87 protein-coding genes (2 of these 87 cut by a window edge) are annotated in these 115,343 nt (G+C 51.5%); 59 read left to right on the top strand and 28 right to left on the bottom strand.

The window, feature by feature from the left end:
- From DFER_RS24425 to DFER_RS24435, 3 genes are all read left to right on the top strand, one after another.
- Nucleotides 1-481 carry the 3' portion of an MFS transporter gene (locus DFER_RS24425; RefSeq protein WP_015814344.1) on the top strand. 764 nt of this gene lie to the left of the window's left edge, so the window shows 481 of its 1,245 coding nt (coding positions 765-1,245); its start codon lies off the left edge, out of view; its stop codon occupies nt 479-481.
- A gap of 130 nt (nt 482-611) precedes the next feature.
- Entirely contained in the window at nt 612-779 is a 168-nt protein-coding gene (locus tag DFER_RS30210) for a DUF8507 family protein (RefSeq protein WP_187293404.1), read from the top strand.
- A gap of 3 nt (nt 780-782) precedes the next feature.
- Complete coding sequence (locus tag DFER_RS24435) at nt 783-1,181, top strand: putative toxin-antitoxin system toxin component, PIN family (protein ID WP_015814346.1); 399 nt, start codon at nt 783-785, stop codon at nt 1,179-1,181.
- A gap of 11 nt (nt 1,182-1,192) precedes the next feature.
- Here DFER_RS24435 and DFER_RS24440 read toward each other — a convergent pair whose 3' ends face one another.
- Nucleotides 1,193-3,589, bottom strand: a complete 2,397-nt coding sequence (locus DFER_RS24440) for an ABC transporter permease (RefSeq protein ID WP_015814347.1) — start codon at nt 3,587-3,589, stop codon at nt 1,193-1,195.
- Nucleotides 3,590-3,864: 275 nt separating this feature from the next.
- Between DFER_RS24440 and DFER_RS24445 the strand changes: the two genes are divergently transcribed.
- Nucleotides 3,865-5,349 (top strand): glycine--tRNA ligase, encoded by a 1,485-nt coding sequence (locus DFER_RS24445; RefSeq protein ID WP_015814348.1) that lies wholly within the window; start codon nt 3,865-3,867, stop codon nt 5,347-5,349.
- Between the two features lie 72 nt (nt 5,350-5,421).
- Here the strand turns inward: DFER_RS24445 and DFER_RS24450 are convergent, their stop codons facing one another.
- A complete protein-coding gene (locus DFER_RS24450) occupies nt 5,422-5,679 on the bottom strand; it encodes a helix-turn-helix domain-containing protein (protein WP_015814349.1) in 258 nt (85 codons plus the stop codon).
- 491 nt (nt 5,680-6,170) lie between these two features.
- On the opposite strand from DFER_RS24450, the gene DFER_RS24455 reads away from it, so the two are divergent.
- The 5 genes from DFER_RS24455 (at nt 6,171) to DFER_RS24475 (ending at nt 11,768) form a co-directional block, all read left to right on the top strand.
- Nucleotides 6,171-6,383 carry a hypothetical protein gene (locus DFER_RS24455; protein WP_015814350.1) on the top strand — a complete coding sequence of 71 codons (213 nt, stop codon included), beginning with the start codon at nt 6,171-6,173 and terminating at the stop codon, nt 6,381-6,383.
- An 82-nt stretch (nt 6,384-6,465) separates the two neighbouring features.
- Complete coding sequence (locus tag DFER_RS24460) at nt 6,466-7,680, top strand: HlyD family secretion protein (protein ID WP_015814351.1); 1,215 nt, start codon at nt 6,466-6,468, stop codon at nt 7,678-7,680.
- A 49-nt stretch (nt 7,681-7,729) separates the two neighbouring features.
- Nucleotides 7,730-9,946 (top strand): peptidase domain-containing ABC transporter, encoded by a 2,217-nt coding sequence (locus DFER_RS24465; RefSeq protein WP_015814352.1) that lies wholly within the window; start codon nt 7,730-7,732, stop codon nt 9,944-9,946.
- Nucleotides 9,947-10,051: 105 nt separating this feature from the next.
- Nucleotides 10,052-11,521 (top strand): nicotinate phosphoribosyltransferase, encoded by a 1,470-nt coding sequence (locus DFER_RS24470; protein ID WP_015814353.1) that lies wholly within the window; start codon nt 10,052-10,054, stop codon nt 11,519-11,521.
- Between the two features lie 13 nt (nt 11,522-11,534).
- Nucleotides 11,535-11,768: a DUF3820 family protein gene (locus DFER_RS24475; protein WP_015814354.1), complete on the top strand. Its 234-nt coding sequence runs from the start codon at nt 11,535-11,537 to the stop codon at nt 11,766-11,768.
- A gap of 50 nt (nt 11,769-11,818) precedes the next feature.
- Here the strand turns inward: DFER_RS24475 and DFER_RS24480 are convergent, their stop codons facing one another.
- The 4 genes from DFER_RS24480 to DFER_RS24495 form a co-directional block, all read right to left on the bottom strand.
- On the bottom strand, nt 11,819-14,629 hold the full coding sequence (locus DFER_RS24480) for a M16 family metallopeptidase (protein WP_015814355.1): 2,811 nt from the start codon (nt 14,627-14,629) through the stop codon (nt 11,819-11,821).
- Nucleotides 14,630-14,682: 53 nt separating this feature from the next.
- Complete coding sequence (locus tag DFER_RS24485; protein ID WP_015814356.1) at nt 14,683-15,306, bottom strand: GyrI-like domain-containing protein; 624 nt, start codon at nt 15,304-15,306, stop codon at nt 14,683-14,685.
- 80 nt (nt 15,307-15,386) lie between these two features.
- Nucleotides 15,387-15,863, bottom strand: a complete 477-nt coding sequence (locus DFER_RS24490) for a hypothetical protein (protein WP_015814357.1) — start codon at nt 15,861-15,863, stop codon at nt 15,387-15,389.
- Nucleotides 15,864-15,942: 79 nt separating this feature from the next.
- A complete protein-coding gene (locus DFER_RS24495) occupies nt 15,943-18,912 on the bottom strand; it encodes a DNA polymerase III subunit alpha (protein WP_015814358.1) in 2,970 nt (989 codons plus the stop codon).
- A 78-nt stretch (nt 18,913-18,990) separates the two neighbouring features.
- Here DFER_RS24495 and DFER_RS24500 point away from each other — a divergent pair, with 78 nt between their 5' ends.
- Together DFER_RS24500 and DFER_RS24505 are read left to right on the top strand one after the other, a co-directional pair.
- Nucleotides 18,991-19,272, top strand: a complete 282-nt coding sequence (locus DFER_RS24500) for a type II toxin-antitoxin system RelE/ParE family toxin (protein WP_015814359.1) — start codon at nt 18,991-18,993, stop codon at nt 19,270-19,272.
- A gap of 3 nt (nt 19,273-19,275) precedes the next feature.
- Nucleotides 19,276-19,575, top strand: coding sequence for a HigA family addiction module antitoxin (locus tag DFER_RS24505; RefSeq protein ID WP_015814360.1), 300 nt, complete (start codon nt 19,276-19,278; stop codon nt 19,573-19,575).
- Here DFER_RS24505 and dinB read toward each other — a convergent pair whose 3' ends face one another.
- The gene (gene dinB, locus DFER_RS24510) at nt 19,576-20,826 is read right to left on the bottom strand and encodes a DNA polymerase IV (protein WP_015814361.1); all 1,251 of its coding nucleotides are present in this window, start codon (nt 20,824-20,826) and stop codon (nt 19,576-19,578) included.
- A gap of 111 nt (nt 20,827-20,937) precedes the next feature.
- On the opposite strand from dinB, the gene DFER_RS24515 reads away from it, so the two are divergent.
- On the top strand, nt 20,938-21,705 hold the full coding sequence (locus DFER_RS24515; protein WP_015814362.1) for a LexA family transcriptional regulator: 768 nt from the start codon (nt 20,938-20,940) through the stop codon (nt 21,703-21,705).
- 30 nt (nt 21,706-21,735) lie between these two features.
- Here the strand turns inward: DFER_RS24515 and DFER_RS30970 are convergent, their stop codons facing one another.
- From DFER_RS30970 to DFER_RS24530, 3 genes are all read right to left on the bottom strand, one after another.
- Nucleotides 21,736-21,960: a PIN domain-containing protein gene (locus tag DFER_RS30970; RefSeq protein ID WP_050774719.1), complete on the bottom strand. Its 225-nt coding sequence runs from the start codon at nt 21,958-21,960 to the stop codon at nt 21,736-21,738.
- A gap of 168 nt (nt 21,961-22,128) precedes the next feature.
- Nucleotides 22,129-22,332: a hypothetical protein gene (locus DFER_RS24525; RefSeq protein WP_015814363.1), complete on the bottom strand. Its 204-nt coding sequence runs from the start codon at nt 22,330-22,332 to the stop codon at nt 22,129-22,131.
- Nucleotides 22,333-22,401: 69 nt separating this feature from the next.
- Nucleotides 22,402-24,183 carry an ABC transporter ATP-binding protein gene (locus DFER_RS24530; protein WP_015814364.1) on the bottom strand — a complete coding sequence of 594 codons (1,782 nt, stop codon included), beginning with the start codon at nt 24,181-24,183 and terminating at the stop codon, nt 22,402-22,404.
- A 233-nt stretch (nt 24,184-24,416) separates the two neighbouring features.
- On the opposite strand from DFER_RS24530, the gene nusB reads away from it, so the two are divergent.
- The 6 genes from nusB to coaE all read left to right on the top strand — a co-directional run bounded on the left by nusB (nt 24,417) and on the right by coaE (nt 28,174).
- Nucleotides 24,417-25,583, top strand: coding sequence for a transcription antitermination factor NusB (gene nusB, locus DFER_RS24535; protein WP_015814365.1), 1,167 nt, complete (start codon nt 24,417-24,419; stop codon nt 25,581-25,583).
- A gap of 102 nt (nt 25,584-25,685) precedes the next feature.
- On the top strand, nt 25,686-25,988 hold the full coding sequence (locus tag DFER_RS24540; RefSeq protein WP_015814366.1) for a YtxH domain-containing protein: 303 nt from the start codon (nt 25,686-25,688) through the stop codon (nt 25,986-25,988).
- A gap of 8 nt (nt 25,989-25,996) precedes the next feature.
- Nucleotides 25,997-26,455 (top strand): DUF1573 domain-containing protein, encoded by a 459-nt coding sequence (locus DFER_RS24545; protein WP_041735479.1) that lies wholly within the window; start codon nt 25,997-25,999, stop codon nt 26,453-26,455.
- A 25-nt stretch (nt 26,456-26,480) separates the two neighbouring features.
- Nucleotides 26,481-26,783: a preprotein translocase subunit YajC gene (gene yajC / locus DFER_RS24550; protein WP_041735480.1), complete on the top strand. Its 303-nt coding sequence runs from the start codon at nt 26,481-26,483 to the stop codon at nt 26,781-26,783.
- Between the two features lie 131 nt (nt 26,784-26,914).
- Nucleotides 26,915-27,532, top strand: a complete 618-nt coding sequence (locus DFER_RS24555; RefSeq protein ID WP_015814369.1) for a YbbR-like domain-containing protein — start codon at nt 26,915-26,917, stop codon at nt 27,530-27,532.
- Between the two features lie 30 nt (nt 27,533-27,562).
- The gene (coaE, locus tag DFER_RS24560) at nt 27,563-28,174 is read left to right on the top strand and encodes a dephospho-CoA kinase (protein ID WP_015814370.1); all 612 of its coding nucleotides are present in this window, start codon (nt 27,563-27,565) and stop codon (nt 28,172-28,174) included.
- Here the strand turns inward: coaE and DFER_RS24565 are convergent.
- The 3 genes from DFER_RS24565 to DFER_RS24575 form a co-directional block, all read right to left on the bottom strand.
- Nucleotides 28,171-30,036 (bottom strand): DNA polymerase III subunit gamma/tau, encoded by a 1,866-nt coding sequence (locus tag DFER_RS24565; RefSeq protein WP_015814371.1) that lies wholly within the window; start codon nt 30,034-30,036, stop codon nt 28,171-28,173. The two genes, coaE and DFER_RS24565, sit on opposite strands and share 4 nt — an antisense overlap.
- Before the next feature lie 38 nt (nt 30,037-30,074).
- Nucleotides 30,075-30,935: a glycoside hydrolase family 16 protein gene (locus tag DFER_RS24570; protein ID WP_015814372.1), complete on the bottom strand. Its 861-nt coding sequence runs from the start codon at nt 30,933-30,935 to the stop codon at nt 30,075-30,077.
- A 138-nt stretch (nt 30,936-31,073) separates the two neighbouring features.
- On the bottom strand, nt 31,074-31,514 hold the full coding sequence (locus DFER_RS24575) for a DUF6934 family protein (RefSeq protein ID WP_015814374.1): 441 nt from the start codon (nt 31,512-31,514) through the stop codon (nt 31,074-31,076).
- A gap of 150 nt (nt 31,515-31,664) precedes the next feature.
- Here DFER_RS24575 and DFER_RS24580 point away from each other — a divergent pair, with 150 nt between their 5' ends.
- The 6 genes from DFER_RS24580 (at nt 31,665) to DFER_RS24605 (ending at nt 40,719) form a co-directional block, all read left to right on the top strand.
- Nucleotides 31,665-32,666, top strand: a complete 1,002-nt coding sequence (locus DFER_RS24580; protein ID WP_015814375.1) for a GSCFA domain-containing protein — start codon at nt 31,665-31,667, stop codon at nt 32,664-32,666.
- 59 nt (nt 32,667-32,725) lie between these two features.
- Nucleotides 32,726-33,832, top strand: a complete 1,107-nt coding sequence (locus DFER_RS24585; protein WP_015814376.1) for an Mrp/NBP35 family ATP-binding protein — start codon at nt 32,726-32,728, stop codon at nt 33,830-33,832.
- Nucleotides 33,833-33,900: 68 nt separating this feature from the next.
- On the top strand, nt 33,901-34,158 hold the full coding sequence (locus tag DFER_RS24590) for a NifU family protein (RefSeq protein WP_015814377.1): 258 nt from the start codon (nt 33,901-33,903) through the stop codon (nt 34,156-34,158).
- Between the two features lie 162 nt (nt 34,159-34,320).
- On the top strand, nt 34,321-36,021 hold the full coding sequence (locus tag DFER_RS24595; protein ID WP_015814378.1) for a D-alanine--D-alanine ligase family protein: 1,701 nt from the start codon (nt 34,321-34,323) through the stop codon (nt 36,019-36,021).
- Between the two features lie 191 nt (nt 36,022-36,212).
- Nucleotides 36,213-38,903, top strand: coding sequence for an MGH1-like glycoside hydrolase domain-containing protein (locus DFER_RS24600; protein ID WP_015814379.1), 2,691 nt, complete (start codon nt 36,213-36,215; stop codon nt 38,901-38,903).
- A 52-nt stretch (nt 38,904-38,955) separates the two neighbouring features.
- Complete coding sequence (locus DFER_RS24605; RefSeq protein ID WP_015814380.1) at nt 38,956-40,719, top strand: phospho-sugar mutase; 1,764 nt, start codon at nt 38,956-38,958, stop codon at nt 40,717-40,719.
- A gap of 58 nt (nt 40,720-40,777) precedes the next feature.
- On the opposite strand, the gene DFER_RS24610 is transcribed toward DFER_RS24605, so the two are convergent.
- Entirely contained in the window at nt 40,778-42,529 is a 1,752-nt protein-coding gene (locus tag DFER_RS24610; protein ID WP_015814381.1) for a M56 family metallopeptidase, read from the bottom strand.
- Nucleotides 42,530-42,816: 287 nt separating this feature from the next.
- Here DFER_RS24610 and DFER_RS24615 point away from each other — a divergent pair, with 287 nt between their 5' ends.
- From DFER_RS24615 to DFER_RS24655, 9 genes are all read left to right on the top strand, one after another.
- Entirely contained in the window at nt 42,817-45,909 is a 3,093-nt protein-coding gene (locus DFER_RS24615) for a SusC/RagA family TonB-linked outer membrane protein (RefSeq protein ID WP_229206104.1), read from the top strand.
- Nucleotides 45,910-45,915: 6 nt separating this feature from the next.
- Entirely contained in the window at nt 45,916-47,334 is a 1,419-nt protein-coding gene (locus DFER_RS24620) for a SusD/RagB family nutrient-binding outer membrane lipoprotein (RefSeq protein WP_015814383.1), read from the top strand.
- A 23-nt stretch (nt 47,335-47,357) separates the two neighbouring features.
- A complete protein-coding gene (locus DFER_RS24625) occupies nt 47,358-47,837 on the top strand; it encodes a hypothetical protein (RefSeq protein WP_015814384.1) in 480 nt (159 codons plus the stop codon).
- Between the two features lie 113 nt (nt 47,838-47,950).
- Nucleotides 47,951-49,081 (top strand): carboxypeptidase-like regulatory domain-containing protein, encoded by a 1,131-nt coding sequence (locus DFER_RS24630; protein WP_229206105.1) that lies wholly within the window; start codon nt 47,951-47,953, stop codon nt 49,079-49,081.
- Nucleotides 49,082-49,466: 385 nt separating this feature from the next.
- Nucleotides 49,467-52,700 carry a SusC/RagA family TonB-linked outer membrane protein gene (locus tag DFER_RS24635; RefSeq protein ID WP_015814387.1) on the top strand — a complete coding sequence of 1,078 codons (3,234 nt, stop codon included), beginning with the start codon at nt 49,467-49,469 and terminating at the stop codon, nt 52,698-52,700.
- A 49-nt stretch (nt 52,701-52,749) separates the two neighbouring features.
- Nucleotides 52,750-54,489, top strand: a complete 1,740-nt coding sequence (locus tag DFER_RS24640; RefSeq protein WP_015814388.1) for a RagB/SusD family nutrient uptake outer membrane protein — start codon at nt 52,750-52,752, stop codon at nt 54,487-54,489.
- Between the two features lie 97 nt (nt 54,490-54,586).
- Nucleotides 54,587-58,138, top strand: a complete 3,552-nt coding sequence (locus DFER_RS24645) for a VCBS repeat-containing protein (protein ID WP_015814389.1) — start codon at nt 54,587-54,589, stop codon at nt 58,136-58,138.
- Between the two features lie 485 nt (nt 58,139-58,623).
- Nucleotides 58,624-61,812: a SusC/RagA family TonB-linked outer membrane protein gene (locus DFER_RS24650; RefSeq protein WP_015814390.1), complete on the top strand. Its 3,189-nt coding sequence runs from the start codon at nt 58,624-58,626 to the stop codon at nt 61,810-61,812.
- Nucleotides 61,813-61,850: 38 nt separating this feature from the next.
- Nucleotides 61,851-63,629, top strand: a complete 1,779-nt coding sequence (locus DFER_RS24655) for a RagB/SusD family nutrient uptake outer membrane protein (protein WP_015814391.1) — start codon at nt 61,851-61,853, stop codon at nt 63,627-63,629.
- A 95-nt stretch (nt 63,630-63,724) separates the two neighbouring features.
- Here DFER_RS24655 and DFER_RS24660 read toward each other — a convergent pair whose 3' ends face one another.
- The 4 genes from DFER_RS24660 to DFER_RS24675 all read right to left on the bottom strand — a co-directional run bounded on the left by DFER_RS24660 (nt 63,725) and on the right by DFER_RS24675 (nt 65,482).
- On the bottom strand, nt 63,725-64,129 hold the full coding sequence (locus DFER_RS24660; protein ID WP_015814392.1) for an Hsp20/alpha crystallin family protein: 405 nt from the start codon (nt 64,127-64,129) through the stop codon (nt 63,725-63,727).
- Nucleotides 64,130-64,167: 38 nt separating this feature from the next.
- A complete protein-coding gene (locus tag DFER_RS24665; RefSeq protein WP_015814393.1) occupies nt 64,168-64,419 on the bottom strand; it encodes a hypothetical protein in 252 nt (83 codons plus the stop codon).
- 128 nt (nt 64,420-64,547) lie between these two features.
- On the bottom strand, nt 64,548-64,922 hold the full coding sequence (locus DFER_RS24670) for a hypothetical protein (RefSeq protein ID WP_015814394.1): 375 nt from the start codon (nt 64,920-64,922) through the stop codon (nt 64,548-64,550).
- An 11-nt stretch (nt 64,923-64,933) separates the two neighbouring features.
- Complete coding sequence (locus DFER_RS24675) at nt 64,934-65,482, bottom strand: RNA polymerase sigma factor (protein WP_015814395.1); 549 nt, start codon at nt 65,480-65,482, stop codon at nt 64,934-64,936.
- Nucleotides 65,483-65,985: 503 nt separating this feature from the next.
- Here DFER_RS24675 and DFER_RS24680 point away from each other — a divergent pair.
- Nucleotides 65,986-66,351: a T9SS type A sorting domain-containing protein gene (locus tag DFER_RS24680; protein WP_015814396.1), complete on the top strand. Its 366-nt coding sequence runs from the start codon at nt 65,986-65,988 to the stop codon at nt 66,349-66,351.
- 76 nt (nt 66,352-66,427) lie between these two features.
- Here DFER_RS24680 and DFER_RS24685 read toward each other — a convergent pair whose 3' ends face one another.
- The 4 genes from DFER_RS24685 to DFER_RS24705 all read right to left on the bottom strand — a co-directional run bounded on the left by DFER_RS24685 (nt 66,428) and on the right by DFER_RS24705 (nt 72,821).
- The gene (locus tag DFER_RS24685; RefSeq protein ID WP_015814397.1) at nt 66,428-67,462 is read right to left on the bottom strand and encodes a Gfo/Idh/MocA family oxidoreductase; all 1,035 of its coding nucleotides are present in this window, start codon (nt 67,460-67,462) and stop codon (nt 66,428-66,430) included.
- A 357-nt stretch (nt 67,463-67,819) separates the two neighbouring features.
- Nucleotides 67,820-69,916, bottom strand: coding sequence for an outer membrane protein assembly factor BamB family protein (locus DFER_RS24695; protein ID WP_015814398.1), 2,097 nt, complete (start codon nt 69,914-69,916; stop codon nt 67,820-67,822).
- Nucleotides 69,917-69,930: 14 nt separating this feature from the next.
- Complete coding sequence (locus tag DFER_RS24700) at nt 69,931-70,878, bottom strand: sugar phosphate isomerase/epimerase family protein (protein ID WP_015814399.1); 948 nt, start codon at nt 70,876-70,878, stop codon at nt 69,931-69,933.
- Nucleotides 70,879-70,886: 8 nt separating this feature from the next.
- Nucleotides 70,887-72,821, bottom strand: a complete 1,935-nt coding sequence (locus tag DFER_RS24705; RefSeq protein ID WP_015814400.1) for a heparinase II/III domain-containing protein — start codon at nt 72,819-72,821, stop codon at nt 70,887-70,889.
- Between the two features lie 114 nt (nt 72,822-72,935).
- On the opposite strand from DFER_RS24705, the gene DFER_RS24710 reads away from it, so the two are divergent.
- The 12 genes from DFER_RS24710 (at nt 72,936) to DFER_RS24765 (ending at nt 85,835) form a co-directional block, all read left to right on the top strand.
- Nucleotides 72,936-74,222, top strand: coding sequence for a Gfo/Idh/MocA family protein (locus tag DFER_RS24710; protein ID WP_015814401.1), 1,287 nt, complete (start codon nt 72,936-72,938; stop codon nt 74,220-74,222).
- A 56-nt stretch (nt 74,223-74,278) separates the two neighbouring features.
- Entirely contained in the window at nt 74,279-74,710 is a 432-nt protein-coding gene (gene tsaE, locus DFER_RS24715) for a tRNA (adenosine(37)-N6)-threonylcarbamoyltransferase complex ATPase subunit type 1 TsaE (RefSeq protein WP_015814402.1), read from the top strand.
- 47 nt (nt 74,711-74,757) lie between these two features.
- Nucleotides 74,758-75,984: an alanine dehydrogenase gene (locus DFER_RS24720; RefSeq protein ID WP_015814403.1), complete on the top strand. Its 1,227-nt coding sequence runs from the start codon at nt 74,758-74,760 to the stop codon at nt 75,982-75,984.
- A 157-nt stretch (nt 75,985-76,141) separates the two neighbouring features.
- Entirely contained in the window at nt 76,142-76,546 is a 405-nt protein-coding gene (locus tag DFER_RS24725; RefSeq protein WP_015814404.1) for a hypothetical protein, read from the top strand.
- A gap of 147 nt (nt 76,547-76,693) precedes the next feature.
- The gene (locus DFER_RS24730) at nt 76,694-77,128 is read left to right on the top strand and encodes a hypothetical protein (protein ID WP_015814405.1); all 435 of its coding nucleotides are present in this window, start codon (nt 76,694-76,696) and stop codon (nt 77,126-77,128) included.
- 153 nt (nt 77,129-77,281) lie between these two features.
- Nucleotides 77,282-78,196 carry an ABC transporter ATP-binding protein gene (locus DFER_RS24735; RefSeq protein WP_015814406.1) on the top strand — a complete coding sequence of 305 codons (915 nt, stop codon included), beginning with the start codon at nt 77,282-77,284 and terminating at the stop codon, nt 78,194-78,196.
- A gap of 38 nt (nt 78,197-78,234) precedes the next feature.
- Nucleotides 78,235-79,554 carry an ABC transporter permease gene (locus DFER_RS24740; protein ID WP_015814407.1) on the top strand — a complete coding sequence of 440 codons (1,320 nt, stop codon included), beginning with the start codon at nt 78,235-78,237 and terminating at the stop codon, nt 79,552-79,554.
- A gap of 218 nt (nt 79,555-79,772) precedes the next feature.
- Nucleotides 79,773-82,748: a glycosyltransferase family 117 protein gene (locus tag DFER_RS24745; RefSeq protein WP_015814408.1), complete on the top strand. Its 2,976-nt coding sequence runs from the start codon at nt 79,773-79,775 to the stop codon at nt 82,746-82,748.
- A gap of 393 nt (nt 82,749-83,141) precedes the next feature.
- Entirely contained in the window at nt 83,142-84,407 is a 1,266-nt protein-coding gene (locus tag DFER_RS24750; RefSeq protein WP_015814409.1) for a DUF6973 domain-containing protein, read from the top strand.
- Nucleotides 84,385-84,816, top strand: coding sequence for a hypothetical protein (locus DFER_RS24755; protein ID WP_041735482.1), 432 nt, complete (start codon nt 84,385-84,387; stop codon nt 84,814-84,816). Before DFER_RS24750 ends, DFER_RS24755 begins: the two co-directional genes overlap by 23 nt.
- Before the next feature lie 3 nt (nt 84,817-84,819).
- Nucleotides 84,820-85,206 carry a hypothetical protein gene (locus tag DFER_RS24760; protein WP_143828803.1) on the top strand — a complete coding sequence of 129 codons (387 nt, stop codon included), beginning with the start codon at nt 84,820-84,822 and terminating at the stop codon, nt 85,204-85,206.
- A gap of 230 nt (nt 85,207-85,436) precedes the next feature.
- On the top strand, nt 85,437-85,835 hold the full coding sequence (locus DFER_RS24765) for a hypothetical protein (RefSeq protein ID WP_015814412.1): 399 nt from the start codon (nt 85,437-85,439) through the stop codon (nt 85,833-85,835).
- Nucleotides 85,836-85,917: 82 nt separating this feature from the next.
- Here DFER_RS24765 and DFER_RS24770 read toward each other — a convergent pair whose 3' ends face one another.
- The 3 genes from DFER_RS24770 to DFER_RS24780 form a co-directional block, all read right to left on the bottom strand.
- Nucleotides 85,918-87,114, bottom strand: a complete 1,197-nt coding sequence (locus DFER_RS24770) for an endonuclease/exonuclease/phosphatase family protein (RefSeq protein WP_015814413.1) — start codon at nt 87,112-87,114, stop codon at nt 85,918-85,920.
- Nucleotides 87,115-87,225: 111 nt separating this feature from the next.
- Nucleotides 87,226-88,386: a molecular chaperone DnaJ gene (gene dnaJ, locus DFER_RS24775; RefSeq protein WP_015814414.1), complete on the bottom strand. Its 1,161-nt coding sequence runs from the start codon at nt 88,384-88,386 to the stop codon at nt 87,226-87,228.
- Between the two features lie 38 nt (nt 88,387-88,424).
- Nucleotides 88,425-89,060, bottom strand: a complete 636-nt coding sequence (locus tag DFER_RS24780) for a nucleotide exchange factor GrpE (protein ID WP_015814415.1) — start codon at nt 89,058-89,060, stop codon at nt 88,425-88,427.
- Between the two features lie 113 nt (nt 89,061-89,173).
- Here DFER_RS24780 and queG point away from each other — a divergent pair, with 113 nt between their 5' ends.
- The 13 genes from queG to ppk1 all read left to right on the top strand — a co-directional run bounded on the left by queG (nt 89,174) and on the right by ppk1 (nt 111,503).
- Complete coding sequence (gene queG / locus DFER_RS24785; RefSeq protein ID WP_015814416.1) at nt 89,174-90,121, top strand: tRNA epoxyqueuosine(34) reductase QueG; 948 nt, start codon at nt 89,174-89,176, stop codon at nt 90,119-90,121.
- A 78-nt stretch (nt 90,122-90,199) separates the two neighbouring features.
- The gene (locus DFER_RS24790) at nt 90,200-90,613 is read left to right on the top strand and encodes a DUF1761 domain-containing protein (protein WP_083769165.1); all 414 of its coding nucleotides are present in this window, start codon (nt 90,200-90,202) and stop codon (nt 90,611-90,613) included.
- 368 nt (nt 90,614-90,981) lie between these two features.
- The gene (locus DFER_RS24795) at nt 90,982-94,077 is read left to right on the top strand and encodes a SusC/RagA family TonB-linked outer membrane protein (protein ID WP_015814418.1); all 3,096 of its coding nucleotides are present in this window, start codon (nt 90,982-90,984) and stop codon (nt 94,075-94,077) included.
- 17 nt (nt 94,078-94,094) lie between these two features.
- Nucleotides 94,095-95,639, top strand: a complete 1,545-nt coding sequence (locus tag DFER_RS24800) for a SusD/RagB family nutrient-binding outer membrane lipoprotein (RefSeq protein WP_015814419.1) — start codon at nt 94,095-94,097, stop codon at nt 95,637-95,639.
- Between the two features lie 66 nt (nt 95,640-95,705).
- Nucleotides 95,706-99,002, top strand: a complete 3,297-nt coding sequence (locus tag DFER_RS24805; protein ID WP_015814420.1) for a VCBS repeat-containing protein — start codon at nt 95,706-95,708, stop codon at nt 99,000-99,002.
- Nucleotides 99,003-99,138: 136 nt separating this feature from the next.
- Nucleotides 99,139-99,870: an outer membrane beta-barrel protein gene (locus tag DFER_RS24810; RefSeq protein ID WP_041735483.1), complete on the top strand. Its 732-nt coding sequence runs from the start codon at nt 99,139-99,141 to the stop codon at nt 99,868-99,870.
- Nucleotides 99,871-100,012: 142 nt separating this feature from the next.
- Nucleotides 100,013-100,216: a hypothetical protein gene (locus tag DFER_RS24815; RefSeq protein ID WP_015814422.1), complete on the top strand. Its 204-nt coding sequence runs from the start codon at nt 100,013-100,015 to the stop codon at nt 100,214-100,216.
- Nucleotides 100,213-100,635 (top strand): PIN domain-containing protein, encoded by a 423-nt coding sequence (locus tag DFER_RS29340; protein WP_015814423.1) that lies wholly within the window; start codon nt 100,213-100,215, stop codon nt 100,633-100,635. The genes DFER_RS24815 and DFER_RS29340 overlap by 4 nt, the downstream gene beginning before the upstream one ends.
- 149 nt (nt 100,636-100,784) lie before the next feature.
- On the top strand, nt 100,785-101,678 hold the full coding sequence (locus DFER_RS24825) for a ThuA domain-containing protein (RefSeq protein ID WP_015814424.1): 894 nt from the start codon (nt 100,785-100,787) through the stop codon (nt 101,676-101,678).
- Nucleotides 101,679-101,722: 44 nt separating this feature from the next.
- Entirely contained in the window at nt 101,723-104,890 is a 3,168-nt protein-coding gene (locus tag DFER_RS24830) for a PVC-type heme-binding CxxCH protein (RefSeq protein ID WP_015814425.1), read from the top strand.
- Between the two features lie 197 nt (nt 104,891-105,087).
- Nucleotides 105,088-106,782 (top strand): hypothetical protein, encoded by a 1,695-nt coding sequence (locus DFER_RS24835; RefSeq protein WP_015814426.1) that lies wholly within the window; start codon nt 105,088-105,090, stop codon nt 106,780-106,782.
- A gap of 250 nt (nt 106,783-107,032) precedes the next feature.
- Nucleotides 107,033-108,988, top strand: a complete 1,956-nt coding sequence (gene gyrB, locus DFER_RS24840) for a DNA topoisomerase (ATP-hydrolyzing) subunit B (protein ID WP_015814427.1) — start codon at nt 107,033-107,035, stop codon at nt 108,986-108,988.
- Nucleotides 108,989-109,160: 172 nt separating this feature from the next.
- The gene (gene ppk1 / locus DFER_RS24845; RefSeq protein WP_015814428.1) at nt 109,161-111,503 is read left to right on the top strand and encodes a polyphosphate kinase 1; all 2,343 of its coding nucleotides are present in this window, start codon (nt 109,161-109,163) and stop codon (nt 111,501-111,503) included.
- A gap of 3 nt (nt 111,504-111,506) precedes the next feature.
- On the opposite strand, the gene DFER_RS24850 is transcribed toward ppk1, so the two are convergent.
- The 3 genes in view from DFER_RS24850 to DFER_RS24860 are tightly spaced (at most 36 nt apart) and all read right to left on the bottom strand, a layout consistent with a single transcriptional unit that may run on beyond the window.
- Nucleotides 111,507-113,981 (bottom strand): bifunctional UDP-N-acetylmuramoyl-tripeptide:D-alanyl-D-alanine ligase/alanine racemase, encoded by a 2,475-nt coding sequence (locus tag DFER_RS24850; protein ID WP_015814429.1) that lies wholly within the window; start codon nt 113,979-113,981, stop codon nt 111,507-111,509.
- Nucleotides 113,982-114,017: 36 nt separating this feature from the next.
- Nucleotides 114,018-115,148, bottom strand: coding sequence for a magnesium/cobalt transporter CorA (gene corA / locus DFER_RS24855; RefSeq protein WP_015814430.1), 1,131 nt, complete (start codon nt 115,146-115,148; stop codon nt 114,018-114,020).
- A 3-nt stretch (nt 115,149-115,151) separates the two neighbouring features.
- Nucleotides 115,152-115,343, bottom strand: the 3' portion of a protein-coding gene (locus DFER_RS24860; protein ID WP_015814431.1) for a universal stress protein. Its footprint extends 666 nt past the window's final position; the window shows 192 of its 858 coding nt (coding positions 667-858); its start codon lies off the right edge, out of view; the stop codon is at nt 115,152-115,154.

Genomic DNA, 115,343 nt, shown 5'->3' on the forward strand with positions numbered 1-115,343 from the left:
TGCGGAAGACATCCTGAAAGTCGGGCCGGAGGGGCTCGGGTTACTCCGCGCGGCACCGTCCATCGGCTCCATGCTCACGATGTTTGCGATGGCCTACTTCCCGCCGACGCATAATGCCTGGCGCAATATGCTGGTCGCCGTGGCCGGTTTCGGTGTCTTCACGCTCGTGTTCGCCGCATCCACCAACTTCATGCTTTCGTGCGGCGCTCTTTTTGCCACGGGCGTGTTTGATAGTGTGAGCGTCATCATCCGACAAACGATACTGCAAATTTACCCGCCCGACGAAATGCGCGGCCGCGTAGCCGCCGTAAACGGCATGTTCGTCAGCTCCTCCAACGAACTCGGCGCTTTCGAATCCGGCGTGATGGCCAAGGCCTTCGGCACCGTGCCGTCGGTGATGCTCGGCGGCGTGCTGACACTCGTGGTAGTCACATGGGTGTATCTGCGCTCGAAGGATTTGTTTTCGGTTAGGTTGAGTTAGCGGGAGGTGGTGGTGTTTGTTACAAATTTTCTAATTTTATAATTGCATAAATTGATGAATCGAGATGGATACCGCGGTTAAATTAAATGAGGACGGGAAATTGAATGATTTGCAAATCAGTATTTTGCGAATGTTTAATCATGGAATCAGCGATGCGCAGACCTACGAATTGCGGAAGATACTGCTGGCATACTTTGATGCCGAGCTCAGAAAGGAATTGGAAAAGGTTCAAAACGAAAAGCAATACACGCAGGACGACTACGACAGAATGCTAACCGATGACAACTTTTTTAAATGATAGATGAAAATTGTTGTCGATACAAATTGTTTAAGAGCTTCAATTCCTCCTCAGAGCAAGTATTATCAGCTATATCTTGAATTTCACGCTGAAAAATTTGATTGGTACGTCAGCAATGAAATTTTGCTGGAATATGAAGAAATTCTGACACGGACCTTCTCGATCAGGACGGCACAGACGGTACTCTACCAGCTGAGTTTGGCGCCGAATACAGTACATGCCGAACCGGCGTTTCGATGGAATCTTGTAGCAGATCCCGACGACAACAAATTTTCTGACCTTGCTATCAGCTGCAATTGTGATTACCTGGTAACTAACGACAGAGGGTTCGATGTTTTTAAGTCATTAGACTTCCCCAAACTGAAAATTATCGCCTTGTCAGCTTTCCTTCAATTATTTTAAACATTTCTCCCTTACTCCGCCTTCAACACCTTCACCGGATTAGTCAGCGCTGATTTCAATGCCTGCGAGCTTACCGTGAGCAGCGCGATGGCGATGGCGATAAGCCCGGCCAGGGCGAATATCCACCAGGATAGCGTTTCGCGGTATTCGAAATTTTGCAGCCATTTGTGCATGGCGTAGGCGGCGATGGGCGTGCCGATTGCGATGGCGACGAGCACCGGTTTTACGAAATCCCGCGACAGCATCAGCACCACATCCTGCACACTGGCACCGAGCACCTTGCGCACGCCGATCTCTTTCGTGCGGGCCTCCGCAGCAAATGCAGCGAGTCCGAACAAGCCCAGGCATGCGATAACGATCGCAAGCACCGCAAATGCCAGCAGTATATTGCCCTGGCGCTGCTCCGACTGGTATTGTTTGGCAAAATTCTCATCAAGGAACTGGAATTCGGGGCGGGCTTCGGCGTCGAATGTCTTGTAAACCCGGCCAATGTGCGCAAGCGCTTCGGTGGTTTTGGCGGCGTTGATGCGGACGTATACATTGTCCTGCTCCGAAGGCGGCGCGAGCTGGATCACCAGCGGTTCAATTTTGTGTTGCAGCGAATAAGTGTGAAAGTCGCTCGTTACACCCACAACGGTCAGCTCTTTCACTTTCCCTTCCCCGTCTGCAGGGTAGCGCATGCGCTTGCCGAGGGGACTTTGCCATCCTTGCTTTTTCACCAATGCTTCATTCACGAGCACGGAGCCGGCCAGGTCGGCGGATGAGTTGGCAATGAAATCGCGGCCTTGCAAAAGTTTGATCTCCATCGTGCGCAGGTAATCGGCGTCGGCCATGAAACGCTGCGTCATTTGAGTGGTAGCGGGCATTTCGCCGGTGTTGGTTTCTACAAACAATGCGGTGGAGCCGATGCTGTTGTTGCCGATGGGGTTACTCGCCGCCGCGGCGCTTTCCACTACCGGATTTTGTTCCAGTTTTTCTTTCAAAGCGCCCACCTGGGTCCGCACATCGTTTTTATCAATATGAAATGTGAGGACTTGATTTTTGTTAAAACCAAGGTCCTTGTGATTCACATAACTGATTTGCCGGTACACAATGCCCGCGCACGCGATCATGACCACCGTGGCCGCAAACTGGAACACCACCAGCGACTGCCGGAAACCCGCACCGCCCGGCTGGTTGCCCAGCTGCCCTTTCAAGGCCATCACCGGCCGGTAGCCCGATAGCATTAATGCCGGGTACATGCCGCTCAGCAGTCCGATCACCAGCAGGAATGCCGCCGCAATGCCCAGCGTAAGGAGGTCGTCGTTGCGGTAATGCAGCGTCAGCGTTTTTTCGGCCAGTTGGTTGAAGAATGGTAAGGCCGCTTTTGCGAGCAGAAATCCCGCCAGGCCGGCGAGCAGGGTCATCAGAAACGACTCCGTCAAGAACTGGCCCACGAGCTGGAACCGCTGCGAACCGATAGCCTTGCGCACGCCCACCTCGCGAATGCGTTTGAGCGAACGGGCGGTGTAGAGGTTCACATAATTGATGCAAGCGATGACGAGGATGAGCAAGGGGATGGCAGAGAAAATGTAAACCGTGTTGATATTACCATTCGGGCTGATCTCGTAATCGAGCTGCGAATGCAGGTGAATGTCTGTCAGTGGCTGCAAATCCATGTGGTAATCCGCATCGCCAATCTCTTTTTGCAGGTATTTGGCATAAAAGGCAGGGAATTTCGCTTCCAGTTTGGCCGCGTCGGCGCCTTCTTTGAGCAGAATATAAGTGTAAATGTCGCCAGCCTGCCAGCCGCTGGTGTAGTCGGGCGGCAGCGAGCGCAATGCGCTGAAATGCAGATGTGAGTTTACCGGAGTGTCTTCAATTACGCCTGTAACCGTGTTGGGAAAATTGTTGGAAAAGAATACGGTCTGCCCCATTGCCCGCGACGCATCGCCGAATAGCTTGGTAGCGAGGGTGTTGGTGAGCACGATTTTCTGCGGACCGATGAGCGCCGTCGCCGGATTGCCGTGGAGAAAAGGGTAAGAGAAAACATCGAAAACGGATGGGTCGGTGAAATAAATGTCGTAAGCATCCACCTGCTTTTCCTGGAAACGGATCTTCCCGCCACCCTCGACGCTGATCCGAACCGTCTTTTCGATCTCCGGATATTCGTTTTGTAATGCAGGTGCGAATGGCGCCGAAGTAGGGGCGAGCTTGAAACTGCCCGTGGCCCATTGTGCCTGTTGCGTGACACGGAAAATACGGTCGGCTTTGGCGTGGAAGCGGTCGTAGCTGAGCTCGTCGGCAACGTAAAGAACCATCAGCCAGACGGCCGCAATGCCGATCCCCAGCCCGAGGATATTAAGCCCGCTGAACAGTCGCTGCTTGCGGATGTTCCTGAGCGATATTTTGAGGTAGTTGAATAGCATAGGGAAGCAGGTTTGTTAGTCAGTGCTATGGAACGGTTCAATTTATATGCCAACCGGTTTTTGCTTGATTATTAGCTGATTATGAAGGTTGATGCGGCATATGCTGTTCGTTAGCGGACAGCCCTGTTCGACGGCGTACGCGCGTTTGCTGAAAATTAAGCGGGGAATTCCGCCCGGCAGGGGATAGGCAATGCCGTCAAAATCCCTAATTTTGCCAAATTCATGATTTTGATGGATTTAATAGTTTTTTTCTTATTGATTTTTAAACGAATAGAATGAGCCAGGCACCTGCTACCTCTTTGCAAGACATTGTTGGGCATGCGAAGGAATACGGTTTCGTGTTCCCTTCTTCCGAAATATATGATGGTTTACAAGCCGTTTACGATTATGGCCAGAACGGCGTAGAGCTGAAAAACAATCTGAAAGCGGCCTGGTGGAAGGCCATGACGCAGCTGAACGACAATATCGTCGGCATTGATGCGGCCATTTTCATGCATCCGCTCACCTGGAAAGCTTCCGGCCACGTCGATGGTTTCAACGATCCGATGATCGATAACAAGGATTCCAAAAAGCGCTACCGCGCCGATCAGTTGCTGGAAGGCAAGGCGGAACAATATGAAAAAGACGGCCAGCCCGAAAAAGCGAAAGCGTTGCTGGCTGAAATGGGCCGGTTGCTCAGCGCCGAGGACCTGAACGGCGTCCGCGAGCTGATTATCGCAGAAGATATCAAATGCCAGGTGTCTGGCACGACCAACTGGACGGAAGTGCGCCAGTTCAACCTCATGTTCAGCACGCAGGTGGGATCGGTGGCCGAGGATGCCAACATGATTTACCTTCGTCCGGAAACGGCACAGGGGATTTTCGTCAACTTCCTCAATGTGCAGAAAAGCGGCCGTATGAAGGTTCCATTCGGTATCGCGCAGATCGGTAAGGCATTCCGTAACGAAATCGTGGCGCGCCAGTTCATCTTCCGCATGCGCGAGTTCGAACAAATGGAAATGCAATTCTTCGTACGCCCCGGCACCGAGCAGGAGTGGTACGAGAAATGGAAAGAGGCACGCCTGAAATTCCACAAGGCAATAGGCCTGCCCGCTGAAAAACTGAAATACCACGACCACGACAAGCTGGCGCATTATGCCAAAGCGGCTGTCGATATCGAGTTCGAATTCCCGTTCGGGTTCCGCGAGATTGAAGGTATCCACTCCCGCTCCGACTTCGATTTGCGCAATCATCAGGAGCTTTCGAAGAAAAAGCAACAGTATTTCGACGCCGATCTGGATGAGAATGGCAAGCCTTACGGAAATTACATCCCTTACGTGGTGGAAACGTCCGTTGGCGCCGACCGTCTGTTCCTGGCGACATTCTGCAATGCGTACACCGTGGAATCGGTAGGCGAGGGCGATGCCGCCAAAGAGCGCACCTTCCTGAAACTGCACCCCGCGCTGGCGCCTTTCAAAGCAGCGGTGCTGCCGTTGGTTAAGAAGGATGGCCTTGCTGAAAAAGCGCAGGCGCTGGCCAACTCGCTGAAATCGTCGTTCCGCACTGTTTACGACGACAACGCGGCGATCGGCAAGCGTTACACCCGTCAGGACCTGATCGGAACACCTTACTGCATTGTGGTCGACTACCAGACAATGGAAGACGACACCGTAACGATCCGCCACCGCGACACCATGGAGCAAGAGCGCGTCCATATCAGCGAGTTGAAAGAAAAAATCGGTTACCAGGTAGCAATTGAGCGAATTCTCGAAGCGATCTGATTGGGGGGAGTTTTGAATGATTGAATGATTGAATATTGAGTCATTCAATCATTCAATCATTCAATCATTCAGTCATTTACTGGTATGCAACTGCACCAGCTCCTCCGCGTCGCCGTTGAGCAAATCCACCGAATCTACGTCGAGAATCTGCGCGATCTGGATCAGGCGTTCGAGTGTGATGCGCGTGTAGGCGAGCTCGATTTTACTGTAAGCATTTTGTGAAATTCCCAGTTTCATAGCCAGGTATTCCTGGGTGTAATCGCGGTACTCCCTGATTTTCCTGATGTTACGCGCCACAGCCCGCATCTTTGCCTCTATCGTGTTACTCATGGAATAAACTATAAGTAGTATGTAGCAGGTTACTCAATTTCAAAACATACGACTCAAATGGTGCGGCCGATTACTTCTCTGGTAAAATCGGGGAGTATGCCGAACTAGTTTCTCCGATTGGGGATAAAATCGACAGAAGCGTTTCTACCTCCCGCCGATTCTTAGTTCGAACGTCTATGGCATCAGCCTGCCCGGCCGCTAGGTTCTCCGAAAAGGCCCGCATACCTGCTCTCGCAACCGCCCGCATTCCGCATTATTTCTGTGCCTTGTAATTAAGGAACCGCGCGCGTAATACGCCGCAATGGTACCTTCAGATCACTTCCATTTACTCTCTCAGGTTGTATTTTATTCTTTTTAGTTGTTTGATAATCAATGAATTGAGTGATTAATGGCATAGTAGTTTAACCAACCCTTGCGAACTCAACGTTCAAGCAGGGGACGCTGAAAACCTGAAAAAGAGTAGGCTATGTTTCAATTAAATTTTATGCATTATGAAACTTCAAGAATTGAATGCACAAGAAATGAGAGAAATTAATGGTGGTTTGCTGGGCCTTGGCGGAGACTCTTCTTCGACAGGCGGAATTACCGGCGCGCTGGGATTACATTTCAGCAATGAGTCGAAAGACGAGGACGGATCGTGGGAGAAAACCAACTTCGGTCTTGGCCTCGACCTCGGCGCAATTTTGAATTCTATTACAGAATAACATTGAATTCAGATATAAAAGCGGGATCGGCACAGGCCGTTCCCGCTTTTTGAGCATTCAGGGGCACCTAAACGATCACACTATGAACAGTAACCCCCAATCGGAAAAGAACCGGATATTTCCTCCCGAAATACTGGAATACACCGCTGACTACCACTTCCACCGCCACCACACCCGCTCCGGGCTGGTGTACCAGGTGATGATCCTGATGACGATCATCGCGTTCATCGGCCTGTTTGTGATCGCCGTGGATGTGAGCGTGAAAAGTACAGGCATTATCCGCGCCACCGACGACCGCAACGCGATCAAGGCGCTGGTAAGCGGCCGTCTGGATTCCGTGTTCGTCTCGGAAAACCAGCGCGTGCGGAAAGGGCAAACGCTCCTCAAAATCGAATCGGGCATTCTGCGGGAGCAAAACCAACTCGTGAAAGCCCAGAAAGACGACTACCTCAATCAGATCAAAGACCTCAATATTCTCCTGCATTTGAGCCGCACCAACAATTGGAGCAAAAAGCCGGGCCTTTCAAGCGGGCTCTACAAGCAGGATTTCGCATTGTTCTGGCAAAAGATCGGCGACGCCAAAAACACCCTGGTGACCGTGGAAAAGGATTTTGCGAGAAGCAAAAAGCTGTGGGATGTGCGGGCCATCTCCGAGGCCGAATACGACCGGGCAGTGCTGCTCCACAGTACTGCAACCAATCGCATCAAAACCATTATGGAAGAAGAAGAAGCCCGCTGGGAATCCGCATTGACCCAGCTGCGCATGAAAGTGCGTGAGCTCGAATCGCAGGACCAGCAATATCTGCGTGAAAAGGACTTTTACGAAGTGAAGGCGCCCATCAGCGGCACGATCCAGCAACTGAAAGGCCTGCAACCGGGCAGCATCGTGGCTGCCAACGAATTGCTTGCCGAAATATCACCCGATGAGGCGATGTTGGCGGAAATGTACGTGCTGCCGAAGGACATCGGCCTCATCCGAACCGGCACGCAGGCGCGCTTGCAGGTGGATGCCTATAATTACAACCAGTGGGGCCTGGTAACCGGAGAGGTTATTTCGATTTCCAATGACGTGTATACCAACGGGAAAGAGCCGCCATTCTTCAAAGTCCGCTGTAAACTAGACCAGAACGCGCTGACGCTGAAAAACGGCTACGTGGGTAAGCTCAAAAAGGGAATGACGCTCCAAGCGCGGTTCCTGGTTACCGAACGGACATTGTTCCAGCTGCTTTACGACAAGGCCGACGACTGGCTTAACCCCAACCTCATTGCGACCACCGACACACCACCGCTGAACTGACCTCATGAAAAAGCCGCTGATAAGTCGAATTTCCGCCGCGCTACGGTCGATGGGCGGGGCGTTAACGGATAAGCTGCCGTTTTTAAATGGCCGTCGCAGCCTGCGTTCGGCGGTAATGAAGCAGCACGATCTCACCGATTGCGGCGCCACATGCCTGGCGTCCATTGCCGCTTTTTACAAACTTTCAATTCCCGTGGCGCGTATCCGACAGTACGCTTCCACGGACAAGAAGGGCACGAATGTGCTCGGGCTCATCGAAGCCGCCACAAAGCTGGGATTCAATGCCAAAGGTGTGAAGGCCGACCTCCAACAACTCCCGCATGTGCCTGTGCCCGCGATTGCGCATGTGATCATCAAAGGCATTCTGCACCATTATGTGGTGGTTTACCGCGTGAGTGCAACTGCCGTGGAGGTCATGGACCCGGCCCGCGGGGAACTGATCGCCATGACGCATGAAGAATTCACGGGCATTTGGACGGGGGTACTGATCCTCGTGCAGCCCGGCGACTCGTTTATGGAGGGTGATGAGAAGATTTCGGTGAACAAACGGTTCTGGTACCTGCTGATCCCGCACCGGTCTACATTGCTTCAAGTGCTGCTGGGCGCCATCATTTACACCATTCTCGGGCTTTCTACCTCAATTTTCCTACAAAAAATCGTCGATAATGTGTTGCCGGAAGGTAACCGGAACCTGCTCAACCTGATGGGCGTCGTGATGATCTCGATCCTGGTTTTCAGGGTGGTGATCAACCATGCGAAGAGTATATTGACGATCAAAACCGGCCAGCAGATCGATGCGCGGCTGATTTTGGGCTACTACAAGCATTTGCTCCGGCTGCCGCAGCAGTTTTTCGATAACATGCGCGTCGGCGAGATCATCTCGCGCATTAACGACGCGGTGAAGATCAGGGTGTTTATCAATGATGTGCTTATCGGCTTTGCGGTAAACATTTTCATCTTGCTGTTCTCGTTCGTGCTGATGTTTACCTATTACTGGAAACTCGCATTGATCATGCTTGGCGTGGTGCCTTTGTACGCCGTGATTTACTATTTCTCCAACCGGATGAACAAAGCTACGCAGCGGAAACTGATGGAAAGTTCCGCCGAGCTGGAAGCGCAGCTGGTGGAATCGATCCATTCGGTGAGTACCATTAAGCGGTTTGGGCTGGAAGATTTTACGAATATGCGCACCGAAACGCGGTTTGTCGGAATGCTCCGGTCGGTGTACGAATCCAATACCAACTCTTTGTGGATCGGTGATTTCAGCGGATTTGTATCCAGTGCATTCACGATTGTACTCCTCTGGGCAGGGTCGGTTTTTGTTTTAAACAACATTATCACACCCGGTGAACTGCTATCATTCTACGCGATCATCGGCTATTTCACCGGTCCGGTCGCTAGCCTGATCGGCATGAACAAGATCATTCAGGACGCGGCGATCGCGGCCGACAGGCTTTTTGAAATAATGGACATCGAGCGCGAGTCGGTGGAAAACCGGGCCGTTCTCACGCCCGATATGATCGGTGATATCCATTTCAAAAACGTGCATTTCCGTTACGGCACCCGCGTTACCGTTTTCGAAGGCCTCGATCTCACCATTCCCAAAGGCAAAATTACGGCGGTGGTAGGAGAAAGCGGCTCGGGTAAAACGACTCTGCTGGCCTTGCTTCAAAACATTTATACAATAGAAAAAGGCAACATTCACATCGGAGGGTTCGATATTAAATACCTGACTAACGACAGTTTGCGGCAAATGGTAGGCGCCGTACCGCAGGACGTCCATTTGTTTGCCGGGAATGTTATCAACAACATCGCCGTCGGGGAGTTTGAGCCGGATATGAAAAAGATCATCTCCATTTGCCAGGAACTGGACATTATGAAGTTTATCGAAAACCTGCCGAACGGCTTCAACACTTACATCGGCGAAAACGGCACCAGCCTTTCGGGCGGTCAGCGGCAGCGGCTGGCGATCGCACGGGCCCTCTACCGCGACCCTGAAATCCTGATCCTCGACGAGGCGACCTCGTCGCTCGATTCCAAATCCGAGCAGCATATCCAGCTGGCGGTGCAGGCTTTGCGCAAAAAGCAGAAGACGATCATCATCATCGCACACCGGCTGAGCACGGTGATGAATGCGGACAAAATCGTGGTGCTCGAACAAGGGAAACTGGTGGAAGAGGGGAGTCACAAAAAGTTAATGGCCAAAAAAGGACGGTATTACGGCATGTGGAGCCAGCAATTTCCCTCACTCGAAAGCGTAAACTGAGCACCGCGCCGTTGGGTCAATGCCGGGCTACAAAATCATTATTGGTAGCTATAATGCCGATTATTTAGTAAATAGGCGGGATTTAAGACACCAATCCGAAGGGAAATGATTAACCAGCTATACGACACTTCAATGAGCCTTCTTACTGATCTTTACCAGCTTACCATGGCTTATGGCTACTGGAAAGCGGGCAAGGCCGAGCAGGAAGCGGTATTCAATCTCTATTTCAGAAAACATCCGTTTCAGGGCGGATTCACCATTGCAGCGGGGCTGTGCAGCGTGATCGAATATTTGCAGGATTACCGGTTTAACGAGGAGGATCTGACTTACATCGCCTCCCTTTCCGGCAGCGACGGCGATAGGCTCTTCGACGACGGTTTTATCGATTACCTGCGTAATATGGAGCTGCAATGCAGCATCGACGCCATTCCCGAAGGCACCGTGGTTTTTCCCAATGAGCCGCTTCTGCGTATTCAGGGGCCGATATTGCAATGCCAGTTGCTGGAAACGCCGCTTTTGAACCTCATCAACTTTCAGTCGCTGGTTGCTACCAAAGCCGCCCGGATGCGCCTCGTGGCCGGGAACGACGCCTTGCTCGAATTCGGTTTGCGGCGCGCGCAAGGGCCCGATGGCGGTGTAACGGCCAGCAGGGCGGCGTACATCGGGGGATTTAACGCTACTTCCAATGTGCTGGCCGGTAAACTGTACGACATTCCCGTGAAGGGCACACATGCGCACAGCTGGGTGATGTCTTTCGATTCCGAACTGGAAGCGTTTGAAACTTACGCGAAATACATGCCCAACAACGTCACGCTGCTGGTGGATACCTACGATTCGCTGAACGGCGTACGCCACGCGGTGGAGGTAGGGAAGCAGCTCCGCGAGGCCGGGCATGACCTGGCCGGAATCCGCCTCGATTCGGGCGATTTGGCCTATCTGAGCATCGAAGCGAGGAAAATACTGGACGAAGCAGGGTTCCCAAAAACATCCATTGTGGCCAGCAACGACCTCGATGAGTACATTATGGACAGTTTAAAAATCCAGGGCGCGAGAATAAATGTGTGGGGAATCGGCACAAAACTCGTCACGGCCTATGACCAGCCGGCATTGGGCGGGGTGTTCAAACTGGCCGCGATCCGCGACGAGTCGGGCGGGTGGGATTACAAACTGAAACTTTCGGAGCAGGCGATCAAGGTATCCACGCCCGGCATTCAGCAGGTGCGAAGGTTCAGGGATTCAAATGGTTTCGTGTCCGATATGATTTTTAATATCGAAACGCCGCCCATCGGGAAGGCTACCATGGTGGACCCTTACGATTTTACAAAAAATAGGTCGTTCGGCGAGTCAGTGCTTTATGAGGATTTGCTCGTCCCCGTTTTCGCAAAGGGCCGGCTTATCTATAAATTGCCGTCTGTACACAACACGCGGAAGCGCGTGCAGGATCAACTGGCACATTTTTATAAGGGAATTAAACGATTTGTAAACCCGCATACCTATCCGGTAGGACTTGAAAAAGATTTATTTGATTTAAAAACCAACCTGATTTTTAAACTTCGCGCAGGAAATGAAGCGTGAAAAGTGACTTAGTATGCAAGAGTTAACACATCCGAACAGCGAGATCCTTAAAGATCTGATCCATTACAAAATGCCTTTTGGCAAATACAAAGATTACGTCATTGCAGACCTCCCGGTTTCCTACCTCGAATGGTTTTACCGCGAAGGCTTCCCGTCCGGCAAACTCGGTATGCTGCTGGGTACCATGCTGGAAATCAAGATGAACGGGTTAGAATCCCTGATTCACGGGCTCAGAAAGGTCGCATAAGCAAAAAGGCCGTTTCGGAATACGAAACGGCCTTTTTGTATGCTTTCAAATCACTTTTTCTCGGGCATCAGCACCACTTTGATGAAATTGTCATCATTGAAATACTGCTGTGCGGCCGCTTTGGTGCTCGCCACGGTGATGGATTTCAGCAACCGGTCCTGTTCGAAGATTTCGTTCAGGTCGTCGCCCAGGAAGGTGTTGTCATCGAGGTAGTCGAGCCAGAAGCCATTCGTTTTGAGCGCGATTTCGGTTTTGCGCCGCGTTTCGGCGACGAACTTGTCGATATCCTTCGGATCAGCCCCGTTTTGCTTGATCTTGTTAACCTCTTCTAGCGCTCTTTTCACCAGTTTGTCCACATTCTCGGGCGCACAACCGAAGCCGATGGAGAACCGGTAGTGCCCGGTCGGAAACTTGTCAGTTCCTTCTGACACGCTTACGCCGTACACGCCGCTTTCTTCCTCGCGGAGCGCTTCGATGAGCTTGATCTGCAAAATTTCCTGCAACGCCTCAATCTGGGTATTGTTCTCCGGGTTGTAGTCATATTCCCCGCTCGACACGAGTGTAACCCGGCTTTTAGGCTCCAACCCTTTGTAAATCACTTTTTCAATACGGCCTTTCGGCGGGAAAATGTTCGGGTGGCTGAACGTATCGTCGCGCTCGCTGGACGGCAGGCTGCCCAGGTATTTTTCGATCAGCGGCTTGACCGTCTCCGGCTTGAATGCGCCTACGATCGTAAATACAAAATCGGAGGCATCGGCAAAGCGGTCTTTGTAAATTTCGAATGCCCTATCGAGGCTTACCTTGTCAACGCTTTCGGGTTTCAGCGGTTGTCGCTTGGGGTTGTTGCTGGTAAGCACGGCATTGATCGAGTCGGAGTAGACCTTTTCCGGCGTGAGTGTTTTCTGGATATTTTCCAGGTATGCCTTCTGGTTGGCCAGGATGCCCGTTGCTACGTCCGCATCTTTCCGCGGCTCGGTGAAGTAGGCGTAAATGAGTTGCAGCGTGGTTTCGAGGTCTTTGGGGTTGGTATTGCCGCCCACACCCTCCGTGAGCTCGCTCAGGTAAGGGCCCGCGCTGGCGGTTTTGCCTGCGAGGAATTTCTGGAGTTGCGTCTGGTTGTACGGCCCCACACCGCCCGATTGCACGAGATAACTTGTGAAAATGCCGGTTTCGCGCTCATCCGGGAAGAGCGAATAGCCCCCTTTGGCGGTCGCCTTAATCAGTATTTCGTCGTTTTTGAAATCGGTAGACTTCAACAGGACTTTCACACCATTGGAAAGCGTGAGTTCGGTAACGCCCAGTTTATCCAGTAACTTTTCACCGGTGATCTTGCCCGGCGTCGGCTCGGTTTTCAGCAAGGGCGCGTCCACCACGTCGTCCACATATGCGGTAACGTCCTTTCCGGCCTCATTAAGCAATGTGCGGATTTCGGCTTCGGTAGGTAGCGCGTCTTTGCTCTTTTCCGGTCCCATTATCACCACAGCCCGGTTTTTATCGGTAATGTACTTTTTGGCAAGTCCGTTGATCTCCGCAAGCGTAACGCCGTCGAGGTGTTTTTTTACAAACTCAAAGTACGCTTCGGCGCCCATGAAAGGCTTGTCGTGCAGGAAGTGATCGAGGTATTCCTGAACGTGATTCGCGGATTTCGTCTTGTCTCTTTCCTTGTAAGCCTCCTCGATGGCATTGTAAAAGTCTTTTTTCGCACGATCGAGTTCGGGCTGTGTGAATCCGAATTTCTGTACCCTCACATTCTCTTCCAGCAGGGTGGTGAGCGCGGTTTTCATCGATCCGGCGTCTTTCGCGAGTGCGATGGACGTGTAAGAGTCGAGATTGCCGAGGAAGTCGCCGTACTGGCTCGCGCCGTAGAGGAACGGCGGGTTGGCTTTTTGGGTAAGTTCCTGCATCCGCTGGCCCATCATGGCATTGTAAAGGTCCTGTGCAAAGTTGTTCCGGACATCCTGCAATGTCTTTTCCTTGCTATTGGGCTGCTTATAAATCAGCTGAACGAGGTTTTGCGGATATTCCGGGTCAGTCACAATGGCCACTTTCGTGGAACCGTCGAGCGGAATGTCATAGCGAATGCGTTTTTTGGGATTAACAGGAGGCTTAATGGAGCTAAACTTTTGATTGATCAGGCTTTCCACTTTGGCCACGTCGAAATCCCCCACGGCGATAACGGCCATCAGATCGGGACGGTACCAGTCTTTGTAAAACGCCTTGATCGTCTCCGGTTTGAAGCTTTTGAGAATGCTATCCTTGCCGATCGGCAGCCGCTCGGCGTAGCGCGAGTTGTTGAGGATCACTTTCAGGAACTTGTCGCGCATGCGCTGCTGCGCGCCGCGCCCCATGCGCGACTCTTCGAGCACCACGCCCCGTTCCTTTTCAATCTCGTCGGGATCGAGCAATGCACCCTGCGCCCAGTCTTCGAGCACCTGAATGCCTTTTTCGAGTAATCCGGCCGAGTCGGTGGGGATGGGCAGCATGTACACCGTCTCATCGAAGCCCGTATAGGCATTCAGGTCGGCACCGAAGCGCACGCCGGTTTTTTGCAAAAAATTGACCAGCTCATTCTTTGGGAAATTCGTGGTGCCATTGAAATTCATGTGCTCCATGAAATGCGCCAGGCCCTGCTGGGCGTCGGTTTCGAGCACCGAGCCTGCCTTAACGGCCAGTCGCAGCTCGGCCCTGTTCTTCGGTTCCGAATTTTTCCTGATATAATAGGTAATGCCGTTTTTCAGTTTTCCGGTCTTGACACTGGGATCGAGGGGGATTTTTTGAGAGCTCAGGTTCTGTGCCGACGCCGTCGGAACTGCAATAACGCCCCATCCGACCAGGCAAAACGCTATGAACGCCTTTTTCATTTTTCTAATTTTAAATTTGATGAAATTCAGGAGGGGCGAAAGATATTGAAAATCTATTTAACCGGTTCGCGCAGAATGGTTTTTAGTTTGTCGGGAGAAGTCTTACGGAAATCCGACAAATAGATTTCATGATGCAGCCCGTTCCGCCCCAGGTTGCGGGCTGTTATGAATTCCATCAGCTTTGCCAATGTTGCCGGTTCGGTATCGAACGGGCCGGTATGCAGCATTTGCACAGCTTTTCCTTCTTCCATTTCAAAAAACGTCACTTCCCGTATCTCCGCAACACCTTTCGCGGAGTAGCACTCCTGCACGGCCGATTCCACATCCTGCTGCGTCACAAAGTCGGGAATGCGGATCAGCAGCCGGTATTCCCATTCGCTGCGGGGAATGGTTTGAGGCGCATTGTCGATGGTCGCATTGCGGTAGCGGTCTTCGTCGTACCACCACAAGCCTTCGAGCTTGGCGACCACAAAATCTTTCTCACGAGCCTTGAATGCGAATTTTAACGCATATGCAACGGGATAAATTGCCTGGATTTTCCGCGCAAACTCTTCTCCCGAAGGATCACCTTTGCCCGGAATAGACAGATATTGCGCCTTTTCGATGTGTACCAGCTCGGGTTTGCTTTTAGCGGAGTAATAGGTTTTGAACTGCTTGCTGAGATCCAGTTTTTCCATTGCCTCATTGGTTTTGGGTTGATAATGAAGGCAATAAATAACATGCTATTGACAACGGTATGGCAACAATGCCGGAAAAATTACGGTGCCGCAGGGCATTCAACCGGTTTGAAATGCAAGCCTTTTTCGAAATCGAGGCCCGACCGGTCGGTGAAAACCATTACCCCGGCCGAGTCCTTCGCATCGCCAAAACCCTCAACCCAATCGGTGCCGCTTTTCAAAAATGCCACTTCGCGTACCGATTGTGAGCCTTCGGATGAGAATGTATACCGCGCGAAAATTGTGTCTCCCGACATTGTTCCCGCGATCGTGCCGTCGTTCCGGTCCTTTTCAAAAAGGGCGTAAGACAGCTTGCCCGAGACAATGCCGCTGTTGATTTCGAGATGTAAAAACGCAGAATCCTTTTGCGCCTGATAAGCGAAGCATTGGATCGCAGCCATTGCAGCGTCTTGTTTTCCAGACAGCGTGTCGCTGCTTGTACTTTTGGAGCCGGAATTGCCTGAGCATGAGCACATGAATGCGGCGGTCAGCAGTGCGAGTGTGTTACGTACCGTCATAATAGTTGGTGTTGAATGTTGGAAAAATGTCTTGCAGCGGAAAGCTACCATTTGTTTTTCCATTTTCACAGGCGCGGCGTCAGCGTTCAGCTGATTCCATGCGTGTGATTTCCATCACTTCCACCGTCAGAAAGCCGAACTCTTCCGTCACCACACCGCGGATTTTGTAAACGCCTTTTACAGAACCATTCACTTTGGCCGCGGCCGTAGGGAAATGAACTGTATCGATAAAATGCCCTTCATAATCCAGGAAAGTACCAAACTGCATCGATTCGCCGCGGGCGGTACGGGTGTTTTTGAGCGCCACCAGATAGCCGTATTGTACCACTTCCTGGTTTACATAATTATGCAGGTCATTGGCCATAATGCTCTTTGGAAGCGGATTTTTCAACAAATTGAATGGGCTGCAAAGCGGGAAGCCCAGCAATTCAACCTGGTCGTAAGCGTCGTCGAGGATGGATGAATGGAACTCCGGTAACTTAAAATCCCTGACCTCAGCCTGGAACAACTGCTTTTGGGGCGCTTTCGTCGGCGTAGTACTCAGCCGGAAATGCGCTTTCCAAAGCAGCGTTTTCTTGTCGACGCCCGTAAACCGGAATGCGTCAATACGGATCAGGATCGTGAGCTGCTCGATCGAAATCGGCACGCGGTCGAGGAAGTCGTTCAATGAGGTAAATGCGCCGTCCTGCCCGCGAGCGGCGAGTATCCTGTCGATCGTTTTCGCTTCGAGGTCGTTCAGGAACTGCATGCCGAGGTAAATCTGGTCGCCTTCGATGGTAGCGTGCGCTTCGCTGTGGTTCACGCAGGGCGCGTGCACATGCGCCCCCAGCATGCGTGCTTCGTGAATATACAGCTCGGGCGCGTAAAAACCGCCGCCATTATTAAGCACCGCCACCATGAATTCCAACGGGAAATAGGTTTTTAAAAATAAGGTTTGGTAGCTTTCCACGGCATAGGACGCGGAATGCCCCTTGGCGAATGCGAACCCGGCAAAGCTTGCGATCTGGTTCCAGACGTCCATCGTCATGGCCTCGTCGTACCCTTTGCTGCGACAGTTTTTGAAATACTTCTTCTTCACCCGTTCAAACTCCTCGCGGCCACGGAACTTGCCGCTCATGCCCCGGCGGATCACGTCGGCTTCGCCCAGCGTGAGGCCGGCGAAGTAATGCGCGACCTTGATAACGTCCTCCTGATACACCATAATGCCGTAGGTTTCCTCCATGAGTTCGAGCAGGCGCGGGTGTGCCTCGCTGCGCTTTTCGGGATGGCGGTGTCGCAAAATGTACTCGCGCATCATCCCGCTTTTGGCTACGCCAGGCCGGATAATGGAGCTCGCCGCCACCAATCCCAGGTAATTGTCCACTTCCAGCTTTTTCAGGAGCATCCGCATCGCCGGCGATTCCACGTAAAAGCAGCCAATGCATTGCGCCTGCCGGATCAGGTCGTTGATCTTCGGGTCGGTTTTAAATTTTCGTACGTCGTTAATGTCGAAATCGGGGGCTTCGGGGCGATTGTAACGGATAATTTCAAGGGTTTCCTTGATTTTCGCGAGGCCTCGCTGCCCTAAAATATCATACTTGTTCAGCCCCACATCCTCGGCGATCACCATGTCGAACTGCGTAGTGGGGAAGCCTTTCGGCGGAACGTCGGTGGCCGTAAAGTAATGCATCGGCCGTTGAGAAATCAGGATGCCGCCGGCGTGGATGCTGAGGTGGTTGGGCTGGTTATTGGCTTGCAGGTAATCGGCATATCGGATCACCAGCCCCGAAAGCTGGTCGAGCTTTTTGGGGTCGTACTTGCCATTGCTCAAAGCGTCGATCTCATAAGCGGGCAACCCGAACACCTTTCCGAGTTCGCGCACGGCGGAATTGTGCTGAAAAGTACTGTATGTGGCCAGCAATGCCGCCTGTCCGTTTTTCCCGTAGGTGTCAAATATATAGCGGGTCACATCCTCGCGGTCGCGCCACGAGAAATCAATGTCGAAATCGGGCGGATTCTTTCGGTGGAGATTGATGAACCGTTCGAAATACAAATCCAGCTCGATGGGGTCTACGTTCGTGATGTTGAGTAAATAGGCGATAATGCTGTTGGCCCCGCTGCCCCGGCCTACATAATAATAGCCTTTCCGGCGCGCATAGCTGACGATATCGTGGTTTACCAGGAAAAACGGCACGAAGTTCTGCTGCCGGATCATGTCCAGTTCTTTGGCGATCCGGTCGAAAATTTCGTCGGTGATATTATCGCCATACCGGTAGCCGAGCGCCTGGTAAGTCATCGACCTTAGTTTCTTAAAATCTTCTTCCTCGTTCTTGCCGAATATTTTCAGGTTTTGGTGCTCACGCTCATTTCCGAAAGTGAAGCGGATCTCGCACTCGTCCATCAGCTTGCGGGTGTTTTCCAGGATGATGCGAAAATCTTTTTGTTTAAAGTGGTATTCTAAAACCTTCGCCTGCACGATCTGTTCGCTTTCGTTGCCCGTTTCGGAAGCCGCCAGCTTGCTCAAAAGCGTGTTCTCATCGATCGCGCGGAGCAACCGGTGTGCATTGAAATCCTTTTTATTCCGAAACGTGACCGGCTGCCGGATCACAAGCCTGTCCCTGAAACGGTGGAGCGGTGAGTAATGCAGTTTGTCCAGTTCCTGCATTGAAATCCCGATGTACTCGTTCGGCCCGAACTGTTCCCGGCGCTCCTTGTTCAGTTTTTCAAACGGGTAAATCACCGCTACGTGCTCCATTTCCGGTGCGCGATCGGGAAACGGCAAGCCGGCCAGTTTCTGGGCCGATAAATAGGCGTTCAGCACCTGAAAACCCGCATTGTTCTTCGCCAGCGCTACAAACTGCTGTGTGACGCCATTCCGGAAATCGATCCCGACAATAGGCTTGATATCGAACCTGGGCGCCATGCGGACGAAGTTCAGGCACCCCGACGTGTTGTTAATATCCGTCAGCGCAACACAGTCATAGCCGTTCTCCCTGCACATCGCAAGAAGTTCATCCTCAGGAATAGTCCCGAAGCGCAGGCTGAAATAAGAGTGGCAGTTGAGTAACATGAGTATTTGAAAAGCGGAACTGAGTACTTACTTTTGGCGTTACTAATCCACGCCAGTCCGGCGCCCCGACAAACCTGTATGATCGCAAGTTTTTCTTCAAAGGATACCGAAAAAATATGGCTAGGCGAGCGGGTTGCAAAGTTGCCATTGGAAATCCAGCAGGTCGGCAGGAGGAAGTTACGGATGCTTCACAACTCGCAGAGCCTGGCGGATTTACGTATCCCACCGTCAAATCGTCTGGAAAAGCTTTCCGGAAATCTGAAAGACTTTTACAGTATCCGTATTAATGACCAATGGCGGATTGTGTTCAAATGGTTAGACGGAAATGCTGCTGAGGTTCAAATTGTTGACTATCATTAATTCATGGAAACACTAAATAACATCCATCCCGGTGAAGTGCTCATGGAGGAGTTCCTTGGACCAATGGATATTTCGGCTTACCGATTGGCCAAAGAAACCGGCATTCCCCAGACCCGCATCAGTGAAATAGTCAAAGGGCGGAGAAGGATCACTGCCGACACCGCATTGCGTTTCAGTAAATTTTTCGGCACCACGCCCAAATTCTGGCTCGGTTTGCAGGACGATTACGATATTGAAGAAGGACAGCATTTAATTTCTGAGGAATTAAGTGAAATAAAAACTTTAAAGCCTGACGCCGCCTGACTAAGCATTCCTATGCGCCGGAATGATGGGCGGCTCGCCGTTGAACGGGTTTCCCATGCTCCCGATGTCTGAGATTCCCATCGTGCTGGCCCAGGTCAGGATCTGGTCTCCGTCTTTGTTGTAGGCGTATTTGGTTTTGATGTAATCCATGGCCTGGTAAAGGTTCAGGCGTTCCTCGGTGTCGTCGAACAGGTTGATCTGGTAATTTCCCGTCACAAGGTCGCTGAAACTTACGCCGACCAATCTCACCATCATACGCCGGTTGTAAAGCTGGTCGAAAAGCCGTTCGATATGCGGGATCAGCACGTGGTCCGCCGACGTGTACGCTATTTTCAGCTGTTTGGAAAATGTATTGAAATCTGAATACCGGATTTTGACCGACACACAGGACGTGAGCTTATCGCCGGTCCGCAGCTGGAATGCCAGCGTTTCGGCCATGGCGCGCACCATTTCGCGCATTTTACGTACATCGCCCGTGTCTTTGCCGAACGTCCGCTCACTGGAAATGGATTTCCGCTCGTGGAACGGCACGATAGGGGAGTTGTCGAGGCCATTGGCCCGGTTCCAGAGGGCAACGCCGTTTTTTCCAAACACTTTCCCCATCATTTCCATCGGCATTTCCTGGATCGTTTTCACGTACCGGATGCCGAGGTTGTTGAGCGTCTGGTTCATTTTGTCGCCTACCATCGGGATTTTCTGCACTTCCATCGGCGCGAGAAACGTTTTTTCGGCGCCTGGCTCTACACGCAGCTGATTATTAGGCTTCGCTTCGCCGGTCGCGACCTTGGACACCAGCTTGTTGGTCGCCAGCCCGAACGAAATCGGCAGGCCGGTTTCACGGATAATACGCTGCCGGAGATCGGACGCCATGCCGTAGCAATTGAAATACTTGTCCATTCCCGACAGATCGGCATAAAACTCGTCGATACTCGCTTTTTCGAACACCGGCACGTGCTGGCTGATGATCTCGCTCACTTCCTTGGAATGCTTCGAATACGTTTCGCCGTTCCCGCGGATGACCGTCGCCTCCGGGCAAAGCATCCGGGCCATTTTCATCGGCATTCCCGAATGCACGCCAAACTGCCTCGTTTCATAGCTGCAAGCCGCGACCACCCCGCGGTCACCCGTGCCACCGACCAGAATAGGCTTGTTTTGCAGCCGGCTGTCCTGCTTGCGTTCTACGGATACAAAAAAGGTATCCAGGTCAAAATGTAATATCGCACGGTCCACAAGTGTTTGGATTTTTTTCAAATTAATGGATTTATTCCAAATATATGGATCATATCCATTTATTGAAAGGAATTATTCCAAAAAATTTGTAGGTTTGGGAATCAATGCATTGTTAACCAGTTACCATCACACATGCTTATGGCTATTGATGAAGAATTCAGGCGTTTTAAACAGATTCGCGAAGAGCTGAACCTGACCCAGGCCGCCTTTGCGGACGAACTCGGGATCAGCGCAACGACGGCCGATATCGAGCGCGGGCGTACGCGCATACCCGGGCAGGTTGTGAAGGAGCTTTTGCGTAAATACCATATTAATCCGCTCTGGCTGTTCGGCGACAGTCCGCAGAAATATCTGCATGCCGACAAAATGTATGTAAATCCCAAAGTGGTGACGGTGGACCAGGCCGGAAAGGATAATATCGTGCTGGTGAGTGCAAAAGCAGCCGCGGGTTATCCGAATAATATCGGCGATGCGCAGTGGTTTGAGGCCCTGCCGGCTTTCACCATCCCGCTGCCCGAATACCGCAATGCGACATTCCGCGGTTTCCAGGTGGACGGCGACAGTATGACGCCCGCATTACAGTCCGGCGAATGGATCTGGGCCCGCGCGGTGGATGATTGGGACACGCTGAGTGACAAGCACATGTACGTGATCGTGACCGTGGACAGTGTGCTGGTTAAAAAGCTTCGCAAGGAAAAGGATTCGGCTTTTGTCAATCTGATTTCCCTGAATCCCGACTACGCACCGATCCGCGTCGACCGCAACGAGATCCGCGAAATATGGCAGGTCAACAGCAAACTGTCATTCGACCTGGAAGAAGACCGCACCGAGATAAGCCTCCAAAGCCTGCACCAGGAAATGCGCGAGCTGCGGCAGGAGGTGAAGCGGCTGGTTAAGTAAGGTTGATGCCAGCCTGCTTTCTAGGCTGTTTTATTGTGGATCGAACGGATTGAGTATGTGAAGGTTTTTGATCCGTGCGAAATCTGATGTATTGTTTGTAATCAAGATCAAATCGTGAATTAATGCCGTTGCTGCGACAATGGCATCGGGTAGTTCCAGATCATTTTGTCGCCGCAATTCGGCGGCCTTCTGCCTGATATCCTTTTTGAGATCGAATAAAAAAGCGATATCGACAAACAGGCTAACCAGATCCAAGTCGAAGGGGGGCCGCCGTTTTCCAACTGAATAGTTCTATTTCAGTAATTACAGAGAAACAAATTCGGCTGTTTTGGGCAATCTCATCCGTTACCTTCTCCACATAAGGAGGAAGGTGTTGTTGGAGATAATAAATAGCAATGCTGGTATCCCAGAGATAAGCCTGGTTCATTTGCCGCGCAGTTCCCTGAGTTGACGTTCAACCTCTTCAATTGGCTGTTTGGTCATTTTGCCTTTCAGGAAACGTATGGCGCTTGTATCCTTAGGTTTGAGCGTGTTTTCGTGCAGACGAATGAGGTGAAGATTTTCAAGATTGCGCAAAAGCTCGAGCGCCTTTTCGCTGGTGATGTCTAATGTGACGGTGTAGTGCATAGTGGTATAATTTATGGTTGTTAGCCAAAATTATAAAACACCCGCGGAAATCCGAGCACTGGTTGTATTTTACACCTCTTCCGAAATCAACTGCTTTTCATACAGCTCCTTATAAGCGCCATTGAGCGCCATGAGCTCCGTATGAGTGCCTTGCTCTACAATGCGGCCTTCGTCGAGGACGACGATTTTATCGGCTAGCTTGGCCGAGGACACGCGGTGGGAGATGATCACGGACGTACGCTGGTCCATGATCCGCTTCATGTTGTTGAGAATGATGTTTTCGGTATTGGTGTCCACGGCCGAGAGGCAGTCGTCCAGCACCAGGATTTTCGGGTCGCGGGCGATGGCGCGGGCGATGGAGAGCCGCTGTTTTTGTCCGCCCGAAAGGGTGATACCACGCTCGCCGAGCATGGTTTCGTACCCCTGGGGGAAATCCTTAATGTTATTATAAAGGTCGGCGTCTTTCACGGCCTGTTCAATCCGCTCGAAAGGCATATCCTCGGTGCCGAACCGGACGTTGTTCTCGATGCTGTCCGAGAATAGGAATACGTCCTGCGGCACATAGCCGATCTGGCGGCGGTAACCGCGAACTTCGTAATCCTTCATCGGGACGTCGTCGATCAGTATCTGGCCTTCGGTAGGATCGTACAGGCGGCAAAGCAGGTGCGCCAGGGTACTTTTTCCCGAGCCGGTGGTGCCGAGGATGGCGACGCTTTCGCCGGCTTGCACGGTGAGGTCGAAGTCGTGCAACGCCTTAATGCCCGAATCGGGGTAAACGAAGCCTACGTGGCGGAAGGTTACCTTACCATCCAAAGGCCTGCTGACGTTCTTTTCGGAAACGAGTGTCGTATTTTCATTCAAAAACTCATTGATCCGCAGCTGCGACGATGCGGCGCGCTGAATCTGGCTCGTGGTCCAGCCCAAAGCCATTACCGGCCAGGTAAGCATATTTACATACAATATAAACTCGGTAATGTTCCCCGGCGTGAGGCGGCCATTGATAATTTCCTGTCCGCCGACATAAATGACCAAAATGTTGCTCAGACCTATCAAAAGGACGATCATCGGATAAAAGAAAGCGTCCACCTTGGTTAGACCCAGTGATTTGGTTTTAAAAACTTCCGCTTCCTTTTGAAAATTGGCATTGGAGCGGTTCTCCTGAACAAAGGATTTGATCACCCGTATGCCCGAAAATGCCTCCTGCACGTAAGTCGATAATGCCGACAGCTGCTTCTGTATTTCCTGCGAGCGCTTCATGATCATGCTGTTCACTACATACACGCTCACAGACAGCACGGGCAGCGGCAGTAGCACGTAAAATGTCAGTTTCGGGCTTACCGAGACCATGTAGGAGATCACGAGGAAGAAAAGGACGATGAGGTTAATGCCGTACATCAATGCCGGACCGACGTAAATGCGGACGTTGCTCACGTCTTCGGAAATGCGGGCCATGAGGTCGCCGGTGCTGTGGCGGCGGAAGAATGCGGCCGGGAGCGTCTGATAATGTGCATAAATGTCGTTTTTGAGCTCAAACTCGATGTGGCGCGACATGACGATGATTGTTTGCCTGACGAGGAACAGGAATATCCCTTTGAGCAGCGCCATGAGCAGTATGAGGAAGCCATAAAGCAGAATGCTGAACGCAAAAATGTCATACATATCACTTTGCAGCGATACGCCATTGTAGAGGTAATAAATATCGAGTGTTTCGATCACCAGGTCGAGCGCGTAACGCACGAGCTGGGCGGGGATGATGCCGAAAAGGTTGGAGATGATCGTAAAGATGATACCCAGGATGAGGTACCACTTATATTTCCACAAATATTTGTTGAGAGATTTTAATGCTTTCACCGGTTCAGATTTTGATCAGCCGTCCAGGACGCTTTCTAGCCAACATCCACTTTTACCAAAACGTTGCAAATTTAAAACGACGCGTCCCAATTTTCCGATTGTGAACAAAATAGTCTAATTTTGCGGTCGATTTCAAAACAAACAATGCGGGGTACAGCACCGAATGGCCTTGCAGAACATGCAGACACGTTCTTTGATTTACTGTACCTTATATCCAAATAGTATTCCGGCTTATGCTGAATAGAAGATTACTAAGAACCAAGGCCGTTCAGGCTCTCTATGCGCGGCAGCTCACCGCCGATGCAAACCGCCTGCTGGCACTTGATCAAATCGAGGAAGCTTTTGCCCCCGACCTGAATTCGATGGAATTTCAGGACAAAAAGAAGCTCTCGGGAATGAAACGCCTTGCCAACATGACGCTCGACGAGCTCATTAAAAACGGTAAGCCGAATGATGACGAAGAACTTCCCGCCCGCGTGCTGAATGTGGCCCGGAGCGCTTTTGAAGCATACAGCCGGCAGACTAATACGGATGGAGAAAAACTCGTTAGAAGGGTTTTGAATGAAACTGAGACGATTTACGTCGATTTCATCCGGATCCTGTCGATGCTGATCGAACTGGCTCACCAGGCAAAAATCGACCGCGAGCGGAGGTACGAAGACCCCGAGGCGCCATTCCCGAAAGATTCGGGGCTGGATACCAACCGGGTGATCAAGGTTTTGCAGGGAGATAAAGCGCTGGAAGAGGAAATCATCCGCAGCGGCATCAACTGGTCCGACGAAATGAACCTGATCCGGAAAATTTACCGGGAGGCATTGCGGAAGGACGAAACCTACGAAACATATTGCAAATCGGCGGCCCACACGCCGGAAGAAGACCAGGAGATGATCCAGCACGTGTTGCGACAAATCATCCTCAAACACGAAATTTCCCTCGATTACCTCGAACAGCGCGACCTGTACTGGGCCGATCACGCCGAACTGATCCGCAGCTTGGCGATCAAAACGCTGCGGACTGCCGACGACGCGCATACTTTCCAGCTCGCACCACTCACCAAAGATTGGGAAGAAGACCGGGCATTTGTGGAAGAACTTTGCAAAATCGTGATCAGGGAGAGCGATCAGTACGATGTTTATCTCGAAGACCAATTGAAAAACTGGGAGCTCGAAAGGATTGCGCTGGTGGACCTGATTATCCTCAAAACAGCCCTCGCCGAGCTGATCCATTTCCCGGGTATCCCCGTGAAAGTCACCATCAATGAGTTTATCGAGATCGCAAAAAGGTACAGTACACCAAAAAGTGGTAAGTTTGTGAACGGCGTCCTCGACGTGCTTTCCGTAAAACTTGCCAAGGAAGGCGTGATCAGAAAAAGCGGGCGCGGATTGATTGATAATAAGTAAAAGCTGCCGAAATTGGGGCCGGGTATAATGGAACAATTTTTGGAGACCATTATAAAAAAATGAGCTGAGCCCCGTTCAGCAGCTAGAAAACGACCAGAAATCATGAGTAAAACCAGTAATACACTAATCGCATTCCTGACAGGCTGTGCAACCGGCGCGGCACTGGGTATCCTTTACGCTCCCGACAAAGGCGAGGTGCTTCGTACCCAGTTGACATACCGACTGTCCAAATACCGTGAGAAACTGCAAGAAGTAATCCAGGACCTGGTCGACAAGAAAGACCAGCCCGATAACTTTTCCAGAACGGAAGGCGAGCGTGTGGTGAATGATGCCCGCGAGAAAGCCGAAAAACTGCTGGAAGACGTGGACCGCCTCATGGCGCAGATCAAGGGTCAGGCCAGCTGATGTTCCCTATGAAAAAAATAGCCCTTTTCGCGTGTCTGGGATTGGCGGTGGCCTTTTCCGGTTGCTCAAAAACTGAAAAGAACGGCGAAGAAAAACAGGCAAATTCGAAATTGCCTGTTTTTGCTTTGATCGATAGCGCCGAATACGACTTCGGAACGATCCAGGAAGGTGCCATCGTGGAGCACGAGTTCAAATTCCGTAACGACGGTGAATATCCGCTGATCCTTAACAACATCAGCTCGTCGTGCGGATGCACCACGCCCGAATGGCCGAAAGAGCCCATCGGTCCGAAACAGTCTTCAAGCATCAAGGTTCGTTTTGACAGTAAACACAAGGCCGGCCCGCAGGTCAAAACGATCACGGTGTATGCCAACACCGAGCCCGCTTACACGGAGCTGAGGCTGAAAGGCATTATCAACGCGGCGCCGCAGCCCGCATTGGCGGATTCGGCAACGGCCAGGAAGTAACATTTATACAACCCCATCTACTACAATGAATTTTTCTATTTTAGCACAAGCAGCAGCCGGTGGCTCACAAGGTATGATTTACCAGGTCGTTATGTGGGTCGGTATCATCGGCGTATTTTACTTTTTCATGATCCGTCCGCAGCAAAAAAAGCAGAAGGAACAGAAAGAGCTGCTCAATAACCTGAAAAAGGGCGATCAGGTGGTGACGATCGGTGGTATCCACGCGCGGATCTACACGGTGGAAGAAGCTACGGTTACCCTTGAGTTGGATAAAGGTGTAAAGCTGACGGTCGAGAAATCGGCTATTTCACGCACTATCGCCGGGTAAACTAATCGTGAACAGCATGCGGACAAGCTTGTGCATGCATTTTCAAAATTGTTGTGAGCCAAGTCCCACCCAATCAGAACAGGATCAAGACATTTATAGGATGCTTGCTTGCAGCATCCTTTTTTTGGTTAATGAACGTCCTCAATAAGGACAACTACGCGCTCAAACTGAGCTATCCGCTGTCGATCGAATATGATAATGCGGCCTATGTGCCGATGCAGCCGCTTCCTAAACGGATTTCGGTGAATGTGTCGGGAGATGGCTGGACATTGCTTCAAAAATCGTGGCTGAATTTCAATGCCAATCCGGTGGTGTACCGCGTGCAGAACCCGAGCGTGACGAGTTTCATTAATTCCACCACGCTCACCGACCAGATCACGGAAATGTTCCCGACGCTGCATGTGAACTATGTCGTTGCGGATACTTTTGAGCTCAAATTCGAGCCGAAAATCCGGAAAATCATCCCGATCCGCGTCGATAGTGCCGGCATTGACATGCGTGATGGCTATGTGATTTCGAGCTTCATCAATGTGTCGCCTTCATTGATTTCGGTGGACGGGCCCGTTTCGGAGATCAAGTCGTATCCCGACACGATCCGCGTGCGCGTTCCTACTCCGAAAATACAGAACAACTACGACGAAAGCCTGCCGATTCCGCTGCCGGTATCGCCGCTTGTGGAGGTGAGCCACCGTGACGTTTACATCAGTTTCGAAGTGGCGCAATTCCTGAATGCTGCGCCGCAGGAATAGCATATTTGGTCTTTTTTACCAGACAACCCCATGGAACTTCCACTTCTGATAGGTATAACGGGTGGCATCGGTTCCGGCAAAAGCATGGTTTGCAGACTGTTCGAATGTCTGGATATTCCGGTTTACTACGCCGATAGCCGGGCCAAATGGCTCACCAATTATGATCCGGAAATCCGCGAAAAGGTGACCCATCTGCTGGGGCCGGATGCTTACGACGACGAGGGCCGCTACGACACGCGTTTTGTAGCGTCACGCGTTTTCGGCAACGAGCCCCTTTTGAAACAATTGAATACCATCATTCACCCGGTGGTACTCCGCGATACGAAAGAATGGCTCATGGCCAATGCGGGGTTGCCTTATGTAGCGAAAGAGGCGGCCATTATGGGCAAGGCGGGGCAGGCCAATTCGGTGGACTATGTGGTGATGGTGGACGCTCCGGTGGAACTGCGCATCCAGCGCATATTGCAGCGCGACAAGCGTTCGGAGCAGGAGATCAGGGCAATTATCGAGCGGCAGATCTCCGATGAATCGCGAAGAGGAATTTCCGATTTTATCGTGCAAAACGACAACGATTCCGAGCTCATTCCCCAGGTGCTCCGGTTACACGAAATCTTCAAAAAAGGGCGGACTTCCGTTTCCTAAAAATCCACATCCAGGCCTAATGCCTGCTTCAATTCCAGCAGATAAGGATTTTTTTCTGCCATATAGTTAAACTTTTCCGCAGGCGTGTATGGCAGCCTGTTCACTTCCTGGGGCGCTACACGAGGGTTAATGTCCAATTTCGGGGCATCCAGCCGTGATTTCAGAAAACCGAGCAAATCATACCGCATATTCATCACGGCATCTTGCTGATGGTCATTGTCGAGCGCGATCTCGATGGTGGTGCCGTTCAGCTGGAACTCCCGATTGAGTGTAATTTGCTCGGTAGTCGAATTTCCGGCCTGCTGGCGTTTTTGGGAGAATTCATACCACAACCGCTGCAAATTCGGCAGTGTAAGTTCTTCCTTCTTCGTGCCGTTTGGTACCGCTGCATATTCGACCCTGGGCTGCGCGGCAGGTTCCTTGGCGGCTTGCTGCGTTGGTGGGGTGAGCGAAGGTGTGAGTGAAATGGTATTTTTCAGGCGCGACGATGCCGGCTGCTGAGGCGTTACCTGTTGCGGAGCCGTTTGTTGCGGCATTACCTGCTGCGGAGCGGTTTGCTGATGCATTGCCTGTTGCGGAGACGGATGCTGTGGCATTGCCGGCTGGGGCGCAGGCGCCTGCGCGTAGGCGCTTCCGTTGGAGGGCTGCCCGTTCACTACCGCGGAAGGTTGCGGTGCGGGTGCCGGTCCGTTGTTCAGGGATTGCTGTGGCTCAACTTTTTTTTTTGCCGTTTCATCAACGGCAGCAAGCGAATGTAGTTGAAGAACCTGGGGTAAATTGGCGAGTTTCATGAGGCAGAGCTCCACATGCAGCCGCTGATTTTTCGCCGATTTGTAGTTGATATCGCATTGCCCGGTAATGCTCAGCGCCGATAGCAGGAAACTCATATCGGCCATCAGCGATTGTTCCAGGTATTTCCTTTCAGCGGACTCCGACACCTGTAACAAGGTCACCGTCGCCGGGTCTTTGCAAACGAGCAGGTTCCGGAAATGTTCGAGCAGGCCTACGACAAACAAATGCCCGTCGAATCCCTTTCGGAGTATCTCATCGAACAGCACCAGTGACCGGGCGATACTGCCCGCGGTAAGGGCGTCGGTGATTTTGAAATAATAGTCGTAATCCAGAATGTGGAGGTTTTCCAGCACCGCCGCGTAGGTGAGATGATTGTTGGTAGAAAACGTCACATTCAGGTCAAACATCGAAAGTGCGTCGCGCAATCCGCCGTCCGCCTTTTGTCCGATCAGTTCCAGCGCTTCGTGCTCGGCATTGATGCCCTCTTTTTTGGCGATATCCAGCAGGTGATGAGCGATGTCCTTCGACTGAATCCTGTTAAAGTCGAAAATCTGGCATCGCGACAGGATGGTCGGCAGGATCTTATGCTTTTCGGTCGTTGCGAGGATGAAAATGGCGTACGAAGGCGGCTCTTCCAATGTTTTCAGGAATGCATTGAAAGCGGCCTGCGAGAGCATGTGCACCTCGTCGATGATGTAGATCTTGTACTTGCCGGTCTGGGGCGGGTAACGTACCTGGTCGATCAGGTTGCGGATATCCTCCACCGAGTTGTTGGAAGCCGCATCGAGCTCGTGGATATTAAAGGAAGCATTGTTCTGGAAGCTCACACAAGACTCGCATTCGCCGCAGGCCTCCACATCGTCGCCGAGGTTCTGGCAGTTGATGGTTTTGGCCAAAATCCGTGCGCAGGTCGTTTTTCCTACACCGCGGGGACCGCAGAAAAGGAAAGCTTGCGCAAGGTGATTGGTGCGAATGGCATTCTTTAATGTAGTAGTGATGTGTGATTGACCCACCACCGAATCAAAGGTGACGGGACGATACTTCCTGGCCGAAACAACGAAATGATCCATGGTGCAAGATACTTCCGTGCACTGGATTTTCAAAGCCGCTACTTCGTCACGAGCGGGTACACGCGCACGTAATCGACTTTCATTTTTTGCGGGAAAATGCTGTCGTCCACGCCCTTTTGCCCACCCCAGTTACCACCGACGGCGATATTTAAAATTAAATGAAACGGCTTGTCGAACGGCCATTCCGCCCATTGGTAGGAAGCTTCTTTTTTGAAGGTAAAATAGGCATTGCCGTCGACGAGAATGGTGATCGCTTCGGGCGTCCACTCGCAGGTGTACACATGGAAATCTTCCGAAAGTCCCTTCACGACGATATTGTTGCCTTTGTTGGACTTGATCGCATGATTAAAGGCCTTGGTGTGGATATTGCCATGCAGCCGGTCCTGGTCGAACCCGACGTGCTCCATAATGTCGATCTCGCCATTATCCGGCCAGCCTTTGTTGCCATATTCATTTCCGCTCGCCAGCATCCAGATCGCCGGCCAGGTACCCCGGCCCTTCGGCAACTTCGCGCGGATCTCGAATTTCCCATAGGTAAAATCTCCTTTACCTTTCGATACCAATCTAGCCGAGTTGTACTGCTGCTTGCCCGACGGCTCCTTAATAGCCGTAATCACCAGATTGCCATTCTCCACTTTGGCATTCTCGATGTTGCTGGTATAGTTTTCCAGCTCATTATTCCCCCAGCCATGGTCACCGAGGTCGTAGCTCCACTTGGCGGCATCGGGTTTGCCGGAGTAGTCGAATTCGTCCTGCCAGGATGGAGTGGGAGCGAAGGTGTATTGTGATGTGGCTGGTTTGGGCTTTTCTGCCAGTTGTGCACAGCTTACCGCGGCACTAAGGATAACCAATCCGCATATAACCAAGCCCGGAATGAGCGAAGGACTATTATCTCTCATTGTGTTGATTCGATATGGTTTTCCTTTTGAAAACGGACACATCCATTCTTTTCAGTGCAGCATTAGCCTCATCCAGCTTCTTTTGCACAAGCTTATCTTCGCTGGCACTGGCCTTGTCAAGTACTTTTGGCGTTCCCTTCATAGCTTTTGTTCGATTACGTAAAAATCAAAATGGCTGTTTGGCGTAAATGGGCACAACACATCGTTTTTTAGCCCATATATTACAAAACGTTCGGATAGTTGGTTAAATTCTCTTGCAATAACTATGCTGTATAGGCGATGGCGTCGGGCATCACTGCCTCTGAACAACAAAAATGCGCCAGGTTTCTGAGTGTAGAAATCCATTACAATCCGAAACACCGTTGCCAAGACCGTTCTCAGATCTTTATTCCTCGATTCGGAGATATCAGACAATGTTCCGTCAGCAAGGATGTCAAAAAGAGCCAGGTTGTAGACGTTGGAGATGCTGGTTTGGGTGATCCTGACGACTTTCCGGACGATTTTATTGTCAATGACACTTGTAAACTCGTAGCGGAAACGGGCATTGTTTGATGTGTACGGATATGACTTTTCCTGCATACGTATCGGGTACTTATAGTGTGTATGAAATTTCTATCAAACATATAAAATTTCCCTAAATCCCAAATTATAAATTCCTAAACCCCAGCATTTAGTGAAATCCTGTGGTTTTCATGCTTAATTTTGTGGCCCGATTGTCGTTTTTATGTAATGAAGGATATTAAGTTGAGTACGGAAGTTGCCCTGGATGCGCCCGAGTGGAAGGTTGATCATCAGACGAAAATACTGACCATCGGCTCGTGCTTCGCCGAGGTGCTGGGCGGGCAACTGGCTGATTTCAAGTTTGATGTGCTGAATAATTCGTTGGGTACGGTGTTTAACCCGCTTACGATCTGCAAAATTCTCGACAGCGCGGTGGAGGAGAAAAGGCCCAATCCCGCATTGTTCCTGCAAAATCCGGATCACATTTGGATGCACCACGATTTCCATTCGTCGCAATGGGCCCATGGACAGGGCGCGCTCGATGCGCACCTTTCGGATAAGCTCGATGAGATCCGCGAGTTTCTGGGTGAGGCCGATTTGCTGGTAGTTACATTGGGAACGGCCTACGCCTACCGCCATCGCAAGACGAACCTGATCGTCGGGAATTGCCACAAGGTGCCGGGCGACCGGTTTATCAAAGAGCTCCTGCACCCCGATCAGATCACGATCGCATTCGAGCAGCTCATTCAAAAACTGATTCCTTTTAACCGGAAACTGCGCATTTTGCTCACGGTAAGCCCCGTGCGCCACACGCGCGACACGCTTCCGCTGAATCAGGTGAGTAAGTCGACATTACGGCTCGTGACGCACCGGCTTTCGGAAAAATATAAGCATGTAGAATACTTCCCGTCGTACGAGATCATGATCGACGAGCTGCGCGACTATCGCTTTTATAAGGAAGATATGATCCACCCCAGCAGCATTGCCGAGGACTATGTTTTCAATGCATTTGCGCAAAACTACATCGATGCCGGCTCATTGAAATTCATGAGCGAATGGTCGTCTATCCGCAATACGCTCGCGCACCGGCCGCAGCACGGGCTCACGCAGGGGCATTTGAAAATGCTCAAATCGCTTTGGAGCAAGCTGAATGCGTTTTCCCGAAACCTGGACGTTTCGGCGGAAATGGAGGAAGTGGAGCGGCGCATCGGAGAATTTCCGGGAATGTGACAAACTCATTGGCCGCATTTCGTGTTGCATAGTATTGAGTCAAAGTACTAACCATCATAATGGGAGAATTTACAATTAATAAGGAAAAAGTATTGCAGGCATTGAGTACTGTGGAAGAGCCCGATCTAAAAAAAGATCTGGTGACGCTCGGTATGATCCAGGATATAGAAATCGGTGTAAACCAGGTACGGTTTACCGTAGTACTTACAACCCCCGCATGCCCCCTCAAAGAACTGATCAAAAAGAATTGTGAGAATGCGATCCACGAGCATCTGAGCCCGGATGTGGAGGTGATCATCAAGCTCACAGCCAATGTTACCACCACCCGCCACACCGGCCCGCTGATCCCCGGCGTGAAAAACGTGATCGCGATCTCGTCCGGCAAAGGTGGGGTAGGGAAGTCGACCGTGACAGCCAACCTTGCGATGGCATTGCACCGCTCGGGTGCAAAAGTGGGCATCATCGATGCAGATATTTCAGGTCCGTCGATCCCGGTGATGTTTGGTGCGGAGAATATGCAGCCGACCATTACACCGAAAGACGGTAAAAACTATATTAATCCGATCCGCCAGTACGGCGTCAAAATGATGTCGATCGGCTTTCTCACGCCGCCGGATAGCGCCGTAGTGTGGCGCGGCCCGATGGCGAGCCAGGCGTTGCGCCAGTTTTTCGGTGATACCGATTGGGGTGAGCTGGATTACCTGCTTATCGACCTGCCTCCCGGCACCAGCGACATTCACCTGACATTGGTCCAAACCGTGCCCGTAACCGGTGCCGTAGTGGTTACCACGCCTCAGAAAGTGGCACTCGCCGATGCAGTGAAAGGTTTGTCGATGTTTAAACAGCCGCAAATCAATGTGCCCGTGCTGGGTGTGATTGAAAACATGGCCTGGTTTACGCCGGAAGAGTTGCCGGATCACAAATACCACATTTTTGGTAAAGGAGGCGGACAGTCGCTGGCCGACAAATTTGAGGTGCCTTTGATCGGTCAGATTCCTCTGGTACAAGGCATTCGCGAGGCGGGCGACGATGGCCGCCCGGCTGTAATGGACACCAATCCGATCGTGAACGAGGCGTTTATGAATGCGGCCGAGGCATTGGCACAGCAGGTGGCGATCCGCAATGCGTCGCGCGAAAGAACGAAAGCGGTGGAGATCGTGGTTTAGCAGTTAGTAACTGAATGATTTGATTTTTTGGATATAATCTTGCATCTTAGCAGACAGACTTTTTAACAATGGATTCAAAAGAAAAAACCATAGAATTGATCGAGCAGGCGCTCGAAACGGTGCGTCCTTATCTGCATGCGGATGGCGGTGATGTGAAATTTGTGGAGCTGACGGACGACCTGATTGTGAAGCTTGAATTGCAAGGTTCCTGCCAAAGCTGCCCGATGAGCGCTATGACGTTCCGAGCAGGACTCGAAGAATCGATCCGCAAAGCCGTTCCTTACATTAATAAGGTAGTTTCCTCCAACGTGCCGGAGCTGGCATAACAGCGGAAAATTGATATCAAATATTGGTCAAAAGCAGTTTCCTGAAAAGGAAGCTGCTTTTTGCGTTTTAATCCGCGCGTTGGATAGCCGGAAATTGATTCATCCCGATTAGTCAGCTATATTGCGGGCATCATTGGAATGCATTAATCAGGAACAGCAAACATGCGTATCGGAATTTTTTTTGGAGGTCCTTCCCGCGAACGGGAAATATCATATGCAGGCGGAAAAACAGCATTTGAATACCTCGATAAGTCACTTTTTGAGCCGGTACCGGTTTTTGTGGACAGCTTTGGAAGGTTCATCCTGCTGCAAAACGAATTGATGTATTTGTCCGAAATCCGCGAGTTCTACCCCGCGCCGGGCATTCAAAAAGATGGCTTCAAAACCTACGTCGAATCCTTTCCCGAGCTGGCCGCTGCTCCGGTACCTTCCGAAATCGGAAAGCAAATCAATCCCTCCGAGTTCAAACAATACTTCGACTTCGCATTCCTCGCCATGCACGGCCCCGACTGCGAAGACGGCGCGATCCAGGGCCTGCTCGAATGGTACAAAATCCCTTACAGTGGCCCGGGTTTGATGGGTTCCGCGGTTGGGATTGATAAAATATTGCAAAATGACATGATTGCCCTCGTGAACGGGCAGGAAAAAAAGAGCTGGACACTCAAATACAGCCAGTGGGTCCCCAGGGATTACCCATTGCTCTTCCAGGTTTTGAAGAAGCACCTCGGTTTGCCATTGGTATTCAAAGCACCGCACCAGGGCTCGTCCATTGGTGTGGCCATTGTGAAGGATGATTCGCTCGAAGAATTTATCGCGGCTGTAAATCAATGCTTTTTCCAGATAGAACTGACCGCCGGAACGTGGAAAGAACTGGATGAAGCTGAAAAACTGGCGTGGGGACAAAAAATCGCTAACCTCGACGAAGGTATCGGCTTCCCGGTGATCCTGGACGGCAAAACGATCTATCACCCCACCACGCTGATCAGCGAACTGGAAATATACTTTTCGGAAGGGAATGAGCATGCATTACTGAGCAGTTCCAATGCGGAAGATCAGGTGTTGGTCGAGGAATTTGTAAGCGGGCAGGAGTTTTCCTGCGGCTGCATTCAGTTCGACGACGGTTCGCCGCTTGCATTGCCGCCGAGCGAGGTGATCAAAATGGTGGAGGTTTTTGATTTTAATACAAAATATAAACCCGGCGCCAGCCGCAAGCGCACTCCGGTGGGCACTACACTGGAAAAAAACCGCGAAATCCAGCAGATGATCGCGGCGACCTTCCGGCAACTGGGCATCGACGCCTGCGTGCGGATCGACGGCTTCCTGAAACCCGACGGCACCATCCTGCTCCACGACCCGAACACCATCCCGGGTATGTCGCCTACTTCCTTTATATTCAAGCAAATGGCGGAAATAGGGTTGACTGTCACCCAGGCATTGACCTATCTCGTGCGGCAATCCCTGCGCGAGCGAATCCGCTCGGGCAAGCACACTTGGGCGCTGCGTGCGTTACTCGCAAGGCTCGACGAGCGCATTAATGCTACCGTCGCCGCTGAAAAACCAGTGGAAAACATCGTCTTCGACGCAACGGATGAAGCGTATGTGGAGGCACGCCGCCGGTATGGCCTCTTGAATGCAGAGGGAAAAGTGAAGCCGGTGCCCGTCCTCAAAGCCGCTGACGGTCAGTTTTACCAGCTGCCTAATCCATTGATGTTCAAGGAGTATGTTTCTGATGTCGAGGAGTTGCTCCATGCGCAGCGCGATCCGTTGCTGGTCGAAACTTCGCAGAAAGCAGCCGCGCTGACCCGCTTTTACGCAGGGGATGTTTCCTACGAGGTAACCCGGATCGAAAGCCCCGCGCGCTGACAGGAAGTGTTCGCAGGTGACTTGTTGTGGCTCATTATGAGTCGTTTATAAGTTTTTGCGGCATTGCCGGCAACCACCAACCCGATTGTTAATTTTTTTCAATTTTTGACCGGTTTCTGGTGTTTTTGAAAACCGGTTTTCTAAATTGGGTAATTATTGAAATTCATTCCTTTCGAAAAATTGACGGATTAATGGCACAAGGAGCTGAAAAAGTTAGGTTAAGTCTTCAAAAAGAAAATAAGGGATGGAAGAAGTGGGGGCCTTACCTGTCGGAGCGCCAATGGGGCACGGTAAGGGAAGATTATAGCGGAAACGGCGACGCCTGGAACTATATCACCCACGAAATGGCCCTCTCCAAAGCATATCGCTGGGGCGAGGACGGGATCGGTGGTTTTTCTGATAACAAGCAACACATATGTCTGTCGTTCGGATTCTGGAACCATAAGGACAAAATACTGAAAGAGCGGATTTTCGGGCTTACCAACCGGGAATCAAACCACGGGGAGGATGTGAAGGAAATGTACTATTACCTCGATAGCACACCCACGCATTCGTATACCAAAATGCTCTACAAATATCCGCAGCAGGCGTTTCCCTACGATAAACTGCGCCAGGAAAACGGTCGCCGCGGCAAACAGGACCCGGAATATGAAATCATGGACACGGGTGTGTTCGATAACGACGAGTATTTCGACATTTTTATTGAGCACGCGAAGGCCGACGAGGAGGACATTCTCATGAAAGTGACCGTGTTCAACCGGGGTACGGAAGAAGCACCGATTACGGTGCTGCCGACGATTATGTTCCGCAACACATGGTCGTGGGGATACGAGGCATTCAATTACAAACCGATCATGAACGGCATTTCCAACCGGCTGATCGAAGTGACGCACCGGAAACACGGGAAATACAACCTTTACCTCGACGGTGCGGACGAACTGCTATTCTGCGAGAACGAAACCAACTTCAAGAAACTCTACGGCACAGCCAACAATACGGCTTATCCAAAGGACGGTATCAATGATTATATCGTCAGCGGGCAAAAAACCAACACGGTCAACCCGAACAGCATTGGCACAAAGGCCTCAGCGCGTTTTACCAAAACCATCAAAGGCGGTGAAAGCGCCACATTCCGCTTGCGTTTTGTAAATCACACCATTTCGGAGCCTTTCGGCGGTTTTGAGGATTTGTTCAACAAAAGAATCCGCGAAGCCGACGAGTTTTATGACGACCTTCAACGCGACGTGTCCGACGGCGACCTGCGCTCGATCCAGCGGCAATCCTACGCCGGAATGCTTTGGAGCAAGCAGTTCTACTATTATAATGTATACGAATGGCTCAAAGGCGACCCTGCCCAGCCGGGGCCGAACCAGGGCCGAAAATGGGGCCGCAACTCGGGCTGGAAGCATTTATATGCGGCCAATATCATATCAATGCCCGATAAATGGGAGTACCCGTGGTTTGCCGCCTGGGATTTAGCCTTCCATTGCGTGCCGCTCGCCCGTGTGGATGCCGATTTTGCCAAAAGACAGCTCGAAATCCTCCTGCGCGAGTACTATATGCACCCCAACGGCCAGATACCCGCCTACGAGTGGAACTTCTCCGACGTAAACCCGCCGGTGCACGGCTGGGCGACGTGGAAAGTGTACGAGATCGACCGCGAACAGAATAATGGCGTGGGCGATATTGAATTTCTGGAAAAAATCTTCCATAAATTACTCCTGAACTTCACCTGGTGGGTAAACCAGAAGGACGACACGGGCAATAACATTTTCAGCGGCGGGTTCCTGGGCCTCGATAATATCGGGGTATTCGACCGGTCGACGCCGATGCCGTTCGGCGGTAAGCTGCAACAGGCAGATGCTACGGGCTGGATGGCGATGTACACGCTCAATATGCTCCGCATTTCGGTGGAAATTGCGCTGGTGCATGGCGTTTACCAGGATATGGCTTCCAAATTCTTCGAGCACTTCCTGCACATCGCAGGCGCTATGGAATCGATTGGTGGCAAAAACCAGACGATCAGCTTGTGGGATGAGGAAGACCAGTTCTATTATGACGTAATCCACATTCCGAACGGGCAGAGCATCCTGCTCAAAGTGCGTTCAATAGTAGGACTCATCCCGCTTTTTGCCGTGGAAATCCTCGATCCGCAAAATCTGGACAAGCTGCCGGTTTTCAAACGGCGCGTGGAATGGGTGTTGGCCAACCGGCCGGACCTGGCGCGGCTGATATCCCGCTGGTTTGAATCAGGTAAGGGCGAAAACAGGCTCCTGTCGATCCTGCGCGGCCACCGGATGAAGATGATCATGAAACGGATGCTCGATGAGAGCGAGTTTTTGTCGGATTACGGCGTGCGGGCATTGTCCAAATACCACGAGGAAAATCCGTACAAGTTTTATATCAACGGCGAGGTGTTGCAGGTGGATTACACGCCCGCCGAGGCGCTTACCGACATCATGGGCGGTAATTCCAACTGGCGCGGGCCGATCTGGTTCCCGCTTAACTACCTTATTTTCGACTCGTTAATGAAATTCCACACCTACTACGGCGAGGATTTCATGATCGAATACCCGACCAATTCCGGCAACCTTACCACAATCAAGGAAGCGGCATTGGCCATTGCCTGCCGCCTCATCGACATTTTCAAGAAAGATTCGGAAGGAAGGCGTGCGGTGTACGGGCATGACGAGAAAATGCAGAAAGACCCGAATTTCAACGATCACGTACTATTTTACGAGTATTTCCATGGCGACAATGGCCGTGGTTGCGGTGCGAGCCATCAGACAGGCTGGACGGGCCTGGTAGCGGAACTGATCCACAAAACAGCCAAAGAATCGTATTCAGCGATCGAGAAAGAAGTAGTGGAGATCAGTAAATAAGGACAATACATACATTTTAAAATTCTCTTAATTAATTCTATTTAACGCAATTATGACTGCAAAATTGGAACCGAATGTGATGACCAAAGTGAGCAGCTGGCTCAACGGTGATTATGATATCGATACAAAACAATCCATTCAACAACTGATCGATGAAGGCAACGATACTGAACTGACGGATGCATTTTACAAAGATCTCGAATTCGGGACAGGCGGGCTTCGCGGGCTGATCGGCATCGGTTCCAACCGCATGAACCGCTACACCGTGGGTTCGGCAACGCAGGGCTTGGCGAATTACCTCAACAAAGCATTCCCGAACGAAGAAAAAAGCGTGGCCGTAGCTTATGACAGCCGGATCAAGTCGGATGAATTTGCGAAGATCATCGCGGATATTTTCACGGCTAATGGCATTTCCGTTTACCTTTTCGAAGCATTGCGCCCTACGCCGGAGCTTTCGTTCGCGATCCGTTTGCTGGGCTGCAAAAGCGGGGTAGTCGTAACCGCATCACACAATCCGAAAGAATACAACGGCTACAAAGCCTACTGGAACGACGGTTCGCAAGTAGTAGCGCCGCATGACAAAAACATTATCGACGAAGTGAATGCGATCACGTCGATCGACCAGGTGAAATTTGACGGGGATGCCTCTAAAATCACTAAAATCGGTGCGGATGTGGACGAAAAATACATTGACCATATCCTTTCCCTTTCCATTTCAAAAGGTGCATTGGAGCGTCAGAAAGACCTGAAAATCGTGTACACGCCATTGCACGGAACAGGCGTGACCCTGGTGCCGCAATTGCTGGGCAAAATGGGTTTCGAAGCCGTAACGGTGATCGAAGAGCAGGCTGAACCCAAAGGCAACGGCCAGTTCCCGACGGTGGTTTACCCAAATCCCGAGGAAAGTGAAGCGATGTCGAAAGCCGTTGAAAAGGCGAAGGAAATCGACGCGGACCTCGTAATGGGCACCGACCCCGACTCCGACCGTGTGGGTATCGCAGTGAAAAACCACCACGGCGAAATTCAGCTCCTGAACGGTAACCAAACCGCCAGCGTGCTCATTTATTACCTCCTGAATGCCTGGAAAGACGCCGGCAAACTCACCGGAACGCAGTTCGTGTGTAAAACCATCGTAACCACCGACCTGATCGACAAAATGGCGGCGGCTTATGATGTGAAATGCTACAACACGCTCACCGGCTTCAAATACATTGCACAGGTAATCCGCGAGAAGGAAGGCCAAGAGCAGTTTATCGGTGGAGGAGAGGAAAGCTACGGCTACCTCATCGGCGACGCGGTGCGTGATAAGGATGCGATCGCTTCCTGCGCGATGATCGCCGAGCTTACGGCCTACGCGAAAGACAAAGGCCTTAGCCTGTTCGATATGCTGATGGAAATCTACAAGCAGTTTGGTTTCTATTATGAAGGGTTGATCTCACTGACTAAAAAAGGTAAGTCGGGCGCCGACGAAATCCAGCAAATGATGGCCGATTTCCGCGCTAACCCGCCGAAAACCATCGCAGGATCGCCGGTGGTGCGCATGGACGACTACAAGGCGTTGACCACAACGGATTTCAAATCGGGCAACACGGCGTCCATTCCATCGGGCGAAATGGGCATCGAATCGTCCAACGTACTTCAATTCTTTACCGAAGACGGTACGAAATTCACTTGCCGCCCATCCGGTACCGAGCCGAAAATCAAATTCTACGTGGGCGTACGCGCGGCGCTTGAAAAGAATGAGGACTTCGACAGCGTTTACGCTTCGCTGAAAGAGAAGGTAAAAGCGATCGGCGAGGAGTTGAACCTCAAATAAGGTATCTTATCAATGCTGATAGAATGCAAAGGCGGCCCAATCGGGCCGCCTTTTGCTGTTATTTGGTATACACGACGAAGTACTTTCGCCGGGCACTGTCTTCCAGCATGGTCACACGGTCAACTTTCGAGAATGGTACTTCGTTCACTTCCGTGAAGGTAGATTTGCCCGCATTGAGATAAAAACTGGCTTCTTTATGATAGCTGGCAATGTGCAGGGTGCTCACTTGTGATCGCCCGATTCCGTTCTTGTCGTAAAACTGCCGTGCGTTGGGCCCGGCCAGGATTTTCTGGGTGTAAGTGCTGGCGGTATGCGTTCCCAGGCTTTTGCCGAGCTTGTATTCGAAATAGGCGACCGCATTTTGGCGGGCCATCGCCTGTGCCTTCTGATAATCCTGCTCCATTATTGTACTCAGCGCTTCCGGCGGCGTGGCACCCATGCTATGTCCCCTGGCTGAAATATAGCCCGAGTAGCCCTTAATCGGCTGAAATTCGCCTTCCCCATGCGCTTCACCCGAGCCGCCGCCGTTTTTAGCGGTAATGCTCACCGACACGTCCGTGATGTATTGTTGCAGAGGATCGTACCGGATGTTGTTGATCGCTAACGCATAGCCATACTTCTGCGCGGCATTCCTGATAACAGTGATATCTTCCCACGTCGTGAGCGGTGTAATAGCCCAGTACAATGTCTGGTTTACGATCAATACACCTTTCGTGCCAGCTTGAGGTGCCTCATCCAGGCTGTCGGCAGTAATGGCCATTTGTTCGGGCTGGGGTTTTGCTTTGGGTTGAATGTTTTCGGGAAGGTCAAAATCGGTTTGTTTGGAAGGAATATCGGCATTCACTTCGGCTATAAGGGGTTTTACCAGTGGCCTGATCACCTCCGGCGCCAGTTCGACGATCACTTCGCGATAGGGCGCCACAAATGCGGATGAAACGTAAATCAGCGTCACAACAGCCGCATATTTAACCCAAGCCATAAAATGCGAAGGCTTCCGGTTCATCATTTGAATGCGTTTTTTGAGCAGCGACTGCGCGAAAGAGTTCGTCAGCGGCAGTTCGCGGCTTTGCATCGCGGTGTTGAGCAGATTGTACTGATATTGCTTCTTCTCAAACCCATTGTCCAGCACAGCGCGATCGGCCAGGTATTCGAGGTTTTCGTGCACAAGCCTTTGATGCGCCCATGAAAACGGGTTGAACCATAAACATATTTTCTGTATTTCCGCAAGCAGCAAATCGGCGCTATGCCATTGCCGCGCATGCCCGGCCTCGTGGGCGATGATGTTGCGCAGCTCCCCATCGGAATGCCTCGCCGGATCGAGCACGATCCATTTGAAAAAAGAATAGGGCGAAGCACCCGCCACGCGCACAATGGCCGTACCATCCGCAATGCGCTCTGCGCGCCCCGTTGCTACCACCCGGAGCAACCGGCCGACCTGAAAAAGCAAACGGGCAGCGAGCACAATCACGCCTGCAAAATACAGGGCGAGGAGCCAATCCCCGGCGCTCATAAAAGGTACGGCAGTGCTGATTTCCGTCTTGAAAGGTTCGGGACGGATCGTAGCGAGCGGTTCGGCAAGCAAAGGAAGTTGCGCTACCACTTTTGGAAACGTATCGTGAATGTCCGTTTGCATTCCAACTGGCCCCCAGCTGGGCAGGTTCACCAGCGGCAATGCCCAGGCAGCCAGTACATTGACCCACAATAGTACGCGGTTTAGGTTCGAGAAGGTTTCGAACTGGATCAGCCAGCGATACGCCAGCGTGAGCACAGCCAGCACCAGGCTGACTTTCATGAGGTAAGGGATCATCATAAAGCAGGCGGATTAATGTGGTAGCTGTTCCAAATCTATCAGATAAATATCATAACTATTTTTATAGTTAACAAACTATTTTTCTAGTAATGTTTTTTTCCTCGGTCCGAATGCCGTCGTAAACCTGCCGGGCCCCCCTGTTAATCCTACCGGTTGCTAATCAATATGTTACCTTTTGTTGTCTTATAGGGGTTTTAATTGATACTTTTTGAAGAATCAATTGTAAATTACATGTATTATATAACGAGACCTGACTAACGATGATGAAAAATCTACTTCACAACAACTTGAAGTTACTATGCCTTTTCCTCATGCTCTGCTGCCAGATGGCGCGGGCACAGGACGGGCAGGTAACCGGGAAAGTTACAGACAAGGACGGAATCGAAATCCCGGGTGCGAATATTGCCGTAAAAGGAACTTCACAAGGCACTTCGGCTGACGGCAACGGCCGGTACACCATTCAGGCACCACCAGGGGCCACGCTGGTATTCAGTTTTATTGGTTTCAAAAAGCAGGAGGTAGTGCTGGGTTCTCAACGTACCAATGTGAATGTACAAATGGAACCCGACGTTTCCATGCTCAACGAAGTGGTGGTGACGGCACTCGGACAAACGCAGGAAAAACGGGCGATCGGCTACTCAGTCCAGTCGATCCGGTCGGATGAAATCCGGGAATCGGGTAACCCGAACATGATCGGGGCATTGCAGGGCAAGATCGCCGGCGCGGTGATTACCGGGTCGGGCGGGGCGCCCGGAGCGGGAGTGAACATCATTCTCCGGGGCATCACCTCGCTCAGCGGCAGCGCCGACAACCAGCCGCTGTTTGTGATCGACGGCATCATCATCAGCAATGCCACCACAGCCGGAAACCCGCTGCCGAGCGCCGGATCGGCCTCGCCGGGCGCCTCCGAGCAATTTGCGAATACCAATCGCGCGGCGGATATCAATCCAGACGATGTCGAAAGCGTTTCGGTCCTGAAAGGCCCTGCCGCAACGGCGCTTTACGGCCTGCGCGCTTCCAATGGGGCCATTATTATCACTACCAAACGCGGCAAATCGGGAAAATTGAACGTGTCGGTGTCGCTTTCGGGCGGGGCGGATGTACTGGGGAAGTCGCCCGACATTCAAACGCGCTTCATTCAGGGACGTTTCGGCGAGTTCATTTCCCCCACCGAAGTGCGCCAGCGGACGCCCTACCAGTCGTTCGGGCCGTCGATCATCGGCAATAATACCGACCGTATTTACGACAACTTCCGCGGATTTTACCAAACAGGCTTCCGCACAAACAACAACATTACCCTGACGAAGGGCAGCGAAAAAGGCAATATCTACGTCTCGGCGGGTCATAATTACCGGCAGGGGATCGTGCCGGCCACGCATTTTGAGCGGACATCGGCCAAAATAGCAGGCACGTATCATTTCACCAGGCGATTTTCGGCTTCCGGCTCCTTCAACTACATCCGCTCCGGCGGGAAACGGCCGCCGGCGGGCGATAAGTCGGTGTTCAGCGCACTTTTCTACTGGCCTAATACCTATGACGTGAACGATTACCTGAATGCGGACGGCTCTTACAAAAACCTCCTGCCCGGTTTCACCGACAACCCGGTGTACCTGGTCAAAAAGAGTCCGCGGGTCGACGCCGTGAACCGCTATATAGCCGACCTGACATTAAACTACAACATTACCGACTGGCTTACAGCAAAGTATCAGATCACCCTGGACGCATTCAACGAACGCCGTAATCGCCAGGTAGACAGTACTTTCGATGTCGGAACGGCGGTGAAAGGCTTCCTGATCAAAGAGTACATTAATTATCGTGAGGTCAATTCCAATTTGTATGTGACGGCCTCGAAACAGTTCAACGAAAGCTGGAACGGCTCGCTGATGGTCGGTAACTCGGTGGTCGGCAGCAAGCGGCCCGATAGCTATTATGAGCGGGGAGAGGGCTGGAATGCGCCTTTTACGGACGAGATCAGCAGTTATCGCAACCAGCAGAAGCGTTTCTATTCCCCGCTGCAATACCGGATCGTCAGCTTCTTTGCCGATGCGAAACTGAGCTTTCGGGAAATGCTCTATTTCAATGCGACGGGCCGTAACGACATCGTTTCGACATTGCCCAAAGCCAACAATTCGTTCTTCTACCCATCGTTCAGTGCCGGCTACATTTTTACCGAAAACCTTCCCAAAAACAACATCCTCAGTTACGGCAAGCTGCGTGCTTCGTGGGCGCAGGTGGGCAAGGGCACCGATCCGTACGTGATTGGCGTGTACTACGAGCTGGCCGATAACTTCCCGTTCGGTAACACGGTTCCCGGCTACATCCGCCGGTCCACCACCGCGGCCGCCAACCTGAAACCCGAGCGGACCACGTCCATCGAATTCGGTACCGAGCTGCGTTTTTTCAGCAACCGGCTTATGCTCGATGCCACCTATTTTACGATGGACAGCAAGGACCAGATCGTCCGCGCGCCGGTTTCCAATGTTTCAGGCTATTCATTTTATTATACCAATATCGGTTTGATTCGCAACAAAGGCGTGGAGCTGCTTGCGACGTTTAAGCCGGTGCAAAAGCCGCGTTTCAGCTGGGATATGTCTTTGAATTTTACCAAAATGTCGGGGAAGGTGATCGAAATGCCGGACGAGCTCGAAGAAATCTCCTATTTCGACAATGGAAGTCGCGGTGTGCTGAAAGTGCGGGAAGGCAGCAAGCTGGGCGAATTGTGGGGCCTCGATTACCTGCGCGCCCCGGATGGCCAGCTACTCATCCAGGCGAATGGTTTTCCGCTCACAAGCCAGGTGACGGTGCCTTGGGGTAATGCATTGCCCGACTGGACGGCCGGTTTGACCAACACATTCAACTACCGCGGCCTGGGCCTGTCGTTCCTGCTCGAATGGCGGCACGGCGGCGACGTGGTCGATCTTGGTGAGCGGAATGCATTCCGGTCGGGTTCCATCGAAATCACCGGGCGGAGATACGAGCAGGTCGTTTTCAAAGGTGTGGTCGAGCAAAAAGGGGCCGACCAGTCCGTAACCTACGTACCCAACACCAAAGCGGTGATCCTCGACGACGCATTCTATAACCCATCGACGGCGCGCTATATGGGCAATTCGGCTCAGTTCAACATTCAGGATGGCTCCTGGTTCAGGCTGCGAACGGTAGGCCTTTCGTACGCGATCCCGAAAACCGCATTGGCGAAATCGGTTTTCAAGGGCGGCGTGCGGTTCCACTTTACAGGCACCAATCTTTTCCTGAATACACCCTTCCGCGGCTACGACCCCGAAGCGCTCACATTCGGCTCGGGCACGAATATCATTGGTTTTGTGGGCAGGAACAATCCGGCCTCGCGCAGTTTTCAGCTAGGTGTTAATGTAAATTTTTAGGAGAACATGAAAAAAATTAGACTTATAGCCAAGATATTACCCCTGCTGGTCCTGCTGCTGACGGCGTGCGACAAGTTCCTGGACGTGAATACCGACGAAACCCTCAAAGGTGACGCCACCATGCAGGAGCTTCTGCCGACGGCCCAGTTTTATACCGCCGAAGCGAGCTTCCAGCAGGCATATGTGGCCTGCCAGTACGCGCAGCAGCTCGGCAGCGCCCTGGGTGCCAACGGAATCGATACCTATGCCGAAACGGACAACACACTGGGCTGGTCGAACTTCTATTTGTATGCTTTGCCGCAACTGAATGCGATCATTGAAAAAGGGCAGGAGGAAGCGACACCGGCCTATGTGGGTATTGCCAAAGTGCTCACGGCCTATAACCTCGGGATAGCCACCGCGAGCTGGGAGAATGTGCCCTATACCGAAGCCGATCAGCAAAATTTCTCGCCCGCGTACGACACGCAGGAGCAGGTTTACGCGACAATTTTCCGTTTGCTCGACGAGGCAGTTACCGAGTTAGCCGGCAATACCGGCGCAAAGCCCGGCCAGGACGATCTGATCTATCAGGGTGATTTGGGCAAATGGACCCGCCTCGCACATTCGCTGCGTGCCCGCTATGTATGGCATGGTTCGTTGCGTAACCCCGCGCAGGCTGCCCAAAGTGTGCTGGCGTCGCTGGAAAAAGGGATGACGGGAAATGAGGATGATTTTCAGCTACAATATAATTCCAAAAACCTGAGTCCGTGGTACAGTAAGGTGGCTGTGCCGAACACGACGGGAAACCTCTCCGTGACATTTACGAATACGATCGTCGACATGTTCAATGGCACCGCGCAGGGCGTTGCCGACCCGCGTTTGTCGAAGGTAATCGGGTTAAAAAACAACCAAACGGTCTATTCGGGCGTCATTCCCGGCTCTGGGAGCGGCTCAACGGTGGATTTGAACAACAAAGCCTGGCATTCAAATATCAACTCGCCGCTGGTGATGATGACCTATTCGGAATTAAAAGGCATTGAGGCAGAGGCGAGAATGGCCCTGCATGGCGGCACAGGAACTTCCGCGGAAGGTTATGCGGCCTATCAGGCGATGCTTGCCGCCAACATGGAGAAGGTAGGTGTAGAAGCGGCCGATATGGAAAAGTTTCTGAAAGATCCGAAGATCAATGTGGGCGCCGCGAAACTCACGGCTGAACAGATTATCCGTGAAAAATTCAAATCCATGCTGCTGATCGGGGACATCTGGACGGACATCCGCAAATATGATTACCTCGATTTCCCCATGCCCGTAGGCGTAAACCCCGATCTCGACGGCCAACGCATTCAGCGCATGAAATACCCCGACTCCGAGATCACCCGCAATTCCAAAACCGTGCTGGCTAACCAGAAAGATCCCGAGGTCCCAATGTGGCTGATCGGTAAATAGATCCATCTATTAAAACTAATATAATGATGAAACTGATATTCAGATATATAATGATGAGTCTCGCGGGCCTGCTCTCGCTCACGGGCTGTTATGAAGAGCCGGACCTGTTTGAAGAACTGCTGGTGAGCAATGGGAAAGTGGCGCAGATTGCCGTGGTGTGGCTCGGTAATGCCAAGGTGTACAATGCGGCCGGTGTTTTGCAAACCACCACGACGGTGGATTCGCTGACACAGGTGAACGTCAATATCGAATACACATCCGAAGTGGCCGTCCGGGAATTCCGGGTTTACAGCGCGCCCACCTCCTCGGGGGAGCAGACGCTGCTTGCTACGGTACCTGCCGGAGCCCAGCAATACGATCCTGAATTGCGGAATTATGTCATAAAAGTGCCCATTACGGCGCCAAAGGGCAGGAATGTAACTTCTGTGATCTTTGCGGAGGTAGTTGCTGAAAACGCACTCGCCTCTTCGAAGAAAAGCGCCACATTGAAAACGAACCCGTAAGCAGAGGAGGGGATATGCAACGTTAGTCGGTTATTTCGGGTATCGGTTCTAAGTTTACAAACTCCTCATTTATCTTTGAGGTTTAAAGCTTTGAATACTTGAAACACCCGGTTTTGAACTGTATATCCCTTTCCCGCTGTCTGCTGATTTTCAGTCTTTGTATCCTCGTTTGTGCAGGTGCGCGTGCGCAGCAGCCGGCGACGGTAACGCTTGCCGGGAAAGTTACCGATGAAAAAACCGGCAAGCCGCTGCCTTTCGCCAATGTATTTATTAATAACTCCACGATCGGGACTAATTCCGATGAAAACGGGAACTACCGGTTGCCTAACCTGGCAGTGGGGAGTCTGGAACTCGTGGTGTCGTTCCTGGGCTATGAAACCGTTAAGCAAACATTGCGTTTTGAGCAACCGGGCGTTAAAACGGTGCTCTTCAAGCTGCGCGAAGGGCAGGAACTGAAAGGCGTAACCATTGTAGCCAGGCGGAATAAAAAGCGTGAAAAGCACTTGAAGATCATCACGCGCGAGCTGCTGGGCCGGAGTAAGTTCAGTAAGCTCTGCAAAATCGTTAATCCCGAAGTGCTGCGGATATCGGACGATGACGACGGGCACCTGGGAGCGCAGACGGTGAAGCCGCTGATCATCGAAAATTACGCATTGGGCTACCGCATTCACCAGGACCTGGATGATTTCGATTTTTTCAATGGTACGCTCTATTATGGCGGCGCAACCCGCTTCGAACTCATGAAGCCAAAGGACGAAGCGCAGCGCAAACTTTGGCGCAGCAATCAGAAAGAAGCCTACAAAGGCTCATTAAAGCATTTGCTAACAAGTATGGTCGCCGACAGTCTTCTGGAAAACGGGTTCAAGGTGTTCCAGGCCATTCCCGATTCGTTGCGTATGTTCAAGCAGGTGCGGAGTGTGAATGGTTACAATTCTATTACAAACCACATTCATAACCGCATCGAGCCCGTGCGCGGGATGCGGCTGGTGCAGCCGGGGGAGCTTCCTACCGAGCGGCTCATCGTATCGCGGACCCAAATGGAGGTTTTTGACACTAACAAACACGGCCGGTCGCCGTATCCGGACATGCCCTTTGCCTACACCCAGATTACCCTGCCGGAGGGTTTCATGGTCACCACGCCCCAGGGTTGGGTGGTAATGCCCATGGGGCTGCACATTTCCGGCGACCTCGGCAATAACCGCTTTTCCCACCTTCTTTCCGCCGACTGGTCGCGCGACGAGTAGCCGCCAGTCGCTCCGCATGCTCATTCATCCCGGACGTTTGGAAATAACATTTTCTTAAAGACAGGTTGCTTACGTATAATGCTGTGCGTAAAAATAAAGCCATTGCTGAGCGCGTCGTTAACGCTACCGGTAATAGCCGAAAAATTGTAACCGTAGTTATACATGTAATATGCTAATATCGTATAGGAATACGATTTTCGCCTTTAATATTGATTTTGCGCGTGAAATGCCTCATGTAACCGAAAGTGATGATATATAATCTTATTTTTGGTGTTTTTATAACTATTTAGTCATTAAATAAAATTTTAAGTATCCATTGTATAATTATTTGATTAAATAATTATAAATTTGATATGCCTAATTTTTATTAACCTAGCTAAGAAATATGAAAATAATCTACAAAAATCCCCGACGGGATTGCTTCGCCTTCCTCCTTCTATTTTTGACCGTTTTTACAGCTAATGCACAAGATCGAAGGGTCACAGGCGTCGTGTCTGACCCCGCTGGCACAGGAATCCCGGGAGCTACTATTCTGATAAAGGGAACTCAGATCGGATCAAATACCGACGCAGAGGGACGTTTCGCAATCAATGCGCGGTCTGATAATGATGTACTCGTGATCAGCTTCGTCGGTTACAAAACGAAAGAAGTTACGGTAGGCAACCAATCGGTGCTCGACGTCAAGATGGAAGACGACGTTGCTGCGCTGGAAGAAGTGGTTGTAACCGGCTACACCACCGATAAGCGGCGCGAAACATCCGGTTCGGTGGCGCTTGTAAAGGCCAAGGACCTGACGGCCGTTCCGTCCGGTAACGTAGAACAGCAATTGCAGGGCCGCGTGGCCGGTGTGACGGTGATTACGAACGGACAGCCGGGCACTAACAGCCAGATCCGCGTACGCGGTTTCGGGTCTTTTGAAGCAAATGAGCCATTGTACATCGTAGACGGTGTGCCCGTAGGTTCGACGGACTTTCTCAATCCCGACGACATTGACCAGACCACCGTGTTGAAGGATGCCGCCGCAGCATCCATCTACGGTGCGCGGGCCGCCGCCGGGGTGGTGGTTTATACCACAAAAAAAGGTACCCGTAACAGGAAACTCAGCGTCACTTACGACGGTCTTGTGGGTTTCACCACGCCCGGGGAAGGTCAGAAAATGATGAACCCGACGGACTTCGCCACCTGGACCTGGAATGCATTCCGCAACTCGGGCTGGAAGCCGGGTGATCAGAACTGGACCCACCCGCAATTTGGCACCGGCGCGCAGCCCGTCATCCCGGATTACCTGATGGTCGGCGGAACGTATGGTGTTACCGGTAATGTAGACCTTGCGGCCGAACGTCCCAAATACAATGTTGATCCAACGGCCAGAACAGTTTATCAGGTGGTAAAAGCAAACCGGGAGGGCACCGACTGGTACGATGCCATCACCAGAACTGCGCCGGTAACCCGGCATTCGCTCGGCTTTTCGGGTGGTGGTGAAAATGGCCGCTACTTTGTGGGACTGGGCTTGCAGGATCAGAAAGGTATTTTGTCGGCCAACAGCTTCAAGCGTTACACTTTCAGGGTTAATACAGAATTCAATATCCTTAAAAACCTTCGTTTTGGAGAAAACATCCAGGGAACATACCGGCAAGTGCTGGGTATCGGCGGTTTCAATAACGGCCAGGGTGTTGCCAACGACGAAAACGAGATCCTGAGCGCATTCCGGATGCCGTCGATCATCCCGGTTTATGACGTCTTCGGCGGCTACGCGGGTACAGCAGCGAAAGGTTTCAATAACCCCCGCAACCCGGTGGCCACGCGTGACGGTTTGAAGAATAACAATGCGTTCAATGCCAACGGTTTCGGTAATATTTACCTGGAATTCGATCCGATTCCGAACCTGACTTTGCGTACGAGCGTGGGTGGCCAGTACAACAACTATACCTATTGGAGCTACTCGCGCCGCCAGTATGAAAACTCGGAAAATAACTCCGCGGTGGGTTATAGCGAGGGTTCGGGATTCCGCTTCGCGTGGACGCTCACCAATACCGCGCAATACCGCAAAACATTCGGTCTGCACAATTTGGACGTACTCATAGGGCAGGAAGCGCTCAATACCGGCAAAAGCCGCGATTTGCAGGCGTCCGGTCTGAATCCCTTCTCGACGGATATCAATTATGTGAACATGTCGAACGTGTCGTCCAAAGTGACTAACAGCCAGCTGGATAATGGCGTGACTTTCTATTCCTTGTTCGGACGGTTGAACTACATCTTCAACGACCGCTACATTGTATCCGGGGTGTTGCGGCGTGACGGTTCATCCCGGTTTGGTGCCGCCAATCGTTACGGGGTATTTCCGGCGGTGTCGGTTGCGTGGCGGGTTACATCCGAGAACTTTATGAAGGGGGCTACATTCCTCAGTGACCTGAAAATCCGCGGAGGTTACGGAACAATGGGTAATTCCAATGCCGTGCGCCCTGATAATCAATATAGCCTTTACTCGGCAGGCATCGGTTCGTCGGCCTATGACATTGCCGGTTCCAACACGAGCGCAGCCGAAGGTTACTATCGCAGCAAACTCGGTAATGCCGACGCAAAATGGGAAACCAGCGTAACGAAAAACGTCGGTTTCGATGCGACGTTTTTCAATGGCCGACTGGATGTGATCCTTGATTTGTGGCAGAAAGACTCCAAGGACTTGCTATTCCAGAAAGGGGTACCAGCTGTGGTGGGCCCCGGCGCGACGCCGCCATATGTGAATGCCGGTACGATTACCAACAAGGGTATCGACTTCCAGATCATCACCAAAGGCAAATCGGGTAGCAAGCTGGGTTACGAACTGAATGTGACGGGTAGCTTGCTCAGAAATGAAATCGGCGATCTCGGCGGTGATAAATATCTCGCGGGTATCAACCCCGGCTACCGCGGCCTGCAACCGATCCGCAACCAGCTCGGCTATTCGCTCTCGGCATTCTATGGTTATAATGTGACCGGCTTGTTTCAGACACAGGAAGAAGTGGACCGCGCGCCTGCGCAGGATGGAAAAGGCATCGGCCGTTTCCGGTATGAAGATGTGAATGGCGACAACCTTATCAATGCCGATGACCGGAAATACCTGGGCAGTCCGGTACCCAAATTTACGGGTGGTTTGAACCTGAAACTGACTTATCTGAACTTCGAGGTGGAAACTTATATGTACACCTCTGTCGGAAACAAGATTTTCAATGCATCGAGATGGTTCACCGACTTCTATCCTTCGTTTGCCGGTGCGGCCATCAGCGAGCGGGTAAAAGACTCCTGGACTCCTCAAAACACGGGCGCAACCATTCCTATATTTGAAAGCGCCTCCAATTTCAGCACCAACACGCAGGCCAACTCTTTCTACGTAGAAAATGGTAACTACGTGAGAATGCAGAACATTTCTCTGGGTTATAACCTGCCCAAAACCTTGCTCGCAAAATTGAGAATGCAGAAGCTGAGACTTTACGCGTCGGCTAACAACATTTTCACAATCTCCAAGTATTCAGGACTTGACCCGGGAGTAGGTGGTAATGCCGATACACAATTCGGGATCGATGTAGGTAACTATCCTGTCACCAGAAGCTGGGTTTTCGGTGTAAACCTCGGTTTCTGATCGCAAGCAGGCCAAGTCTACATGAATGAATCATTAATATTCTGAATCGATGAAAAAGATCATATCCAACAGTATGGCGATCGTCACCCTGGCGATGGCGGTGTTATTCTCCTGTAAAGAAAGTTTTCTGGAAAAACCGGCTACCGGAGCGGTGAGCGAAGGTCTGCTTACCTCAACCAAAGGTCTGGAAGGTGCGCTGATCGCCGTTTATGGGCAAATCAACGGCAAAGGGGCCGGTGGCCGGATGGCGAGCCCCAGCAACTGGGTTTGGGGAAGTATACGCGGCGGTGATGCCAATAAAGGCACCGACCCGGGCGATTACAGCGATATCAACCCGATCCAACGGTACGAATATCTGAGCACGCAGGGTGTAATCTCCGAAAAATGGGCAGGGAACTACGAAGGCGTTTCACGCGCCAATGCCGTGTTGCGCCTCGTGGCCAAGGCTGACGCCGAGGTGACCGACGCCACCAAGACACGGATCACTGCCGAATCGCGGTTTTTGCGTGGGCACTACTACTTCGAGCTGAAAAAAGCATTCGGAAATACGCCTTACGTGGATGAGTCTGTCGACTATGGCTCAGGTATCGAAAAAGTAAAAAATGACGCCGATCTCTGGCCGAAAATCGAGGCGGATTTTAAATATGCCTACGATAATCTGCCTGTGACGCAGGATGCCGTGGGGCGCGCCAACAAATGGGGAGCGGCTGCATATCTTGCCAAAGCATACCTGTATCAGAAAAAATTCCCCGAAGCCAAAGCGCTTTTTGACGTGATCATTGCCAGCGGACAAACCACCAATGGCAAAAAATACGCCCTGGTTCCGAAGTACGCCGATGTGTTCCGTGCGTCGAATGACAACAATGCGGAGTCCGTATTTGCGGTGCAGGCGGCGGCCAACACGGGCAGCGTGAACAATGCGAACCCCGAGTTTGACCTCAACTGGCCTTACAATACCGGAGCGAATGGCCCCGGTAACTGCTGCGGATTCTTCCAGCCCAGTTTTGAAATGGTGAACTCGCACCGCACCGACGCCAATGGCCTGCCGCTGCTCAATGGCTCCTATAATACGGACCAAAATGCCGTAGTGTCCGACATGGGCTTGCTTTCAAAAGATAAATTCACCCCTGACGCCGGTAATCTCGATCCACGCCTCGACCATTCGGTGGGCCGTCGGGGGATTCCATTCCTCGACTGGATCGACCACCCCGGCGCCGACTGGATTCGTAACCAGGCCAATGGAGGTCCTTACAGCCCCAAAAAATTCGCCTATTACAAAACAGACGTGGGCTCGTTGCAGGATAACAGCTCGTGGACACCAGGCTACACGGCGATCAACTACACGGTGATCCGCTTTGCCGACGTACTGCTTATGGCTGCCGAAGCAGAAGTGGAAGCCGGCTCGCTCGAAAAGGCCAGGGAGTATGTGAATATGGTGCGCACCCGTGCAGCTAATCCGGATGGTTTTGTGAAGAAAGGTGGTGCGCCGGCAGCGAAATATGTAATCAGCAATTATAAAACCGCATGGACCGACAAAGAAGCTGCGCGCATGGCGGTTCGTTTTGAAAGAAAACTTGAACTCGCGCTCGAAGGTCACCGTTTCTTCGACCTCGTTCGCTGGGGCGTTGCGGACAAGGATCTCAATGCATACCTCACTTACGAATCGAAAAAGCTGTCGGGTGCATTGGGTAATGCCAAGTTTGCGGCTAAATATGAATTGCTTCCGATACCACAAGGCCAGATCGACCTTCAGGGCGCCGATGTCCTGAAACAAAACCCTGGTTATTAAATATTTCAAACCTGACTAATTACGGGAGATGGCGTAATGCCATCTCCTTTTCTCAATTCCGAAATAACCTGATCCTATCATTTTTAGCACCTGGCGAATGTCCGCGAAACGCTTACTGCCCGTTTTAATAGGGGTTGTCCTGCTGGTATCCTGCAAAAAAGAGCTGAAAACCTTCACCGAATTGCCGGCAGGCGAAACGGGTATCCATTTCTCCAATCGCATCGCGGAAAACGATACGATGAATATCCTGGCATTTGAATATGTGTACAATGGCGGCGGGGTTGCGCTGGGAGATTTCAACAATGATAGTCTGCCAGACGTGTATTTTACCGGTAATACTACGCCCAACAAGCTGTATCTCAACAAGGGAGATTTTAAGTTTGAAGACGTTACGGACCAGGCGGGCGTGGCACCAAAAGACAAATGGTCGACTGGCGTGGCTCTGGTGGATATTAATCACGACAATCTGCTCGATATTTACGTGTGTGCGTCCGTGCGGAAGTCGGCGCAGCAGCGGGAAAATCTTTTGTATGTAAACCAGGGCCTGAATGCCGATAAAGTGCCGGTTTTCAAGGAAATGGCAAAGGAATACGGCATTGCCGACACCACCCACACCACGAATGCGGCTTTCTTCGATTACGACAACGACGGCGATCTGGACCTGTTCCTGATCGTGAACGAGATGGACGACAACAATTTCCCTAATAAGTATCACAAAAAAATCGTCGACGGATCGTCGCGGCGCACCGATCGCCTTTATCGCAATGATTGGGACGCGAAGCTTAACCATCCCGTGTTCACCAACGTGTCCCGTGAGGCGGGGGTTCTCATTGAAGGTTACAGCCTGGGAATCAACGTGACGGACGTGAATCAGGATGGCTGGAAGGACGTGTACATCACGAACGACTACCTTACGAACGACCTGCTTTACATAAACAATGGCAACGGGACATTCACGGATCGCGCGCCGACCTATTTCAAGCACACTTCGCATTCGGCGATGGGTAACGACGTGGCCGATCTGAACAATGACGGCCTGATGGACGTCGTGGCCGTAGATATGATGCCCGCCACTAACCGCCGCAAAAAAATGATGACGCCGGCTAACAGTTATGTGACTTATCAGAACAACGAACTGTTCGGTTATCAGTATCAGGTGGCGCGGAATACGCTGCAACTAAACATGGGAAGTGCCGTTCCGGAGGATAAATCGCCGGTTTTCAGTGAAATCGGATTGCTGAGCGGGGTAGCGGAAACGGATTGGAGCTGGACACCGATGGTCACTGATTTCGACAACGACGGCCTTCGGGATATGATCATCACCAACGGCTTCCCGAGGGATATTACCGATCTTGACTTCATCGCTTACCGCAACGAAGTGTCAAGCATCATGGCCCCCATGATGATGCTCGACTACATTCCGAGCGTCAGGATCACGAATTTTGCATTTAAGAACAAAGGCGATCTGACCTTCGAAGATGTGAGTAAAGATTGGGGCATCGAAACGCCCGGCTTTTCGAACGGCGCAGCTTACGCGGACCTCGATAACGACGGTGACCTTGATTACATCGTCAATAATATCAACGATTCGGCGATGGTTTATCGCAACAACAGCATTCAACTCAGGCCTCAGGAAAGCAATTATCTGCGGATTGCGTTTAAGGGTGAGCGTTACAATGGCGCTGGGATAGGGGCCATTGCGGAAATTACATTAGCGAACGGTAAGAAACAGGTAGCCGAAAACTCGCCTTACCGTGGGTATCTTTCCACGGTAGAGCCTGTTCTGCATTTCGGTCTGGGCAAAGAAAGCGCTGTGCAGGAAGTGAAAGTGACGTGGCCTGGTGGTAAAACGCAGGTTTTGAAAAATGTGAAAGGAAATCAAACGCTGGTAGTTCGTGAAAAAGACGCCGGGGCTGCGCCTGGGGATCGCAAAACGCCGGCTATTCCGTTATTTAAGGACATTACCAGCGAATTGAATGTGTCGTACAAGCATTCAGAAATGGACGTGATCGACTTCAATGTGCAGAAATTATTGCCTCATAAAATGTCGCAATACGGTCCGGCACTTGCTGCGGGTGATGTGAATGGCGATGGGTTGGAAGATGTATTTGTAGGCGGGGCGTACCAGAACAAAGGGCGTTTTCTCCTCCAACAGCCGGATGGTAAATTTACCGTGGCCGACCTCCTTCCGGGCGCCGACGGGCTTGAAAAGGCATCCGAGGATATGGGTGTGTTGCTGTTCGATGCGGATCTGGACAAAGACCTTGACCTCTACATTGTCAGTGGAAGTTACGAAATACAGGAAGGGTCCGAAGCATTGCGGAATGTATTGTATCTGAATGACGGAAAGGGTCAGTTTAAGCAGGATACCGCAGCATTGCCCGCGTTTCTGGTGAATGGCTCGTGCGTGAAAGCCGTCGATTTCGATCGCGACGGCGACCTGGATTTGTTCGTCGGAGGCCGGGTGGAGTCGGGGAAGTATCCCAAACCGGTTTCGAGTTACATTCTGCGTAACGATTCAAAAGGCGATCTTGTGCGATTCTCAAATGTCACGCGGGCGGTAGCGCCTGATTTGGCTGAAATCGGCCTCGTTTGCGATGCGCTCTGGACAGACTATGACAACGACGGCTGGGCCGACCTCCTGCTGGCAGGTGAATGGATGGCGCCGACATTCCTGAAAAACGAAAAGGGTAAATTCAAAAAGGTAGCCACGGGCCTGGAAGCCAAAAAAGGCTGGTGGGGCAGCCTCGCAGCGGGCGATTTCGACAACGACGGCGATATGGATTATATTGGCGGAAACCTGGGCGTGAACACGCTGAGCCGGGCTTCGGAAAGTCGCCCCGTGAGCGTGTATGCGAAAGATTTCAACAATGACGGCTATTTCGATGCGATACCGACCATTTTTTACCGGGCGCAGGATGATAGCTACAAGGAGTTTCCGTATAACACCCGCGACGACATGGGCAAGCAGGTAATACAAGTGCGCCAGCGCTTCCAGGAATATGGAAAATTCGCGGAAACGACGCTGACGCAAATTCTGAAACCGGAGGAGCTGAAAGATGCCTTGCATTTGTCGGCCACGTGGATGAAAAGCAGCTACATTGAAAACCTTGGCAACAATCAATTCACGATTCGCGAATTACCCGTTCAGGCGCAATTCGCCCCCCTTTTCGGGATGATTGCCGATGATTTTGATCAGGATGGTAACCTCGATCTCATGCTTTCGGGCAACGATTATGGCTCAGAAGTGTCGGTAGGGCGGTACGATGCGATGTACGGCCTGGTGCTGAAAGGCGACGGCAAGGGTAATTTCCATCCGCTGAGTATTTTAGAGAGTGGATATATGGCTCCCGGTAACATGAAAGCGCTCGTTCGCCTCGCATCAGCCAATGGTAAATACCTTTCCGCGACCTCCCAAAACCGGGACATGATTCGTTTTCACGAAGCGCAAAAAGCCGTTCGAAAGGTGGATTTAGCCGATGGGGAAACGTCTGTCATTTTACATTTTAAAAATGGCAAGTCCAGAAAGGAAGAGCCGGGTTACGGTTCATCGTTTCTGTCTCAATCGAGCCACACGTTGTTTGTGCCGGAATATGTTTCTTCCATAACCATTATCAACTCCAAAGGCGGGAAAAGACAGGCGAAGTAAACAGCATTTGTTTGCCATAGAAGGCCGTTATGATGTCCGATTGAGTAGTCAGTCGGATGTCATAATGGCCTTGTTTGTAAATGTGAATATTCTAATTTTTTGACGATGGTATTTCATGCGTTGTTTTGTCATCTTTAAGTTAATTATATTATATCTCCAATAGTGCGCTGACTTGGGGCTGCCTGGCGTTTAATCATCGCATAGGTCATTATGAGTGTAATTAAAATGTAACTTATATATCACTATAAGTATCTGACTTAGTGTTAGTTGTATTTATGACAATTAAAATGACGAGATTAAAATTGGATTAAAAATTTAGAGATGTTAGCCGTGTTTTCTTGGAAAAAATCAATCAGCGATCGCGTTTAGTGTTGGAATAATTCAATTCTGTATTCTTATGAATTTATTTCATTGGTATTAGATTATTTAATGATTTCAAATCAATATTTTTGAATTGCATAATTATATTAACCTGACTAAATACGATGAAACAACACTACCTTCACCTGGGAAGCAGGCTGATTTGCTGCGTGCTGCTTTTCCTCATCTCTCTGACGGCTTTTTCGCAGGATATGACCATTACCGGAAAGGTGATGGATGAACAATCCGGTTCAAGCTTGCCAGGAGCTTCCGTCACACTAAAAGGCTCGACTTCGATTGGCGTCACCACCGATGCAGATGGCCGGTATTCCATTAAAGTGCCTGCCACTGCGCAGATTCTCGTGTTTTCGTTTATTGGTTACACCGCCAAAGATGTGGCGATTGGCAATCGGACCGTGATCGACGTTTCGATGGCCAGCGACGTTAGCGCGCTGGAAGAAGTGATTGTGACCGGTTACGGCTCACAATCGCGGCGTGACATTACGGGTTCGGTTACGACTGTTAATGCCAAGGACCTTCAATCGGTGCCGGCCACTACTTTTGCCCAGCAGTTGCAGGGCCGGGCTTCGGGTTTGAACATCGTGAACGACGCAACGCCCGGCGGTAATGCAACGGTGCGTATACGGGGATTCGGTACGATCGGTAACAACGACCCGCTGTTCATCATCGATGGCGTGCCGACTGAAAACCAGGGTAACCTTAATCCCAACGACATCGAGACGATCCAGATCCTGAAAGATGCGTCGTCGGCGTCCATTTACGGTTCGCGCGCGGCGAATGGGGTCGTTATCATTACGACCAAACGCGGTAAAATCGGCAAGCCGGTGATCTCTTTCAACGCTTATTATGGAACACAAAAGGCGTACAAAGAAGTAGAAGCCCTGAATGCCGAGGAACTGGGCCGCTATTTGTACCTGGCCGACAAATATGCAGGCAAAACACCGTCGCATGGGCAATACACATTTGGCCCGAACGGCGAGGTTACAGTGCCCGATTACGTGTTTCCCAGCAAGGGTAAGGAAGGTACGCCGGATGTAGATCCCGCCAAATACTCGCTTGTGCCAGGTAACATTTACGCCATCACCAAAGCCGCCGATACCAACTGGTGGCGGGAGCTGACCACCTCGGCGCCTATTCAGAATTACCAGCTTTCGGCCACCGGTGGTACGGAAAACAGCCGATATGCATTGTCGGTCGGCTATTTCAGTCAGGATGGCGTGGTTAAATTCATCGGTTACGACCGTTACACTGTCCGCGCCAACACCGAGTTTTCGACTGCCAACAAGCGATTCCGGGTAGGAGAGAACCTGGCGGTGTCGTTCGATAACAGGAAGGGGGGGTTTGGAAATAACCAGGAACAAAATGCGGTTTCAGGTAGCTACAAGCACCATCCGCTGCTTCCGATTTATGACATTAAAGGTAACTTCGCCGGTTCGCGCGGAGCCAACCTGGGTAACAACTCCAATCCTTATGCGACGTTGTTCCGCGAGCAGGATAACCGCACTTACCGCCTGCGTGCATTCGGTAATGTGTACGGAGAGTTCGATATTATTCCCAATCTGACGGTTAAAACCAGTTTGGGTATTGACGGTGTGAGCCAGCGGGGCCGGTACATTGGCCGCGCTAACCCCGAATATGTAGAGGGGAGCTTCAACAATGGGTCCACTTCGACGGATTATTATTCTTATCAATGGGTTTGGACCAACACGCTGAGCTATTCGCACAATTTTGGGACGAACCACAAAGTGGATGCTTATGTAGGCGTGGAGGCTATCCGTGAGTTTGCGGAGGAATTCGGGGCCAGCCGCCAGGGATATGCCTTTGAAATACCTTCCATTATTAATTATCTCAACCTCGGCGATGCTACGAAAGCGACCAATTTTGGTGGTGTGAACCGCGATTACAGCCTCTATTCGCAATTCGGGAAAGTGAACTATGCTTACGCGGACAAATATCTTTTCCAATTTATCCTGCGGAACGACGCGTCCTCCCGTTTTCAGCAAGCATCCAGAAGTGCGGTATTTCCGGCATTTAGCCTCGGTTGGCGTTTGTCCGATGAAAACTTCATGAAGTCGGTGGGCTTCATTACGGACATGAAACTGCGCTACGGCTGGGGTAAAACAGGCAACCAGAAAATCGGGGACTACAATGCCTATACCACATACCGGGCCAATATCTTCAACGCCGGTTATCCGATCGACGGATCGGCCAGTCAACCGACGATCGGCTACGACGCCGCATCATTCGGTAACCCGAATGCGAAATGGGAAACCACCACTTCTAACAACCTCGGCCTGGACGCGACCTTCCTGAACGACGCATTGACCCTCGAACTGGACTTCTGGAACCGGAAAACGACCGATATGCTCTTTTCGACGCCGATCACCTACACCGCCGGAGATGCCAATGCGCCTTCGTTCAACGTAGGGCAGATGACCAACAAGGGGATCGACCTCGGATTGTCGTACCGCAACACGGCTTTGAAAGGTGAGCTGCGTTATGGCGCTTCGTTCAATTACTCGATGTACCGCAATACCGTGGACAAGCTCGATGAAAGCGATAATACCAAATATTTTGGAGCCGGCTCGCGCGTGCCGGCCGTGACGCTCACACAGGCAGGACTGCCGATTTCGTCGTACTACGGTTATAAAGTGCTCGGTATTTTCCAGTCCGACGAGGAGGCCAAAGCCTGGGCGCCTTATGGCTCGTACAACAAAGCGGGCAAATTCAAAATCGCCGACATTAACGGAGATAACAAAATTACCGACGACGACCGTACGGTAATCGGTAATCCACACCCCGATTTTGTATATGGTGTGAATGTGAATTTGGGATACAAAGCTTTTGACCTGACCGTGTTCGGTAATGGTGTGGTAGGTAACGAAATATTCAGCTATCTGCGTTATTTCACGGATTTCAACACTTTCCAGGGTAACCGTGCGAAACGTGCCTTGTATGACGCCTGGCAGCCGGACCATAAGGAAGGTACCGTGCCCATTATGGATGCCGACGATCAGATCAGCAGCCGCCCTTCCAGCTATTTTGTTGAAAAAGGCACCTACTTCCGTCTGAAAAACGTGCAGCTAACTTACTCTTTGCCCAAAAACATCGCCGCCAAGATCGGTTTCAGCAATGCACAGATATACGTGCAGGGACAGAACATGTTCACCGTCAGCAACTATTCAGGTTTGAACCCCGAAATCCAGACGGGTGAAGACCGGACACTCGGTTTCGACGGCGGCTACATGCCCGTGTCGAGGACATTCCTGGTCGGCCTGAATGTATCATTCTGACAACCAGTTTTTTCATCGATCTTAACTATTCAAACCATATGGATACCAAAATCTTTAAATACATGCTTTCGGTGGGGCTGGCGATCGGGATTGTGTCTGCTTGTAAGGACGAATTCCTGAGCCGCGATCCACAAGGCCAATATAGCCCGACAGCCCTCAAAACGCCTGCCGGGGTGGAAGGTTTGCTCGTGGGCGCCTACGCGATGATCGACGGACAGGGCCTGGACGGCCAGGATTCGTGGAATAACGACATTCAGAGCTGGGTCTTCGGCGGGCTTGCTTCCGATGACTCCTACAAAGGCACCGACGCCGGTGACCAGCCCGAGCAGTCGTTCATTGAAAAATGGGACTTCCAACCTACCAATAACCACATCCGGAACAAATGGCGCGGGCTGTTCAAAGGCGTGGCGCGCACGAACGACGTCATAAATACAATGGCCGAAGTACCGGCGATCAGCGACGCACGCAGAAAGCAGATCACTGCCGAGGCGCGGTTCCTGCGCGGGCTTTTCCATTTCGAAGCCAAGAAAATGTGGAAAACGATTCCGTACATCGACGAAACGATTTACAAACTCGATGATCTGGAAAGTACCAAGATCCCGAACGACAAAGATGTGTGGCCGATGATCGAAGCGGACTTTAAAGCAGCATCGGAAGGGCTTCCGGAAGTGCAGTCGCAGGTCGGTAGGCCTACCAAATGGGCTGCTCTTGCGTTTCTGGCGAAGGCATACATGTATCAGGGCTGGAATATCTCGACCGGTGCGGCCAATGTGGCGGTATTGCAGAAAGCAAAGCCGATTCTGGAACAAATCATCGCTTCCGGCAAGTTTACCCTGGCGCCTAAGTTTGAGGACAACTTCCTGATCGCGACGCGAAACAATGCGGAATCGATTTTTGAAATTCAATATGCAGTTTCCAGCGCATCCGGCGATGCGGCCGATGCAGGCGTAGGTCTGGCGCACCCTTACATTGACCCGTGGGGATGCTGCGGATTTTATCAGCCCTCGCAAAACCTCGTGAATGCATTCAAAACCGGCGCAAATGGCTTGCCGTTGCTGGATACGTTTAATGACAGCGATGTGAAAAACGACCAGGGCCTGAAATACTCCGATCCTTTCGAACCCTACACAGGCACGCTCGACCCTCGTCTGGACCAGACCGTCGGCCGCCGCGGCATTCTGTTTAAAGATTTCAAAATCCACGGAAGCGACTTCATTCGCGACCAAACGTATGCAGGCCCCTATTCGCCCAAAAAGCACATTTCTGAAAAAGCGGGCTTCGGGATCAATGGCTGGGGTAACCTTTCGAGCAACAATTACCGCATCATGCGCTACGGCATGATCCTGCTGTGGCTGGCCGAATGCGAGGTGGAGCTTGGTAATCTGGAAAATGCGCGAAAACTCGTAAACCAGATCCGTACCCGGGCTGCTAACCCCGCCGGTTTTGTGAAAAAAGCTGTTCAGGGGGCCAAATCACGCGACGATTATGCCGTGATGAATGAGCCCGCCGCCAATTATGTGATCAAAACCTACGACCAGCCCTGGACAGACGCCGCCACGGCACGGAAAGCCGTGCGTTTCGAAAGCCGTCTGGAATTTGCGATGGAAGGCCACCGCTTCTTCGACCTGCAACGCTGGGGCATTGCGGCTGAAACGCTGAATGCCTACGTGGCCGTAGAGTCCAACAAGCGGGTTTATAAAAAAGGCGCTGTGTTCACCAAAGGCAAAAACGAATTCTTCCCGATCCCGCAGGAGGCGATCGACCGGTCGTACAAAGGAGGTGCGGCTACGCTCGTTCAGGACCCTGCTTATAAATGACATTTGGTCAAAAACCAGTATTTGTTAAGCGTTTGTAATCAGAAAAGCCCCGGTAGCTATGCCGGGGCTTTCTTAGTTGATGAAGTGATTAAATGCTAATGGACGCTAATCTCCTGCGAAGCCCGCTCGGAGCCGGGAATGATCGGCAGCGTGAGTTGCAGGATGCCATTGGTGTATTCCGCGCGGATGTTTTCGGTATCCACCGTATTGTCGATCATAAACGTCCGCTGGAAGGCGCTTTTGCTGAACTCCTGCCTGAGCCAGTTGCGCTTGTCGTTCAGCTTGTCTTTTAGTTCATAAGAAACCGTGAGTTCGAGTCCCTGAACATTGATTTTGAAATCTTCCTTATTGCGGTCGGGCGCGAAAACGAACATTTCGTAGCTGTCGTCGTTTTTGACGATGTTAACTGGTACGCGGAAATCGCGCTGCTGTCCGAAAGGTCTGTGATAAAAGTCGTGGCGTATTCCGAAGCCGCGACGTCCAAATCTGTTGTCACACATGGTATTGTTATTTGTTTGTTGATTGAATAAATACTTCGTTAAACTCTCTGGGGCAGCTTGCCAAAACGGTCGGTAAGGAATTCGCGTTGCTGTCCGCCGAAGTCGCTGTCATAAACACCGGCATGGCGATGTTGCCACCTGCGGAAGCGGCGCCGTCCCGCAAAAAGCCTGAATAGTAGTCCGAGGAACAAAAAGCAGAAAACGGCTTTGAATATCAGGAACGGGAGGGCGAACAGGAACAGACCTGCGAGGATGGCGGTTGCTATTGTTTTTAGAATGACGATGAACATGATCTTGTCTGGTTTCGATGAATACTGGTGCGCTGATTGCGCCTTCCATGATGCAGACGTCCGATCGAAAAAAATACTTTAAATGCAGCAAAAAAGTATACCCCGGCTTCCGACCGGGGTTTTGTAAGTTACCAGTTTTCAGGCGGTTTACGGCGCCGGTTCCACATTTCCTGACGAAACCGGATGCGCTCCTCGTCGGTCATTTTCATCCATTTACTTTTCCAGGCCCGCATTTCCTCGCGGCCTCCGCGGCCAAACCGGCCGTTGAACCGCTGCCATTTGTGCCGGTGCGGATGCCCGCCCGGTCCTTTGAAACCGCCGAAAAGTATTTTGCACAACACGAACAAGCCTACCGCTTGCCAATAGGTGATGGTGTTGAAATTGGCAGCAGCGGGCAACACCGCATTCCAGAGCCATTGTACAATCGCTCCGAAACCGAGGGCCGCGATCAGGATAAAAACCGGAAGCGCGAGCCGAAATCTTCTTTTTTGCGGGTTCATCATGGTCAACAAATTTAATATTTTACAAACTCCCGGTACACGCTTTCGAGCCGTTCGCGCAGGTGGCGGACGGCGTAGCGTTTGCGGGAAATCAAGGTTTTAATATTCTCTCCGGTCCGGTCGGCAATCTGCTGGAATGTCTGGTCTTCGAGTTCATTCCAGATAAAAACCTGCCGCTGATTTTCGGGCAGCTCGTCGAGGGCAATGCTCAGTTGCTCCCAGAAAAGGTCTTTGAGATAGGCTGTTTCGGGTGTATGGTCGTCGGCGAGCAGGATGTCTTTGAAATGAAACTCGCCGTCTTCGTCTTCATAACCAAAATCTTCGAGCGACTCCGGTTTCTGTTTCCGGTATTTATCGATAATGCGGTTCCGGGCCACGCGGTAGAGCCAGCTGCTCATCTGCTCGATCGCCTCGATCTCCGGCACGGTGCTGAGCTGGAACCATACATCCTGCAAAATATCCTCCGCATCCTCATCGGTATTCACACGCTGCCGGATAAATCCCAGCAATTGCTTGCCATAGGACGCGACGGTTTGGATGATATTTGGCTTTTTCTGCGACAAAAGGGGGATTTTGAACTATTACAGATTGGTAGACGGACGGTATCGCGAAATACTTTAAGTATTGCTGAGTTTTTTGCCACGAAGACTGTTCCGCAGCGGCGGACCGTGAATAAGCACGAATTCAGTAGCTTCGTGAATATTCACGGTCCGCCGCTGCGGTGCCTTCGTGGCAAATTCCATTAAATGAGTATACTATTCAAAAATATTTAAAAAGTGCAAATATCAGGCAATTGTATTATTCCAATAGAACTGGCAAATTTCGAACGACTTGCTGTACTTTTCTTATAAACATATAATTATTCCAATATTAATGCATCACTCAAAAAGGAACTTTCGCTATTCAAAACTGCCCTTATTGACTTTTAATCACAATGTTGGGTACCTTTGTATTGTCCAAAGAGCAAAATACGGAAACGCAAAGAAGCTCAGCGAACTTAATCGGGTAAATGCCTGAAAAGTACAAAAAGGACACATTGATTCGGACATTAAAACATTAGAATAAAATGAAAAAAACTATCTTGGCAATCGCAGTTTTGGTGGGAGTATCAACTGCAAATCTTTCAATCGCTGCTGATAAAGTAAAAGAAAACAGCGCATCTATCGAGCTGGTTTCAGGTGCAGAATTGAAATTCAAATTGTCTCTTGAAAACGTAAAAGAAAGATCTTCACTGGTTATAAAAGACTACACAGGACAAATCGTTTACAGCACATCGATCCCTAAGTCTGAAAACTACACTAAGATCTTCGACCTGTCGAACCTGGCAGACGGAAATTACAGCTTCGTAATCAACAATGGCAGCGAAATCTCTACAAAACCATTCGCGATCTCGACTGAAACAAAACGTCAGGTAACAGCAGTTATCAAATAATCATAGCCTGCTAATTGGCACTAAAAAAGGCAGTACGGACATTCCGGACTGCCTTTTGCTATTTTACAATGGCCGTTTAATAAGCCAATACTTTCTTTTCGTTGCTGCTTTGGAATGCCAGGTCAATCACCCGGCAAGTGCGCAGCACCTCTTCCGGCTTCACAGCCAGCTCGGCACCGTTTACGATCGCGTCGTAAACATTCTGGTAAAATGGCATGTAATCGCCCGCTTCGCTCTCCACAATGCCTGTGAACGCCTCGCTGTACAACGTGCCCCAGCGATCTTCCGGCTCCACGCCCCACGGTTTTTCGGTAGGCAGCACGTTTTGGCGCAATGTCTCCTCCTGCGGATCGAGGCCGCCTTTGATAAACGACCCTTTGGTACCGTGCAGGACGTAACGCAGCTTGTTTTCGTATACCATCAGGCTCGACTTCACGATCACCGACTTGTCGGGATAGCCCAGGCGGATATCGAAATAATCGTCGATTTCGCTGTTCGGGCGTACAATCCGGATATCGGCTGTGACGGTTTCTGGCTCGCCGAACAGTACCAGCGCCTGGTCGATCAGGTGCGGGCCGAGGTTGTACACATTGCCGCCCACGGGCACGGCGCGCTCTTTCCATGAGCCGGCCACGGCTTCGCGGTAGCGGTCGTAGCGGCATTCGTATTCGATAATATCGCCGAGTTTACCTTCACCAAGTAGTTTTTGAATGGTGAGAAAGTCGGAATCCCAGCGGCGGTTTTGGTAGGCGGTAAGGATCAGCCCTTTTTCTCCGGCCACTTTTACAAGCTCACGGGCTTCCTCTTCGGTAGCGGAAAACGGCTTTTCGATCACCACATGCTTGCCGTTCTGGAGCGCGTCCATCGCGTATTCGAAATGGGTATCGTTGGGTGTGCAAATGAAAACCAGGTCGATCTCCTCGTCGCTGAGCAGCTCTTCCACCGACCGCGCATTGCCGATCGACGGATCAAATTCCTGCGCCTCGTTTTTGGACCTTTCGACCACCGTTTTGATCTTGAAATTCGGGTTGGTACTCAGAAACGGCGAATGAAAATACCGCCCCGACAAACCGAAACCGATTAAACCGACATTGAGAATTTTTGAAGGCATAGTTTTAAAAATTTTGCTTTGACGCAAAGGTAACCTTCCCCGAAAACTGAGCAAGGAGCCACTGCAGGATGTTTAGGATTGATAGGAGATTTTGACCCAATAATATTCTATTGACTAACATCGGCGCGTTTCGCCATGACAACGGAAGAAAAGAAATCGGCATTATGGTCGAATCGCGTAGCGATTTAATGTTGGTAGGGATATCAACTCGCAAACCGTACCCAATCCCGTTAGGGATGCAACAACCAAGTTGTAGCAACGCGGTGTTGTTACATGCCCAAGGGCATTGCGCGGACGTTGGATCTCCGTCTTTTGCTACCGATATCGCATGCCTGACGGCATTTACTTCTTCCAATATTACGGCAACGCAAATGCCACATACCGATCTCCGGATTTCGTATTCAACTTCCCGCCGCCACAGGCTATGACGACATATTGCCGGCCGCTCACTGAATAGGTACTTGCCGATGCGTAGCCGGCCGCAGGCAATGCGGCGTGCCATAATTGCTTTCCCGTTTCTTTGTCGAAGGCCCGGAACTGCTCGTCGCGGCTGGCGGCGATGAATATCAATCCGCTGGCGGTCACCAACGGCCCTCCATAGTTGTCTGTGCCGGTGGGAGGAATTCCTTTGGCGGTGAGCTCTTTATATTCGCCGAGCGGGACCTGCCATTTTCGTTGGCCGGTGTTGAGGTCGACGGCGGTTAATGTGCCCCAGGGAGGCTGGCTTACCGGGTAGCCATTGCGATCGTACCAGCGGTTATAGCCCGTGTGCTGGTAGGGAACGTTGGATTTAGAATCCATTTTAATGCCCTCTGCGCTTCCCTCGTTGCTGAGGTAGGCGATGATGGATTTTCGTTCGGCGTCGGAAATGTGCGTGAAAGAGGGCATCATTCCGCGGCCATTTTGCAATACGGCTGCTATTTGTGCCGGTTTCAGGCGCTTTTCGAGGTTGGCCAGCGAAGGATAGGAGCCGTCATGATTGCCCATTTTGTCGGCGCCGTGGCAGGCTGCGCAATGCATTTGGTATAGCTGCGCGCCGGTGACGGCGGATGCATTGTCGGGAATTTTCTTTTTTACAAGTGATGTGTAAACCGGTATTTCCTTCGCGGGAACGTACATGATGCCGCCCGGATCGGTGGCTGCTCCGCCCCATTGCGCGCCGCCGTCGGTGCCCGGGTAGAAGATCGTCATGTCGGATGTAATGGGAATGTAGGCGCTGCCAGTCTTGGCTTTTGAAAGTAGGCCAACAAGCGAATCGCGGTCAGCCACGAACGGGTTGAAATCTTTTGCCGTGAATGCCTGCCGGGTGAACGGGACGGGCAATGTGGGAATCGGCTGGGTGGCCGCTACCTTTTCGCCTGCGATGGTCGGGAAATGGAATGCCGTTTCTTTGATTGGGAAGAGCGGTTTGCCCGTCGCCCGGTCGAGAACAAACACGTAGCCCTGCTTTGTAACCTGCACCACGGCGTCCACGGGCTTGCCTTTGTGGGTGACGGTGACGAGGTTCGGCGGGCAGGGCGGATCGCGGTCCCAGATGTCGTGATGCACGAGCTGGTAATGCCAGAGACGTTTTCCCGTGGCGGCGTCGAGCGCGATGAGGCAGTTTGCAAACAGGTTATCGCCCGGACGGTTGCCGCCGTAAAAATCATAAGCCGCCGAGCCGGTAGGAATGTACACAATGCCGCGCCTACGGTCGATCGCCATGCCGGCCCACGCATTGGCACCACCGAAATGCTCGCGCGCATTCGCAGGCCACGTTTCGGAACCATATTCACCAGGGGCCGGAATCGTGTTGAACGTCCATACCACCTTGCCCGTACGCACATCGTACGCGCGCACATCCCCGAGCAGGGCCGTTTCGTTTTCATTGACGCGCGCTCCGGTGATCAGCAGGTTTTTGTAAATGGTATTGGGTGTATTCGAAGTAATGTAGTCGTCGGCGCCGGGACGCCCGATGCCTATCCGCAGATCAATGCGTCCGCTTACTCCAAAGGTTGATATTGATGAGCCATCGGCTGCATTCAATGCGTAAATGTATTTTCCAGCCCCGAAAAAGATGCGCTTTTCATTGCCTTCCGACCAATAGGTAACGCCCCGGGACAGCGTTCCGGCATTGTCCTTTAAATTGGTTTTCCAAATCTCCTCGCCAGTCGCTGCATTCACTGCGAAGGCCTGTATCCCGGCTGAAACGCCGTACAAAATACCATCCACCACGATCGGGTTGCATTGCATTTGTGTACGGTTCCGGTTGGTATCCGCACCGCCCGACGCGTACGTCCACGCGACTTGCAGTTGCGTTACATTATCCTTCGTGATCTGGCCTAATGCCGAATAATGGCTTCGGGCACCGTCGCCATTATATTCCGGCCAGTTCTGGTCGGCAGAATGCGAGCTGATCACAAAACCGCACAGCGCCGCAAACGCGGCGGATAGGAGGATGGGCGTTAGTTTCATGGATGCGGCGGGTGTTATGCGGCGGCCCAGAGATCTTTCAGTTTCTGTAAATCACGTTTCATCGCATCGAAAACGACTTTTTTATCCACCGTGATCTGATACGCACCCTGGTCGGCCCCGCCCAGCGGGTATTCAAGGTGGAGGCAAATCGGCACATTCACCTGCAAATCTTTCAGCAGTTTGAAATAGGTTTTAAAATCCACCATTCCCTCGCCCAGCGGCACGCTTTTTACGGCCCATTTGCCGCTGCTGTTTTTCTCCCAGTAAAAATCCTTGATCACGATCGTTTTGATGTGCGGCCGGATCAGGTTAAAGCCGGTTTGCCACGAAAGCCCGCCTTCAACTGTCGCGTGACGAATGTCGTATTGCGCGCCCATTGTTTGCTGATTGGCCTTTTGAAGGATCTGCCATATTTCGAACATCGAAGCGCCCACCATCCTGCCCGAATGGTTTTGGTAACACCCGTTAATGCCCAACTTTTCATTCAGTTGGCTCAAACCGGCCATTTTGCCGCCAAATTCGCTGAGCTGCTCGGGAATGCTTTTCTGCTCGTTGTAGCGGTACCAGTTCATCCGGTAATATTTGAAGCCCAGTTTGGCGGCCGTTTCGAGCAGTTTTTTATCGACCGGGTTGGCGGCATCCTCCACGGCAGTGCAGAACATTTGCGGCGCAAGCCCTACCTTTTTCATCGCTTCCACGGCCAGCGGGAGGTCTGTTTCCACTTTTTCGGGCAACACGTGGCCTTTGGGGCGCACGGTCAGGTCAATGCCGTCGAAGCCGAGTTCTCTGGCCGCTTCGGCCATGTCCTGGTAGTTAAGGAATTGCAGATGTTTGGAGAAAATATTGACTTTAAGATCATCCGCCGCATGAGCGGGCCGTGCGAATGTTTCCTGAGTTAATGAAGGAATAATGCTGCCGGCGAGGGCGCTGCGGACGATAAAATCTCTGCGGGATAGGTTCATGGGGCGGTTCAGGATTTAGTAATGACGAAACTATGTTTGCCTTTGGGTTTCAGGGCTTTGCTGGTGAGTACAATGCGCGTCACCGGATTGCCGTCCCACTTGGTTTTGAAACTTCTGTATTCCATTCCGTCGGTGGAAGGCAACTCGGTGGAAACGGACCATTGCCTGGGATCATAAGTGAGCGAAACCGATTTTTTACCGGGCGTGGTCAGGATGATTTTGCCCGGCGTGCCGGTGTCGACTTTGCAGACGGTCATGAATATCTGCTGCAATGAATCCGGCTTCTGCTTCAATATGTAGTCGTCAGCAACTTCCACGACGTTTTTAACCGTATTCAGCTTCACACTGCGGTTCCACGTTTGCACGCCCGCTTCCGGCGCGAATGCCGGCGCAATGTCCATCGCGAGCGACACTTCTTTGTCGGAGACATTACTTTTTACATTCCGCGCATTGTACTGCTTGCCGGCCGGTTGGCCAAAGCCATTGACAATCGGCACATTATGGTATTCCGATCTTGTAAACCAGAGCTCGTAGCGCCTTGGCGAAAACGTGCGCGCGGTGTAGTTGCCCCGGCCCGCGTCCACGATGACCGGCTCGCCGTCGGCATACACGATGAAATCGCCCACGTCGTTGTGATTGTGGCTTTCGGCATTGTGCCCGGCGTGGGTGGCGAGGTAAAGGCCATTGGCCGAGCGCGCCGTCAGCACCTCAATGTCCGACAGCCAGGAATGCGCCACCGGTTCATAGGTTTTGGTTTGATCCTGCTTCAATTCCGAGGTCGTGAGCAGGTTCCATATCTTCCGCGGCCGGTGAAAGCCCTCCCCGCCGGCCACCGCTCCAAACCGCCCGTAAGCCCACTCGCCGAAAGCGGCCAGCGCCGGGTCATTTACGGCCTCGCCGAAGCGGTAGAGCATGAGGCCGTCCGGTTTCAGTTTCGGATCGGCGTCGGCGAAGTTTACGAAATAGTCGTCGGCAATGTGGACTTTGTAAACATAGGTGGCCATTTTGCGGATCAGATCGTTGTCGTAAATGCCAATTTTGCCATCTGTGGCGCTTTCGAGGATCGCCAGCGCGTCGTAGGCGCTGGCTCCGGCGGCAAACCAGTAGCTTGGTCCTTCGTCGCAGCCGCCGTCGTCGCCCAGGCTGTTGAAATAGCGATCCAGGAACACCATGTACTGGTATGCGTTGGCGCCGCGTTTTTGCAGATCCCTTTCCAGCAACAGATCGGCAATGAGCAGGTTCGACACGATCCACGGGTTCCAGTTATTCACCGGTTTAGTGGTACTCAGCCAGCCGTAGCGCTGAGCGTCGTGCAGCGGTTCGAATATTTTCCGGTTGGTTTCAGCATAAATGCGCGGGCGGATGAGCGGCGAGATCTTATCGAGTTTTTCTCCCAAAAAATAATCGGTAAGGGCTAGGACGGCTGCCGTTTCGGCGCCGAAAAGGTCGACAGTCGGGTCCTGGGCGTCGGGCAGACCGTTTTTGGCTTTTTGTACACTCAAATGCGCCGGCACGCCCCAGTAAGTTTCCTCGCAAATCGCCCATACTGAATTCAGGATGGTTTCCGTGAAACGGTCTTTGCCTTCCGCGGCTTCTGCTAGCACAAGGCTCATCAGCTGATTTCTCCGCCCAAACGACGCTGCCGAATGCCTTTCGCGGTCACCGCTGCGGGTAAAATCGAGCAGGAGGCTGGCCGAAACGGCGGCAATAGGCTTTTCCAGCGCTTCTTCGCCGGTTTGAATGATTTTCGCTAGCTGCGCCGGGTCGGTTTTGCTTCGCCATTCTTCGGGTGTTTTGGGGTAGGGGGCCCATTGATCGAGCGGGATGAGGGCTTCGCTGAATGCGCTCTGCGTATACTTTTGGGCAAGAATGTTACGCTGGGTGACTTGTGCACTGATATGCAGCGGTATCACCAGCGCAAATGCCAGTAGTAGTCTGATCATAGCGGCTGAGGTTTAGGAAGTTAAATTTGGGTTAATATAAGACTTTAATATCCAGTAGAATCACTGACTTCGGCCTTTAATTTAAATTCAATCAGGATAATTTCTCGAAAAAATATGACTACCGAACGCTTGAACCGTCGTAATTTCTTAAAGGCCGGTGCCGTCATTTCCTCCTTCATGATCGTGCCGCGGCATGTGCTTGGACGAGGTTACCAGGCGCCGAGCGATCTGATTTCCCTGGGTTTTATCGGCTGCGGGCGCCAGAGCGGCGGGCTGCGCAACCGGTTTCTGGATACCCGCGAAACACGGATCATCGCCGCCTCGGATGTGTACGGAGTCAAACTGGATACTTTTGTGAATGCGACCAATAAGTGGTATTCCGAAAAACTTGGTCAGGGCGACTACAAAGCGGCTACGGGCATCAAGGACTTCCGTCAACTGCTCGACCGGAAGGATATCGACGCCGTCGTGATCGCCTCGCCCGATCATTGGCATGCCGCAATGTCTGTACGTGCTGCCGAGGCGGGGAAGGATATTTATTGTGAAAAACCACTTTCGCTGACCGTCCGCGAGGGAAGGGCTATGGTGAATGCAACCAGGAAGCACAACCGGGTTTTCCAGACGGGCAGCATGCAGCGGTCCGCGCCGGAATTTACCAAAGCGGTTCAGCTTGTCCGCAGCGGCGCCATTGGAACGGTGAAAAAAGTGTACGTGAATGTAGGCGGGCCGCCAAAAGTATGGGACCTGCAAGGGGAAACGCGTCCCGACGGCCTCGACTGGACATTATGGATGGGGCCGAACACCGTCGAACGCCCCTACAACAATGAGCTGGCGCCGGCGATGGACGCGACTTTTTGGCCTAAGTGGCGAGACTACGCCGAATTTGGCGGAGGCGGAATGACCGACTGGGGCGCGCACATGTTCGATATTGCGCAATGGGGGTTGAATATGGACGCCAGCGGCCCCACCGGACTGGTTTATTCCGAACCCGGCAAAGGTTTGGTATACAAATATGCGAACGGCGTAGAAGTGGTCCACCGGCCGATGGAAGGCAAGCAGCATTGCCATTTCGTGGGTACCGACGGCGAGGTTTTCGTTGCCCGCGGCGAATTGAAAACTACGCCTGAAACATTGAAAGACAAGGCATTTAATGCCGGAGATGCAGGCGTTTATGTCAGCACAAACCACTACAAGGACTTCCTGAATGCGATCCGGACGCGCAAGCCGCCGATCTGCGATGTTGAAACGGGGCATCGTACGGCTACCGTTTGCAATATTGGCAATATCGCGTACAACTTGGGGCGTTCGCTGCGGTGGGACCCGGTGAAGGAAACGTTTACGGGAGATAAAAATGCGGACAAGCTGCTCGGCCGGCCGATGCGGAAAGAATGGAAAGTATGAGGCCTAGGAAGGCATAAAAATGTAACGGGTTTTTCCAAATTGTGTATTTTTGTAGCATGATTGGACAACCCACGGTTATTCGTTTTAAAGAACTCGACGAGCTCGGAGGTGTATCCGAAGCACTTCTCAGGCTCGGCGCAGAAACGCCCGTCTGGCTCTTCGAGGGCCAGATGGGAGCCGGTAAAACGACGCTCATCAAGGCGTTGTGCAGCCATCTCGGGGTTACCACCCACGTGCAGAGCCCCACTTTCTCGCTGGTGAATGAATATGACGCGGGGGGCAGGACAATCTATCATTTTGACTTTTACAGGATTAAGGACGAAACGGAAGCCCTGGATATGGGCGTGGAGGAGTATTTCGATTCGGGGGATTTCTGCTTTGTCGAATGGCCGGGGAAGGTTGAAAACCTTTGGCCGCTCAATTACATGCAGCTGCATCTGGAAGCGGATGAAAGTGGCATGAGAATATTGGAAGTCACCAGGGTATAAGAGGTCACATTTAGTCAGTTCAGTTTCACACTTCATTTTGCCAGTCAATGCCACAACCTCAGATTACCGGTTTTGAAGAGCTCGCCAAGCAGTCGGTGCTGTACCCTCAGGAATCATTAATGGCCGTCCGGAAGGACCAGAACTCGTTGCATATCGGCTTGCCGAGGGAAGTTTCGTTGCAGGAAAACCGCATTGCGCTCACACCCGACGCGGTGGGGATCCTGGTGAGGAACGGGCACGAAGTGTGGGTGGAGAAAGATGCGGGAAAAGGCGCTAACCTGTCGGACCACGAGTACAGTGAGGCCGGCGCGAAGATCGTTCATAGCCCGAAAGAAGTTTACCAGGCTAATGTGATCCTCAAAGTGGAGCCGCTGGTGGAAGAAGAATTCGGCTATGTGAAAGCGGGTACGACGGTAATCTCCGCATTGAACCTTCCTTCATTAGAAAAGCAATATTTTGAAAAACTCAATGAACTGAAAATAACCGGCATCGGCTACGAGCTGATCGAGGACAAGGTGGGCGGCAAGCCGATCATCCGAGCGATGGGCGAAATTGCCGGCAGCACCGTGCTGCTGATCGCCGCGGAATACCTTTCGACACCAAACGGCGGCCGGGGGGTAATCCTGGGCGGCATTACCGGTGTGCCGCCGACCAAAATCGTGATCCTCGGAGCGGGAACCGTGGCCGAGTTTGCCACACGCGCGGCGCTGAGCCTTGGCGCGGACGTGAAGGTTTTTGACAAACACATTTACCGCCTGCAAAGACTCAAATACTCGATCGGGCAAAATTTATACACCTCCATTATCGACTCTGAAACACTGGCGGAGGCCATTGGCCGGGCGGATGTGGTGATCGGCACCATGCGGGCCGAGAATGGGCTTAGCCCGATGGTCGTGACGCGCGAAATGGTGTCACAAATGAAGCCGGGTTCGGTGATTATCGATGTGAGCATTGATCAGGGCGGATCGTTTGAGACCTCGCGCATGACGACGCATAAAAACCCGACATTTAAATACAACGAAGTAATCCATTACTGCGTGCCCAACATCCCCTCGCGCGTGGCGCACACCGCGAGCACGGCGCTGAGCAATGTATTTTTACCGTTTTTGCTGCAAACCGGCACAATCGGCGGTATCGAGGAAATGATTTATGCGAACCGTTGGTTTATGAAAGGAGTGTATTGCCATAAAGGAACGCTCACCAACTCACACATCGCCCGCAGTTTTAACATGAGGTATAAGGATCTGACATTACTGCTGGCGGCCAGGATGTAGGGAGGCTATAAGCTATAAGCTTTAAGCCTTAGGCTGTAAGCTTTGTGTAATTTTAAACTATTAACTTATCTGTGCTAGTTGCATCGGCTTAAAGCTTGTAGCTTACAGCTTATAGCTTACTGCTTAAAGCCTACTGCATCTAACATACTACAACGTAATGATTAACAACAGCAACGAAAATGCCCTGATGGATGATGCGAATTCTCCGGATTTGAATCAGAAACTGATGGGGAATATATCGCAGGATTTTATCAAAGTGGCCGATCAGCTGAAAGAGGCGTCGTACCAGATCCGCAAGCGCGGTTTTTCGGAGTATCCGATTTTTGCGGTGACCAACAATGATGTCGACCTGGGCGTACTCCTGATCGACTCGACGGAGCTCGCCAACCGCTTTGTGTACAAGGCTTCGTACATGCAGGAGTTCGTCGACCGGAAGCTCATCGGTCCCGAATCGGTGTTGCTTTTTACGGAAAACTATAAGAACCCGGACGAGTTCTGTTGTCTCTTTGCATTGATAGGCGAGTTCTCGGGTTTTGTGTATGTGCCTTACCCGGAAGATTGAAGTAGAGGGGATGTCATAGGGAAAGTAGCCGCAGGCCGCTAAATAAACAATAGCTACGCTTACTAGGTCTGTGAAACGGGTTCGTGGGATTTTGTTTTAGTTTTAGAAATTAATTAATTGAATTTCAGCTTAAATAACACCCGATCTATGGAATCTAAACTACCTCTTGAAAAGGAACTTGAACCCATTTTTCTCCAAAAATTCCCGCCGTTCTCCGAGAGCGTGAAGGAATTTCTCGTACAATACGGACCTTACATTATCCTTGTGCTATCGGTGATCGGCGTGTTGGGGCTGTTGACGGCCCTTGGCGTAGGCGGTGCCGTGTTTGGCATGGGCGGCGCTTCGGTGGGTATTGGCTTCAACTTTTATCTCGGCATAGTCCTGGGCATTGTTACGCTTGTGATGTACCTCATGGCGTTCACGCCGCTCAAAGCGCGCAAAAGAGCGGGTTGGAACCTGCTATATTATGCCCTGCTGCTGGGGCTGGTGAGCAACCTCATTCAGCTGAGCATTTTCGCATTCATCGTCGGCGGGCTGGTCGGTTTCTGGGTGCTTTTCCAGATCCGTGAAAAGTACGCGTAAATATTAACAGCCATGTGCCGTGCAAAGCGGGCGGATTATTCCGCCCGCTTTTTATTTTTGCCATTAGTCATACAAATGCGGGCTTTTATACCCGCAGTCACTCCGATCCGTGCAATTACTTCGCATATTTGCGTTTACACCGTTTCGAGACTTATGGATATCATAGAGGTAAAGAATGTAACGAAGGAATATTCCAATCATATAGCGCTGGACGACGTTAGTATTTCCATTCCCAAAGGCTGTATTTTTGGATTGCTGGGGCCGAATGGTGCGGGGAAGACGTCGCTCATCCGAATCATCAACCAGATCACCGGCCCCGACAGCGGCCAGGTGTTATTCGACGGCGTGCCGCTCAATTCCGGTCATATTTCGAGGATCGGCTATTTGCCGGAAGAGCGCGGGCTTTATAAAAAGATGAAGGTAGGCGAGCAGCTGCTCTACCTCGCCCAGCTTAAAGGCCTCTCACAAAAAGAAGCCATGGAAAAGCTCAAAAGCTGGTTTATAAAGTTCGATATCAAAACCTGGTGGGACAAAACGATCGCCGATCTTTCCAAAGGAATGCAGCAAAAAGTGCAGTTTGTGTCGACGGTACTGCACGAGCCCGACCTCATTATCCTCGATGAACCGTTCTCCGGCTTTGACCCCATTAATGCCAACCTCATCCGCGACGAAATCCTCGAACTGAAACAAAAGGGCAGCACGATCATCTTCTCCACCCACCGGATGGAAACCGTGGAGGAGCTTTGCGACCATATCGCATTGATCCACAAGTCGCGCAAGGTGCTCGACGGCCCCAAAAGGCAGATCAAGGAGCAGTTTAAAACGCATACCTATTTTGTGGAATACAAAGGGCATCTCGACGAGCTGGACCCGATTTACAAAATTCTCGACCAGAAGATCCTCGAAGACGGTTACCTGCGGTCCAATGTGCAGCTCGACGGTGACACTAATGCCAATGCATTGTTGCTCAACTTGTTGTCGAAAGTAGAAATCCGGGCTTTCGGTGAGAATATCCCGACGATGAGCGATATTTTTATGAAGGCGGTGAATGAAGTTCCCGAGGCGTAACGGGCCGTGTTCGATTTAAAGAGATTAAACCGATATCCATGCGAAACATATTTCTGGTTATTAAAAGAGAATACCTGGTAAGGGTAAAAAAGAAGTCGTTTCTGGTGATGACATTGCTGGGGCCGCTGCTTTTTGTGGCGTTTTACGCGGCGGTCATCTGGGTGGCGCTGGGATCGGTGGATACGAAAACGGTACAGGTGCTGGACAAAAGCGGCCTGTTCCGCAGCGAGTTCAAGGATTCGGAAACGTTGAAATTCGTTTTCACCAACACCAGCCTCGATTCGGCCAAGGCGGCATTCCCGGCGAGCGACGCCAATGCGCTCGTGTACATTCCCGCCGACGTGATCAAATCGCCAAAGAGCGTCCGCATTTACGCTGCCAAGAATGTAAGTATGGATCTCAAATCGGAGATCGAAAAGGTGATCGAAAAAGAGATCGAGGACATTAAGCTGGAAGAGGCGGGCATTACGCACAAAATTCTGGAAGATTCGCGCGTGAACGTCAGTTCCGAGACGATCAGCCTCAGCGAAGAGGGGGAGAAAACGAGCAGCTCCGGTGCCGCTACGGTGATTGGCGGCATTTGCGCATTCCTTATTTATATGTCGGTGTTCATTTACGGCACCCAGGTCATGCGCGGCATTACCGAAGAAAAGACCAGCCGGATCGTGGAAGTAATCATTTCTTCCGTGAAACCGTTTCAGCTCATGCTGGGCAAGATCATCGGCGTGGCGCTGGTGGGCCTGACGCAGTTTGTGCTCTGGATTTTGCTCACCACGGCATTAACAAGCGCCACATCCGCCGTACTCGGCAGCCGCATGACGAAAGAGTCGGCGCAGATGGCACAGGAAATGAACAAAGCTCAAATGCCCGTGCAGAGCGTTCCGGGCAACAATGCAGACAACCCGGTGTCGGAAATACTCGGAGCGATATCCAGCCTGAATATTCCGCTCATCCTGGGCTGCTTCCTGTTTTACTATCTGGGCGGCTATTTGCTGTACAGCGCTATGTTCGGGGCCGTAGGCGCGGCGGTGGACAATGACGCCGACACGCAGCAGTTCATGCTTCCGATCACATTACCTATTATCTTCTCCTTCGTATTTGCGCAGTTCGTCCTCCGCGACCCGGACGGTACGCTCGCATTCTGGACGTCCATTATACCTTTTACATCGCCTATTATCATGATGGTCCGCATTCCGTTCGGCGTGCCTGCCTGGGAGCTGGTGCTGTCGATGGTACTGCTTATCCTGGGCTTTATGGGCACCACCTGGATCGCCGCGCGCATTTACCGGGTGGGAATCCTGATGTACGGCAAAAAGGTGAGTTATAAGGAGCTTGTCAAGTGGATATTCTATAAATAACTTCGGCTCTCGGCTGTCGGCATTCGGCTTTAACGATGCAAAAATCGACGGCCGATGGCCGACTGCCGAAGTCATTCTTTAACGTTTTTTAAGATTCTCAATCCACTGCCGTTGTGGTAAATTTGCTATTTTTGGCCGATCAATGATAGAACTGCTCAAAAAGAGTCGCCATCTTTGCGCATTGTGCATATAACTTTTTCAAATTTACCGTCTTTCAGATGACCCGTTTCAGCCGTACCAACAACCTTACGGGTTGGATTGTCTTTGCTATTGCATTCATCACATATGCCCTCACAGTCGAACGAACTGCCAGTTTCTGGGATTGCGGGGAATTTATAGCCTGTGCATTCAAATTGCAGGTCCCACACCCGCCGGGTGCTCCCTTCTTCCTGCTGATCGGCCGAATTTTCTCCCTTTTCGCCATGGGCGACCTGCTGGAAGTAGCTTACTGGGTCAATATGGTGTCGGTACTGAGCAGTGCATTCACCATCCTATTCCTTTTCTGGACCATTACCTTGCTGGTTCGCAAACTGGTTGCCAAAAACGACGAGGAACTCACGCAGGCTGACACGCTTCTCGTGATGGGAGCGGGTATCGTAGGCGCCCTCGCTTACACCTGGTCCGATTCGTTCTGGTTCTCGGCCGTTGAAGCGGAAGTATACGGATTATCATCGTTCTTCACTGCCATCGTGATCTGGGCGGTATTTAAATGGGAGCGCATCCAGGACCCTGCAACCGAAAACCGCTGGCTGATTCTGATCGCGTATCTGGTAGGACTTTCTATCGGTGTTCACTTGCTGAACCTCGTTACGATTCCGGCGCTTGCATTGGTTTATTATTTCAAAAAATACCAGAAAGTCACTGTTTTTGGCGGTATTATGGCCTTTGTCGGTGGCCTTGTCGTGTTGGGGATTATCAACTCCGGTATCATTCCGGGCTTGCCGAGCGTAGCGGGTAAATTTGAGATATTCTTTGTCAATACTTTGGGATTGCCTTACAAATCGGGGGTAATCTTCTTCATTATATTGTTTATCGGCGCGCTGATCTGGGGAATCCGTTTCTCCGAGAAAAAGGGCAATGTGTTGCTGAATACGAGCTTGCTTTCGCTGGCATTTGTGCTGATCGGCTACGCCAGTTACCTGATGGTCCTCGTGCGCGCCGAGTACAACCCGCCCATTAACGAAAACAATCCGAACGACGTCCTGAGCTTCGTTTCCTACCTGAAACGCGAGCAGTACGGGAGCCGTCCGTTGCTTTACGGCCCATCGTTCGTGTCACGTCCCGTAAGCCAGAAACGCGGCGCGCCCATGTACCGCAAGCAGGATGGCAAATATGTGATTTACGACTACCGCCCTGAATACGAATACGAACCAGGCGCGAACATGCTGTTGCCGCGTATGTACAGCACCCAGCCGGGCCACCCGCAGTTGTACATGCAAATGACCGGACTCGCCGAAGGCCAGAAACCGACCATGGGCCACAACCTGTCGTTTATGTTCTCTTACCAGATCGGCCATATGTACTGGCGTTACTTCCTATGGAATTTCGTAGGCCGGGAAAGCGACGAAGAGGGCGCAGGGAACATGGTGCCTTGGGATGTATCGAAAAAATACCCGGAACCGATTGCGAACAATAAGGCACATGACAACTACTTTATGCTGCCATTCTTGCTCGGGTTGTTCGGTATCGTGATCTGCTATTTCCGCCAGAAGCGAGATTTGCTGGTGCTAGGCCTGCTATTTATCCTGACGGGCGTGGCGCTGGTCGTTTACCTCAACTCACCACCCACCGAGCCGCGCGAGCGTGACTATATTTATGTGGGATCGTTCTATATTTTCTGTATCTGGATCGGCTACGGCGTGATTGCCCTGGCGGATGCGATCGGTAAGTTCGTGAAAGCGGGCACGGCTCGTGCGGGCGTTGCCACGGCGCTGGGTCTGGTAGTTCCGGTGATTATGGGTGCCAAAGGTTGGGATAACCACAACCGCGACAATCGCTACCACTCTGTGGATTTCGCGAAAAACCTCCTGAACTCCTGCGCACCGAATGCGATCCTGTTTACCGGCGGTGATAACGATACATTCCCCTTATGGTATGTGCAGGAAGTGGAAGGCTTCCGCACCGATGTGCGCGTGTGTAACCTCAGCCTACTAGGCACCGACTGGTATATCGACCAGATGAAGCGCAAAACTTACCTGTCCGAAGCGCTACCAATCTCGCTCGATAAGAACAACTACGCATTCGGCAAGAACGACATCGTTCCATTCTATGAGATCCCAAGCGTAAAATCGGGTATTAACCTGAAAGAATATCTTGGACTTGTGAAGCAGGAAAACAAAGCCATTCAGGTGCCTTTGACGAGCGGTGATATGACTTCCATTCTGCCATCGTCGGTATTGTTCCTGCCGGTGGATGCCGAAGCGGTTAAGAAGATGAATATCATCAAAAGCGACCTTGTTCCATTCGTGAGCGACTCTATCAGCTGGACCATCGGTAAAGGTGATTTGTACAAATCCGACCTGATTATGCTGGATATCATCGCGTCCAACGACTGGAAACGTCCGATCTACTTCTCATCCACCCTGGGCGGATCGAGCTACCTGAACCTGAAAGAATACATGCAGCTCGAAGGCTATGCCTACCGCCTGCTGCCTGTGAAAGTACCGGGTGCAAGCGACGGCTACGTGAATGCGGATGTGATGTATAATAATATGATGACGAAGATGTTCTGGCGCGAGCTCGACAATCCGAACACCTATTACGACAATACCTACCTGGGTTCACCGGTAGCGACGGCGCGCATCGCGTTCCTGCGCCTCACAGGCCAGCTCATCGCCGATGGCCGCAAAGACGAAGCGAAGAAAGCCATCGAACGCTCACTGTCCACCATGCCGGACAAGAGCATTCCATACGACCAGTTCTCGGCTAACTTCATCGGCCCGCTGTTCGACCTGGGCGAAACGAAAAAGGCCCTTGAAATAGCCGAAACAATGGCAACCCGCGCCGACGAAGTACTCACCTGGGCCAAAGACAACAGCACCACCCGCCGCCGCGACACGAACGTTTACCTCTACATCATGCAGGTAATCGTACAGGAATGCCGGGATGCCAAGCAGGAAGCCGCTGCGAAGAAATACGAGGCAATCTTCCAGAAACATCTGGCTGCATTTAATATGTATGGAGGAGGGCAGTAGGTCCTTAAAATAGTTGACTAAGTCCTGAATTTTAATTGAATACGAAAAGCGGCATTTGCGAAAGCAGATGCCGCTTTTTTCTTTTCCCGAACCCCTTCTTATACTTCTTCTACACGGCCTTCAGAAAGTAATTTCCCAACGACCATAAGAAATGATCTTCCGGTGGATAAATATGACATTTTGAAAATCAGTCAGTTGTTGTCTCTGTTTCCGATGGGTAAATGTCGTGAACTGCCGAACGCAGCAATGCTTCCTTCCGTGAAGTGAATGGCGCTTGGATATCTTTCAGCGAATATCAACATTCACAGAAAACGAAAACCCCGCCGTAAGCTTGGTACCTGACGGGCGGGGTCGCGGTTAGAGTCAAGTTATCAACTAAAACCTTTCAAATTTATGAAGAAATGCTCTATCCGGCGCGCGGCGCTGGTGATTGCTTTTGCCTTTGTGTTTGGATGTAAAGACACGGGTGAAAAAGCAAATGTGCTCCCCTCCAACGACTTCACCGTCGAGCAAGCTCAGCAATGGTTCTCCGATTTTCAAAAATCAGCCCGAAGTTTTGGCCAGGCCGGCGACCGGGTGATTTGGGGCGCTGCGACGCAGAGAAAAGTAACCGCCGACGACGAAATTGTGGTAGCGCCCGTCCTCTCGGGCAATTTCCTCGGATGCCGCATTAAAGACGGCCGCAAAGACAAGCGGAAACCTGACGAGGAATACATTGCCGGCAGAATCCAGCGAAGCCTCGTTGTACGCAAGGTTCGGGGAAAGATCGAAGCGATGGAAATGCGGACGGTCTACGACGCCGATTATGAGCCGAGGACAGTAAACGGGCGGACCGATACTTCCAATTTTGAAGGGAAAGTTTACTTTTTCGACATGAATGGCAAACTGGTGAATGGGCTGATCTACGAATCAGGAAAGCAGGTAGCCATGTTTGGGCCAGTTAAAGGCGGCCGGACTTCCGATATGGTGGAGGTTTGCACGGATTGGTACCATCAGGGATGTGTGGATGGATATGGTTGTTCGGGATGGGTTTATCAGGAGACGACTTGCGAGATGGTGTATATCGGCCAAAGCTCGGGTGGTACAGGGACTGTTTGGTCGAATTCGCTCGATGTAACACTCACCGGCGGAAGTGATGTGCTGTTTGAAGCCTTAATGCAATTGCCCTACGTATCGGAATTATGGGGTAGTATGAACCAAACGGAGAAAGATTATTTTCAAAGTAGAAAATGGTTAATTCCACAGGCCGCCTTCGCATGGGGATCAGCTAAAGTATTTGTCCAATTATTCTATTGCAATGATTCTGACGACGGAAATTGGAATGCATTTAAGCACGCTGCTTGGTCGGCATTTCTATGCATGCAATTTGGTGTCTCCACTACTCTTGAAATTACCAATAACCATGAATTGCTTTCTCCAGTGAATCAAAAAACTATGGATTTATTTAACAATGATCTGGGTATCAAGGCTTATAAGAAAATGAGTGCCACATTAGCCTCGATGCCTGCTTATAATCCTGGCCCAAAACTAGCCCTGATCGCGAATACTATTTTGCAAAAAATTACAGAAGGAATGGGCGTAAGGCTAGCCCCAGAGAACGTTCCAGAGGGTACATTTCAAATGTTCATGTCGACAGATGAGACTGGTTTATGTAATTAATGAATTATTTGGAAAGCAGGTCGCTTGGCGTCCTGCTTTTCTCATGACTTGGAACGGACTTTTCCTGACCTGCTTTGTAATGTGTGTGTTCGGTGCCTGTCGGCAGGAAGAAGACGGCGTATTCGAAATTACTGATCCGTCCAAACCGTATGTCTTTTATGATTCTGCATTTCATGATGCCTTTTGTTGCGTGGATGCAACGGTTACGGGAGAAATTGATGGCACAGCACAGGTTCAGATCCAATACGTTCCCCAATCCGAGTATTGGGTAGGCGGCTTTTATTTAAAGCCAGGCCGTATTGATTCGCTTAGACTGCGTAAGGATTTCTTTTACCGGAAAATCAAGATCTACTATGTACCAGGAACTGCCAAAAAGGGATATGTGAAAATTGTGACTAAGGTTTTGTAAAACGTGAAGGCATTTAAAAGCTGCAAGAAATTTTTGAACAGCAGGCGATTAGCCAGCCTGCTGTTCATGGGGATAGCAACAGCGTGTTCATTTGAAAAGGGAGAATTTCAAATAACTGACGTGTCCAAAAAGCACTTCTTTACAGATTCGGCTTCCTTTCATCCCTGTTGCTGTGTGGCAACTACTGTAACCGGAACCCTGGATGCCCCGGGATTGATAGTGATCCATGGTTATCTGATCGGAGGTCTGATCGACAGCATCTATTTGCCGAAGGGCAATGTTAATGTGAAGTCGCATGGAGATCTCTACGTTTATCGGAAGATCGCTATTGAGTATTTTCCTGGGAAAGCGAAGAAAGGGAATCTGAAAATTAAAACATCGATCTATTGAAATGAAAGGGTTCACGTTATTTGCCAGGCTGTTCATGGGAATAGCCACAGCGTGTTCCATGGAAAAGGGGGAGTTTTATTGATAGCATCTATCTGCCGAAAGGGAAAGTGAACATCGAAAACTCTCACGGAGATTTTTATTGGTATCGAAAAATCGCCATCAGATATTACCCCGGTGAAGCGAAAAGGGGAGCCTCGAAATCAAGACTCTGATCTTTTAATTTGAGATAAATGAAATGGAAAAACGTACTTAATGTCCATAATCTGGCAAAGGCGATTGTCTCGTGTTTCATCGGCCTCGCATTCTTCCTACTAATGTGGCCTTACTGGATGGAAGATGATGGCGTATTCGAAGTAACCGACCCTTCCCAGGTGTATTTGTTTGAAGATTCTTCCCGTGCATCCTATGCCGACGTTGTGGAGGCATCCATTGTGGGATATTTAGACGGTACGGCCAGCGTGGAGATTTACTATCCGGATGCCACACGCCGTGTTTGGACTTACAACTTTCAACCCGGGCGCATCGACTCATCAGGTCGGTGGGATTTTTATGATAGGAAAGTACGCATCGATTATATTCCGGGAACGGCCAAAAAAGGCTATTTAAAAATCGTTACGAAGGTCTTTTAAAGATCACAACCAGCCCGGATTATCCAGGCTGGTTGTGTATTGGAAATGGTGGTGATTCGGGTTAGCAGTAGCGCCGAATGCATCAATCCAACCTAACCCTGACCCAAACCAACCGATGATCCGAGCTCGACTCCCGCTTCTCTACCAGCTCGGCCATTGGCTCTCCTTTGGCGGGCCAGAAGACGCCGCTGTCGAGGATTTGGAAGCCTTGGCGCGAGGGGAGCACGTAGTCGGCGCGCATGCGCCAGAATGCGGTGTGGTTTTTGGCAAATGCGTTGCCGGGTGAATGCTCGGCGCCGCCTTTGCTGGCCGGGGCGGTGCCGCCATTCACGGCCGGGTTGCTGATGAGCTGGCGGATGCCGCCGGTGATGGCGTTGCCTTCGTCCGGGGAGGCGTTCTGGTCGCCGAGGATTACGAACGAGGCGTTGGCGGGCAGGCCGCCTTTTTGGCCTTTGTCGTCGTAGATGTAGCGGCCTTTTTCCTGGGTGATGTAGTCATTCCAGAAGCGGATTTCGTCGTGGTTGCGCTTGCCGTTACGGTCTTCTTTGCCGTCGAAAGTGGGGGGCGTGGGGTGGCTGGCGAGGATGTGGATGGTTTTATCGCCCACTTTCACCGGAATGTCCCAATGCGATTTGGAAGAGAGTGGAAACTGCGCCCAGGCTTCGGGGCTGTACCAGTCGGAGCCGTCTTCTTTGGTGGTTTTGAATGCATCGGGCATGTCCTTCCATTTGAAATGCTGGAACGTGCGCACCGCTGCGGTGTCGATCGGGAAGCGGGATAGCAGCACCATCCCGTATTGGCCCGGATAGTTGCCGAACCCCCACGCGTCGGCGCCGAGCTGCTCCATTTTGCCGTTCTGATCGAGGTCGTACGGGCTGGGTTGGCCGGTATTGACTGTCGAATAATAGTAGTAAGGATAGTCGATGCCTTTTGCGCCGTTCGAATCTTCATTTAAATACCCCTTAATAAACTGACCGACACCCTCCGCCGGGTTTTTGATGTAATCGAACTCATTCAGCAAAATCACATCCGGGCGCACTGTTTTGATGATCTGTGCAATGTTTTTGATCTGCTGGTTGGCGCCCGAGGCAAGTTCTTTGATCAGCACCTGTTCCGAATTTCCCGGCGTGCCCCGCGGCACGTAGTTCTCGGCCTCCATACTCACGTTGTAGGTGGCAAATGTGATCATGCGGGCGTCGGTACCGGTTTGTGCAGTAGCAAGTTCCGGGATCGCCAGTCCCTGGCAAAGCAATGCGCCGGAAAGCAACAAAGATTTCATTGTTTAATGTTTTTGGTTATAAATGAATGATGATGAATGGATTCGTGTCAAGCAAAAAGAGCCGCTCCGGTGACGAAGCAGCTCTTTTGTAATATTATCGGAGAGGCATGATCAATGGAAGAAATCTTTCATTTTATCGAAAAAGCCTTTCTCGTTTTTGCCCGGCTTCGGCTGGAAGTTCGGCGAATGACGGAGCGATTCGAGCGTAGAGCGCTCGTCCGACGTCAGTTGCTGCGGCGTCCATACATTGATATGTACCAGCTGGTCGCCTTTTCCGTAGCCATTCAGGTCTTTGATGCCTTTGCCTTTGAGGCGCAGAATCTTGCCCGCCTGCGTGCCCGATTCGATGTTAATGCGCGCTTTGCCGTCGATGGTTGGGATTTCAACCGAAGTGCCCAGCGCAGCATCGATAAAGCTCAGGTGCATATCGAATACGACGTTGTTGCCGTCTCTTTTTAGCAATGCATCTTCCTCTTCTTCGATCACGATGAGCAGGTCGCCGGCCACGCCTCCGCGTGCGGGAACATTTCCTTTGCCCGACATGGAAAGCTGCATGCCTTCTGCCACGCCGCCCGGAATGTTGAGTGTGATCAGGTCGTCCTGCAACAAGCGGCCTTCGCCCGCACAGGAGTCGCAACGTTCGCTGATGATCTTGCCATCGCCGTTACAGGTAGGGCAGGTGCTGGTCGACACCATCTGGCCGAGCATCGTGCTCACCACTTTGCGTACCTGGCCGGTTCCGTTACAGCCGTTACAATTGGTCAGCGAGGTGCCGTTTTTAGCGCCATTGCCGCCGCAGGTATTGCAGGTAACGTGTCTTTTAACCTTAATTTTCTTCTCAACGCCGTTCGCTACCTCTTCCAGGTTCAGTTTCAGCTTAATGCGAAGGTCGGAACCTCTGCGGACGCGACGGCCATTGCCGCCTTGCCGACCGAAAATGTCGCCGAACGGACTGCTATCGCCGAAAATATCGCCGAATTGCGAGAAGATATCGTCCATTGTGAAGCCGCCGCCGAAGCCGCCTGCTCCCGCGCCGGAAGCGCCGCCTACGCCGGCATGACCGAATTGGTCATAGCGCTGGCGCTTATTGTCGTCGCTCAGGATGCTGTATGCCTCGGCCGCTTCCTTGAACTTGTCTTCGGCCGTCGGATCGTCGGGATTTTTGTCCGGGTGGAATTTGATCGCGAGCTTGCGGTAAGCTTTCTTGATTTCATCCGCGGAGGCGCCACGATCCACCCCAAGGACTTCGTAATAATCTCTTTTCTTTGCCATTTTGAATTACTGGTGTATCCTTTAAGGAAGGTTGAATGTCAGGCGCCTACGATTACTTTGGCGTAACGAATGACTTTGTCGTTCAGGTAATAACCTTTTTCGATTTCATCGATCACCTTACCTTTCAGGTCTTCCGAAGGGGCAGGGAACTGGGCGATGGATTCATGAATTTCGGCATCGAAATCAGCCCCTTTCGATTCCATGGCTTTAAGGCCTTTGGATTCGAGGGCTTTGAAGAGCTTGTTATAGATGAGGTCTACGCCTTCTTTGAGGGCTTCGACGTCGGTAGAAGAGTCAAAAGAAACCTTGGCGCGTTCGAAATCGTCGACGATCGGCAGGATGAGCTTCACCGTGTCGGCGCTTGCTCCGGAGATCATTTCCAGTTTTTCCTTGGCGGTGCGGCGGCGGAAGTTTTCGAAATCCGCGTAAAGGCGCAGGTATTTGTCTTTCAATTCGGCGATTTCGGCCTTAGCGGAATCCAGTGGATCTAATTTGGATGCCTCTGCCGAGGGCGCCTCACCCGTAATTTCTTGTCCTGCATTGTCCAGGAGTACATTGTTGGAAATTTCGGAATTTTCTTCGTTAACCAGATTGTCAGTTTCCAATGAAGCTTTATCCTCGTTCATTTCGTAATTTTTGTCTTGATCTATGTTGAATTCTGTATTTTCTGGCATGGTTATTCGCAGTTACGTGTCTTTTTGCAACAGCCATTTGACTCCTAAATTACTTTGCCACGGCTAAATTACTGACAAGATGGCATTTTACAATCAATTTGTAACTTTGCAGTATGACGACAGCAGATATAGTGGCGCAGGAAAGGAGTTTGTTCATCAAGGCAAAAGCATTGGAACACGGCTTCGATTTTTGTGGTATTTCAAAAGCCGGATTCCTGGAAAATGAGGCTCCCCGCCTTGAAAAATGGCTGTCGCTCAACCACCACGGCGCGATGGGCTACATGGCCAACCACTTCGACAAGCGCCTTGATCCGACTAAGCTCGTAGAGGGCGCGAAGAGCGTCATCTCCGTTTTATTAAATTATTACCCCGAAGAGCGGCTTCCCGAGGGCGACGACGACCTCAAACTGTCCAAGTACGCGTACGGCACGGACTATCATTATATATTAAAGGAAAAGCTCGCCGCATTGCTGGCCTCCATCCAGGAGGAAGTAGGCGAGGTGAATGGGCGCATTTTTGTGGATTCGGCGCCGGTGATGGACAAGGTATGGGCCGCCAAAAGCGGCCTGGGCTGGGTAGGCAAGCATTCCAACCTGCTCAACCGCGAAATGGGCAGCTTCTTCTTTATCGGCGAGATCATCTGCGACCTCGACCTCGCGCCGGATAGCGCCACGGGCGACTACTGCGGCACCTGCACCAAATGCATCGATGCCTGCCCGACCGATGCCATTACCGGCCCCTTCGTGGTCGACGGGAGCAAATGCATCAGCTACTTCACCATCGAATTGAAAGACGCCATTCCCGAGGAGGTGCAGGGTAAGTTCAGCAACTGGATCTTCGGCTGCGACATCTGCCAGGACGTGTGCCCGTGGAACCGTTTTGCGCGCCCGCACACGACCCCCGAGTTCAATTTGCCGAAGCAGCTGTCCGGCTTTTCCAACGGTAACTGGCAGGAGATTACGGAGGAAGTTTTCCGCGAGATTTTCCGGAAATCACCCGTAAAAAGGGCCAAATACGCCGGTTTGAAGCGGAATATCGAATTTGTCATATCCGGTGAATAAAAAGCACAATTGTATCTGAAACCTCTTATATTTGGGCCGGGGAGTTCCTTTCGATGACTGAATAAAACACTCAATACAATGAGAAAACAATCTGTCAATCTTTGGGCCGTGCTAGTATGTGTGGTGATAGGTCAGATAGTACCAGCGTTGTGGTACAGCACTTTTTCAGAACAATGGATGGCTTTGAACGGCTTCACAATGGAGCAGATCAAATCGGCCACCAGTCCGGTCCCTTATCTTGCCAGCATTGTTTCCACTTCCTTCATGGCCTACACCATGGCCTGGGTATTCACCAAAGTCCCCGTCAAATCACTTGTCATGGGTTTTCTCATCGGACTTTTGTTCGGAATCGTGTTCGTTTTGTTCGAAACGATCGTGAAAGACATGTTTTCGATGCGCGCGCTAGCGCTTTCGCTCATTGATGGCGGCGTGAGCGTGATCGTGTATGCCATTACGGGCGCAATCCTCGGCGCATGGCGCAAGTACGAGTAGTACACCATTTCCCAATCTTGATTTTATGCTAGTCGGCGCGGCATGTTACCCGCGGTGCGTAGTATTTTTTTGTCGACGTAATTCCTATTTCCGTCGACAATCTGATGTGCGTGCCCGTTAAAAGCGGCCGAAACCAAAAACGCCGATTGCGCGCCGGTGTTTCGAGCACGCAACCGAAAGTGCCTCCCCAAAATAAATGTGTTTAAGACAAATATTATTTCAATAATTGGAAAATATGGCGTTTTAAATGCTTTTTAGAGGCGTTTATTCAAAATATTAGTTTAGTGCAATTAAAAATGGCAAAATAAGTTGCTTGTTTGGGTTAATAGGATTAAATTTCTCTTAAATTCAATAAACCCATTTTACCTATGCGCAAAGCTTTACAGTGTGTGCTGCTCACATTTCTGTGGGTAGTACTATTTGTTAACACATCGCACGCCCAGGACAGGCAGGTCACCGGGAAAGTGAACGATGAGAATGGTGCCGGGCTCCCCGGGGCCAATGTCCTGATCAAAGGGACCACGAGGGGAACAAACACGGATGCGGAGGGGAATTTTACATTGAATATGAATGGCGCTGCCACACTGATCATTTCGTCGGTGGGCTACACATCCAAGGAAGTGGAAGTATCGGCGAATATGACCAATGTGACGGTCGGAATGGATGCCGATGTCCGTAACCTGGGCGAGGTGGTCGTTACCGCGCTGGGTATCACCAAAGATCAGAAAACGCTGAGCTACGCCACCCAGATGATCAATACCGACAATTTTGCAAAAGCACGCGAACTGAACGTGGCGAACTCGCTCTCCGGGCGTGTGGCGGGACTGGATATTGTCCGCTCATCGTCGGGTGTGGGTGGTTCGAGCAGGGTGGTGCTTCGGGGAGACCGGTCCATTACCACCAATAACCAGGCCTTGATTGTCGTGGACGGGGTGCCTATTGATAATACAAACTTTACACCGGCAAACGCGAACGGAGGACGCGAAGGTAGTGACGCCCTTTCCAGCATTAACCCGGATGATATCGAGTCCATCAACGTCCTGAGAGGCGCATCTGCCACAGCGCTTTACGGCAGCCGCGCAGCCAACGGCGCTTTGCTTATTACGACAAAAAAGGGAGCGGTTCGAAAGGGAATCGGTGTTAGCATCAACAGTACATTTCAGGCCGAGCGTGCTATGGTTCTCCAAAATTTCCAAAACGTATATGGACAAGGTGTAGACGGCGATAAAATTCAACCCAACAGCGAGTTCAGCTGGGGACCGAAAATGGAAGGACAGCAAGTGACCGCATGGGGACCTGATCCAGCCAATAAGGGCAAAACCTATGCTTATTCTCCCAATCCCGATTCCTACAAGGACTTTTACTCGACCGGAACTTCCATTGCGAATTCGGCATCGCTGACTGCGGGAAATGAGAAGGTGCAAACCTATTTCTCTTATACCAACACAGCTGCCAAAGGCATTGTATCGAACAATAAGCTGGGCCGTCACAATTTTAACCTTCGTCTCACAAGCCAGATTACCAGCAAACTGAGCTTTGACGGAAAGGTGACCTATCTGAACGAAAAAGTGGATAACAGGCAGCAAACGGGCGAGGCGTTCGCGAATTTACAGCGACACATTCTCCGCCTGCCGAGAAGCATTTCACTCGAACAGGCCAAAGACTTTGAATACATTGATCCGGCCACGGGTAAGTTGCTTCAAAATTATTGGAACCCGGGTTCCAACGGAGGCCAAAACCCCTACTGGATCAAGAACCGGGTGATCGCATTGAATACCAGGGATCGTATTTATGGTTTTACGCAACTGAACTACAAGCTTACAAACTGGTTCACCTTGATGGGGCGGGCGGGCTACGACAAGTACATCGATAAGTTTGAAGGAAAATGGTACACCAACACCTACACGATCGCCGACTTCGGCGACTATCAGACCCAGTGGCGGGACAATTCAGAATTAAACCTCGACCTGTTTGGGCTTATCAGTAAACAATTCGGGGGAGATTTCCGGGTTGAAGGTACCATTGGAGGCAATATCCTGAAAAGGGATTTTATCAACCATGAGACACTCAACAATCAGCTGAATCGCGATAACCTTTTTGTGACGACCAATGCCAGGAATTCAGTAACGAACCGTACTGTCACGCAGACCCGTAAGCAGGGTATCTTCGCATCTGCTGATTTCATCTGGCGGGATGCGTTAACTATCTCGGCGTCGGCACGGAACGACTGGTCTTCGACGCTACCGAAGGAAAATCAGTCCTATTTCTTTCCTTCGGTGGGCGCCGCCGCGGTTCTGACAAGCCTTTTCAATTTGCCGCAGGGGATTTCCTTTGCCAAAATTCGCGGAAGTTATGCACTCACGGGTAATGACGCCGAGCCCTATTTGCTCGCTCAAACCTATTCCTACATAGCAGGTGGCAATACGGGTTACATCGTTCGCGACGCGACCAAGCCGTTTCCAGGATTGAAACCGGAATTAACCACGGCGCAAGAAGTAGGTTTGGAAGCGAAGTTTCTCAACAACCGGATTGGTTTTGATCTGACACTCTATAATAGCAACTCCAAAAACCAGTTGTTCAGGGTCAACCTTTCGCCGGCTTCGGGTTGGAGCAATGAATATATCAATGCGGGAAATGTGCGTAACCGTGGAATCGAGCTAACATTGAACCTCGTGCCCGTGAGGACCGAGAATTTCAGCTGGAATTTTGACCTTAATTATTCAAGAAACGAAAACGAAGTACTGAAACTGTCGGACAGGCTGGCTACGCTCACGATTGCAAGTGACTTCATGAACTTCGTCCGCGCGGAAGAAGGCAAGCCGCTCGGTCAGATTTACAGCCGCGGGTTTCAGCGTGACGCGCAGGGAAGGGTTCTGGTCGGCACGAACGGCTTGCCGCTTGTGACGTCCGGTACCGACGTGCCGCTTGGCACGTCTCGTCCGACATGGACAGGGGGCATTACCAACCGGCTATCTTATAAAGGAGTCAATTTCAGCTTCCTTGTAAGCGGCAGGATCGGAGGAGTCGTTACTTCGTTCACCAATGCGGTTATTTATGCCGATGGCGTTACGGAAGAAACGCTGGAAGGTCGGGCAGGCATGGTTGTGCCGGGCGTTCAGGCCGATGGGAGCGTGAATACCGTACAGACCACTGCCGAGAAATACTGGAAATTCGTAGGTGGCCGGAATACGCCGATTGGCGAGGCATTTACTTACAGTGCATCGAACATCCGGATGCGGGAAATGACCTTGGGCTATACTATTCCGCAAAGTGTGATCGGCAAGTCGCCATTCCAGAACATCTCTTTATCTCTGGTGGGGCGCAACTTGTTCTTCATTATGAACAAAGCGAAAGGTTTCGATCCTGAACTTGTGGCTGGTTCGGCCAATACCACGGTGGGGCTGGAGTCATTCTCGCTTCCGCCTACTCGTTCGATCGGTGTTAACCTTAACCTATCATTCTAATTATACTCAGGAAAGAAATGAAAAGGACCTATCAAGCACTGGTATTAGCATTCCTATCAAGCATCGCCGTCGGAACTTATTCCTGTACAGGCGATTTTGAGGAAATCAATACAAATAAGACAAAACTGACGGAGCTGGATGAACTCGGTACAGAGAATGCATTCGCTGCTGCCCAATACCGATCAATCCAGGCGAGCTGGCAGACATTTCAAAGCTTGTTTGCCGATTTGCAGAGTCAATATTTTGCCAATGTCGCACAAAACTTTTCCTCGGACCGCAACGTCATGGTGGGTAACTGGCTCAATGGCGCGTGGAGCGGTTTCTACGGGACTGCGGTTCCTGCCCTCATAGGCGTATTGGAAAACACCGGCCCTGGCGGTAAATATGCCAATCCTGGGAAATTTGCGATCGCAAACATCTGGAAAGTATATATGTACCTGCCGCGTACCGACTATTGGGGGCCAATTCCCTACTCGCAGGTTGGTAACGGAGGTCCGGAGGTGCCCTATGATTCGCAGGAAGCCATTTACAAGGACTTTTTGACAACGCTCAAAACTTCTGCGGACGCATTGCAGGCATTTAAGGGAACGAAAATTTTTGGCACTGTCGATCAGATCTACGCCGGCGATGTCGACAAATGGATTTTGTTCGCGAACACGCTGCGTTTGCGCATTGCCATGCGGATGTCGAAAGTGGAACCGGCCCTGGCCAAAACGGAAGCCGAATCAGCTGTTGCGGCTGGCGTTTTTACAACCAATGCGCACGACGCATTTCTGGCTGTTAACGCCAACTCGTTTAACCCCATGAACCAGGCCACGGCTTGGAATGAGTTTCGGATGAGTGCAGCCATGGAGAGCGTTCTCAAAGGATATTCCGATCCGCGCATGAGCCGGTACTTTGCGCCTGTCCCTGGAACCAGCAATTTCAAAGGATTGCGTAACGGGTATACCCAGGGAGAATTAGGTGCGCCGGAAAACAACGCTAGCGCTACATCCAACGTGGCCGACCGCTTTTTACCCGCAGTGCAGAATGCTACTCCTTTCGCCATTATGTACGCGTCAGAAGCGTATTTCCTGCGTGCAGAGGGCGCGCTTAAAGGCTGGGCAATGGGTGGTACAGCAAAAGATTTTTATGAAAAGGGCATTGAAACAGCATTTAAACAGTGGGGCATTGCCGATGCAGCCGCGATAAGTGGTTATACCAATGGTACTACCACGCCCATTGCACTGAATGACATGGCGAAGACCCCGGCGCTTTCAGATATCCCGGTGAAATTCTCCGCCGATCCGGCCAAGCAACTCGAACAAATCATTACTCAGAAATGGCTCGCCAATTATCCCAACGGCCACGAAGCCTGGGCTGAATACCGTCGCACCGGTTATCCTAAGTTGTACGCACGCATTAATTCGGATAACCCCGATTCGCCGAAAGATGCTGTTGTACGCCGCACGCCTTTCGTACTTGGTGAGCAGCAAACGAATGCGAAGGCGGTGACGGATGCGATTGTCAAGCTCGGCGGGCCGGACAAATCAAGTACGCGCCTGTGGTGGGATAAGCCCTGATTTTAGCTATTTTGTGAAAATGAAAAGGCAGGCCGTGTGTCTGCCTTTTTGCAATCCCGTAAACCTATGCGTAAAATTTTACTCCTGGCAATACTTCTTTCAGGCTGCAAAAACGACGAGACACTTTTCACGCTGCTCGACGCTGGCAAAACCGGCGTCGACTTTAATAATTACATTGACGAGGATGAGGAAAACAATGTGCTTCGTTACGGGTATTTCTACAATGGGGGAGGTGTGGCGGCTGCGGATTTCAATAACGACGGGCTGATCGACCTGTACTTTACAGGCAATATGGTCGCCAACAAGTTATACCTCAACCGCGGCGATATGGAGTTTGAAGACGTCTCGGAGCAGTCAGGAACGGGGTTGAATGAGGGATGGAAAACGGGCGTTTCGCTGGTGGACATTAACGATGACGGCTGGATCGACATTTTTGTGAGCCGCGCCGGCGCGCAGGACCCGCGCTTGCGTACGAAGCTGCTGTACATCAACAACGGAAAAACGGCGGACGGCATCCCGACCTTCACCGAAAAAGCAGCCGAATATGGTCTCAATGACGCATCTTACACCACCCAGGCCGTATTTTTCGATTACGATCGCGACGGTGATACGGACTGCTTCCTGCTCAACCATTCGTTGCAGAAATATGCCGGATTCAGTAACCTTCTCGCCGATTACCGCCAGCAACGCAACGAGGCCTATGGTAACAAACTGCTGCGGAACGACGGCAATCGTTTCACGAACGTCACCGACTTTGCCGGCATCGTGTCCAATGTCCTCAGTTTTGGATTGGGGGTGAATGTAAATGATTTCAACAACGACGGTTGGCAGGACCTCTACATTGCCAATGACTATAATGAAAACGATTACCTCTACCTGAACGAGCGAAACGGCAAATTCAAAGAAGTAATCCGCGAGGCGATGGGGCACGTGTCGCTGTATTCGATGGGCACCGACGCCGCCGACCTGAACAACGATGGCCTGATGGATGTGGTGACGCTGGATATGCTGCCGAACTCTAACGAACGCATCAAACTGACCTCAGGCGATGACAACTACGACAAGTACCAGCAACTCCTGCGGGCCGGTTTCCATGACCAGAGCATGCGCAATATGTTGCAGCTCAATAATGGCGTGAACGCGAACGGCATTCCGGTTTTTAGCGAAATAGGGCAGCTTGCCGGCATTTCCAACACCGATTGGAGCTGGGCCGCATTAATGGCCGACTTCGATAACGACGGCTGGAAAGACATTTTTATCTCGAACGGCTATGCGCGGGATTATACCAATATGGACTTCCTCAAATACTCTGCCGACAAGCAGGTAGAAGGCAACCACAGCGGCAATGCGCCAAAGCAAATGGAGATCATCGCCCAGATGCCGCCTATCAACGAGCCCGATTACATTTTCCAAAACCAGAAGAACCTCACATTCGCGAAAAAGGTAAAAGAATGGGGTTTTGAAAAAGAAAACCAGTCAAACGGCGCTGTGTATGCCGACCTCGACAACGACGGCGACCTGGACCTCGTCACCAACAATGTTGGGCAAAAGGCCTTCATTTACCGGAACAATGCCGGGGAAATGCTGGGTAACAATGCTTCGCTGCGGGTGAGGCTATCGTCGCCGAAATATGCTTACCTGGCCGGCGCGAAAGTGACCTTGTACAGCGATTCCCTCACACAAACGCAGAACTTCATCCCCGTTCGCGGCTTCCAGTCGGCGCAATGGGATGCGCTGCACTTTGGTTTAGGTGGAAAACCGCGGATCGATTCGCTGGAAGTAACCTGGGCCGACGGCCGCAGGCAGAGCCTGAAAAACGTGAGTGGTAAGGAAGTCACGCTCCATTACACCGATGCCCGCCCCGCGCCCGCCAGCCGGGCCGTGCAGGAGGCATTATGGGAACCGGCACCGGCCATCGATTTCACGCACACCGAGGATGAGCGCAACGATTTTCGCATCCAAACCCTGCTGCCCGGCATGCTTACCTACCAGGGACCGCGTTTAGCACAAAAAGACCTGAATGCCGACGGCACCGACGACTTTTACATCGCAGGTGCCCGCGGCCAGGCGGGGGCATTGTTCGTCAGTAGCAATGGCACCTTCCGGAAATCCATGCAACCCGCATTCGAGGCCGATGCCGGATTTGAAGACGCGGACGCGGTATTTTTCGATGCCGATGGCGATGGGGACCAGGATTTGCTCGTGAGCAGCGCCGGTTATGAGTTGAATGCAGATGACCCGCTGCTTGCGCCAAGGCTGTATTTAAACAGCCAAAACATTTTCAAAAAGGCACCGTTCCCGGCTGGCGTGCTCAATGCGGCGGCAGTGGCAGTGGCCGATGTGGATGGCGACGGCGACCTCGATATTTTTCTCGGCTCGCGTGTTTCGCCCGGCCGCTTTCCCGAAAGTGCGGGAGGGGTATTGCTGATCAATAACGGAAAAGCGGTGTTTTCGGACGCAACCGCCAGCCTCGCTCCTCAGCTTCGCAATGCGGGCATGGTAACCGATGCCGTGTTTGAAGATTTGAATAAAGACGGCTTCCCCGAGCTGATCCTCACGACCGACTGGGGGCCGGTGCAGATTTATGCCAATAACAAAGGAAAACTGGCGAATGCAAGCGAAAAATGGGGCACCGCAAGTCTCCACGGCTGCTGGAATGTGCTCCGGCCGGCTGATCTCGACGGCGATGGCGACACCGATTTTGTAGTAGGTAATATGGGTGTAAACTGGCAATGGAATATCACTTCGCCAACAGGTCTGTCGCTCTACGCGGCCGATTTCGATAACCTCGATCGCATCGTGCCCGTCGTGGCCGTGACGGAAGGAGGCAAGGAATATCCATATGCAAGCCGCGACGAACTCCTGGACCAGGTGCCTTCATTGAAAAAGAAATACACGGATTATATCGGCTATTCCAAAGCTACCCTGGCCGACATGCTACCAGCCGAAAAGTTGAAGACGGCAAAACGCCTCGAAGCAAGGGAATACCGCTCGGGTGTCCTGGAAAATGTGAATGGAAAACTGGTTTTTCACGCCCTGCCCATGGAGGCGCAATTCGCGCCGGTGCATGCGATACTGGTGCACGACATGGATGGTGATTGGAAAAAGGACATCGTCTTGGGCGGCAATGCCAGCCAGGCAAGGGTAAGAATGGGCAAAAGCGACGCCAGTCTTTTGCAGGTATTCACAAACAAAGGCGCATTGAAATTCCATTACCTGCCCCAAAAGCAAAGCGGCTTTTATGTAAATGGTGACATTCGCGACCTGGCCATTGTGAAGGCCAATGCCACGCACTACCTCGTCGGGGCGATCAACAACGGGCCGGTGATAACATACCGTTTCAGGCCCCGTACGGCATTGTGACAGGCCCGCGTCCGCTGCGGAATGTGCGAAAACGGCGGGTGCGAAACCGCTGTGCCACAATTTCTGAACGCCGGGAGGCCGAATATGACCTGAAAATAGTAGTTTTGGGTTCTCAAATCGCCGCGTTTCGCAGATAATGATCAGATCGTTTGCCGCTCTATTATTGGTTTTAGGCATGCTCGGGCACCACGCCAGCGCCCAGGAAACGTCCATTACAGAATGGAAAAAGGACCGCGACGAGTCACATGAACCGCCCAAAAGCATCCGCGAGAATGAAGCCGGCGCTTCCACGCTTCCTAAATGGAGCTTCGGCCTGAACGCTGGTTATGCCCACCGGCTATTCCGTGGAGGGCAGGTGACCAGCCATGACGAGCAGGAATATATCAAAGATCTCAAATCCGGCATTGCATTCGGCGGTGACATTGCGTGGTTCCCCTGGAAACACGTCGGGTTTGGCCTGCGTTATGAAATGTACAAAGGCAATGCCGAGCGCGACAGCTCACAAAGCGAAAAGGTGACTATACAGCATTTGAGCGGCGCGGTAATCCACCGTTCGTTCCTTAAAAACGGCAAGACCGCCATTCTTACCTCCCTTTTGCTCGGCTACCAGCCCTACGAGAACCGAAGCGCCGTAGGCCGTCAGGAATTCACATTTTCCGGTAAAACCATGAACTGGGGCGTCAGTGTGGGCATCGAGCAGCCCATTTCCCCCAAATTCGCTCTCAACCTCACCGGCACCGCCATGATGGGCGCCATCTACCGCCTCCAGCGCAAAACCGCCATCAACACGGAAACCCTGCATTTGTCAAAAGACGACAGCGTAGACCTGTCACGTTTTTCGCTTACGCTGGGATTTCGGTTTATGTGAAATTCCCAAAAGCTGTTTTGCCTGCCAAAACCACACCTGCCCTCAGCTAATGCAGAAGGGCTTGGTTGCGTGGCGCTGTTTTTAGCGGCTTGGGCAAATGGAAAGAAAATGTTATTCTTGGTAAGAAGAGCATCTTACAATTATGGTAGTTGAGCGAACAAACGACGAGGTGATCATCAGGCTATCCGCGAATGTAAAGGCGGAAGAGATTCAGGCTATTATCGACTTTGCGCGGTATCAGGAGCTTGTGTCGGGCTTGGATGTGTCGCAGGATGCCGTCGACGAATTAGCCAGAGTGACCAATAAAGGCTGGTGGGCTGAAAATCGAAGCCGGTTAATGAAATGAAACTGGTGGTGGATACCAATATTGTTTTTAGCGGGATATTGAATTCGACCAGTCGCATCGGTAATTTCCTCGTTAACCCTCCTAAAAATGTTCGCGAGTTTCTTCGCGCAGAAATTTCCAAGCACAACGCAAAATTACTGCATCTAACCCGACTTCCCGAGGAGGAGCTGGAAGAGCTGGAACGCCTCGTAACCAGTAAGATCACGTTCTTCAACGAGGCGGTGATACCAATCCAAAAACTAATTGATGCCGAGCGTCTGCTCATTGATGTCGATCCTAATGACACCCCGTTTGTAGCACTAGCGCTTGCATTCGATGCAATTCTATGGACGGGTGACAAAGTTTTGATAGAAGGTTTGAGAAGAATGGGTTTTGAGCAAATCATCACCACGGCAGAACTCGCCGGTCTGCTTGAATAAACGACTAGACCCATAATTGCATACTTCAAAACAGGACAACACAGGATACACCCTATTTCAGTTATAACTAACTAGGGGAAAAATTGCATTAAACAGTCTTCCTATTATTATCCCTTTACTCACTGAGATTGAACCTTAATCCTTTCATCATGAAATTGAAACAATTCTGCATTTGCTTCCTGTATGCGGCATTTGCAGTGGTGTTGAGTGCGCATGTCGCGGCTGCGCAGTCCTCGAAAAAAAGTAAGAAAGCGTCGGGTAATGCGCCGCTCGTCGTGTTTGTGACCGGCGACCATGAGTACAGCGGCGAAGAAACACTTCCCATCGTGGCTGCCGAGCTGGAAAAGAATTACGGCATGCGCACAATCGTCCTCAAAGCATATCCCGATCACAACAGCGAAAAGAATATTCCGGGCCTGGAAGCGTTGAAGGACGCCGATCTGGCCGTTTTTTACCTCCGCTGGCGACAGTTGCCGCCGGATCAGCTGGCGCATATCGAGGCCTATCTCAAAACCGGTAAGCCGGTGATGGGTTTCCGCACGACGACGCACGCATTTAATTTCCCGAAAGGACATGAGAGTGAGAAATGGAATGCTTTCGGCGAGTTTGCATTGAATTCCCCTCCGGGATGGGGCGGCGCTGCCAAGCACACGCATTATGGACATAATAGCAGTACCGACGTGACGGTAATTCCCGAACAAGCCAACAATCCGATCCTCACCGGCGTGAAAGGCCCCTTCCACGCACGCTCGTGGCTCTACCGCGTGCTGCCCGATTATCCTACCAAAGGTTCCACATGGCTGCTGATGGGTAAGGCAGTGAATCCCGACAAGGCGGCGATCGACAACCCGGTGGCCTGGACAGGCACCAATTCTTTCGGAGGAAAGGTTTTCATGACTACCCTCGGCCACCCCGACGATTTCCGCGAGGAGCCGTTCCAGCGACTGGTGATCAATGCGATCCATGACGAGCTGGGGCTGAAAATCCCGAAAGAATGGAAGGGCAAAATGGATATTCAGGTCCCTTACCGCGAAGCCAAATAACTTTTACATAACGCTACCTAAAACCCAATCTAAAACCTTTTCAAATGTCTAAACCCAAAAAAATCAGCGTTTATTCATCGCTTATTGCATTTGGACTGGCAGTCATTGCATTCAGCGCATTCCGCCTGAACCAGCCGGCGCCGGTCAAGATCGGCAAGGGTACGCATATTTCCCTCATCGGCAACAACCTCGGGTCGCGGATGATGAATTACGACAACTTCGAAACAGAGTTGTACATGCGCTACCCCGACGACAACCTCATTATCCGCAACATGTGCGACGGCGGCGACACGCCCGGCTTCCGCCCGCACGCGAGTCGCAACACGCCCTGGGCGTTCCCGGGCGCGGAGAAGTTCCAGACAGAGCTGGCCAACCCTTCTCAAAGCGAAGGCCACCTCGAAACGCCCGACCAATGGCTTGCCCGCCTGAAAACTGACGTGATTATTTCTTTTTTCGGGTATAATGAGTCATTTGAAGGCAAAGCGGGACTGGCCAACTACAAAGCCGAGCTCGACGCATTCATTAAATGGACATTGCAGCAGAAATATAATGGCACCTCGGCGCCGCAGTTGGTGATCGTTTCGCCCATCGCATTTGAAGATCTTTCTGCTAAATATGACCTGCCGAATGGTAAAAAGGAGAATGAAAACCTGCTTTTGTATACCAAAGCCATGAAGGAAGTGGCGGATCAGAATAAAGTTCTGTTTGTGGATGCATTTGCCCCTTCGCAAAAGTGGTATGCCGAAAGCAAGGAAGACCTGACGATCGACGGCTCGCAGCTGAATGCGGAAGGTTATAAAAAACTGGGCGTATTGCTTGCCGACAAAATCTTCGGAAAGGCGTCGGTAAAAGGTAAAAACCGGGAACTGGTGCACGCTGCCGTGGACGAAAAGAACTGGATGTGGCATAACGACTTCAAAATCCCGAACGGCGTGCACGTATATGGCCGCCGCTACAATCCATTCGGTCCGGACAACTATCCGGCAGAAATCGAGAAAATCCGCCAATTGACCGACATTCGTGACCAGGCGATCTGGCTGGCTGCTTCGAAAGGCGAGAAAACGGACCTCGCCGCGGCGGATAAGAGTACCCGTACATTGCCGGAGGTTAAAACCAATTTTAACCCCGAAAAGAACGGCAGCCTTACTTATTTGTATGGAAAAGAAGCATTGGCAAAACTGAAAGTGCCGGATGGTTATAAGATCGAGCTTTTCGCTTCGGAAGAGGAATTTCCGGATCTGGCTAAACCAATGCAGATGTCGTTCGATAACAAAGGCCGCCTTTGGGTAGCTACAATGCCGAGCTATCCGCATTACAAGCCGGGCGATTCGAAACCGAACGATAAGATCATCATTTTCGAAGATACCAATAACGACGGCAAGGCCGACAAGCAAACCGTTTTCGCCGATGGCCTGCATTTACCATTGGGTTTTGAAATCGCCAAAGAGGGCGTTTACGTTTCGCAGGGCACCAACTTCAAATTGCTGATCGATTCGAATGGCGATGGCAAGGCCGATAAAGAGGAAATCCTGCTGAGCGGATTCGACGATCACGACACGCACCACAATAGCCACGCATTTACAGTGGACCCGTCGGGTGCCATCTATTCCGGCGAGGGCGTATTTTTGCATACCAATATTGAAACCTCGTATGGTCCCGTACGTGCGACGAACGGCGGTTTCTACCGCTACGCACCGCAGCTGAAAAAACTGGAACGCACCGCACAGCTGTCGATCCCGAACCCCTGGGGAATTGCATTCGACGATTGGGGACAGCCCTTCTTTGCCGAAACGTCGAGCCCGGACGTGCGCTGGATGCTGCCTGGTTCGGTATTGCCGCGTTATGGCGAGGCTACCCACAAATCGGTGCAGCTCGTGGAAGACAAGCACCGTGTTCGCCCGACTTCCGGACTGGAATTCGTGTCAAGCCGGCATTTCCCGGATGAGCTGCAAGGCGACTTTTTGATTAACAACACCATCGGATTCCTCGGAACGAAGGAGCACACACTCACCGACGACGGAACCGGCTATAAGAGCCGCCATCGCCAGGACCTGGTCGTGAGCGACGATCGCAACTTCCGCCCCGTGGACATGGAATTTGCGCCGGATGGCTCATTGTACGTGATCGACTGGCATAATATCCTCATCGGGCACATGCAGCACAACGCCCGCGACCCGCTGCGCGACCACTCACACGGCCGCGTTTACCGGATTACGTATCCGTCGCGCCCGCTGGTAACGCCGGCGAAAATCGACGGCGCGAGCATTGAACAACTGCTCGATAACCTCAAATTACCCGAGTACCGCACACGCTACCGCACACGCCGCGAGCTGCGCGGCCGCGATGCCTCACAGGTGCTGTCCAAACTCAATACCTGGGTGGCCGGCCTGGACAAGAACGACCCGCGTTACGAACACCATTTGCTGGAAGGCTTGTGGGTAAGCTGGGGGATGAACAAGGTGGACCAAAAGCTGTTGAAGCAGGTATTGAATGCCAAAGATTACCATGCCCGCGCGGCTGCGGTGCAGGTGGTGCGCTATACCGGCCATCAGGTGCCCGACCAGGCTGATTTGCTGATGCAGGCGGCGCGAGACGAGAATAGCCGCGTGCGGTTAATGGCCATTGTAGCGGCGTCTTGGATCGGTAAGGAAAAAGGCCTGCCGATTTTGGCCGAAGCCCAGAAAAAGCCACTCGACGACTGGATGATCCACGCGCACGAAGCTGCTGTGGCGCATTTGAAAGGCGAAAATGTGAAGAAAACGAAGCAAAATGTAGTTGCCACGAACCTGAAAGGGAACGACCTGATCCTGTTTAACCAGGGGCGGCAGATTTACGCGAAAGAAGGCTACTGCGGCACCTGCCATCAGCCCGACGGCAAGGGGCTCGAAGCCTCCGGTTTCCCTCCGCTTTCGGGGCCGTGGGTGACGGGCAGCGACGAGCGCCTGATCAAGATCGCGTTGAACGGCTTGCTTGGGCCAATCGAAGTGAATGGCAAGAAGTATCCCGGCCAGGTGCCGATGACGCCGTTCGCGGGCTTGCTGAACGACACTGAAGTGGCCGCGGTGCTGACTTATGTGCGTAATTCGTTCGGAAATAAAGGCGCGGCGATCCCGCCTGAAAAGGTAAAACAGGTGCGTGCCGCCACCGAAAGCAAGAAAGACTTCTATTCGCCCGAACAGCTTTTAAAAGAGCATCCTATCGAAAAAATGTAGGGAGAAGCTACTATAAACATTTGACGACACAAAGAGCGGAAGTTTTTCTTCCGCTCTTTGTATTTTGGACAATTAGTTCGTCGTTATTCGGTCACTAAATAATTACAAACTAGATGTAGATTAACGACGATAAACGTTTAGTTTTGTTTACCGACCAGCCGAATCTATCACGTTACTATAAGTCTCAGTCACACGTCATGCTTCGATTTTTACCAATTGTTGCCATTTGTGCCGTTAGCCTGTTGTTTTTCCTTTATAATTACCACTTCTCCGTCGAATTTCCGTTTCAGGACGACTTTCTCTTTATCCAGTTTATCGATGCGGTTTCGGCCGATAATGCCGGGTTCACTGATGTGGTCAGGGAGATGTTCCGCACATTCAACGACCACAAAGCGGTAGTTCCGCGGTTTATTTCCCTGCTCGACTATGAGCTTACCGGGCGCTTGCATTTGCGCTTCTACATCGTGCTCGTATCGATCAACCTGATCTATATTTTTTATTTTTTATACCTCAATTTCCGCAAGGCAAACCTGCCGCTTTACTATTTCATTCCTGTCCCGTTCCTGTTTTTCCACCCGCTGTACCACGACGTTTCCGGCTGGGCGCTCACGGGAATGCAGCATTCTTATCTTACCGCATTCACGGTGACGGCCATCACGCTGGTGTCGCGGGGCACGAAGCCGGCGTTCTATTTGGCGATGGTGTGCTGTTTTCTGGCCACTTTTACGCATGGAAACGGGATATTGTCGTTCCCGGCGATCATTTTTTTCTTTTTATGCCAAAAGAACTTCCGAAGCGCGGTCCTGACGGGCGTTTTTATGATCATCTGTCTGGTGATTTATCTGGCGGGCTATGAATCGGGGCAAGCGGTTAATTTGCCCAAAAGTGCGGGGTTATTCTTCTCTTCGTTGTTTGGGTTTGTGGGTTCGGCGATGTCGCTTTGGGGCGATGCCGAATTGTGGTCGGCTTTGTGGGGCCTGGTGATCGTGGTGGGCATGCTGCTGGTGACGATACGCGTCGCGGCGGTGTATTGGAATAAGCCGGTGCGCGTGAAGCCCGGAACGATCGAATTGCTCACGCTTTTTGCATTCATTTTCATTTCGAGCACGGTCATCGCCGTTTTCAGGTCTTGGGCCGGCACCACTATTGCGAGCCGTTTTCAGCTTTACGCCTCGCTTTCGACCTGCATCTTCTACATTTTCCTGCTATTTTACACCGATTTTTTCAAAAAGAAATGGGTGTTCACCTGCGCGCTGGCCCTGAGCGTGTTTTACTGGGCCTACTCGCATTACCGGTTCACGGGCATTGTCGCGTCGAAGAAAACGACCTACCTGGCCGATATTTATAACTGGCGCAACAACCGGAGCATGTTCTCCGTCGAGCGATCCATTGTCGAATACGGCGCGTTTTACCTGGTGCCTGGTTACCAAAAGGGCTATTTCTGGCTGCCGGAGGCGGTGGTGGAGAAAAAGGAGCTGGAAGCAATGTTCGCCGAAGGGAAACCGACGGTCGACAAAGGTATCTATGTCGAAACGTGGGACATCCATCGGGTGGTGCGGGACGGCGTGGATGATTTGACTTACTACTTTGTGTCGAGCAATGTGTCCCCGCCGCGGAAGCGCTTGCTGGATGACCGTTTCCTGGTGATGAAGAATGCCAATACCGGCCTTATTTACCTCATTAATGCGAATCCCAAAGTGGAGGCGCGCAAAAACATCATCACCGAGGGGCATTACTACAAGCCGGGCTTCAATACGCTGCTGCGGGAAAACGACCTCGATGCGGGCAACTACCAGCTGGCGATCCTGGATGTTTCCGGCTCGGGCGACAAATCTTTTTACCCGCTCGGCAGAATGCTCGTCGCCACGGGTGATGCCTATATGCTGAAATAACGCCCGCACCGTTCGTACATTCATTTGCTGCACCTGATAATGGATAATGCTGCGATTCCGGCATTATCGGTCAACATAGAAATATCATATTTCTGTCTGGTATGCGCTCACGCCGTTGTTCGCTTCCGAAGGCGCGCGGAATGGCACTTTTGCGATGGGTTTTACTAGGTAAAACCATAAAAAATTCGTATCTTTACGTGCTTAAAAAGCCAGATAATGGTTCTTTTTATCCAAGTGTAAAACAAACTATATGTCAAACGAAGCAGTGCTAGAAGTAAACAGCTATTCGGCTGAAAATATCCAGGTTCTTGAAGGTTTAGAGGCCGTTCGTAAACGTCCGGCAATGTATATCGGTGACACTGGCTTCAAAGGCGTTCACCACTTGATTTGGGAGGTTGTAGATAACTCCATCGATGAGGCGATGGCGGGCTATTGTGACACGATCAATGTTACGGTAGAGAAAAATAACTCAATCACCGTGAAAGACAATGGCCGTGGGATTCCTACGGGCATGCACCCCAAAGAAAACAAATCGGCTCTGGAGGTCGTTCTGACCGTTCTTCACGCCGGTGGTAAATTTGACAAAGATACATACAAGGTTTCCGGCGGTTTGCACGGGGTAGGGGTATCGTGCGTGAACGCGCTCTCGATCCATTTGCGCGCCGAAGTACACCGCGAAGGCAAAATATTCGAACAGGAGTTCAGCGAAGGCAAGCCGCTTTACCCGACCCGCGTGATCGGTGACTCGGAGAAAACCGGGACGATTATCCACTTCCTGCCCGATGCGACCATTTTTACAGTGACCGAATACAAGTATGAAACGATCGCAACCCGCTTGCGCGAGCTTTCGTACCTGAACAAAGGAATCCGCATTACGCTCGAAGACAAACGGGAAGAGGACGAAAACGGCCAGTTCCGCGGCGAAGAATTCTATTCCGAAGTAGGTTTGAACGAATTCGTGACCTATCTCGACGCCACCCGCCAGCCATTGATCCCCGAGCCGATCCATATGGAAAATGACAAAGGCGTGATCCCCGTGGAGGTGGCGATGATGTACAACACTTCGTACAGCGAGAACGTGTTCTCGTATGTGAATAACATCAATACCATCGAAGGCGGTACCCACGTTTCCGGTTTCCGGGCTGCATTGACGCGTACTTTGAAAAACTACGCCGAGAAATCCGGTATTCTGGCCAAAGAAAAAGTGGAGATCAGCGGGGACGACTTCCGTGAAGGACTCACCGCCGTTATTTCCATTAAAGTAGCCGAGCCGCAATTCGAAGGTCAGACCAAAACCAAACTCGGTAACTCCGAGGTGACCGCCGCCGTGAGCCAGGTAGTGGCCGAAATGCTCGAAAACTACCTCGAAGAACACCCGAAAGAAGCCCGTGTGATCATCGACAAGGTGATCCTGGCAGCGAAAGCGCGTATTGCCGCTAAAAAGGCGCGCGAAATGGTGCAACGCAAGAATATCCTCACCGGTACGGGATTGCCAGGAAAGCTTTCCGACTGCTCCGAAACCGACCCGAACGTGTGCGAATTGTACCTCGTGGAAGGGGACTCGGCGGGTGGAACTGCCAAGCAAGGCCGTAACCGTGCATTCCAGGCCATTCTGCCGCTTCGTGGTAAAATCCTGAATGTAGAGAAAGCACAGGAATACAAGATCTACGAAAACGAGGAGATCAAGAACATGTTCACCGCAATGGGCGTGCAGATCGGTAAGGACGGCGACGAGCGTGCATTGAATATCGACAAGCTCCGTTACCACAAAATCGTAATCATGACCGATGCCGATATCGATGGTAGCCACATCCGTACCCTGATCCTGACGTTCTTCTTCCGTTATATGAAGATCCTGATCGATAATGGCTACATCTACATTGCGCAGCCGCCTTTGTACCTCGTGAAAAAAGGCAAGGAAGAGCGCTACTGCTGGACCGAGCAACAACGCGAAGAGGCGATCCGCGAGATCGGCGCCGGCAAGGAAGATTCGGTGAACGTACAGCGATATAAAGGTTTGGGTGAAATGAATGCCGAGCAGCTATGGGAAACAACCATGAACCCTGAGCGCCGCAGCCTGAAACAGGTTTCGGTGGAATCCGCTGCCGAGGCCGATCACCTGTTCTCCATGCTGATGGGCGACGAAGTTGCCCCTCGTCGTGATTTCATCGAGAAAAACGCCAAATATGCCCGCGTTGACGTTTAGCCATTAGTATTTACCGTAAAATATGGAACGGATGGCTGTCAGATACAGTCATCCGTTTCTTTTTTTGGAACGAAAATTTAACACAAAGTTCATCGGCCCGAAAACAATAGATTGTTTAGATTCGTTGAATTTTTATTGCCATCCTGATACACCTTTTTAATAGCATACCGTTATGTCCGGCTCATCCGACAATATATACAACGAAAAACGAAGTAAGCTGACCAATTTGTTCGCACTGTTCAAAAGCCCGAAGGAACCGGCTGCGGCAGACGACGGCAAGGCTATCAGTTCGTCGTCGGAAAAGGCTACCACCCAAATGCAGCAAAGCGACCTGATCAGCAGGGACCTGAGCTGGATGAAGTTCAACGACCGCGTGCTCGACCAGGCGACCAACGAAGAGCGTAACTTGTTCGACCGCCTGAAATTCCTCGCCATCACCTCGTCCAACCTCGACGAATTCTTCACGATACGCGTCGGCAGTCTTTACAATTACCTTGATTTCGGCAAAGAGCGCCTGGATTACTCGGGGCTTCGGGAAATCCCGTTCCGGAAGTTGTTGATGAAGGAAGTACACGACTTTGTGCGGCGGCAGAATGAATGCTACAAAGACCAGCTGCTGCCGCTTTTCGCCAGCCACGGGTTCCGCATTGTAGGAATAGACGAGATCACGGGCGAAGAACACACTGCGGTAGAAGAATATTTCGATCGCACGGTGTACCCGATGCTCACACCGATGCTCTTCGACTACACGCACGCATTCCCTGTGCTGCTCGCGAAAGTGCTCATTTTGGGTGTGATTACCCAGGTGAAAGGCACTACCTCCGAGGAAGACAGGAAGCTGTCGTTTGTGCAGTTGCCACCGAACCTGCCGCGCTTCTACGTGATCGACCGCGACGATGAGCTGCTGTTTTTGCCCATTGAAAATATAGCCAAGGCATTTATCAACAAGCTCTACCGGAATGTCGATATCGTTTCGACGAACCTGTTCCGGATATTGCGTAACGGCGATTTCACACTCGAAGAAAGTGACGACATCGAAGCGGATTTCATCGACGAGATCAAGCAGAAGATCAAAAGCCGTCGGCTTGGCAGGGTAGTGCAGGTTTCCATTGAACCCGATGTAAACCCGGATTTGCTGAACCTGATCAAAAAGCGCTGGGAAATCGACGACCATAATGTGTTCATCACCGACGCGCTGATCGACTATACTGCGCTCTGGGGCATCATCAAGCATCCCGAGTTCAAAGACCAGATCCCGCCGACCCGCCCGCCGGTGCCCCCGCTGGGCCTCGACCGCGAGCGCATTCCCGATATTTTCGAAACCATGCGCGAAAGGGACATCCTTTTGCACCACCCATATAACAACTTCGAACCGGTATTGCAGATGCTCGAACAGGCGGCCGAAGATCCGAAGGTGTTGTCCATCAAGCTCACGATCTATCGCCTCGCCAAAAACTCCCGCGTGACGGAGGCGCTCCTGCACGCGGCCGAGAATGGCAAGCACGTGGCGGTGTTGTTCGAGGTGAAGGCGCGTTTTGACGAAGAGAATAATATCAAAGAGGCACAGCGCCTCCAAAAAGCGGGCTGTTTCGTGATTTATGGCATTGGCTTGCTCAAAACGCACACCAAGCTGCTGCTCATCGTCCGCAACGAAGGCAACCGGGTGCTGCGGTATGCGCATTTGTCGAGCGGTAACTACAATGAGGACACGTCCCGGTTGTACACCGATACCGGCCTTTTGACATCCAATGAAGAGTACACGCACGATATTTCGGAATTCTTTAACGTCATCACCGGCCACTCGATCCCTTCCGAATACCAGAATCTCATTACCGCCCCGCGTTACATGCGCGCGAAGCTCATCGAACTGATCCAGCAGGAAGCCGAGAATGCGAAAGCGGGTTTGAAAAGTGGTATTTGTATTAAAATAAACTCCCTGGAAGACCGCGACACCATTTATGAGCTGTACAAAGCTTCCGAAGCAGGTGTGCCGATTAAACTGATCGTCCGCGGCATGTGCTGCCTGCGCCCGCAACGCAAAGGTTTGAGCGAAAATATCACCGTCCGTTCGCTGGTAGGCGACTTTTTGGAACATTCCCGCATTTTCTACTTCCACCAAAACGGCAACCCGCTCGTGTATGGCGGCAGCGCCGATGCCATGGTACGTAGTTTCGACAAACGCATTGAGTCGCTGTTCAAACTGGTGGACCCGCGCGTGCGCCAGGAGGCGATCCATATTTTGTATTACAGCCTGAAAGACAATGTGAATGCGTACGAATTGCGGGAGGACGGCAACTATATCAAATGCGAGATCGAGGAAGGAAGCGAACCGCTGAATGTACATCAGGCATTTTACGACGTCACGCTCGACCAGGTAATGGCCACGCATTTGTTCGAAGAGGAAGATAACCGGACAGAAACGCTGTCGGAGGAGCAAGCACAAGAAACAAGCGCTACGCCCGAATCCGATATTTCAGATACTGACGTAGCGCCGCAAACCGAAGCCGGTTTGTAAGGATTACTCTTTAAAAAATACACGCTTGACACGGTCACCAATGCCTGTCAGGATCTCGTAGGGGATGGTGTTGATGGTTTTCGCTAGTTCTGTAATCGGAACTTCCTTCCCGAAAACGATCACTTCATCCCCTTCTTCTACCTGCGCATTGGTGACGTCGATCATCGTCATATCCATGCAAATGTTGCCGATCGTGGGGCACAATGTGCCATTCACCCACACCTTACCCACGCCATTGCCCAGGCCACGGTCGTAACCATCCGCATAACCGATTGCCAGCGTCGCAATCGCCGAGTCGTGGTCTACCACGCCCTTGCGGCTGTAACCTACCGTCTCGCCCGACGAGAGGTATTTCACTTGCGAAACAATGGTTTTCAATGTACCTACCGACTGCAATGCACGCTGATCCTGGCCGGTTGCTTCCACGCCATACAAGCCAATGCCAAGCCGCACCATATCGAGGCGGTACTCGGGGAAGCGGACGATGCCGGCGGAGTTGAGGATGTGTTTAATGGTTTTGTATCCCAAAGTCGCTTCGATCAGCTCGGCGCCCTCCATGAATTGCGCGTATTGTTTCCTTGAAAACTCGTTATGCACGCCTTCATCGGCTCCCACCAAATGCGAAAATAGGGTCGCTACTTTGAGCGCGGGATTCTGGCGGAGCTGTTCTACCAGCCATTCGTAGTCGTCCTTCACAAAACCGAGGCGGTGCATTCCCGTATCGAGTTTCAAATGCACGGAAGGCGTGTTGGTCGGCTCGCCTTTCCTGGTAATGTACTCGATCCAGTCGGTGAGGATGCGGCGGCTATATATTTCAGGTTCAAGTTTGTACTGCCACAGCAGGTCGAAGGTCGGCAGGGTTGCATTCATGACCATAATGGGCAGCGTAATGCCGCTTTGGCGGAGCATTACACCCTCGTCCGTGTAAGCCACGCCCAGGTAATCCACGCGGTGGTATTGCAGCAATGCGGCCACCTCGGAGCTGCCGCTGCCATAGGCGAATGCCTTCACCATCGCCATGATCTTTGTACCCTGACCAGCCCGCGCGCGATAATAATTCAGGTTGTGGACCAATGCATCCAGGTTGATTTCCAGCACCGTGTCGTGCGCTTTCTGCTGAATGCGGTGCACGATTTTTTCAAACGAAAACGGCCGGGCACCCTTCACGAGCACGAGCGTATCCGCAAGCGTGGGAAAGGCGAATGTTTTGAGAAAACTGTCGGTATCGTCGTAAAATTCCTGCTCGGCAATATCGAACAGCGATGCCTGGCTGCTGATTTGTTTTCCGATACCGATGAGGCGGTCAATGCTTTTTTCACTCAGCAGGCGGGAAACCATTTTATACAGCTCCGTGGGCGTTTGTCCGGTTTGGAGCACATCCGAGAGGATCACCGTTTTGCGGTTGCGCTGCTCTTGCTGGGCGAGGAAGTTGAGCGCCATCGCGAGGCCCTGCAAGTCGTTGTTATAGGCGTCGTCGATGATATAGGAGTGGTTAATGCCCTCTTTGAGCTCCAAACGCATGGAGACGGGTTTGAGCAGCAGCACGCGTTCCTGGATCACGGCGGGTTCCAGGCCGAAATCGAGCAGGAAAACAATGCAATGCGTGAGGTTTTCGAGCGAGGCGTCGTCTCGGAAGCCGGTTTCGAATGTATGGTTGCCGAGTTTTCCGGTGAGGGAAATCACGGTTTTATCTTTTTGAGGATTGAAAGTCACCTGCACGTGCGAGCCGGAGTAGTTGCTTCCCCAGCTCAGCGTTTCGAGGAATGCATTCACCGGTTTCAGTATCAGGCTGATCTCCTCGTCGATTTCGTGGTAATCTTTTCTGTAAATGAGTTTTTTAACCTTGGTGAAAAGGCGCAATTTCTCGGTAATTTTCTGCTTCCGGCTTCGGAAACCGTCGTCGTGAGCCGGGCCGATATTGGTAAAGATACCGATTGTAGGCTGCATCACCGGCTGCAAATACTCCATTTCGTGTGCTTTGGAAATACCCGCCTCAAATATTGCCAGCGAATGCTCTTTGCTGAGGTTCCACACCGAAAGCGGCACGCCGATCTGCGAATTGTAGCTTTTGGGACTCGCCACAATGCTCCGGCCGGGCGACAGCAGCTGCACGAGCCATTCTTTCACAATCGTTTTGCCGTTACTTCCCGCAATGCCCACCACCGGAATGTCGAATTGCTTTCTTTTAGAAGCCACCAATTGCTGCAATGCCCGGATGCTCGACGAAACCACCCAGATCTGCGCGTCGTCCCACGTCGCGGCTGTTTCGCGCAGCGCGCCCGTGAATGCGGCTTCTTCTACGACAAACTCCCGCACGCCCGCCGCGTACAGTTCGGGCAGGAAGCGGTGGCCGTCGTGGCGCTCGCCTTTAATGGCAAAAAAGATACTCTGGCCGGGAAACGAAACCTGGCGGCTGTCGGTCAGGATGTACTGGGCTTGTGTGGTTACAATGGGGGATGTATTGACAGTAAGACTCATTCCAATGCGCGTTAATCAAAGCACAAAGGTATCAATCTACATCCACTTTTTAGTTTTGAAATAAAATATCATCCCGATCGTAACGGCGACCATCAATCCCCATACGTAATAGTAACCGTTGGGGTCTTTCAGCTCGGGCATGAACTCGAAATTCATGCCGTAAACCCCCACTATAAACGTCAGCGGCATAAATACGGCCGAGAAGATCGTGAGCGTTTTCATGACCTGGTTCATGCGGTTGCTGATGGTGGATAAATGCACGTCCACCAGGCTCGCCATCAGTTCGCGGTAGGAGTCGATGGTGTCGAGAACCTGCATGATGTGGTCGTAAAGGTCACGGTAGTAAGGGATTACCTCCTTGCTGATCTGCATGCTATCCTCCCGGATGAGCTGGTTCACCATATCGCGGAGCGGCCATATCTGCCTGCGGGCCAGTGTAAGTTCGCGTTTCAATGCGTACATATCTTTCAGCGAAAGCTCCTGCACGCCGCGGATCACCTGGTCTTCCGTCGTGTCGAGGGCATCACCGAGCTTTTCCAGCACGATGAAGTAGTTATCCACCACCACGTCCATCAATGCAAAAAGCAGGTAGTCGGGCCCGTTGCGGCGGGTTTTACCTACCGATGCTTCCAGTCGGTTCTCGACGGTCGTGAAAATGTCGGAAGTGAGCTCTTCCTGGAATGAGACGACATAGTTTTTACCCAATACAAAACTCACATGCTCGGAAGAAATGCTGATGGGCGATTCCGAATCGACGTGGAGCATTTTCAGGGTGAGGAATAAATGCCCGGTGTCGTACAATTCGAGCTTCGGCTTGTGCTCGGTGTTCACAACGTCTTCGAGCAGCAGCGGGTGCAAATGGTAAAATTTACCCAGCTTTTCGATCAGCGGCACTTCGTGAATGCCGTCGACATTGAGCCAGGTAATGAAATTTTGTGCGTCATGATCCGGCCGGCATTCATCGAGCGACGTTACATTCTCTTTTTTAAACGAATGCTCGTTGTAGCGTATCCGGCGGATCTTGGTTTTCAGGGCAACGTCCGGCCCGATGTACGTAAGCGTGCCCGGCGAAGTGAGCAGGCCACGCTTACGGTACTTCCTGGATTTCCTGCCGCCGTTTCGGGCGGGGCCGTTTCTGGCCGGTTTGTTGCTTTCAGTCTCGTTCAAATGTTAGCGTGATTTGAGGTGGAACACCAGCAAAGGCAGGTGCGTGTCGACCACAAGCTTGCGCGTAATGCTCGGATTGATCAGATATTCTTCAATAAAAGACCGCTCGCGGGTGGACATGATCAGCAGATCCGCCTTCACCTCGTCGCAATATGCCTCGATGCCGTCGAGCACATCTTTGGCTTTCCGGGTGAC

Origin of the sequence: Dyadobacter fermentans DSM 18053 (genome assembly GCF_000023125.1) — a bacterium.
Taxonomy (GTDB): domain Bacteria; phylum Bacteroidota; class Bacteroidia; order Cytophagales; family Spirosomataceae; genus Dyadobacter; species Dyadobacter fermentans.

Bases quoted from the DNA above. Each gene is read 5' to 3' on its own strand.
- DFER_RS24735 (WP_015814406.1), top strand. From the start codon at position 77,282: ATGGATATCATAGAGGTAAAGAATGTAACGAAGGAATATTCCAATCAT.
- DFER_RS24435 (WP_015814346.1), top strand. From the start codon at position 783: ATGAAAATTGTTGTCGATACAAATTGTTTAAGAGCTTCAATTCCTCCT.
- DFER_RS24460 (WP_015814351.1), top strand. From the start codon at position 6,466: ATGAACAGTAACCCCCAATCGGAAAAGAACCGGATATTTCCTCCCGAA.
- DFER_RS29340 (WP_015814423.1), top strand. From the start codon at position 100,213: ATGAAACTGGTGGTGGATACCAATATTGTTTTTAGCGGGATATTGAAT.
- DFER_RS24710 (WP_015814401.1), top strand. From the start codon at position 72,936: ATGACTACCGAACGCTTGAACCGTCGTAATTTCTTAAAGGCCGGTGCC.
- DFER_RS24800 (WP_015814419.1), top strand. From the start codon at position 94,095: ATGAAAAGGACCTATCAAGCACTGGTATTAGCATTCCTATCAAGCATC.
- DFER_RS24475 (WP_015814354.1), top strand. From the start codon at position 11,535: ATGCAAGAGTTAACACATCCGAACAGCGAGATCCTTAAAGATCTGATC.
- DFER_RS24545 (WP_041735479.1), top strand. From the start codon at position 25,997: ATGAAAAAAATAGCCCTTTTCGCGTGTCTGGGATTGGCGGTGGCCTTT.
- DFER_RS24585 (WP_015814376.1), top strand. From the start codon at position 32,726: ATGGGAGAATTTACAATTAATAAGGAAAAAGTATTGCAGGCATTGAGT.
- gyrB (WP_015814427.1), top strand. From the start codon at position 107,033: ATGTCAAACGAAGCAGTGCTAGAAGTAAACAGCTATTCGGCTGAAAAT.
- DFER_RS24455 (WP_015814350.1), top strand. From the start codon at position 6,171: ATGAAACTTCAAGAATTGAATGCACAAGAAATGAGAGAAATTAATGGT.
- DFER_RS24470 (WP_015814353.1), top strand. From the start codon at position 10,052: ATGATTAACCAGCTATACGACACTTCAATGAGCCTTCTTACTGATCTT.
- DFER_RS24810 (WP_041735483.1), top strand. From the start codon at position 99,139: ATGATCAGATCGTTTGCCGCTCTATTATTGGTTTTAGGCATGCTCGGG.
- coaE (WP_015814370.1), top strand. From the start codon at position 27,563: ATGGAACTTCCACTTCTGATAGGTATAACGGGTGGCATCGGTTCCGGC.
- DFER_RS24515 (WP_015814362.1), top strand. From the start codon at position 20,938: ATGCTTATGGCTATTGATGAAGAATTCAGGCGTTTTAAACAGATTCGC.
- DFER_RS24680 (WP_015814396.1), top strand. From the start codon at position 65,986: ATGAAAAAAACTATCTTGGCAATCGCAGTTTTGGTGGGAGTATCAACT.
- DFER_RS24495 (WP_015814358.1), bottom strand. From the start codon at position 18,912: ATGTTACTCAACTGCCACTCTTATTTCAGCCTGCGCTTCGGGACTATT.
- queG (WP_015814416.1), top strand. From the start codon at position 89,174: ATGACGACAGCAGATATAGTGGCGCAGGAAAGGAGTTTGTTCATCAAG.
- DFER_RS24795 (WP_015814418.1), top strand. From the start codon at position 90,982: ATGCGCAAAGCTTTACAGTGTGTGCTGCTCACATTTCTGTGGGTAGTA.
- DFER_RS24745 (WP_015814408.1), top strand. From the start codon at position 79,773: ATGACCCGTTTCAGCCGTACCAACAACCTTACGGGTTGGATTGTCTTT.
- DFER_RS24750 (WP_015814409.1), top strand. From the start codon at position 83,142: ATGAAGAAATGCTCTATCCGGCGCGCGGCGCTGGTGATTGCTTTTGCC.
- DFER_RS24465 (WP_015814352.1), top strand. From the start codon at position 7,730: ATGGGCGGGGCGTTAACGGATAAGCTGCCGTTTTTAAATGGCCGTCGC.
- DFER_RS24825 (WP_015814424.1), top strand. From the start codon at position 100,785: ATGAAATTGAAACAATTCTGCATTTGCTTCCTGTATGCGGCATTTGCA.
- DFER_RS24595 (WP_015814378.1), top strand. From the start codon at position 34,321: ATGCGTATCGGAATTTTTTTTGGAGGTCCTTCCCGCGAACGGGAAATA.
- DFER_RS24730 (WP_015814405.1), top strand. From the start codon at position 76,694: ATGGAATCTAAACTACCTCTTGAAAAGGAACTTGAACCCATTTTTCTC.
- DFER_RS24645 (WP_015814389.1), top strand. From the start codon at position 54,587: ATGTCCGCGAAACGCTTACTGCCCGTTTTAATAGGGGTTGTCCTGCTG.
- DFER_RS24505 (WP_015814360.1), top strand. From the start codon at position 19,276: ATGGAAACACTAAATAACATCCATCCCGGTGAAGTGCTCATGGAGGAG.
- DFER_RS24660 (WP_015814392.1), bottom strand. From the start codon at position 64,129: ATGTGTGACAACAGATTTGGACGTCGCGGCTTCGGAATACGCCACGAC.
- DFER_RS24450 (WP_015814349.1), bottom strand. From the start codon at position 5,679: ATGAGTAACACGATAGAGGCAAAGATGCGGGCTGTGGCGCGTAACATC.
- DFER_RS24700 (WP_015814399.1), bottom strand. From the start codon at position 70,878: ATGAACCTATCCCGCAGAGATTTTATCGTCCGCAGCGCCCTCGCCGGC.
- DFER_RS24830 (WP_015814425.1), top strand. From the start codon at position 101,723: ATGTCTAAACCCAAAAAAATCAGCGTTTATTCATCGCTTATTGCATTT.
- DFER_RS24565 (WP_015814371.1), bottom strand. From the start codon at position 30,036: ATGGATCATTTCGTTGTTTCGGCCAGGAAGTATCGTCCCGTCACCTTT.
- DFER_RS24755 (WP_041735482.1), top strand. From the start codon at position 84,385: ATGAGACTGGTTTATGTAATTAATGAATTATTTGGAAAGCAGGTCGCT.
- yajC (WP_041735480.1), top strand. From the start codon at position 26,481: ATGAATTTTTCTATTTTAGCACAAGCAGCAGCCGGTGGCTCACAAGGT.
- DFER_RS24570 (WP_015814372.1), bottom strand. From the start codon at position 30,935: ATGAGAGATAATAGTCCTTCGCTCATTCCGGGCTTGGTTATATGCGGA.
- DFER_RS24440 (WP_015814347.1), bottom strand. From the start codon at position 3,589: ATGCTATTCAACTACCTCAAAATATCGCTCAGGAACATCCGCAAGCAG.
- DFER_RS24780 (WP_015814415.1), bottom strand. From the start codon at position 89,060: ATGCCAGAAAATACAGAATTCAACATAGATCAAGACAAAAATTACGAA.
- tsaE (WP_015814402.1), top strand. From the start codon at position 74,279: ATGATTGGACAACCCACGGTTATTCGTTTTAAAGAACTCGACGAGCTC.
- DFER_RS24850 (WP_015814429.1), bottom strand. From the start codon at position 113,981: ATGAGTCTTACTGTCAATACATCCCCCATTGTAACCACACAAGCCCAG.
- DFER_RS24765 (WP_015814412.1), top strand. From the start codon at position 85,437: ATGAAATGGAAAAACGTACTTAATGTCCATAATCTGGCAAAGGCGATT.
- DFER_RS24790 (WP_083769165.1), top strand. From the start codon at position 90,200: ATGAGAAAACAATCTGTCAATCTTTGGGCCGTGCTAGTATGTGTGGTG.
- DFER_RS24480 (WP_015814355.1), bottom strand. From the start codon at position 14,629: ATGAAAAAGGCGTTCATAGCGTTTTGCCTGGTCGGATGGGGCGTTATT.
- DFER_RS24685 (WP_015814397.1), bottom strand. From the start codon at position 67,462: ATGCCTTCAAAAATTCTCAATGTCGGTTTAATCGGTTTCGGTTTGTCG.
- DFER_RS24640 (WP_015814388.1), top strand. From the start codon at position 52,750: ATGAAAAAGATCATATCCAACAGTATGGCGATCGTCACCCTGGCGATG.
- DFER_RS24665 (WP_015814393.1), bottom strand. From the start codon at position 64,419: ATGTTCATCGTCATTCTAAAAACAATAGCAACCGCCATCCTCGCAGGT.
- DFER_RS24600 (WP_015814379.1), top strand. From the start codon at position 36,213: ATGGCACAAGGAGCTGAAAAAGTTAGGTTAAGTCTTCAAAAAGAAAAT.
- DFER_RS24720 (WP_015814403.1), top strand. From the start codon at position 74,758: ATGCCACAACCTCAGATTACCGGTTTTGAAGAGCTCGCCAAGCAGTCG.
- DFER_RS24605 (WP_015814380.1), top strand. From the start codon at position 38,956: ATGACTGCAAAATTGGAACCGAATGTGATGACCAAAGTGAGCAGCTGG.
- DFER_RS24610 (WP_015814381.1), bottom strand. From the start codon at position 42,529: ATGATGATCCCTTACCTCATGAAAGTCAGCCTGGTGCTGGCTGTGCTC.
- DFER_RS24525 (WP_015814363.1), bottom strand. From the start codon at position 22,332: ATGCACTACACCGTCACATTAGACATCACCAGCGAAAAGGCGCTCGAG.
- DFER_RS24620 (WP_015814383.1), top strand. From the start codon at position 45,916: ATGAAAAAAATTAGACTTATAGCCAAGATATTACCCCTGCTGGTCCTG.
- DFER_RS24590 (WP_015814377.1), top strand. From the start codon at position 33,901: ATGGATTCAAAAGAAAAAACCATAGAATTGATCGAGCAGGCGCTCGAA.
- DFER_RS24670 (WP_015814394.1), bottom strand. From the start codon at position 64,922: ATGATGAACCCGCAAAAAAGAAGATTTCGGCTCGCGCTTCCGGTTTTT.
- DFER_RS24740 (WP_015814407.1), top strand. From the start codon at position 78,235: ATGCGAAACATATTTCTGGTTATTAAAAGAGAATACCTGGTAAGGGTA.
- DFER_RS24805 (WP_015814420.1), top strand. From the start codon at position 95,706: ATGCGTAAAATTTTACTCCTGGCAATACTTCTTTCAGGCTGCAAAAAC.
- DFER_RS24815 (WP_015814422.1), top strand. From the start codon at position 100,013: ATGGTAGTTGAGCGAACAAACGACGAGGTGATCATCAGGCTATCCGCG.
- DFER_RS24725 (WP_015814404.1), top strand. From the start codon at position 76,142: ATGATTAACAACAGCAACGAAAATGCCCTGATGGATGATGCGAATTCT.
- DFER_RS24655 (WP_015814391.1), top strand. From the start codon at position 61,851: ATGGATACCAAAATCTTTAAATACATGCTTTCGGTGGGGCTGGCGATC.
- DFER_RS24695 (WP_015814398.1), bottom strand. From the start codon at position 69,916: ATGAAACTAACGCCCATCCTCCTATCCGCCGCGTTTGCGGCGCTGTGC.
- DFER_RS24445 (WP_015814348.1), top strand. From the start codon at position 3,865: ATGAGCCAGGCACCTGCTACCTCTTTGCAAGACATTGTTGGGCATGCG.
- DFER_RS24650 (WP_015814390.1), top strand. From the start codon at position 58,624: ATGAAACAACACTACCTTCACCTGGGAAGCAGGCTGATTTGCTGCGTG.
- DFER_RS24770 (WP_015814413.1), bottom strand. From the start codon at position 87,114: ATGAAATCTTTGTTGCTTTCCGGCGCATTGCTTTGCCAGGGACTGGCG.
- DFER_RS24485 (WP_015814356.1), bottom strand. From the start codon at position 15,306: ATGGAAAAACTGGATCTCAGCAAGCAGTTCAAAACCTATTACTCCGCT.
- DFER_RS24500 (WP_015814359.1), top strand. From the start codon at position 18,991: ATGATCGCAAGTTTTTCTTCAAAGGATACCGAAAAAATATGGCTAGGC.
- DFER_RS24705 (WP_015814400.1), bottom strand. From the start codon at position 72,821: ATGATCAGACTACTACTGGCATTTGCGCTGGTGATACCGCTGCATATC.
- DFER_RS24575 (WP_015814374.1), bottom strand. From the start codon at position 31,514: ATGCAGGAAAAGTCATATCCGTACACATCAAACAATGCCCGTTTCCGC.
- DFER_RS24555 (WP_015814369.1), top strand. From the start codon at position 26,915: ATGAACGTCCTCAATAAGGACAACTACGCGCTCAAACTGAGCTATCCG.
- DFER_RS24625 (WP_015814384.1), top strand. From the start codon at position 47,358: ATGATGAAACTGATATTCAGATATATAATGATGAGTCTCGCGGGCCTG.
- DFER_RS24835 (WP_015814426.1), top strand. From the start codon at position 105,088: ATGCTTCGATTTTTACCAATTGTTGCCATTTGTGCCGTTAGCCTGTTG.
- dnaJ (WP_015814414.1), bottom strand. From the start codon at position 88,386: ATGGCAAAGAAAAGAGATTATTACGAAGTCCTTGGGGTGGATCGTGGC.
- ppk1 (WP_015814428.1), top strand. From the start codon at position 109,161: ATGTCCGGCTCATCCGACAATATATACAACGAAAAACGAAGTAAGCTG.
- DFER_RS24490 (WP_015814357.1), bottom strand. From the start codon at position 15,863: ATGACGGTACGTAACACACTCGCACTGCTGACCGCCGCATTCATGTGC.
- DFER_RS24540 (WP_015814366.1), top strand. From the start codon at position 25,686: ATGAGTAAAACCAGTAATACACTAATCGCATTCCTGACAGGCTGTGCA.
- DFER_RS24580 (WP_015814375.1), top strand. From the start codon at position 31,665: ATGAAGGATATTAAGTTGAGTACGGAAGTTGCCCTGGATGCGCCCGAG.
- DFER_RS30210 (WP_187293404.1), top strand. From the start codon at position 612: ATGTTTAATCATGGAATCAGCGATGCGCAGACCTACGAATTGCGGAAG.
- DFER_RS24635 (WP_015814387.1), top strand. From the start codon at position 49,467: ATGAAAATAATCTACAAAAATCCCCGACGGGATTGCTTCGCCTTCCTC.
- nusB (WP_015814365.1), top strand. From the start codon at position 24,417: ATGCTGAATAGAAGATTACTAAGAACCAAGGCCGTTCAGGCTCTCTAT.